123 protein-coding genes, 3 tRNA genes, 1 other RNA gene, 1 pseudogene and 1 riboswitch (1 of these 129 cut by a window edge) are annotated in these 110,227 nt (G+C 60.6%); of the genes and pseudogenes, 46 read left to right on the top strand and 82 right to left on the bottom strand.

The annotated features are described in order from the left end of the window. The 3 genes from VWY34_RS18740 to VWY34_RS18730 all read left to right on the top strand — a co-directional run. Positions 1-28, top strand: partial view of a 5'-nucleotidase C-terminal domain-containing protein gene (locus VWY34_RS18740; RefSeq protein ID WP_416549003.1) — the 3' portion only. The gene continues 1,841 nt to the left of window position 1, outside the view; the window shows 28 of its 1,869 coding nt (coding positions 1,842-1,869); its start codon lies off the left edge, out of view; the stop codon is at positions 26-28. Positions 29-114: 86 nt separating this feature from the next. Next, positions 115-213: signal recognition particle sRNA small type (gene ffs / locus VWY34_RS18735), an RNA gene on the top strand. A 207-nt stretch (positions 214-420) separates the two neighbouring features. Continuing rightward, positions 421-662, top strand: a riboswitch (cobalamin riboswitch). A 91-nt stretch (positions 663-753) separates the two neighbouring features. Continuing rightward, positions 754-1,167 carry a hypothetical protein gene (locus tag VWY34_RS18730; protein WP_416545192.1) on the top strand — a complete coding sequence of 138 codons (414 nt, stop codon included), beginning with the start codon at positions 754-756 and terminating at the stop codon, positions 1,165-1,167. 125 nt (positions 1,168-1,292) lie between these two features. On the opposite strand, the gene VWY34_RS18725 is transcribed toward VWY34_RS18730, so the two are convergent. Continuing rightward, positions 1,293-1,844, bottom strand: a complete 552-nt coding sequence (locus tag VWY34_RS18725) for a protein-tyrosine phosphatase family protein (RefSeq protein WP_416538246.1) — start codon at positions 1,842-1,844, stop codon at positions 1,293-1,295. Between the two features lie 230 nt (positions 1,845-2,074). On the opposite strand from VWY34_RS18725, the gene VWY34_RS18720 reads away from it, so the two are divergent. The 4 genes from VWY34_RS18720 (at position 2,075) to recR (ending at position 5,441) form a co-directional block, all read left to right on the top strand. After that, positions 2,075-3,940, top strand: coding sequence for a DNA polymerase III subunit gamma/tau (locus VWY34_RS18720; RefSeq protein ID WP_416534614.1), 1,866 nt, complete (start codon positions 2,075-2,077; stop codon positions 3,938-3,940). Positions 3,941-3,957: 17 nt separating this feature from the next. Next, entirely contained in the window at positions 3,958-4,329 is a 372-nt protein-coding gene (locus tag VWY34_RS18715; protein WP_260082097.1) for a hypothetical protein, read from the top strand. A 10-nt stretch (positions 4,330-4,339) separates the two neighbouring features. After that, positions 4,340-4,684 (top strand): YbaB/EbfC family nucleoid-associated protein, encoded by a 345-nt coding sequence (locus VWY34_RS18710; RefSeq protein ID WP_019298230.1) that lies wholly within the window; start codon positions 4,340-4,342, stop codon positions 4,682-4,684. A 157-nt stretch (positions 4,685-4,841) separates the two neighbouring features. Beyond that, positions 4,842-5,441 (top strand): recombination mediator RecR, encoded by a 600-nt coding sequence (recR, locus tag VWY34_RS18705; RefSeq protein WP_416534616.1) that lies wholly within the window; start codon positions 4,842-4,844, stop codon positions 5,439-5,441. Between the two features lie 152 nt (positions 5,442-5,593). Here recR and VWY34_RS18700 read toward each other — a convergent pair. Continuing rightward, a tRNA-Met gene (locus VWY34_RS18700) sits at positions 5,594-5,670 on the bottom strand. A 255-nt stretch (positions 5,671-5,925) separates the two neighbouring features. Beyond that, complete coding sequence (locus VWY34_RS18695; protein WP_340546702.1) at positions 5,926-6,696, bottom strand: DUF1013 domain-containing protein; 771 nt, start codon at positions 6,694-6,696, stop codon at positions 5,926-5,928. A gap of 142 nt (positions 6,697-6,838) precedes the next feature. Between VWY34_RS18695 and VWY34_RS18690 the strand changes: the two genes are divergently transcribed. Further along, the gene (locus tag VWY34_RS18690; protein WP_416545190.1) at positions 6,839-7,522 is read left to right on the top strand and encodes a ribonuclease T2 family protein; all 684 of its coding nucleotides are present in this window, start codon (positions 6,839-6,841) and stop codon (positions 7,520-7,522) included. Between the two features lie 214 nt (positions 7,523-7,736). Continuing rightward, a complete protein-coding gene (locus VWY34_RS18685; protein WP_340546700.1) occupies positions 7,737-8,594 on the top strand; it encodes a DUF2189 domain-containing protein in 858 nt (285 codons plus the stop codon). Positions 8,595-8,643: 49 nt separating this feature from the next. Here the strand turns inward: VWY34_RS18685 and VWY34_RS18680 are convergent, their stop codons facing one another. Beyond that, positions 8,644-9,636: an NAD(P)H-quinone oxidoreductase gene (locus VWY34_RS18680; protein WP_416541109.1), complete on the bottom strand. Its 993-nt coding sequence runs from the start codon at positions 9,634-9,636 to the stop codon at positions 8,644-8,646. A 91-nt stretch (positions 9,637-9,727) separates the two neighbouring features. Next, a complete protein-coding gene (locus tag VWY34_RS18675; protein WP_416545188.1) occupies positions 9,728-10,450 on the bottom strand; it encodes a COQ9 family protein in 723 nt (240 codons plus the stop codon). Positions 10,451-10,691: 241 nt separating this feature from the next. Between VWY34_RS18675 and rpsU the strand changes: the two genes are divergently transcribed. After that, positions 10,692-10,898, top strand: coding sequence for a 30S ribosomal protein S21 (gene rpsU / locus VWY34_RS18670; RefSeq protein ID WP_005614280.1), 207 nt, complete (start codon positions 10,692-10,694; stop codon positions 10,896-10,898). A 480-nt stretch (positions 10,899-11,378) separates the two neighbouring features. Here the strand turns inward: rpsU and ppk2 are convergent, their stop codons facing one another. The 3 genes from ppk2 to VWY34_RS18655 all read right to left on the bottom strand — a co-directional run bounded on the left by ppk2 (position 11,379) and on the right by VWY34_RS18655 (position 14,664). Beyond that, positions 11,379-12,296, bottom strand: a complete 918-nt coding sequence (gene ppk2 / locus VWY34_RS18665; protein WP_340546697.1) for a polyphosphate kinase 2 — start codon at positions 12,294-12,296, stop codon at positions 11,379-11,381. Positions 12,297-12,513: 217 nt separating this feature from the next. Further along, a complete protein-coding gene (locus VWY34_RS18660) occupies positions 12,514-14,103 on the bottom strand; it encodes a GMC family oxidoreductase (RefSeq protein ID WP_416534621.1) in 1,590 nt (529 codons plus the stop codon). A 102-nt stretch (positions 14,104-14,205) separates the two neighbouring features. Beyond that, positions 14,206-14,664 carry an Lrp/AsnC family transcriptional regulator gene (locus tag VWY34_RS18655; RefSeq protein ID WP_014875917.1) on the bottom strand — a complete coding sequence of 153 codons (459 nt, stop codon included), beginning with the start codon at positions 14,662-14,664 and terminating at the stop codon, positions 14,206-14,208. Positions 14,665-14,801: 137 nt separating this feature from the next. On the opposite strand from VWY34_RS18655, the gene ald reads away from it, so the two are divergent. The 4 genes from ald to VWY34_RS18635 all read left to right on the top strand — a co-directional run bounded on the left by ald (position 14,802) and on the right by VWY34_RS18635 (position 18,455). Then, entirely contained in the window at positions 14,802-15,917 is a 1,116-nt protein-coding gene (gene ald, locus VWY34_RS18650; protein WP_340546695.1) for an alanine dehydrogenase, read from the top strand. Between the two features lie 143 nt (positions 15,918-16,060). Beyond that, positions 16,061-16,645, top strand: a complete 585-nt coding sequence (locus tag VWY34_RS18645; protein WP_416541107.1) for a TetR/AcrR family transcriptional regulator — start codon at positions 16,061-16,063, stop codon at positions 16,643-16,645. 73 nt (positions 16,646-16,718) lie between these two features. Then, positions 16,719-17,750, top strand: a complete 1,032-nt coding sequence (locus VWY34_RS18640) for an NADP-dependent oxidoreductase (protein WP_416545186.1) — start codon at positions 16,719-16,721, stop codon at positions 17,748-17,750. A 30-nt stretch (positions 17,751-17,780) separates the two neighbouring features. After that, positions 17,781-18,455, top strand: a complete 675-nt coding sequence (locus VWY34_RS18635; RefSeq protein ID WP_340546692.1) for a type 1 glutamine amidotransferase domain-containing protein — start codon at positions 17,781-17,783, stop codon at positions 18,453-18,455. A gap of 79 nt (positions 18,456-18,534) precedes the next feature. Here the strand turns inward: VWY34_RS18635 and VWY34_RS18630 are convergent, their stop codons facing one another. The 3 genes from VWY34_RS18630 to dgcN form a co-directional block, all read right to left on the bottom strand. Continuing rightward, positions 18,535-19,395 (bottom strand): D-amino-acid transaminase, encoded by an 861-nt coding sequence (locus VWY34_RS18630; RefSeq protein WP_340546691.1) that lies wholly within the window; start codon positions 19,393-19,395, stop codon positions 18,535-18,537. Between the two features lie 10 nt (positions 19,396-19,405). After that, positions 19,406-20,371 carry an N-acetyl-D-Glu racemase DgcA gene (gene dgcA / locus VWY34_RS18625; protein WP_416545331.1) on the bottom strand — a complete coding sequence of 322 codons (966 nt, stop codon included), beginning with the start codon at positions 20,369-20,371 and terminating at the stop codon, positions 19,406-19,408. A gap of 174 nt (positions 20,372-20,545) precedes the next feature. Beyond that, on the bottom strand, positions 20,546-21,547 hold the full coding sequence (dgcN, locus tag VWY34_RS18620) for an N-acetyltransferase DgcN (RefSeq protein ID WP_340546689.1): 1,002 nt from the start codon (positions 21,545-21,547) through the stop codon (positions 20,546-20,548). A gap of 315 nt (positions 21,548-21,862) precedes the next feature. On the opposite strand from dgcN, the gene VWY34_RS18615 reads away from it, so the two are divergent. Together VWY34_RS18615 and VWY34_RS18610 are read left to right on the top strand one after the other, a co-directional pair. Further along, positions 21,863-22,825: an L-malyl-CoA/beta-methylmalyl-CoA lyase gene (locus VWY34_RS18615; protein ID WP_416545184.1), complete on the top strand. Its 963-nt coding sequence runs from the start codon at positions 21,863-21,865 to the stop codon at positions 22,823-22,825. A 52-nt stretch (positions 22,826-22,877) separates the two neighbouring features. Then, the gene (locus VWY34_RS18610; RefSeq protein ID WP_416545182.1) at positions 22,878-23,483 is read left to right on the top strand and encodes a hypothetical protein; all 606 of its coding nucleotides are present in this window, start codon (positions 22,878-22,880) and stop codon (positions 23,481-23,483) included. Between the two features lie 53 nt (positions 23,484-23,536). Here VWY34_RS18610 and VWY34_RS18605 read toward each other — a convergent pair whose 3' ends face one another. Beyond that, complete coding sequence (locus VWY34_RS18605) at positions 23,537-23,989, bottom strand: Lrp/AsnC family transcriptional regulator (protein WP_416534626.1); 453 nt, start codon at positions 23,987-23,989, stop codon at positions 23,537-23,539. A 73-nt stretch (positions 23,990-24,062) separates the two neighbouring features. Between VWY34_RS18605 and VWY34_RS18600 the strand changes: the two genes are divergently transcribed. Further along, the gene (locus VWY34_RS18600) at positions 24,063-24,659 is read left to right on the top strand and encodes a LysE family translocator (protein WP_340546685.1); all 597 of its coding nucleotides are present in this window, start codon (positions 24,063-24,065) and stop codon (positions 24,657-24,659) included. Positions 24,660-24,662: 3 nt separating this feature from the next. Here the strand turns inward: VWY34_RS18600 and VWY34_RS18595 are convergent, their stop codons facing one another. Further along, positions 24,663-25,499, bottom strand: a complete 837-nt coding sequence (locus VWY34_RS18595; RefSeq protein WP_416545180.1) for an AraC family transcriptional regulator — start codon at positions 25,497-25,499, stop codon at positions 24,663-24,665. 120 nt (positions 25,500-25,619) lie between these two features. Between VWY34_RS18595 and VWY34_RS18590 the strand changes: the two genes are divergently transcribed. Next, positions 25,620-26,582: an acetyl-CoA carboxylase carboxyltransferase subunit alpha gene (locus VWY34_RS18590; protein ID WP_340546683.1), complete on the top strand. Its 963-nt coding sequence runs from the start codon at positions 25,620-25,622 to the stop codon at positions 26,580-26,582. 76 nt (positions 26,583-26,658) lie between these two features. Here the strand turns inward: VWY34_RS18590 and VWY34_RS18585 are convergent, their stop codons facing one another. The 3 genes from VWY34_RS18585 to VWY34_RS18575 all read right to left on the bottom strand — a co-directional run bounded on the left by VWY34_RS18585 (position 26,659) and on the right by VWY34_RS18575 (position 28,463). After that, on the bottom strand, positions 26,659-26,808 hold the full coding sequence (locus tag VWY34_RS18585) for a hypothetical protein (protein WP_416545178.1): 150 nt from the start codon (positions 26,806-26,808) through the stop codon (positions 26,659-26,661). Between the two features lie 219 nt (positions 26,809-27,027). Further along, complete coding sequence (locus tag VWY34_RS18580) at positions 27,028-27,684, bottom strand: GntR family transcriptional regulator (RefSeq protein ID WP_340546682.1); 657 nt, start codon at positions 27,682-27,684, stop codon at positions 27,028-27,030. Positions 27,685-27,770: 86 nt separating this feature from the next. Continuing rightward, a complete protein-coding gene (locus tag VWY34_RS18575; RefSeq protein ID WP_416544451.1) occupies positions 27,771-28,463 on the bottom strand; it encodes a M48 family metallopeptidase in 693 nt (230 codons plus the stop codon). 100 nt (positions 28,464-28,563) lie between these two features. Here VWY34_RS18575 and VWY34_RS18570 point away from each other — a divergent pair, with 100 nt between their 5' ends. Together VWY34_RS18570 and VWY34_RS18565 are read left to right on the top strand one after the other, a co-directional pair. Continuing rightward, a complete protein-coding gene (locus tag VWY34_RS18570; protein ID WP_416535560.1) occupies positions 28,564-28,890 on the top strand; it encodes a TIGR02300 family protein in 327 nt (108 codons plus the stop codon). A 175-nt stretch (positions 28,891-29,065) separates the two neighbouring features. Further along, positions 29,066-29,141 (top strand) — tRNA-Ala (locus VWY34_RS18565). 410 nt (positions 29,142-29,551) lie between these two features. Here VWY34_RS18565 and VWY34_RS18560 read toward each other — a convergent pair. From VWY34_RS18560 to VWY34_RS18550, 3 genes are all read right to left on the bottom strand, one after another. Next, a complete protein-coding gene (locus tag VWY34_RS18560) occupies positions 29,552-32,431 on the bottom strand; it encodes a Hint domain-containing protein (protein ID WP_416544452.1) in 2,880 nt (959 codons plus the stop codon). 236 nt (positions 32,432-32,667) lie between these two features. Next, positions 32,668-33,480, bottom strand: a complete 813-nt coding sequence (locus tag VWY34_RS18555; protein WP_416544453.1) for an SDR family oxidoreductase — start codon at positions 33,478-33,480, stop codon at positions 32,668-32,670. 12 nt (positions 33,481-33,492) lie between these two features. Then, positions 33,493-33,633, bottom strand: a complete 141-nt coding sequence (locus VWY34_RS18550; protein ID WP_416544454.1) for a hypothetical protein — start codon at positions 33,631-33,633, stop codon at positions 33,493-33,495. A gap of 133 nt (positions 33,634-33,766) precedes the next feature. Between VWY34_RS18550 and VWY34_RS18545 the strand changes: the two genes are divergently transcribed. After that, positions 33,767-34,657 (top strand): AraC family transcriptional regulator N-terminal domain-containing protein, encoded by an 891-nt coding sequence (locus tag VWY34_RS18545; protein ID WP_416544455.1) that lies wholly within the window; start codon positions 33,767-33,769, stop codon positions 34,655-34,657. Between the two features lie 65 nt (positions 34,658-34,722). Here the strand turns inward: VWY34_RS18545 and VWY34_RS18540 are convergent, their stop codons facing one another. The 6 genes from VWY34_RS18540 to VWY34_RS18515 form a co-directional block, all read right to left on the bottom strand. After that, positions 34,723-35,766 carry a succinylglutamate desuccinylase/aspartoacylase family protein gene (locus tag VWY34_RS18540; protein WP_340546657.1) on the bottom strand — a complete coding sequence of 348 codons (1,044 nt, stop codon included), beginning with the start codon at positions 35,764-35,766 and terminating at the stop codon, positions 34,723-34,725. After that, positions 35,766-36,671, bottom strand: a complete 906-nt coding sequence (gene rimK / locus VWY34_RS18535) for a 30S ribosomal protein S6--L-glutamate ligase (RefSeq protein WP_340546656.1) — start codon at positions 36,669-36,671, stop codon at positions 35,766-35,768. Before rimK ends, VWY34_RS18540 begins: the two co-directional genes overlap by 1 nt. Next, on the bottom strand, positions 36,668-37,123 hold the full coding sequence (locus tag VWY34_RS18530; RefSeq protein ID WP_340546655.1) for an ATP-dependent zinc protease: 456 nt from the start codon (positions 37,121-37,123) through the stop codon (positions 36,668-36,670). Before VWY34_RS18530 ends, rimK begins: the two co-directional genes overlap by 4 nt. A gap of 218 nt (positions 37,124-37,341) precedes the next feature. Next, positions 37,342-38,796, bottom strand: a complete 1,455-nt coding sequence (locus VWY34_RS18525) for a M20 family peptidase (RefSeq protein ID WP_416538192.1) — start codon at positions 38,794-38,796, stop codon at positions 37,342-37,344. Positions 38,797-39,053: 257 nt separating this feature from the next. Continuing rightward, the gene (locus VWY34_RS18520) at positions 39,054-39,464 is read right to left on the bottom strand and encodes a cupin domain-containing protein (RefSeq protein ID WP_416544417.1); all 411 of its coding nucleotides are present in this window, start codon (positions 39,462-39,464) and stop codon (positions 39,054-39,056) included. Between the two features lie 218 nt (positions 39,465-39,682). Next, positions 39,683-40,069: a RidA family protein gene (locus VWY34_RS18515; RefSeq protein ID WP_416544418.1), complete on the bottom strand. Its 387-nt coding sequence runs from the start codon at positions 40,067-40,069 to the stop codon at positions 39,683-39,685. Positions 40,070-40,123: 54 nt separating this feature from the next. Between VWY34_RS18515 and VWY34_RS18510 the strand changes: the two genes are divergently transcribed. Then, entirely contained in the window at positions 40,124-41,146 is a 1,023-nt protein-coding gene (locus VWY34_RS18510; RefSeq protein ID WP_416548998.1) for a GlxA family transcriptional regulator, read from the top strand. A gap of 197 nt (positions 41,147-41,343) precedes the next feature. Here the strand turns inward: VWY34_RS18510 and VWY34_RS18505 are convergent, their stop codons facing one another. The 5 genes from VWY34_RS18505 to VWY34_RS18485 form a co-directional block, all read right to left on the bottom strand. Continuing rightward, positions 41,344-41,901: a PqiC family protein gene (locus VWY34_RS18505; RefSeq protein WP_416538188.1), complete on the bottom strand. Its 558-nt coding sequence runs from the start codon at positions 41,899-41,901 to the stop codon at positions 41,344-41,346. Position 41,902: 1 nt separating this feature from the next. After that, positions 41,903-43,987, bottom strand: coding sequence for an MlaD family protein (locus VWY34_RS18500; RefSeq protein WP_416544420.1), 2,085 nt, complete (start codon positions 43,985-43,987; stop codon positions 41,903-41,905). After that, the gene (locus VWY34_RS18495; protein ID WP_416544421.1) at positions 43,984-44,619 is read right to left on the bottom strand and encodes a paraquat-inducible protein A; all 636 of its coding nucleotides are present in this window, start codon (positions 44,617-44,619) and stop codon (positions 43,984-43,986) included. Before VWY34_RS18495 ends, VWY34_RS18500 begins: the two co-directional genes overlap by 4 nt. Further along, on the bottom strand, positions 44,586-45,203 hold the full coding sequence (locus VWY34_RS18490) for a paraquat-inducible protein A (RefSeq protein ID WP_416544422.1): 618 nt from the start codon (positions 45,201-45,203) through the stop codon (positions 44,586-44,588). The genes VWY34_RS18495 and VWY34_RS18490 overlap by 34 nt, the downstream gene beginning before the upstream one ends. A gap of 181 nt (positions 45,204-45,384) precedes the next feature. Next, positions 45,385-46,320 carry a MurR/RpiR family transcriptional regulator gene (locus VWY34_RS18485; RefSeq protein ID WP_416544423.1) on the bottom strand — a complete coding sequence of 312 codons (936 nt, stop codon included), beginning with the start codon at positions 46,318-46,320 and terminating at the stop codon, positions 45,385-45,387. 189 nt (positions 46,321-46,509) lie between these two features. Between VWY34_RS18485 and VWY34_RS18480 the strand changes: the two genes are divergently transcribed. From VWY34_RS18480 to VWY34_RS18445, 8 genes are all read left to right on the top strand, one after another. After that, positions 46,510-47,031 (top strand): TRAP transporter small permease, encoded by a 522-nt coding sequence (locus tag VWY34_RS18480; protein WP_340546645.1) that lies wholly within the window; start codon positions 46,510-46,512, stop codon positions 47,029-47,031. 1 nt (position 47,032) lies between these two features. Then, a complete protein-coding gene (locus tag VWY34_RS18475; RefSeq protein ID WP_416541094.1) occupies positions 47,033-48,316 on the top strand; it encodes a TRAP transporter large permease in 1,284 nt (427 codons plus the stop codon). Between the two features lie 37 nt (positions 48,317-48,353). Next, on the top strand, positions 48,354-49,391 hold the full coding sequence (locus VWY34_RS18470) for a DctP family TRAP transporter solute-binding subunit (protein ID WP_416544424.1): 1,038 nt from the start codon (positions 48,354-48,356) through the stop codon (positions 49,389-49,391). Positions 49,392-49,480: 89 nt separating this feature from the next. Beyond that, entirely contained in the window at positions 49,481-50,947 is a 1,467-nt protein-coding gene (locus VWY34_RS18465; RefSeq protein ID WP_416544425.1) for a M81 family metallopeptidase, read from the top strand. Continuing rightward, entirely contained in the window at positions 50,944-51,999 is a 1,056-nt protein-coding gene (locus VWY34_RS18460) for a D-TA family PLP-dependent enzyme (RefSeq protein WP_416544426.1), read from the top strand. The genes VWY34_RS18465 and VWY34_RS18460 overlap by 4 nt, the downstream gene beginning before the upstream one ends. A gap of 61 nt (positions 52,000-52,060) precedes the next feature. Further along, positions 52,061-52,975 (top strand): sugar kinase, encoded by a 915-nt coding sequence (locus VWY34_RS18455; RefSeq protein ID WP_416544427.1) that lies wholly within the window; start codon positions 52,061-52,063, stop codon positions 52,973-52,975. After that, positions 52,972-53,367, top strand: a complete 396-nt coding sequence (locus VWY34_RS18450; protein ID WP_416538180.1) for a RidA family protein — start codon at positions 52,972-52,974, stop codon at positions 53,365-53,367. The genes VWY34_RS18455 and VWY34_RS18450 overlap by 4 nt, the downstream gene beginning before the upstream one ends. Before the next feature lie 194 nt (positions 53,368-53,561). After that, positions 53,562-54,593, top strand: coding sequence for a LacI family DNA-binding transcriptional regulator (locus VWY34_RS18445; protein ID WP_416535580.1), 1,032 nt, complete (start codon positions 53,562-53,564; stop codon positions 54,591-54,593). Here the strand turns inward: VWY34_RS18445 and VWY34_RS18440 are convergent. The 9 genes from VWY34_RS18440 to VWY34_RS18400 form a co-directional block, all read right to left on the bottom strand. Then, a complete protein-coding gene (locus VWY34_RS18440; RefSeq protein WP_416544428.1) occupies positions 54,588-55,562 on the bottom strand; it encodes a hypothetical protein in 975 nt (324 codons plus the stop codon). The two genes, VWY34_RS18445 and VWY34_RS18440, sit on opposite strands and share 6 nt — an antisense overlap. Further along, a complete protein-coding gene (locus tag VWY34_RS18435; protein ID WP_340546636.1) occupies positions 55,559-56,524 on the bottom strand; it encodes an ABC transporter permease in 966 nt (321 codons plus the stop codon). Before VWY34_RS18435 ends, VWY34_RS18440 begins: the two co-directional genes overlap by 4 nt. Then, a complete protein-coding gene (locus VWY34_RS18430) occupies positions 56,521-58,032 on the bottom strand; it encodes a sugar ABC transporter ATP-binding protein (protein ID WP_416544429.1) in 1,512 nt (503 codons plus the stop codon). Before VWY34_RS18430 ends, VWY34_RS18435 begins: the two co-directional genes overlap by 4 nt. Positions 58,033-58,099: 67 nt before the next feature. Further along, positions 58,100-59,065: a substrate-binding domain-containing protein gene (locus VWY34_RS18425; RefSeq protein WP_340546634.1), complete on the bottom strand. Its 966-nt coding sequence runs from the start codon at positions 59,063-59,065 to the stop codon at positions 58,100-58,102. Positions 59,066-59,112: 47 nt separating this feature from the next. Further along, positions 59,113-60,099, bottom strand: coding sequence for a carbohydrate kinase family protein (locus VWY34_RS18420; RefSeq protein ID WP_416558598.1), 987 nt, complete (start codon positions 60,097-60,099; stop codon positions 59,113-59,115). A 38-nt stretch (positions 60,100-60,137) separates the two neighbouring features. Continuing rightward, positions 60,138-60,803: a D-lyxose/D-mannose family sugar isomerase gene (locus tag VWY34_RS18415; protein WP_416544431.1), complete on the bottom strand. Its 666-nt coding sequence runs from the start codon at positions 60,801-60,803 to the stop codon at positions 60,138-60,140. Then, entirely contained in the window at positions 60,800-61,951 is a 1,152-nt protein-coding gene (locus VWY34_RS18410) for a Gfo/Idh/MocA family protein (protein ID WP_416544432.1), read from the bottom strand. The genes VWY34_RS18415 and VWY34_RS18410 overlap by 4 nt, the downstream gene beginning before the upstream one ends. Further along, positions 61,948-62,778 carry a class I fructose-bisphosphate aldolase gene (locus VWY34_RS18405; protein WP_416544433.1) on the bottom strand — a complete coding sequence of 277 codons (831 nt, stop codon included), beginning with the start codon at positions 62,776-62,778 and terminating at the stop codon, positions 61,948-61,950. Before VWY34_RS18405 ends, VWY34_RS18410 begins: the two co-directional genes overlap by 4 nt. Before the next feature lie 176 nt (positions 62,779-62,954). Then, positions 62,955-63,200 (bottom strand): hypothetical protein, encoded by a 246-nt coding sequence (locus VWY34_RS18400; RefSeq protein WP_416544450.1) that lies wholly within the window; start codon positions 63,198-63,200, stop codon positions 62,955-62,957. Here VWY34_RS18400 and VWY34_RS18395 point away from each other — a divergent pair. After that, positions 63,096-63,498: pseudogene (locus tag VWY34_RS18395) on the top strand (IS5/IS1182 family transposase); the annotation flags it as partial. The gene VWY34_RS18400 and the pseudogene VWY34_RS18395 overlap by 105 nt on opposite strands. A 230-nt stretch (positions 63,499-63,728) precedes the next feature. Here VWY34_RS18395 and VWY34_RS18390 read toward each other — a convergent pair. From VWY34_RS18390 to VWY34_RS18370, 5 genes are all read right to left on the bottom strand, one after another. Then, complete coding sequence (locus VWY34_RS18390) at positions 63,729-64,916, bottom strand: multidrug effflux MFS transporter (RefSeq protein WP_416544434.1); 1,188 nt, start codon at positions 64,914-64,916, stop codon at positions 63,729-63,731. A 624-nt stretch (positions 64,917-65,540) separates the two neighbouring features. Then, positions 65,541-65,617, bottom strand: a tRNA-Arg gene (locus VWY34_RS18385). Between the two features lie 120 nt (positions 65,618-65,737). Beyond that, a complete protein-coding gene (locus tag VWY34_RS18380; protein ID WP_340546628.1) occupies positions 65,738-67,126 on the bottom strand; it encodes a sensor histidine kinase in 1,389 nt (462 codons plus the stop codon). Positions 67,127-67,142: 16 nt separating this feature from the next. Then, entirely contained in the window at positions 67,143-68,564 is a 1,422-nt protein-coding gene (locus VWY34_RS18375; RefSeq protein ID WP_416544435.1) for a dihydrolipoyl dehydrogenase family protein, read from the bottom strand. Positions 68,565-68,566: 2 nt separating this feature from the next. Then, a complete protein-coding gene (locus VWY34_RS18370; protein WP_416544436.1) occupies positions 68,567-69,370 on the bottom strand; it encodes a TVP38/TMEM64 family protein in 804 nt (267 codons plus the stop codon). Positions 69,371-69,744: 374 nt separating this feature from the next. On the opposite strand from VWY34_RS18370, the gene rpmH reads away from it, so the two are divergent. From rpmH to yihA, 9 genes are all read left to right on the top strand, one after another. Continuing rightward, positions 69,745-69,879: a 50S ribosomal protein L34 gene (gene rpmH / locus VWY34_RS18365; RefSeq protein WP_005980833.1), complete on the top strand. Its 135-nt coding sequence runs from the start codon at positions 69,745-69,747 to the stop codon at positions 69,877-69,879. Between the two features lie 26 nt (positions 69,880-69,905). Next, complete coding sequence (gene rnpA, locus VWY34_RS18360; protein WP_340546625.1) at positions 69,906-70,355, top strand: ribonuclease P protein component; 450 nt, start codon at positions 69,906-69,908, stop codon at positions 70,353-70,355. Positions 70,356-70,496: 141 nt separating this feature from the next. After that, the gene (yidD, locus tag VWY34_RS18355) at positions 70,497-70,754 is read left to right on the top strand and encodes a membrane protein insertion efficiency factor YidD (protein ID WP_340546624.1); all 258 of its coding nucleotides are present in this window, start codon (positions 70,497-70,499) and stop codon (positions 70,752-70,754) included. A 386-nt stretch (positions 70,755-71,140) separates the two neighbouring features. After that, positions 71,141-71,374, top strand: coding sequence for a hypothetical protein (locus tag VWY34_RS18350; RefSeq protein WP_340546623.1), 234 nt, complete (start codon positions 71,141-71,143; stop codon positions 71,372-71,374). Positions 71,375-71,481: 107 nt separating this feature from the next. Beyond that, positions 71,482-72,369, top strand: a complete 888-nt coding sequence (ttcA, locus tag VWY34_RS18345; RefSeq protein WP_340546622.1) for a tRNA 2-thiocytidine(32) synthetase TtcA — start codon at positions 71,482-71,484, stop codon at positions 72,367-72,369. 66 nt (positions 72,370-72,435) lie between these two features. Further along, positions 72,436-73,980, top strand: a complete 1,545-nt coding sequence (locus VWY34_RS18340; protein ID WP_416544437.1) for a putative bifunctional diguanylate cyclase/phosphodiesterase — start codon at positions 72,436-72,438, stop codon at positions 73,978-73,980. A 646-nt stretch (positions 73,981-74,626) separates the two neighbouring features. Next, the gene (gene yidC, locus VWY34_RS18335) at positions 74,627-76,444 is read left to right on the top strand and encodes a membrane protein insertase YidC (protein ID WP_340546620.1); all 1,818 of its coding nucleotides are present in this window, start codon (positions 74,627-74,629) and stop codon (positions 76,442-76,444) included. Further along, the gene (locus tag VWY34_RS18330; RefSeq protein ID WP_416544438.1) at positions 76,441-77,193 is read left to right on the top strand and encodes an MOSC domain-containing protein; all 753 of its coding nucleotides are present in this window, start codon (positions 76,441-76,443) and stop codon (positions 77,191-77,193) included. Before yidC ends, VWY34_RS18330 begins: the two co-directional genes overlap by 4 nt. Continuing rightward, complete coding sequence (gene yihA / locus VWY34_RS18325) at positions 77,193-77,843, top strand: ribosome biogenesis GTP-binding protein YihA/YsxC (RefSeq protein WP_340546618.1); 651 nt, start codon at positions 77,193-77,195, stop codon at positions 77,841-77,843. Before VWY34_RS18330 ends, yihA begins: the two co-directional genes overlap by 1 nt. A gap of 94 nt (positions 77,844-77,937) precedes the next feature. Here yihA and VWY34_RS18320 read toward each other — a convergent pair whose 3' ends face one another. Further along, positions 77,938-78,666 carry an SDR family NAD(P)-dependent oxidoreductase gene (locus VWY34_RS18320; protein ID WP_416541074.1) on the bottom strand — a complete coding sequence of 243 codons (729 nt, stop codon included), beginning with the start codon at positions 78,664-78,666 and terminating at the stop codon, positions 77,938-77,940. A gap of 229 nt (positions 78,667-78,895) precedes the next feature. Here VWY34_RS18320 and argB point away from each other — a divergent pair, with 229 nt between their 5' ends. The 4 genes from argB to VWY34_RS18300 all read left to right on the top strand — a co-directional run bounded on the left by argB (position 78,896) and on the right by VWY34_RS18300 (position 81,900). After that, positions 78,896-79,756, top strand: a complete 861-nt coding sequence (argB, locus tag VWY34_RS18315) for an acetylglutamate kinase (protein WP_416535594.1) — start codon at positions 78,896-78,898, stop codon at positions 79,754-79,756. Positions 79,757-79,880: 124 nt separating this feature from the next. Further along, the gene (locus tag VWY34_RS18310) at positions 79,881-80,672 is read left to right on the top strand and encodes a ferredoxin (protein WP_416544439.1); all 792 of its coding nucleotides are present in this window, start codon (positions 79,881-79,883) and stop codon (positions 80,670-80,672) included. Further along, complete coding sequence (locus VWY34_RS18305; RefSeq protein ID WP_416544440.1) at positions 80,669-81,166, top strand: SixA phosphatase family protein; 498 nt, start codon at positions 80,669-80,671, stop codon at positions 81,164-81,166. The genes VWY34_RS18310 and VWY34_RS18305 overlap by 4 nt, the downstream gene beginning before the upstream one ends. Positions 81,167-81,438: 272 nt before the next feature. Continuing rightward, a complete protein-coding gene (locus VWY34_RS18300; protein ID WP_416535597.1) occupies positions 81,439-81,900 on the top strand; it encodes a DUF411 domain-containing protein in 462 nt (153 codons plus the stop codon). A 149-nt stretch (positions 81,901-82,049) separates the two neighbouring features. Here VWY34_RS18300 and VWY34_RS18295 read toward each other — a convergent pair whose 3' ends face one another. From VWY34_RS18295 to VWY34_RS18210, 18 genes are all read right to left on the bottom strand, one after another. After that, the gene (locus tag VWY34_RS18295) at positions 82,050-82,841 is read right to left on the bottom strand and encodes an amino acid ABC transporter ATP-binding protein (RefSeq protein ID WP_340546612.1); all 792 of its coding nucleotides are present in this window, start codon (positions 82,839-82,841) and stop codon (positions 82,050-82,052) included. A gap of 12 nt (positions 82,842-82,853) precedes the next feature. Then, the gene (locus tag VWY34_RS18290; protein ID WP_416549032.1) at positions 82,854-84,152 is read right to left on the bottom strand and encodes an amino acid ABC transporter permease; all 1,299 of its coding nucleotides are present in this window, start codon (positions 84,150-84,152) and stop codon (positions 82,854-82,856) included. A 3-nt stretch (positions 84,153-84,155) separates the two neighbouring features. Continuing rightward, a complete protein-coding gene (locus VWY34_RS18285) occupies positions 84,156-85,388 on the bottom strand; it encodes an amino acid ABC transporter permease (RefSeq protein WP_340546610.1) in 1,233 nt (410 codons plus the stop codon). A gap of 143 nt (positions 85,389-85,531) precedes the next feature. After that, positions 85,532-86,548, bottom strand: coding sequence for an amino acid ABC transporter substrate-binding protein (locus VWY34_RS18280; RefSeq protein ID WP_340546609.1), 1,017 nt, complete (start codon positions 86,546-86,548; stop codon positions 85,532-85,534). A 229-nt stretch (positions 86,549-86,777) separates the two neighbouring features. Beyond that, a complete protein-coding gene (locus VWY34_RS18275) occupies positions 86,778-87,485 on the bottom strand; it encodes an ATP12 family chaperone protein (protein WP_416544442.1) in 708 nt (235 codons plus the stop codon). Between the two features lie 4 nt (positions 87,486-87,489). Then, positions 87,490-88,158 (bottom strand): HAD-IA family hydrolase, encoded by a 669-nt coding sequence (locus VWY34_RS18270; RefSeq protein WP_416544443.1) that lies wholly within the window; start codon positions 88,156-88,158, stop codon positions 87,490-87,492. A gap of 12 nt (positions 88,159-88,170) precedes the next feature. Beyond that, positions 88,171-89,217, bottom strand: coding sequence for an RluA family pseudouridine synthase (locus VWY34_RS18265; RefSeq protein WP_416535601.1), 1,047 nt, complete (start codon positions 89,215-89,217; stop codon positions 88,171-88,173). Next, entirely contained in the window at positions 89,214-89,594 is a 381-nt protein-coding gene (crcB, locus tag VWY34_RS18260; RefSeq protein ID WP_416542818.1) for a fluoride efflux transporter CrcB, read from the bottom strand. The genes VWY34_RS18265 and crcB overlap by 4 nt, the downstream gene beginning before the upstream one ends. Before the next feature lie 135 nt (positions 89,595-89,729). Beyond that, the gene (locus VWY34_RS18255) at positions 89,730-91,052 is read right to left on the bottom strand and encodes a replication-associated recombination protein A (protein ID WP_416544444.1); all 1,323 of its coding nucleotides are present in this window, start codon (positions 91,050-91,052) and stop codon (positions 89,730-89,732) included. 2 nt (positions 91,053-91,054) lie between these two features. Beyond that, on the bottom strand, positions 91,055-92,452 hold the full coding sequence (locus VWY34_RS18250; RefSeq protein ID WP_416535604.1) for a trypsin-like peptidase domain-containing protein: 1,398 nt from the start codon (positions 92,450-92,452) through the stop codon (positions 91,055-91,057). A 194-nt stretch (positions 92,453-92,646) separates the two neighbouring features. Then, the gene (rplQ, locus tag VWY34_RS18245) at positions 92,647-93,069 is read right to left on the bottom strand and encodes a 50S ribosomal protein L17 (RefSeq protein ID WP_340546604.1); all 423 of its coding nucleotides are present in this window, start codon (positions 93,067-93,069) and stop codon (positions 92,647-92,649) included. A gap of 133 nt (positions 93,070-93,202) precedes the next feature. Continuing rightward, a complete protein-coding gene (locus tag VWY34_RS18240; protein ID WP_014875981.1) occupies positions 93,203-94,219 on the bottom strand; it encodes a DNA-directed RNA polymerase subunit alpha in 1,017 nt (338 codons plus the stop codon). A gap of 117 nt (positions 94,220-94,336) precedes the next feature. Continuing rightward, complete coding sequence (rpsK, locus tag VWY34_RS18235; protein WP_014875982.1) at positions 94,337-94,726, bottom strand: 30S ribosomal protein S11; 390 nt, start codon at positions 94,724-94,726, stop codon at positions 94,337-94,339. A 15-nt stretch (positions 94,727-94,741) separates the two neighbouring features. Beyond that, the gene (rpsM, locus tag VWY34_RS18230) at positions 94,742-95,110 is read right to left on the bottom strand and encodes a 30S ribosomal protein S13 (protein ID WP_340546603.1); all 369 of its coding nucleotides are present in this window, start codon (positions 95,108-95,110) and stop codon (positions 94,742-94,744) included. 339 nt (positions 95,111-95,449) lie between these two features. Beyond that, the gene (locus VWY34_RS18225; RefSeq protein ID WP_340546602.1) at positions 95,450-96,097 is read right to left on the bottom strand and encodes an adenylate kinase; all 648 of its coding nucleotides are present in this window, start codon (positions 96,095-96,097) and stop codon (positions 95,450-95,452) included. Continuing rightward, entirely contained in the window at positions 96,094-97,458 is a 1,365-nt protein-coding gene (gene secY, locus VWY34_RS18220; protein WP_340546601.1) for a preprotein translocase subunit SecY, read from the bottom strand. The genes VWY34_RS18225 and secY overlap by 4 nt, the downstream gene beginning before the upstream one ends. Before the next feature lie 110 nt (positions 97,459-97,568). Further along, positions 97,569-98,039, bottom strand: coding sequence for a 50S ribosomal protein L15 (gene rplO / locus VWY34_RS18215; RefSeq protein WP_260089702.1), 471 nt, complete (start codon positions 98,037-98,039; stop codon positions 97,569-97,571). Between the two features lie 661 nt (positions 98,040-98,700). Beyond that, positions 98,701-98,916: a DUF1127 domain-containing protein gene (locus VWY34_RS18210; RefSeq protein ID WP_340546600.1), complete on the bottom strand. Its 216-nt coding sequence runs from the start codon at positions 98,914-98,916 to the stop codon at positions 98,701-98,703. A 448-nt stretch (positions 98,917-99,364) separates the two neighbouring features. Between VWY34_RS18210 and VWY34_RS18205 the strand changes: the two genes are divergently transcribed. Then, positions 99,365-99,583 carry a hypothetical protein gene (locus VWY34_RS18205; RefSeq protein WP_061049066.1) on the top strand — a complete coding sequence of 73 codons (219 nt, stop codon included), beginning with the start codon at positions 99,365-99,367 and terminating at the stop codon, positions 99,581-99,583. A gap of 207 nt (positions 99,584-99,790) precedes the next feature. Here VWY34_RS18205 and rpmD read toward each other — a convergent pair whose 3' ends face one another. From rpmD to VWY34_RS18140, 13 genes are all read right to left on the bottom strand, one after another. Then, positions 99,791-99,979, bottom strand: a complete 189-nt coding sequence (rpmD, locus tag VWY34_RS18200) for a 50S ribosomal protein L30 (protein ID WP_008559881.1) — start codon at positions 99,977-99,979, stop codon at positions 99,791-99,793. Positions 99,980-99,991: 12 nt separating this feature from the next. Continuing rightward, positions 99,992-100,558, bottom strand: coding sequence for a 30S ribosomal protein S5 (gene rpsE, locus VWY34_RS18195; RefSeq protein ID WP_340546599.1), 567 nt, complete (start codon positions 100,556-100,558; stop codon positions 99,992-99,994). 171 nt (positions 100,559-100,729) lie between these two features. Beyond that, entirely contained in the window at positions 100,730-101,089 is a 360-nt protein-coding gene (gene rplR, locus VWY34_RS18190; protein WP_340546598.1) for a 50S ribosomal protein L18, read from the bottom strand. 11 nt (positions 101,090-101,100) lie between these two features. Beyond that, on the bottom strand, positions 101,101-101,634 hold the full coding sequence (gene rplF / locus VWY34_RS18185) for a 50S ribosomal protein L6 (RefSeq protein WP_340546597.1): 534 nt from the start codon (positions 101,632-101,634) through the stop codon (positions 101,101-101,103). Positions 101,635-101,646: 12 nt separating this feature from the next. Beyond that, positions 101,647-102,039: a 30S ribosomal protein S8 gene (gene rpsH / locus VWY34_RS18180; RefSeq protein WP_014875996.1), complete on the bottom strand. Its 393-nt coding sequence runs from the start codon at positions 102,037-102,039 to the stop codon at positions 101,647-101,649. A 13-nt stretch (positions 102,040-102,052) separates the two neighbouring features. Then, positions 102,053-102,358 (bottom strand): 30S ribosomal protein S14, encoded by a 306-nt coding sequence (gene rpsN / locus VWY34_RS18175; RefSeq protein ID WP_008561382.1) that lies wholly within the window; start codon positions 102,356-102,358, stop codon positions 102,053-102,055. Between the two features lie 18 nt (positions 102,359-102,376). Next, a complete protein-coding gene (gene rplE, locus VWY34_RS18170) occupies positions 102,377-102,940 on the bottom strand; it encodes a 50S ribosomal protein L5 (RefSeq protein WP_340546596.1) in 564 nt (187 codons plus the stop codon). After that, on the bottom strand, positions 102,933-103,244 hold the full coding sequence (gene rplX, locus VWY34_RS18165; RefSeq protein ID WP_014875998.1) for a 50S ribosomal protein L24: 312 nt from the start codon (positions 103,242-103,244) through the stop codon (positions 102,933-102,935). The genes rplE and rplX overlap by 8 nt, the downstream gene beginning before the upstream one ends. A 2-nt stretch (positions 103,245-103,246) precedes the next feature. Further along, on the bottom strand, positions 103,247-103,615 hold the full coding sequence (gene rplN / locus VWY34_RS18160; protein ID WP_005621870.1) for a 50S ribosomal protein L14: 369 nt from the start codon (positions 103,613-103,615) through the stop codon (positions 103,247-103,249). A 100-nt stretch (positions 103,616-103,715) separates the two neighbouring features. Beyond that, entirely contained in the window at positions 103,716-103,946 is a 231-nt protein-coding gene (rpsQ, locus tag VWY34_RS18155) for a 30S ribosomal protein S17 (protein WP_005621877.1), read from the bottom strand. Positions 103,947-103,958: 12 nt separating this feature from the next. Next, positions 103,959-104,159, bottom strand: a complete 201-nt coding sequence (gene rpmC / locus VWY34_RS18150; protein ID WP_014876000.1) for a 50S ribosomal protein L29 — start codon at positions 104,157-104,159, stop codon at positions 103,959-103,961. A gap of 216 nt (positions 104,160-104,375) precedes the next feature. Then, positions 104,376-104,741 (bottom strand): hypothetical protein, encoded by a 366-nt coding sequence (locus VWY34_RS18145; protein ID WP_416544447.1) that lies wholly within the window; start codon positions 104,739-104,741, stop codon positions 104,376-104,378. Between the two features lie 485 nt (positions 104,742-105,226). Next, positions 105,227-105,847, bottom strand: a complete 621-nt coding sequence (locus tag VWY34_RS18140; RefSeq protein WP_416535606.1) for a TIGR02466 family protein — start codon at positions 105,845-105,847, stop codon at positions 105,227-105,229. A 124-nt stretch (positions 105,848-105,971) separates the two neighbouring features. Between VWY34_RS18140 and VWY34_RS18135 the strand changes: the two genes are divergently transcribed. Further along, positions 105,972-106,439 (top strand): DM13 domain-containing protein, encoded by a 468-nt coding sequence (locus tag VWY34_RS18135; RefSeq protein WP_416544448.1) that lies wholly within the window; start codon positions 105,972-105,974, stop codon positions 106,437-106,439. Between the two features lie 120 nt (positions 106,440-106,559). On the opposite strand, the gene rplP is transcribed toward VWY34_RS18135, so the two are convergent. The 6 genes from rplP to VWY34_RS18105 form a co-directional block, all read right to left on the bottom strand. Further along, the gene (gene rplP / locus VWY34_RS18130; protein ID WP_008559969.1) at positions 106,560-106,973 is read right to left on the bottom strand and encodes a 50S ribosomal protein L16; all 414 of its coding nucleotides are present in this window, start codon (positions 106,971-106,973) and stop codon (positions 106,560-106,562) included. Between the two features lie 12 nt (positions 106,974-106,985). Beyond that, positions 106,986-107,693 (bottom strand): 30S ribosomal protein S3, encoded by a 708-nt coding sequence (rpsC, locus tag VWY34_RS18125; protein ID WP_024095828.1) that lies wholly within the window; start codon positions 107,691-107,693, stop codon positions 106,986-106,988. Further along, positions 107,693-108,073 carry a 50S ribosomal protein L22 gene (rplV, locus tag VWY34_RS18120; RefSeq protein ID WP_340546592.1) on the bottom strand — a complete coding sequence of 127 codons (381 nt, stop codon included), beginning with the start codon at positions 108,071-108,073 and terminating at the stop codon, positions 107,693-107,695. The genes rpsC and rplV overlap by 1 nt, the downstream gene beginning before the upstream one ends. A 3-nt stretch (positions 108,074-108,076) precedes the next feature. After that, the gene (gene rpsS / locus VWY34_RS18115; protein WP_005980699.1) at positions 108,077-108,355 is read right to left on the bottom strand and encodes a 30S ribosomal protein S19; all 279 of its coding nucleotides are present in this window, start codon (positions 108,353-108,355) and stop codon (positions 108,077-108,079) included. 3 nt (positions 108,356-108,358) lie between these two features. Beyond that, entirely contained in the window at positions 108,359-109,201 is an 843-nt protein-coding gene (gene rplB, locus VWY34_RS18110; protein ID WP_008561157.1) for a 50S ribosomal protein L2, read from the bottom strand. Positions 109,202-109,447: 246 nt separating this feature from the next. Then, a partial coding sequence (locus tag VWY34_RS18105; RefSeq protein WP_416544449.1) for a hypothetical protein occupies positions 109,448-110,227 on the bottom strand: 780 nt, incomplete at its 5' end.

Raw genomic sequence — 110,227 nt, 5'->3', positions numbered from 1 at the left:
ATTTTTGAGGATCGGTGTCAAGCTCTGATCCCCGCCTGAATGCGCCCGCTGCCATGCGCCTTATTGCGGTCAGACGGGCTTGCCATTCCTGCTCTGCCCTCCTATATCGACCAGTGAGAGGTTGGCGCGGGCAAGCGCCTCGCCAACCTGGTCAGATCCGGAAGGAAGCAGCCACAACGAGCCCCGCTTGGGTCGATGTCCAACCTCTCACCTCCCCCCATCCCCGACATTCAGTCGCCGCCCACGGCAGAGTTAGCTGCTTCTTGCCAGTTTGGCCGCTGATCCACCACACCAAACGACTCTGGCATTGCCGCTATATATAGTGGCACGGGGCGCCACTCCGCCCCGATATGGTAGGCAATACGCCGAAGAAATACCCCATCCCCTGACGTAGCGCTTGACGACTCGCCCCGCCAGCCGCTAGCCCTAGTGGCAGATGGTTCCTGCATCGCTGCCACGCGATCAGGATGAAAAGGGAACACGGTGCGAGATGGTAGACATACCGGATCAATGCCGCGACTGCCCCCGCAACTGTAAGCGGTGAGCAACCTCGGACCATGCCACTGATGCCACGGATCCCGTTGGATCCCACGGTGTTGGGAAGGCCCCGAAGTTGCCGCGACCCGCGAGTCAGGAGACCTGCCATCTGATGAGAAACTCGAAACCGGGCGGGGTGTCCTGGCAGGGTCTGCATGTCCGCCGATTGGCCTGCCAGCTCTGACCGTTCATCCCCTCCTTCGCGCGGAGGGCGCAATGAACTGGACTGATACGACACATGGCTATTCCCTGAGCACCTGCCTACATCTGGGGCAACCCTGCCCGGCGGCAGAGCGCATGATTGCGCGCCTCGCCGCCGCCATGGGACAGGCAAAAGCCGTCACAACCGAGGATTTCGAAATTGCCGGGACATGCGAGCTGACCGCCTGCGACCGGCCCTGCGAGGCGAGATTTGCCGCCAGACATGACCGCATCCGCATTTATTGTGGTGTCTCGCAAGAGGCGGATCTGGCCGGTCTTGACCGTTTCGCGGATGCCCTCTTTCTGCCCTCGGCTGACAGCCTCCCCCTTGCCAAGCTGCCGGATTACCCCTGCGGCTTGGCACAGGCTGTGCCGCTGGCACCTCAGATGGTCCGGATCACCCCGCCGCAGCTCGCAGCTGTCAGCTGAACGCCGCTTTGAAAGCACCGCACGCCGCGCTTGCGCGGCGCCACGCCCAACGGGATAGGACCTTGCCGAAGGTCATATCCGGGCGGGAGCATCTCCCCGCGCCGACCCGTTTCACACAGCCGCGGTCAGGTGCCTTTGCCGGGAATACGCCTCGGGCCATACGCCCAGATCATCTGAGCGTCGGTCTCGATTGCGCAGGGGCGAATGGCCCGTAGCCGTGCCAACGCCAGATCCGGCCGCTCGCCGCATTCCGTCATCAGCCGCAGCACCACCATGCCAGACCGGCCACAGCCACCCCGGCAATGCACCAGCACCCGACCACCGCCAACAAGCGCCTTGCGCGCCAGATGGCTGACCTCCGGCCAACGGCTCAGGATCTCCGGCGGCGGCGCACTGAAATCAGGGACGGGCAAATGTATCCATCGGCTGCCGATACTCTGCAGATCCGTGCCAATCGTCTCGGCACCAACTGCGGCATGTTCCTCCTCCGTGGTCATCGAAATGACCAAACCGGGCTGCCACTCTCGAATGTGGTCCATATCGCCACGATAATCGCCCCCTGCACCGGGCAGCGGGCATAGCGCCAGAATACCATCCGCCACCGAAAGCGCGTGCAAGATCAGCGTGCCCCCGGCCCGCTCCTCTTCGATGTCACCGTGTTGAGATCCATCCTCCATGGTCAGCCCCCACTGCCAATTCACCGCCTGATCCTACGCCAGCAATCCCCCCGGACGATCACATCCTCCAATGTAGCGATCTGTCGGCCCTGCACCTAATGGTTTCTGAAAGCCCGATGGCACACACCCCTTATCCTGCCGCGACCACCATCAGCGGTGGACGCCACGCGCGGGCTTGCCTACTTTACCCGGACATCAACGACCGACCCCCGAATCTGGCACGAGACATCATGAGCGACACAGCAGGCGACACAGCAGACCAAACCTCGGGTCAATACCAGGTTCTGGCCCGCAAATACCGGCCCGAGACCTTTGCCGATCTGGTGGGTCAGGACGCCATGGTGCGGACGCTGAAGAACGCCTTTGCCGCCGATCGCATTGCCCAGGCGTTCATCATGACAGGCATCCGCGGCACCGGCAAAACCACAACCGCCCGGATCATCGCCAAGGGCATGAACTGCATCGGCGAGGATGGCCAGGGCGGCCCCACCACCGATCCTTGTGGCAAATGCGAGCATTGCACGGCGATCATGGAAGGCCGCCATGTAGATGTGATGGAGATGGACGCGGCCTCGCGCACAGGTGTCGGAGACATCCGCGAGATCATTGACTCGGTGCAATACCGCGCCGCCTCGGCCCGCTACAAGATCTACATCATCGACGAAGTTCACATGCTGTCGACCAGCGCGTTCAACGCGCTCTTGAAGACGCTGGAGGAGCCGCCCGCGCATGTGAAGTTCATCTTCGCCACTACCGAAATCCGCAAGGTGCCGGTGACGGTGCTGTCGCGCTGCCAGCGGTTTGACCTGCGCCGGATCGAGCCGGAGGTGATGATTGCCCTCCTGCGCAAGATCGCAACGGCTGAGGGCGCCCAGATTGCCGACGACGCGCTGGCGCTCATCACTCGCGCCGCCGAAGGATCTGCCCGGGATGCGACCTCGCTCCTGGATCAGGCGATTTCCCATGGCGCGGGTGAGACCACCGCCGATCAGGTCCGCGCCATGCTGGGCCTTGCCGACCGCGGCCGGGTCTTGGACCTGATGGACATGATCCTGCGCGGCGATGCGGCGGCGGCACTGACGGAACTCAGTGCGCAATATGCCGAGGGCGCAGACCCGTTGGCGGTGCTGCGCGATCTGGCGGAGATCACCCATTGGGTTTCTGTGGTGAAGATCACGCCTGATGCGGCTGAAGACCCCACCGTCAGCCCCGATGAGCGCGCCCGTGGCGGCCAGATGGCCGAAGCCCTGCCGATGCGGGTGCTGACGCGGATGTGGCAGATGCTTCTGAAGGCTCTGGAGGAGGTTGCCGCCGCCCCCAACGCGATGATGGCGGCCGAAATGGCGGTGATCCGCCTGACTCATGTGGCTGATTTGCCAACCCCCGAACAGCTGATGCGCACGCTTCAGGACACCCCGCCGCCGCCACCAGCTGGCCCCGGCAATGGCGCCCCCCTGCCGCAGGCGGGCGCGCAGGGGCACCATGCCGGGCAATATGCGGGCCAAAACACCGGCCAGAATCAAAACTCCGGCCACAACACAGGGCAGACAGCCTCCGGCTATCAGCCCGGCCCTGGCAGCGGGCCGACGATGTCGCAGACCATCTCCGCCACGGGCGGCGGACCGGCCACTGCCCTTGCGCCGCAGATGGATCAGGCGCTGGCCCGATACCCCAGTTTTGAACATATCGTTGAACTGATTCGCGTCCGCCGGGATGGCCTGCTGCTGGAATATGTCAAAACCTACCTGAGGCTGGTCTCCTACCAGCCGGGGCGGATCACCATCCAGCCCACCGATGACGCGCCCAAGGATCTGGCACAACGCCTTGGCCAGCAGCTGCAGACCTGGACTCAGGCACGCTGGGTCATTTCCATCGCAAACGAAGGCGGTGGTGAGACGATCACCGAACGCGACAATGCAGTTGAAAACGCCCTGCGCGACAAGGCCAGTCAACATCCGATCGTACAGGCCGTTCTGGACAGCTTCCCCAAGGCCAGGATCATCAAGATCCGCACCGCCGAAGACCTCGCCGCCGAGGTCGAAGCAGACGCCCTGCCAGAGGTCGAGGACGAATGGGATCCCTTCGAAGAAGAGTAACTTGCTTTGCAGGTATAATGACGCTGTTTCCCGCTGCAGCAATTGCAGAAGTCTGTGATAAGGAACGACTATCTTGGAAACCGGGTGATGGTCCGGCCACCGCCTGGGATGAGTTGATAGGCCTCTCCACCCTGCCCGTGTCCCTTGCGTTGCTTGCCCTTGCGGGCATCGCTCTGACCACACGAAACCGCCCGACCTTCGCAATCGCTGCCGTGCTCTGGGCCGGTCTTGCCTTTGTCGTTGCGATTGACCGGTACGAAAACGCGCTGAATTATGCGGTAGCCTACGACCTTGCAGAAGATTGCTTGGCGCCACCCCACTTGTTCATCGGCCTTGCAGTTGCGATATGTGCCGGGATGACTTACGGCGCGCTGCGCCCTCGCACTTAGGAGAAAACAGATGCTCAAAGGCCTCGGCGGTCTTGGCGACATGGCCAAGATGATGAAATCGGCACAGGAACTGCAAACCAAAATGGCGCAGATGCAGGAAGACCTGCACAATGTCATGGTCACCGGCGAAGCAGGCGCAGGTCTGGTGAAGGCGACCGCCTCGGCCAAGGGCGATCTGAAGGCGCTGGATATTGATCCGTCGATCTTCAACGGCGACGACAAGGAAGTGGTCGAAGACCTGATCCTCGCCGCAATCAAGGATGCCCAAGCGAAGGCAGCCGAGAAGGCGCAGGACGAAATGGCCAAGCTGACCGAAAGCATGGGCCTTCCCAAGGATATCAAACTGCCGTTCTAAGCTGCGGCATCATGCAGACCCGATCAGGCGGCCCTGTGGCCGCCTTTTCTTTTGCCCCGCAGGCACTGTAAAACAAAACCTGAACAGACTGCCTGCGCCCCCTTGTGCTTTCCAAGGGCAATCAGCCTATATAGCGGGGCAGATAGGGGCGTTAGGCATGATCAAGAACTCCACCACCGATATCGAAGACCTGATTGCCCTGATGGCCAAACTGCCGGGGCTGGGGCCGCGCTCTGCCCGCCGGGCGGTCTTGCACCTGATCCGCAAACGCGCCCTGCTGCTGACACCACTGGCTGAAACGATGAGTGACGTTGCAGCCACGGCTCGTGAATGCCTCAACTGCGGCAATGTCGGCACCAGCGATCTCTGTACCATCTGCGAGGATATGACCCGCGCCAATGGCGAACTCTGCGTGGTGGAGGATGTCGCGGATCTCTGGGCGATGGAGCGGGCGGCGGTCTTCAAAGGGCGCTATCACGTGCTTGGCGGCACGCTGTCGGCGCTGGATGCCGTCGGCCCCGACGAGCTGCGCATTCCCCGTCTGGTGGACCGGGTTCAGGCCGAGAACGTCACGGAGGTGATTCTGGCGCTCAACGCCACGATCGACGGCCAGACCACGGCGCATTACATTGCCGATCAGCTCAACGGCCGGGTTCGGCTCACCTCTCTTGCGCAGGGCGTGCCCATCGGCGGAGAACTGGATTACCTCGACGAAGGCACCATCACGGCGGCCCTGCGCGCCCGCAAGGACATCTGACACGCCCGTGCCACCCTTGGCCCGCGACCACGCCCCATGCCCAGGCGATATCTGATCAGACACAGCGGTTGGACGCTGATGTTCACAGGCGGAAACGCCGCGCAGTCACCCGGCACTATGCCAGTGGTCGAGTCTTTGTTTTCAAGGAGAAATGGTGGCGTGGGGGAGACTCGAACTCCCGACCTAACGATTATGAGTCGTTCGCTCTAACCAACTGAGCTACCGCGCCGTCGGGGTGCGAGGTACGCCAGCCACGGCCGCGCGTCAAGGCAGAAATGTCAGAAAAATGCAGCGATCCGCACCGAAAGGCGAATTTTTTGTGACGGTCGAATAATTGGCCTGCCCGCAGCTCAGCGGCCTGCCAGCATCCACGCCACAGCCACCCCGAAGGCAAGGCGCCTGAAACGCAAAAAAGCCACGGAACGCTGTGCATCCCGTGGCTTTTTTTAACCTTGCGTCACCCCTGTGCAGGGGCGCGTGTGGCTTAGAAACGGGGATCCGTATCGTCCTCGTCATCCTCGTCATCGCCACCGGCAGGCAGGTTGAAGAAGCTGTCAGCGTCAACCACATCCTCTTCTTCGGCGCGGCTCGGCTTGTCGCTGCCACCGAGGGTAAAGGTCTCCAGACCCTCGATCGCCGACGGCATACGGGGCTCTGCGTCCATCTCCAGCGACTGTTCAGTCGACACCAACTTGCGACGTTCGTCATCGCTCATCACACCACCTTCGGCAGCCTTCTTGGCGGCGGCTTTCTGTACGGCGGCATCCAGTTCGGACTGTTTACACAGGCCCAGCGCGACCGGGTCGATCGGCTGGATATTGGCAATGTTCCAATGGGTCCGCTCGCGGATCGCCTGAATGGTCGGCTTGGTGGTGCCCACCAGCTTGGAAATCTGGCCATCGGACAGCTCAGGGTGGAACTTCACCAGCCAGTAGATCGACGCCGGACGGTCCTGACGCTTGGACAGCGGCGTGTAGCGCGGTCCACGGCGTTTCTCTTCACCGGCAGCAGCCGGGTTGAACTTCAACTTCAGCTTATGCAGCGGGTTGTTTTCGGCCTTATCCACCTCTTCCTGCGTCAGCTGGTTGTTGGCAACCGGGTCGAACCCTTTGACGCCAGCAGCCACATCGCCATCAGCGATGCCCTGGATTTCCAGCTCGTGCATACCGACAAAATCGGCAATCTGTTTGAAGCTGATCGTGGTATTGTCCACCAGCCACACGGCGGTCGCCTTGGCCATCAACGGTTTTGCCATGCGCTCATCTCCTTAGTAACACGGTTGTCCCAGATACATCTTTCCCGTCGCCTGAAAGAGGCTTCCCCGATTTGGGGCGGTTTCCGTTGTCGGGGAACTTCAATTCTATATAGTCGCGATGTTTCTATAAGGAAAGAGGCGAATGCGCGGCATCAAACGGACCCTGAAGGCAGCCCTTATTGCGGTAGCAACTGTCGGACTGGGCATCGCCTTTGCCGCGACATCGCCGAGACAGGCAACAGCCGAAGGCGAGATTGCCGGGCAGTTCGACTACTATGTCCTCAGTCTCAGCTGGTCGCCGAACTGGTGTGCGCTGGAAGGCGATGCCAAACGGTCCGAGCAATGCGACCCCCGCCACGATCATGGCTGGACCCTGCATGGGCTCTGGCCGCAGTTCCATCGTGGCTGGCCGAGCTACTGCCGCACCGCAGAGGCGCCGCCGACCCGCCAGCAGACGCAGCAGATGGCCGACATCATGGGGACCTCCGGCCTCGCCTGGCATCAGTGGAAGAAACACGGAACCTGTAGTGGCCTGTCCGCTCGCGAATATTTCGCCCTCTCCCGGCAGGCCTACGCAGAGATCAACCGACCGCGTGCCTTTCGCAGGCTGACCCAAGCCGTGACCCTACCCGCCAGTCTGGTGGAACAGGCCTTTCTGCAGGACAACCCCGATCTGAAGCCCGACACGCTGACCATCACCTGCCGCGATGGCCACATCCAGGAAGCCCGCATCTGTCTGTCCCGCGAGCTGAAACCCGTGCCCTGCGGCCGCGATGTGATCCGGGACTGCACGCAGAAAAACGCGGTGTTCGAGCCGATCCGCTAGCGCTGCGATCCGCACGGCCAGACGACTCCTGCGCCGAAGCACAGGGAGAGGCACCGGGAAATGGCATCCCTCGCGCCATAGTGACCCAATTTGCGCTGTCTTTATGGTAGACTGAGCATATGCACCACTCTGAGAGCACCTCAGATCCGGACCTGTCGTGCTCACCTCCCTTGACCGGACTGCCGCGCACTGCGCGAACCCGAGAGGAATAATCATGGCACGAACCATCGGAAACCCCATCAGCTGGCTGGCAAAATCCGTTGGCCTGACCAGTTCCCATCTCTCCGCTTCGGTGGACCATCTGGGCAGTGACAAGGCAGGCGAGATGCCCCGCGTGCTCCAGCTGGACATGGCAGACCTCGGTGCTGCGCTGCGGGCCGGGTGGCAGGATTTCGCGGCCTGCCGATCTGACGCCATGGCGCTTGTCTTTCTCTACCCGCTGATTGGCGTGGCCTTGGTTGTCCTCAGCCTGTCGATGAACCTCCTGCCGTTGATCCTCCCGCTGGTCCTCGGATTTGCGCTGGTTGGCCCGGTCGCCGCCGTTGGGCTCTATGAGATGTCATCACGCCGCGAGGCCGGTTTCACACCGCGCTGGATGGACGCCTTTGCCGTGCTGCGCTCCCCGGCGTTCCTGTCGATCCTGATGCTGGGCCTATATCTGGCCGCGCTCTGCATCCTCTGGCTGACGGTGGCTGCGGCGATCTACAACCGCACGCTCGGGCCCGAGGCCCCGACATCTCTGGCGGCCTTTACCCAGGATATCTTCACCACCGGTGCCGGCTGGGCAATGCTGGTGATCGGCGGCACCGTAGGCGGGATCTTCGCCTTTGCAGCGCTCGCGGTCAGCCTTGTGTCTTTTCCGCTGTTGCTGGACCGGCATGTCGGCCTGCCCATCGCTGTCGCCACATCCCTGCGCGTGGTGCGCCGGAATCTCTGGGTCTCGCTGGTCTGGGGCCTCATTGTCGCGCTTGCGCTGCTGGTTGCTGCGATCCCGATGTTTGCGGGCATGATCGTGGTGGTCCCGGTATTGGGACACGCCACCTGGCATCTCTATCGCCGAGCCGTTGCCTGACACGTGCCGGCGACAACCGCGCCTGCACGATCAGCCCGCGCGGCGGGGCCTACCCCTCGCCGCCGACCTCCAAAACAATCTTGCCGATATGCGCAGAGCTTTCCATCCGTGCATGGGCCGCCGCCGCATCTTCCAGGGCAAAGGTCTGGTCCATCACCGGCGCGAATTTCCCTGCCTCGATAAGTGGCCAGACCACCTCGCGCAGATCCCGCGCAATCTGGGCCTTTGCCAGATCGCTCTGTGGTCGCAGTGTTGATCCGGTCAGCGTCAGACGCCGCGCCATGACCTGGGCAAAGTTCAACTCCACCTTCGGACCTGACAGAAACGCGATGTGGACCATGCGGCCATCATCCGCGAGCGCACGCACGTTGCGCGGAATATAGTCGCCGCCCACCATGTCCAGAATCAGATTGGCCCCGCCTTCGCTTTTCATTACCTCGACGAAATCCTCATCGCGGTAATTGATCGCCCGTTCGGCCCCAAGCGTCAGGCACGCCGCACATTTCTCATCTGATCCGGCGGTCGTGAAGACCCGCGCGCCCAGCTGCGAAGCAAGCTGAATCGCGGTTGTTCCGATACCGGATGACCCTCCGTGAACAAGAAACCGCTCCCCGGCCAGCAGGCCCCCGCGGGTAAAGACGTTGGACCAGACGGTGAAACAGGTCTCCGGCAGGCAGGCCGCCTGCTTCATAGACAGCCCCTCAGGCACCGGCAGGCAATGCGCCGCTGGCGTCGCGACATATTCGGCATAGCCGCCGCCGGGTAGCAGCGCACAGACCCGGTCGCCCACAGTCAGCTCGCTGACCCCGGCGCCAATGGCGACCACCTCGCCTGAGGCTTCCAGGCCCGGCAGGTCGCTGGCGGTCGGGGGAGGTGCGTATTTGCCCGCGCGTTGCAGCGCATCCGGGCGATTGACGCCTGCATAGGCCACTTTCAGAACCACCTGCCCATGCGCCGGGGTCGGCATCGGGCGGGCACAGCCCTGCAAAACCTCAGGCCCACCCGGCTCGCGAATCTCAATCGCCTGCATCATCTCGGTCATTGGCATTCCTCCGCTGTTGTCACTGCCTAGCAAAGGACGGCTGCCCGTCAAAGACGTTGCATTGGCACAGGCAACCAGAACGTTGCGCCCATCAGCGCCGCGGGGTCGACCAGCTGCCCGGCAGGTCGTCGCGCGCGCTCGGCGCCTTTATCTGCTGGGCCAGCCAGTTCGGCCCCACCAACAGAGGTTTCAGCAACGGGTTGGACTGCACCTGCGCCTTCAGTTTCTCGAACTGCATGACGTTGTCGATGCGACGGTCGAGAAACTCCCAGCTGGCCTGGTGGTTCAGACTGTCGTCTCCCAGCCAATAGAGCACGGTCGAAGAATAAACGCCCGCAAGCGATCCCCGCTTGGTGTACCAGTTGATATCCTCCGAAGAATCGCCAAGCGCGGTCCAGATCGCATCCACCGTGCCCCAGATCAGCCGAACACCATCGCCTGCGTATTGTGGCAGCGAAAACAAAGTGGTGCCACGGCGCACGGCCTCCTTATCGTCGACGACCTCCAGCCGCAGACGCACCGCCCGTGCGATCTTATCGCGAAACCGCAGGCCGGTCATGTCCTCTTGCGCCAATCGCTCAAGCATCAGCTGATCACCACGCCTGTGAAAGGCAACCGCCAGATCTACCGCGCCGCGTGGGCACAACGCCTCCGCCAGCGCCGGGGCAACCCCGGCGTCCGCCACCGCTGCAGAGAATGTCGAGGCGCTCCAGCCATCAAAGGGCACATGCAGTAATGCGGCATTCAGCAGCCGCTCGATGGTGTCGCCCGCCTCAGGCACGGAGCGCGGGTCGGTGTGATCCTCAATCGTCATGATATCGCCTTCCGAAATCTCATCTCTCTCTAATCGCAATCGCGTCTTCTGGACACCGGGTATCACCTGCGGCGCGGACAGACACGCCCGGACTGTTCGGCTCAGCGACAATGACGCATCAAACAGCTACAGGAGCATCTGCACCGCCCCTGCCCGGCACTGGACAAGCTAGCACGACCTTGCTATATGGCCAGCTCCTGCAAATCCTTGCAACTCAACTTAGAAAGGTGGTGAAAACCACATGCAGGTTAGTGTTCGCGACAATAACGTCGATCAGGCGCTTCGTGCCCTGAAGAAAAAGCTGCAGCGTGAAGGCGTCTTCCGCGAAATGAAGCTCAAGCAACATTTCGAGAAGCCGTCCGAGAAAAAAGCGCGTGAGAAAGCTGAAGCGATTCGCCGTGCCCGTAAACTGGCACGTAAGAAAGCACAGCGCGAAGGCCTCCTCTGAGCCCTTCGATCCGCAGTTCTGGACGCAAAATTGACGACCCCCGAGGCTTTGCCGCGGGGGTTTGTCGTTTTTGCCCTCCCCGAAAATAGCGAGTGCGACAATCCGTCGCCTATAAAATTAATATTTTATCAAAAAATACACGCAATACGTGTGTTCGTTTCTGGAAAACTGCGCTAGTCTGGTTAATGCACGGGCAGGCTGAAGCGTTTCCCCAGCAGCTGCCCGCTCCATCGGATCTGGAACACCCGGTGGTTTAAACCCGGAGCAGGCAGCGTCTCCCCCCCATCAGGCGCTTGTCTTACCCCCTTACAACCAAGGCATTTGCCGCTCCGGGTTCCTTCTCTCCTCAGAGCCCACGGGTAGACAGCGCCCTGACTGCGCTTTCCCTAACAGCCCCGCACCACGCCTGCGCGCCCGCCCGATCAGGCGCAGCCAGGGCCCGGTCCCGGCGGCTGTCCAGACGCGACAAACGGCCTGCCGTCAGTAGATCTTGGGCACGTAGAGGTCATCCGGCAGCACCCGGCGTTCGTAATCGGGCTTGTACTCCCGGTCCGGCAGCGAGACCCGTTCGCTCGGCACCTCGCTATATGGAATCTTCGTCAGCAGATGCTCGATACAGTTCAGCCGCTCGCGCTTCTTGTCGTTGCCCTCGACGATATACCAGGGCGCTTCTGGGATATTGGTGCGCTCGAACATATCTTCCTTGGCCTTGGTATACTGCTCCCAGCGGATTCGGCTCTCCAGATCCATCGGCGACAGCTTCCACTGTTTCATCGGATCATGGATCCGCATGAGAAACCGCAGCTGCTGTTCTTCATCGGTGATGGAGAACCAGTATTTCAGCAGGATGATGCCCGACCGAACCAGCATCCGCTCGAATTCGGGAACGTCCTGAAAGAACTGTTCGACCTGGTCATCGCTGGCAAATCCCATGACCCGCTCCACCCCGGCGCGATTGTACCAGGAGCGGTCGAAGAGCACGATTTCACCCGCCGCCGGCAGATACGGCACATAGCGCTGGAAATACCACTGGCTCTGCTCACGGCGGCTGGGGGCGGGCAAGGCCACCACCCGCGCCACCCGCGGGTTCAGGCGCTGGGTGATCCGCTTGATCACCCCGCCCTTGCCTGCGCTGTCGCGGCCCTCAAACAGGATGCAGACCTTTGCCCCAGTGTGCTGGACCCAGTCCTGCACCTTGATCAGCTCCGCCTGCAACCGCAGCAGATTGCGGAAATAGACCTTACGGTCCAGCATCTCCGGATGCTGTGAGCGATAGATCTTGCGCAGCTCCATCGACAGCATCGGTTCGGCGAACTCGATCTCGAAATCTTCGTCCAACGTGTCCTGAAGTTCAGCGTCCAGCCAGTCAAAGGAATCAGGGTCATACTCGCTGGTCACGCTCGGGCTCCTTGGTCGGTTAGTGGTCAGTCACGCGGCAGTAGCAGGCGGATGTGATTGTTTCATGTCACACCATACCGTCGCAGAGATCCGTCGGCACTCCGCGCCGTCACTGCCAACAGGCCATCGCTCCCCGTGGCGCGACCGCCGACAGGGTCAGAACAGGGAATCGAATAATCCGAACGGGCGCAAGGGGGCACGGTGCGAGAAACACCAATTACGCGCGATGATCACTCAAAATCATGTCAGCTGCCTTTTCCGCGATCATGATTGTGGGGGCATTGGTATTGCCGCTGGGAATCACCGGCATCACACTGGCATCAACCACCCGCAGCCCCGCCACTCCGCGCAGCCGAAGCGCCCCATCCACCGGCGCCGCCTCCTCGATGCCCATCCGCACCGTACAGGTCGGGTGAAATATCGTGGTGCCGATATCACCCGCTGCCTGCATCAGATCCGCCTCCTCATCGGATCCGCCGCCCGGCTTCAGCTCCTCCGGCAGATAGCGGCGCATGGCGGACTGCCCCATGATCGCGCGTGCCTGCCGGATCGCGGCGACCGCGACCTGACGATCGCCTGCGGTTGACAGGTAATTGGGTGCAATACGCGGCGCCTGCATCGGATCGGCGCTGGTGATCGCCACCTCACCCCGGCTTTCGGGCCGCAGGTTGCACACACTCGCCGTCAGCCCCGGAAAGTCATGCAGCGGCTGACCAAAGGCCTCCAGCGTCAGGGGCTGCACGTGATACTCCAGATCCGGCGTCGCCAGATCCGGGCGCGACCGTGAAAACGCACCCAGCTGACTGGGCGCCATCGACATCGGGCCAGACCGGCGCAGCGCATATTCGGCAGCGATCTTCACCTTGCCAATCAGCGAGTTTGCCAGCGTGTTCAGCGTCTTTGCCCCGCTCAGCCGCCAGGCGCAGCGCAGCTGCAGATGATCCTGAAGGTTCCGCCCAATCTCAGGTAGGTCACGATGCACCTCGATCCCATGCGCCCGCAGCAGTTCCGCCGGACCCAGGCCAGAGAGTTGCAGGATCTGAGGGCTGTTGATTGCGCCCGCCGACAGCACGATTTCCCCCCGCGTCCGCGCGGTCCTGATCACGCCACCCTGGCTGTACTCCACGCCCACCGCCCGGCCCTCTTCGATCAGAATGCGCCGTGTATGGGCGCCGGTCTCGACCTTCAGTGTCTCACCGGTGGCAGTCCGCAGAAACGCCTTTGCGGTGTTCATCCGCCAGCCGCCACGCTGATTCACCCGGAAGTAACCGACTCCTTCGTTGTTACCGGTGTTGAAATCCGTGACCTTTGGCAGCCCCCAGTCCGCGGCCGCCTGCATCCAGTCGTCCAGCACATCCCAATGCAGCCGCTGGTTTTCCACCCGCCATTCGCCGCCCGAGCCGTGCAGATCGGACGGCCCTTCGACGTAATCCTCTGACTTCTTGAAATAGGGCAGCACGTCGTCCCAGCCCCAGCCGGTCAGGCCGCGCTGACGCCAGCCGTCATAATCCGCCGCCTGTCCGCGCAGGTACAACATCCCGTTGATGGAGGAACAGCCGCCCAGCACCTTGCCGCGCGGATAGATCAGCGCCCGCCCGTTCAGCCCGGCCTCGGCCTCGGTCCGATACATCCAGTCGGTACGCGGATTGTTGATACAATAGAGATATCCCATCGGGATATGCACCCAATGGTAGTTGTCCCGGCCTCCCGCTTCCAACAGCAGCACGCGCTGCCCTGCGGCACTCAACCGGTTGGCCAGCACACACCCCGCGCTGCCCGCGCCAATGATGATATAGTCCCAGTCCATATGCCCCCGCCCGCGACGATCCTGCCGTCTTTTTCTGCCGGAGCAGTCTTTCCCAGATCACGGAGCCTGACAAGCCGCCCTGCCACAGGGGCGCTGCCCCAGTCAGACCGGCAGCGCCGTGGTCTTGAACACCGTACGCAGCGCAAAGGAGCTTTGCATCTGCGCCACGCCGGGCAGTCGCGTCAGATGCTGGCGATGGATGCGGGCGAAATCATCGGTGTTTTCAGCCACCACCTTCAGGATGTAATCCGCCGTTCCCGCCATCAGATGACATTCAAGCACATCCGGAATGCGTGCCACTGCCTTCTCAAACGCGTCCAGCAGCTCGTCGGCCTGGCTTTGCAGGGTAATCTCCACAAATACCGTTGCGGGCAAGTTCATCTTGCGTGCATCCAGCAGCGCGACATAATTGCGGATATAGCCATCCGCCTCCAGGCGCTGGACCCGTCGGTGGCAGGCCGACGCAGACAGGTTAACCTGTTCGCTCAGCTCTGCGTTGGAGATCCGGCCCTGCTTCTGCAACACCTGCAAGATCCGACGATCCGTGTGATCAAGTGACATATGGTGAAAGATCCTTCGTCAAAGTTACAATATATTCGAAGAACCTTCGATCTGCACCTTTTTAATCTGCCCAAAAAAGAAGCACTTTTCACTGCGCCTGCGGCACAATAGCGCAAGCATGTAGGAGGAGTGATTACATGAAAATCGGATGCCCCACAGAGATCAAGCCGCAGGAATTCCGCGTCGGCATGACGCCGGACGCCGCCCGTGAAGCCGTTAACCACGGACATTCTGTCCTGATCCAGGCCGGTGCTGGCATGGGTGCAGGTTTCACCGATGAGGATTACGTCGCCGCTGGTGCCGCCATCATCGACACCGCCGAAGAGATCTTCGCGACCGCCGACATGATCGTGAAGGTCAAGGAACCCCAGGCCGTTGAGCGCAAGATGCTGCGCGAAGGCCAGCTGCTGTTCACTTATCTGCACCTGGCCCCCGATCCGGAGCAGACAAAGGACCTTCTGGAAAGCGGCTGTACCGCCATCGCCTATGAAACCGTGACCGACGACCGTGGCGGCCTGCCGCTGCTGGCGCCGATGTCCGAAGTGGCCGGCCGTCTGGCCCCGCAGGTTGGCGCATACACCCTGCAAAAGGCAAACGGTGGCCGTGGCGTTCTGATGGGCGGCGTGCCCGGCGTGGCCCCCGCCAAGGTTGTTGTGATCGGCGGCGGTGTGGTCGGCACCCATGCGGCCAAGATCGCTGCGGGCATGGGCGCAGATGTCACTATTCTCGACCGGTCGCTCACACGCCTGAAGTACCTCGACGATGTCTTCGGTCGCGACTTCAAGAACCAGTATTCCACCGCTGGTGCCACCGCTGAGCTGGTCCGTGACGCCGATATGGTGATCGGTGCGGTTCTGATCCCCGGTGCCGCGGCGCCGAAACTGGTCTCCCGTGCACAGCTCAGCGAGATGAAGCCGGGTGCGGTTCTGGTCGACGTCGCTATCGACCAGGGCGGCTGCTTCGAGACCTCCAGAGCCACCACCCACGCCGACCCGATCTACGAAGTCGACGGCATCATGCACTACTGCGTGGCCAACATGCCGGGCGCCGTCGCGCGCACCTCGACCCAGGCCCTGGGCAATGCGACCCTGCCCTTCATGCTGAACCTCGCCAACAAAGGATGGAAACAGGCCTGCGCCGATGATCCGCACCTGCTGAACGGTCTGAACGTCCACGCTGGCAAGCTGACCTATTTCGCCGTCGGCAAGGCACTGGGTATCGACGTCGTCTCCCCACAACTGATGATCAAGTAACACCTCCCTCACACTTGGCATCAGCCTGAACAAGGCCCCGCAATCGCGGGGCCTTGTCGCATTTTCAGCAGGTTTGATCCGCCGCAGAAATAATTCTGTAAGCGCCACTAGACAATCGGTCTAGTCAGCTTATGTCTAGCGTCATGAGTGAGACACGCCTGCAAATTCTGGACACCGGCCGCAAGCTGACCGCACAGCGCGGCTACACCTCGGTTGGCCTGACCGAGCTGCTGAGCACGGCGCAGGTGCCCAAAGGCTCCTTCTATCACTATTTCGCCTCGAAAGAGGATTATGGCTGCGCGCTCCTGCGCCACTATGTTGATCAATACCGGCTGGAGCTCCGGCACACGCTGAATGATCCCGAACAATCGGGGCGGGATCAGGTGCTGGGCTATTTCCGCTGCTGGAAAGATCGCCAGATCTCCGGCAACGCAGAGCAGAAATGCCTGATCGTGAAGCTAGCAGCAGAAGTGTCCGATCTGTCCGCCGACATGCGCGCGATCCTGCAACACGGCGTGGAATCGATCGTCGCCCGCCTGTCCGACTGCCTTCGCGGCGCACAGGCGGATGGGTCTCTGGCCGCAAGTGTCGATCCCGACCAGACCGCCACAACCCTCTACCAGATCTGGCTGGGAGCCAGCCTCATGGCACATCTGTCCCAGGACGGCGCGCCGTTTGAAACCGCCATGTCCCAGACCCTGATCATGCTCCCACCACCGCAGAGCTGATCCGCGCCAAAAAAATTTTCCAACCACTAGACGATCGGTCTAGTTCGTAACTTCATCAGAGAGGAATCATCCCATGCCACAGTCCGACAGCACCAACCGCAAATTCGTCCTCGCAGAGCGCCCCAAGGGTGAGCCGACCGACAGCACCCTGCGCCTGGAAACCAGCGACATCCCGACCCCCGGCGAAGGCCAGATGCTGCTGCGCAACGAATACCTGTCGCTGGACCCCTACATGCGCGGCCGGATGAGCAGCGCCCCGTCTTATGCCGCTCCGGTCGAAATCGGAGAGGTCATGGTGGGCGGCACCGTTGCCCAGGTCGTGACCTCCAACCTTCAGGGGTACGAACCGGGCGACTGGGTTGTCGCCTTCGGCGGCTGGCAGGACTATGCGCTGTCTGATGGAACCCTCACCATCAATATGGGCAAGACCCCGCAGAACCCCTCTTGGGCGCTTGGTGTTCTGGGCATGCCCGGTCTCACCGCCTGGGCGGGTCTCACCCAGATCGGCCAGCCAAAGGAAGGCGAAACACTGGTGGTCGCAGGCGCCAGCGGACCCGTGGGGGCGACCGTAGGCCAGATCGGCAAGATCCTCGGTTTGCGCGTTGTCGGCATCGCCGGCGGGGCCGAAAAATGCCAGCATGTCGTCGACACTTTGGGCTTTGATGCCTGCATAGATTACAAGACTGATAGCTTTGCCGACGATCTCACCAAAGCGGTCCCGGATGGCATCGACATCTATTTCGAGAACGTCGGCGGTGCCGTCTTCGATGCGGTGATGCCGCTGTTGAACCCCTCGGCTCGGATCCCGCTCTGCGGCCTCATCTCCCAGTATAATGCCACCGCCCTGCCCGAAGGCCCCGACCGGATGAACTATCTGATGGGCCAGCTGCTGCGCAAGCGCATTACCATGCGCGGCTTCATTGTCTTTGACGATTTCGGCCACCTCTACCCGGAGTTCGCCAAGCAGATGACCGGCTGGGTACAGGACGGCAAAGTGAAATACCGCGAGGAAATGATCGAAGGTCTGGAACAAGCGCCCGCCGCATTCGTTGGTCTCCTGAGAGGCGAGGCCTTTGGCAAACGCGTCATTCACCTCGCCGACTGATCTGAACTTCATATGGAAAGGAGACCCGAGATGAAAATCCTGATGGTTCTCACATCCCACGACCAACTGGGCGACACGGGCGAAAAAACCGGCTTCTGGCTGGAGGAATTCGCCGCCCCCTACTACGTGTTCAAAGATGCCGGCGCCGAAGTCACGCTGGCCTCGCCCAAAGGCGGCCAGCCGCCACTTGACCCCAAAAGCGACGATGACAGCGCCCAGACCGAAGCCACCCGCCGGTTCAAGGACGATCCCGCCGCGCAGGGCGCCTTGGCCAATACCAAGGTGCTGTCCGAGGTGACAGACGCAGGTTTCGATGCGATCTTCTACCCCGGTGGCCACGGCCCGCTCTGGGATCTGGCCGAAGACGCCGACAGCCGCCGCCTGATCGAAGGGTTCGCCCGGAGCGACCGCCCGGTCGGCGCCGTCTGCCACGCCCCGGCCGTGTTCCGCCACACCGAGGGGGCCGATGGCAAACCGCTGGTGGCGGGCAAGCGCGTCACCGGATTCACCAACACCGAGGAAGAGGCCGTTGGCCTCACCGATGTGGTGCCCTTCCTGGTCGAGGACATGCTGAAAGCCAATGGCGGCCTGTATGAAAAACAGGACGACTGGGCGGAATTTGCCATCATCGACGGCAAGCTGGTCACCGGACAGAACCCGGCCTCCTCCGAGGATGCAGCCCGCAAGCTGATGTCGCTTCTCTAACGACGCGCGACAGACCACCAATAAAAAGGCCGCCCTCCATCACGGGGGCGGCCTTTTCCGGTCTCGCAGAACAGCGCGATCAGATCGCTTCTTTCATGCTTTCTTCCAGATAGATCTCGCGCAGGCGCTTGGCGATCGGACCCGGCGTACCATCGCCCAGCGCTACACCATCAATTTCAACAACCGGCATCACGAAAGCAGAAGCCGAGGTGGTAAAGGCCTCATCCGCCGCCTTGGCTTCCTCGATGGTGAACAGGCGCTCTTCCACTTTCAGCTGTGCCTCTTCCGCCATGCGCAGAACCGCCTTGCGAGTGATGCCGTGCAGAATGTCATTGGACAGCGGGCGGGTGACGATCACGCCATCCTTGACGAAATAGGCGTTGTTCGACGTCCCCTCGGTCACATGACCATCCTCGATCATCCAGGCGTCATCTGCGCCGGCCTTCTTGGCCATCATCTTGCCCATGGAGGGGTAGAGCAGCTGCACAGTCTTGATGTCGCGACGGCCCCAGCGGATGTCCTCGATCGAGATGATCTTGGCGCCTTTCTTGGCTGCCGGGCTGTCCGCAAGACCGGGTTTGTTCTGGGTAAACAGCACCAGCGTCGGCTGGGTATCGGCAGAGGGGAACACAAAATCACGATCCCCGTCCGAGCCACGGCTGACCTGCAGATAGACCAGGCCTTCCTCGATACCGTTCAGTTCAACCAGCTTGCGGTGTATCTCCAGCAGCTCTTCCTTCGAGCAGGGCTCCGCCATCTCCAGCTCATCCAGCGAGCGCTTCAGACGCACGGCGTGACCTTCGAAATCGATCAGCTTGCCGCCCAGAACCGACGTCACCTCATAAACCGCATCCGCCATCAGAAAGCCGCGGTCAAAAATGGAGACCTTGGCTTCGGTCTCGGGCAGGTATTCGCCATTCACATATACGGTACGGGTCATCTTGGTCTCCTTAACCCCACAAGGCTGCGTTCGGCGGGTGCACGCCGGCTGCGTCGAAATTCAATGGTTCCTCGCGGTCTTCGGCCAGAAGCAGCGGCCCGTCAAGGTCCGTGACCATCGCACCCTGCGCCACCAGTGTCGCAGGGGCCATCGCCAGAGACGATCCCACCATGCAGCCCACCATCACATCAAAGCCCCGCGCCAGTGCCGCCTCGCGCAGTTTCAGCGCTTCGGTCAGCCCGCCGGTCTTGTCCAGCTTGATATTGATGACATCATATTTTCCTTCAAGCGCAGCAAGGCTCTCACGGTCATGGCAGCTCTCATCGGCGCAGACCGGCACCGGCCGCTCCATCCCTAACAGGGCCTCATCCTCTCCCGCGGGCAGCGGCTGTTCAACCAGCGCCACACCCAGCCGCACCAGATGCGGGGCAAGATCGGCATAGACCTCCGCGCTCCACCCCTCATTGGCATCAACGATGATCCGCGCATCAGGCGCACCCGCGCGCACGGCTTCCAGGCGGGCCATATCGTCAGCGGTCCCCAGCTTGATCTTCAGAAGCGGACGATAGGCATTCTTCGCTGCCTGCGCCTGCATGTTCTCGGGGCTATCAAGCGACAGCGTATAGGCGGTGATCTCGGGCTTTGGCTCCGGCAGACCTGCCAGCTCCCAGACGCGCTTGCCCGCCCGTTTCGCTTCCAGATCCCATAGCGCACAATCCACTGCGTTGCGCGCCGCGCCCGCAGGCAGGAGCGATTGCAGCTCTTCACGACCAAATGTCTCGGGCAGACCTTCAATCTCGGCAGTGACACTCTCAAGCGTCTCGCCATAGCGCGCATAGGGCACACATTCGCCCCAGCCCGTCATACCATCCTGCTCAATGCGAACCGTCAGCACCTTGGCCTCGGTGCGCGAGCCGCGGGAGATGGTAAAGACCTGCGCCAGCTTGAAGGTATCGGGGGTCACGCTGATCTGCATGGCTGTCTCCATCACTGCGGTTTTAGTCAATCTCTATTTGGTCAAATCCGACCGCGCGGGATCCAACCGGACAAGGCGCCGGCAAGGACGCAGGCCCCGGATGTCATCTTTCCCGAAATACTCCCGCCGGAGGCTCCGATCCTGTCGGACCACCCCGGCGACAGCAAGGTTAGATCACACCGCGTTCAGCGCGTCCACCAGACGGCCAGCGCCATGGCGATAGGGGTCAACCGCAGGCAGACCCATCCGCGCCTCGACCTCGGCGAGGTAGGATTTCGCCTCTTCCTCGCTCAAATGCTGGGTGTTGACGGAAATGCCGACAACCTTGCAGTCCGGGTTGGAAACCTGCGCCAGCGGCAGCGCGGTATCACGCAGCTGCTCCAGGCTCGGCAGCTTATATCCCGGCAGGCCACGCATATGCTCACGGGTCGGCTCATGGCACAGGATCAGCGCATCCGGCTGCCCACCATGCACCAGTGCCATGGTCACCCCGGAATACGACACGTGAAACAAAGAGCCCTGACCTTCGATCAGATCCCAGTGGTCGTCTTCATTGTCCGGCGTCAGATACTCGACGGCACCGGCCATGAAATCCGCAATCACGGCATCCAGCGGCACGCCCTGGCCGGTGATCAGAATACCCGTCTGACCCGTCGCGCGGAAGGACGACTTCATCCCGCGTTCCTGCATCTCGGCATCCATCGCCAGCGCGGTATACATCTTGCCGACCGAACAATCCGTGCCAACCGCCAGACAGCGCTTGCCGCTGCGCTTCACCCCATTGGCGATCGGATAGCCAACAGTGGGCACGCGCACATCATGCAGGGTGCCGCCATGGGTCTGGGCAGCTGCCACCAGATCGCCCTCGTCACGCAGCAGGTTGTGCAGGCCAGACGCCAGATCATAGCCCATCTCGAGGGCCGCAATCAGCACCTCTTTCCACGCCGGAGAGATCACGCCGCCCCGGTTGGCAACACCGATCACCAGCGTCTTGGCACCGGCGGCCTTGGCCTCTGCCAGCGTCATGTCGGTCAGCCCCAGATCGGCACCACAGCCCGGCAGGCGGATCTGGCCCACCGCATGGTCGGGCCGCCAGTCACGGATACCGATGGCCACCTTGGCAGCCAGCATATCGGGCGCGTCGCCCAGAAACAGCAGATACGGGGTCTCGATCATGGCGGGGCCTCCTGAGTAAAAGTCGAGTTCCGCGCGAGTGTAAGAGAGCCGCTCTGCGAGAGGCTCCCGAATTCCGCGCAATATCCGCAGGTCAACGCAGAATTCTTCGACGTTTTTGCAAATTACACGAAGATTATTCGATCCTCGCGACGGATGCGCGCGTTCCTTGCTTGGTTGCGCCCGCAGGCACGCGTCAGAGCTGTCGCTTTCTGCATCTGCAATGCTGCGCTTGCACAAATTCCTTGCAGGTCGGATCGTAATTTAATACCAAAACAGAAGGAAAATTTGACACTTCATTACCCAAAGGTCACCAGCATGAGTTTTCGCATCCAACCCGCCGCCCCGGCCCGCCCCAACCGTTGCCAGTTGTTCGGCCCCGGCTCCAACACCAAGCTCTTTCCCAAAATGGCGGCCTCGGCAGCGGATGTGATCAACCTCGATCTGGAAGATTCGGTAGCCCCCTCCGACAAGGACAGCGCTCGCGCCAATGTGATCGAGGCCCTGAACACGGTCGATTGGGGCAACAAATACATGTCGGTGCGCATCAACGGGCTGGATACGCCCTATTGGTATCGCGATGTTGTGGATCTTCTGGAACAGGCCGGTGACCGCCTCGATCAGATCATGATCCCCAAGGTGGGCTGCGCTGAAGACGTCTATGCGGTCGACGCGCTGGTCACCGCCATTGAACGCGCCAAGGGCCGCAGCAAACCGGTATCCTTTGAGGTGATCATCGAATCCGCTGCGGGCATCGCCCATGTCGAAGCCATCGCCGCCAGCAGCCCGCGCCTTCAGGCCATGTCGCTGGGTGCGGCGGATTTCGCGGCCTCGATGGGCATGCAGACCACCGGCATCGGCGGCACGCAGGAAGCCTACTACATGCTGCGCGCGGGCGAAAAACACTGGTCCGATCCCTGGCACTGGGCGCAGGCCGCCATCGTTGCCGCCTGTCGCACCCATGGCATCCTGCCGGTGGACGGTCCATTCGGAGATTTCTCTGATGACGAGGGCTATATCGCCCAGGCCAAACGCTCCGCCACGCTGGGGATGGTCGGGAAATGGGCCATCCACCCCAAACAGATCGCACTGGCCAATCAGGTCTTCACCCCGTCGCAAGAGGCAGTCTCCGAGGCCCGCGAAATCCTTGCCGCAATGGAAACTGCCAAGGCCAACGGCGAAGGTGCCACCGTCTACAAGGGTCGCCTGGTCGATATCGCCTCGATCAAACAGGCCGAGGTGATTGTCGCCCAATCGGACCTGATCGCCAGCAACAGCTGACCCAGAAAGCCGGGAGCGCAACCGCGCTCCCGCCCAGCCACAGGCGCAGACCATGACCGACCTCACGCTCATCCATACGGCCGACGTCCATGTGGCAACCTTCGAGGCGCTGGCCGGCTCGGCAAAACTGCATCACATTGTCCGCCCCGACTGGCTGGAACGGGCGCAAAATGGCATCGACGACACCCTGCGCGAGGAGGTCACCGCCGAGATCCGCCAGGTCACCGGTCCCGCCCTGTGCACCTGCACCACGCTGGGCGAGCTGGCAGAAACCGCTGGCGCCACGCGACTCGACTGGCCGATGATGCAGGCCGCCGCCCAGATCGGCGGTCCGGTGCTGCTCGCCTACTGCCTGGACAGCACCCGCGCGGCCTCCACTGCGCTGCTCGAACGCGCCTTCGCCCAAAACGGCCAGACCGCCGAGATCCGCAGCCTGCCGCTGACCGGCCTCTGGCCTCATTTCACCAATGGCAACAGCGAGTTGTTCCACACCGAGATCGCCACCTGGATCAGCACCAGCCTGGCCTTGGTGGCTGATACCGCCTGTGTGGTCCTGGCGCAGGCCTCGATGGCCGGGGCTGCTGATCTCGTAAAAACGGAGATCCCCGTACTGGCCTCCCCTGCCATCGCCATGCGCGCCGCCCTGGCCGAAGGGTGACAGCAGCCCTGTCACCTTTCCTCAAATACTCAAAAATACCACCACCCCGGCGCTCAGGCCCGCAGATCCTTGGGCGATCCCATGACCACATAGGTGGTGATCGAAGTGACATAAGGCGACGTGCCCAGAATATCGGTGTGAAACTTCTTGTAACTTGGCAGATCTGCGCATTCGACCCGCAGCAGATATTCGATGGTGCCGGTGATATTGTGGCACTCCACCACCTCCGGCGCCTGTCGCATCGCAACCTCAAAGGCCTCCTGCGCTTCCTTGGTGTGTTCGCCAAGGCCAACGCCGATATAGGTGACAAACCCCACGCCCAGCGCCTGACGGTTCAGCACCGCACGGTAGCCGGTGATGAGACCGCTGCGCTCCATCTCTTGTACCCGGCGCAGACAGGCCGAGGGCGACAGACCAACCCGGTCGGCCAGCTCCAGATTGCTGATCCGCCCGTCCCGGGTCAGCTCACGCAATATCTTGTCGTTTATTTGATCAAGTTTCGCCATTTGTTGCAAAACATGATCCATTCACGCAGAGAACGCAATTTCATTCATGCCGAGACCCTGCATTTTCATCGCCATGACTTATGAACTCTTCCTCGCCCTTGCGGCTTTTGTCTTCGGCACTGTTTTCACGCCCGGTCCCAACAATCTGATGTTGATGGCCTCAGGCGCCAATTTCGGTTTCCAGCGCACCCTGCCACATCTTCTTGGCGTGGCGATCGGTTTTCCGCTGATGATCCTGCCGGTGGGCCTTGGCGTGATGCAGCTGTTCGACGCCTTCCCGCCACTCACCTGGATCATGACCGCCCTGTCGGTGGCCTATATGCTCTGGCTGGCCTGGAAGGTCGCCAATGCGGCCCCGCCGCAGGACGGCGAGGCACAGGGCACACCGCTCAGCTTTCTTCAGGCCTGCGCCTTCCAATGGGTCAACCCAAAGGCCTGGGCAATGGCACTCGGCGCGATCACCCTCTATGCAGCCAGCCGCGATGTGACGGCGATCCTCTGGGTATCGGGCACCTATCTGCTGATTGGCTGTTTCTCAGCCTCGACCTGGACCATTCTGGGTCAGCAACTGCGACGGCTGCTGACCCGGCCTGCTCAGCTGCGGGCATTCAACTGGACCATGGCGGCGCTGCTGTTGGCCTCGCTGGCCGCGATCCTGCTACAGGGCTGACACTCACTTCAGCGGCAGGCAGATTTCGGTCAGCAGCTCCTCCGGCGCGACCTGATGCGGATCATTGAGATAGATCTCGTAACAGGGCGCATCGGCCGGCTCTTCCTGCGACTGCGGTAACCAGGCCCCGAACAGATCGCCATAGGCCGCATGGATCCCGGAGTATGGCCCCTTGTAAGTCAGGACTGCGGTCTTGCCGCCGGGCAAGACAACCTCTTCCATCCCCTCCGGCAGGACGCTGTCATCGGCCGTGCTGGCCCCGGCGAAGCTGCGCAGCTCCGCATCCGGAACAGCATCCGGACTGTCGAGGTAGACACCGATCATCTGGCGCATCTGCGGCCAGAGATTGCGCGCCGTACAAAGCGCGGAAAATGCCTCGAAACTGCGACCAATCTCGCTATAGGCGCCTTTGTGGGCGAGCGCGGCCAGCCTGCGGCCGGGTTCGGTGCGAAGGGTAACGGGTAACATGGGTTCTCCTTTGGCAATCAGATTGGGATTTGGCGGCAGAAGACGGCCCCTTTTGCGAAACGCAGCGGGCGACACCCCATAGGCATCGGCGAAAACACGGGCAAAGGAACGTGGATTGGGATAGCCGGCAGCCTCGCCGATACGCTCGATCCGCGCGCTGCCCTGCACCAGAGCGGTCGCCGCCAGATGCAGCCGGATACGGCGCACCGCCTGCGCGCAGGTTTCCCCGGTCAGGGCGCGAAACACCCGGTGCCAATGGAACCGCGACATCGCCGCGACATCCGCCAGCGCATCCAGCGACAGATCCCCCTCGGGGTTGTCGTAGATATACGCCAGCACACGCAGAATGCGGTCCTCATAGGAGCTGCTCATCGGAAAACGTCCCTCTTCTGACCGGTTTTGGATGCCATAGCAGCACTTCACAAATCTTGCTGAGTTGCATCCGCCGCCCCTTGAGGCCATATATCGGGCAAACCGCTCGAGTGAGACGACATGACCCAGTACATGGATTTTGAGAAACCGTTGGCCGAAATCGAAGGCAAGGCGGAAGAACTGCGCGCCCTGGCCCGGGCCAATGAAGAGGCCGATCTGACAGATGAGGCCGCAGCGCTAGACGCCAAGGCGGCGCAGTTGCTGATCGATCTTTACAAGGATCTGACCCCCTGGCGCAAATGTCAGGTCGCGCGTCACCCCGAACGGCCGCATTGCCGCGATTACATTGATGCGCTGTTCACCGAATACACGCCACTGGCCGGTGACCGGAACTTTGCCGATGATCTGGCGGTTATGGGCGGCCTGGCCCGCTTCAACGACCAGCCGGTGATGGTGATCGGCCATGAAAAAGGGTCCAACACCAAGGCTCGCATCGCCCATAACTTTGGCATGGCCCGCCCCGAAGGCTACCGCAAGGCCATCCGCCTGATGGAAATGGCCGGTCGTTTCGGCCTGCCCGTGGTGACCCTTGTGGACACCGCAGGCGCCTATCCCGGCAAAGGTGCCGAAGAACGCGGCCAATCCGAAGCCATTGCCCGCTCCACCGAGATGTGCCTCAAGATCGGTGTACCGCTGATCTCCATCATCATCGGCGAAGGCGGCTCCGGTGGCGCTGTGGCCTTTGCCACCGCGAACCGCGTCGCGATGCTGGAACATTCGGTTTACTCCGTGATCAGCCCCGAAGGCTGCGCCTCGATCCTGTGGAAGGATGCCGAGAAAATGCGTGAAGCCGCCGAAGCCCTGCGCCTTACCGCCCAGAACCTCAAGGAGCTGGCCGTGGTGGATAAGATCATCCCGGAACCGCTCGGCGGCGCCCATCGCAATGCCGAAGCCGCCTTTGAGGCGGTGCGCGGCGCGCTGGCGGAGATGCTGGCCGAGCTGGAGGGCAAAGATGCCGCCACGCTGATCAAGGACCGACGCCAGAAGTTCCTGGACATCGGCTCCAAGGGGCTGGCGGCCTGACGCCTTCCCCGCCCTGAAGTCCGCATCCTTGCGGCGCCGTGCGGATATCGGCCCGGGCCAGGGCGCATGGCCATCACTACAGCAGCCGACAAAGCCGACCCTCGCCCGGTCGGCTTTGTGACATCAGCGGTGCATCACCGGCTGCCAACCGGCAACTGAGCAAAGCGGCCCGCACTGCTGGCCCGGTCTCGCCGTCCTCATCGGCCAGACAGGAGGGATCGGTCATCCAGCTCCCTCCGATCCTCGATCAGCGCCGGCCCTCAGGGCAACGGTACGCAAGCGCTCCCGCGGCCACGCGTCACCGGCTTACGCCGCTGCCGCTGGCGGCCTTGGGCCTGGCCCGGCGCATGGCGCCGGGCCAGGCCCAACTGCGAGGACAATTGTTATAATTGGCCGGAGCCGGCGGGAGCACCCGGCCGACATTGGGACACCGCAGATCCTGCGTTCACCCTGCCAGCAGCCGCAGCCCCTGGGTCACGTCAGACCGGACCGCCAGCCGCAATCCCGGCTCATCCCCCGCCTTCAGCGCGGCAATGATCAGCTTGTGGTTCTGCGGCGGCTCGGTCCGCCGCAACCGCCCGTAGAGGGCCCGCATGGTCGGGCCCAGCTGCAACCAGACGGTCTCTGCCATGGCCAGCATCGCTGGCGCCTGCGCCCGCAGATAAAGCGTCCGGTGAAACTCCAGATTGGTGCGGATATAGCCCACCGCATCGCGCTTGGAGATCATCTCGGCCACATTGGTATTGATGCTTTGCAACCGGTCGATCAGGGCAATATGCGCACGCGGCAGCGCCCGGCTGGCCAGCTCCACCTCGATCAGCGCGCGCAGGGCCGCCAGTTCTTCGATCCGCTCGTTTGTCAGCTCCGGCGTCGACACCCGGCCCGAAGACGACAGGAACAGCGCCCCCTCAGCCACCAGCCGCCGTACCGATTCGCGGGCCGGCGTCATCGACACATCAAACTCGCGACCAATCCCCCGCAGGGTCAGCGCCTCCCCTGGCGTCATCTCGCCATGCATGATCCGCGTGCGCAAGGTACGGTAGACCCGATCATGGGCGGACCCTGTGGGCGGCTCGGCGGTGGGGCGAACGGGATTGGACATGAGGTTCTTGTGATCACAAAACCACGTCACGTCAACAGCTCTCACAGCGCGAGGCCCTGAGCCCTCCCCCGCGCGCCCCGGCGCCGTCAGAACCGGTAGCGATGCAGGTTGTTGCCTTCGCTGCGCAGCCAGCCACGCGCCCCGTCATATGGCCCGTAAAGCTCTCGGACGATGGCCCAGAAGGCCGGTGAGTGGTTCATCTCCGCCAGGTGGGCCACCTCATGCGCCGCGACGTAGCGCAGCACCTCCGGTGGCGCCAGGATCAGCCGCCAAGAGTACATCAGCGCGCCATCGGAGGAACAGGATCCCCATCGCGACCGCGTATCCCGCAGGCTGATCCGGCAATAGCTGCGGCCCAGCGCCGCCGCATATCGATCCGACGCCGCCGCCAGCCGGTCGCGGGCCAGCTCTTGCAGGTAGCGCTGGATGCGGCGCCCCGGCCCCGCCCCGTTCACCGCCCCCGGCACCGCCAGTTGTCCCGGCTGCAACAGCAGGCGACGCCCGGTTCCAGCCACCACCCGTCGCGGTTGCCCGTCAATGGGCAGCAGGCTGCCATAGCCTACCTCTATGGGATCCGGGTGCCGCGCCAGATGGCCGCGGATCCAGTCTTCCTTTTCCTGGGCAAAGGCCAGCGCCTCTCGCTCTGGCACCCGCGCCGGCAGCGTCAGCGTCACCCGCCCGTCCAGCCCGGAGATCCGCAAACTGATCCGCCGCGCCCGCGCCGAGCGGCGCAGCGTCAGCGGAACCGGCGGATCTCCGGGCAGGTGATGATCAGCCATGGCGACCTCCCCTTTTGGCAAAGGCTTTGACAGCACCCGGCGCATATGGCAAGGCACCTGAATCGTCGAACCGACTCAGCAGAAAATCAAGGGGATCCACATGCCCAATGAAGAATGGGGTGTAAAGCGCGTTTGCCCGACAACCGGCAAACGTTTTTATGACCTGAACAAGAACCCGATCATCAGCCCATACACTGGCGAGGTGGTCGAACTGAACAACGGCAAAAGCCGGATGATCGAAGCCGACGCCGAAGACGCGGCAAGCCGCAAGGCCAAGGAAAACACCGACGGCGATGACGCGGTGCTTGATGATGCAGATGACGTCGATCTGGATCTGGGCGACGACGTCCTGGATGACGATGACGACGAGGACAACGTCTCGCTTGAAGATATCGCCGACGTCGCCTCTGAAGACGACGATTCCTAAGGCCACACGGCCCTTGGGGGAGGTGCTGCCACCTCCCCCGGACAGCCAGAATTACAGCCGAAATTCAGCTGCCAAAAAAATCTCGGACGATGGTGCATTTTCCGCTTGCGGCCCGCGCCAGCCTCCCTTAAATCACCGTCACACACCGCGAGACGGAAACGAAACGCGGCGGTTTGGGGCCTTAGCTCAGCTGGGAGAGCGCCTGCATGGCATGCAGGAGGTCAGCGGTTCGATCCCGCTAGGCTCCACCAAACCCTCTCTGAAATGAGTAAGATGGCGTGGCTCACCCCACAGCGTGAACTGGCTCATCTGTGCCGCAAGGTGCTGTTTTCACTCAACAATCACTGCCGCATTGATCCGCACCCTTGGGCAGAAAGATCGCCTTGCAGTCCTTTCTCCTGTCAGAACGGGGGGCGGCAAATGGGCGACCATCTCCTCGTTTTGCATTTTTGGCAGCGCATAATAGACCCTGAGCCGAAGACCACGGCCACAGCACAACCACCATCCGCTCATGACGCCCGCCGCACGCGACGATGGCTTGAAAAGATGTGCTGCGAGCAGATATGCGGTCACGCGGCGTGGTCACCTTGCGGTCATGCCGATCCCCAGATCGGGCACCTCGCGCCGCGCGAGCGTCAGCACCCCATGCCCTCGCGCCGTGTCAGGCCGCGTGCAGATGCCCGATGTCGCGGCGCCTGAGGGATCGACGTGCAAGATCGCCATAGGCTCCGCGCACGCGGCTACGTCCGGGCTCGCCGGTCAACCCATGCACCGCAGCGAGGTCGGGGAACAAGGTCAGCAGCTCTCGCATATCATCGACCGAAAGGCCTCGGATGGCCTCGGGGCCGGGCCAGAAAGTTTCGGTCGCGATGCCTTCGGCAAAGATAACCTCATGTTGCTCGGTCATCAGATGCACATAGGTGACGGGTGCGTGATGCGCGATCTGGCAGGTGAAGTCTGGATCCGCTTCGGCCAGCAATTTCGACGAGATGAACTTTTCGTCGCGGGAATGATCCGGCATCAGGGCGCGATCACTGACAATCAGGCGATGCTGGGGTGACAGCAGCATCGGACGCTCCGGCGAGAGGATCCCACCGGGGCGCAGGCAATAGGGACGCAGATGCGGGCGCTGCAGCAGCTCGGCCGAGCTGAGATGACGCTTGCCGACCCAGATCACCGGCTGAAAGCCGTTGTCAGCGGTTTGCAGCAGATCGCCGACCCGGATCTGACCGGCCGGAACCGCCCCCCGCCGCGTTGCAAGCAGGACATCCGGGGTAAAACAGGGGATCCCCGCTGAATAGAGCTGATTGTGGCTGCTCATCTGCGCGGGGGTAACCCCCTGCAGCACCAATTGTTCACCCCCCGGAAAGGTCAGCAGGGCATTGCCGAAACCATCGTCGGAAACGACAACATCGCTGGTCATGACCGCGCCGCCGACTCCGCTGCCACCAGTCAGCCCCGAAACATCCAGCTGATCGTTGTAGAAGCCATTGCCATCGTCATCGTTGAGATCGAAATCGCCGACGGTATCAACGCCGCCCGCCTGGGTGAGGATCAGCCGGTCATCGCCGGCGCCGCCGATGATCGAGTCCTGGCCGCTACCCAGCGTGATGGTGTCATCCCCGGCACCGGCATCAATATTGACACCGGCATTGTCAACCGAGGCATCAACCACATCGCCCTGGTTCGTCAGGGTCAGCCGTTCGATCTCGCTGAAGGTGACCGTATCGGCGCCGTCGGTGATCTGCCCCGCTTCAAACCCGGTATAGGTTACCGTGACACTGCTGGTGACTGCTGACATGTCGATGTGGTCGGAGTCATTGCCGGCCTCACCGCCCGAGATCGTGTCATTGCCAAAGCCGTCCGACATCTGGAACGTATCGGCATCCGCTTCGCCATACATCTTGTCAGCGCCGCTGCCCCCGACCAGCAGGTCGTTGTCATTGCCGCCATACATCGTGTCGGCGCCATCGCCGCCTTCCAGCGTGTCGTTGCCATCGGTTGCGACGATGCTGTCATCGCCGGTCCCGCCCACCAGGCTGTCGTCACCGGCCGAGTTGCGCAGGGTATCATTGCCTGCACCCCCAATCAGCGTGTCATTCCCGAGGCCGGTGGTCAGGCTGTCGTCGCCATCGCCGCCATCAATGTAATCATCCCCGTCACCACCGGAGATGGTGTCGGCCCCGAGACCACCCATCAACGTATCGTTGCCAATGCCGCCGTCCATGACGTCGTTGCCATCACCGCCGTCGAGGCTGTCGTTTCCGGACTCGCCATACATCAGGTCGTTGTCGGCGCCGCCAAGCAGGAGGTCGCCGTCATTGCCCCCGTACATGGTGTCGTCGCCAGCACCACCTTCCAGCGTGTCAAAACCGTCGGTCGCAACGATGCTGTCGTTGCCAACACCGCCGACCAGGCTGTCATCGCCGGCCGAGTTGTTCAGGGTGTCATTGCCCTCGCCGCCGATCAGCGTGTCGTTGCCAATTCCGGTGGACAGCTGGTCATCACCGGCACCACCTTCGATATAGTCATCGCCGTCACCGCCGGAGAGGGTATCGCCCCCCTCGCCGCCAATCAGGGTATCCGCGCCGACGCCGCCATCCATGACGTCATCGCCATCACCGCCCTCCAGATGGTCGTCCCCCTCCTCGCCCATGATGGAGTCATTGCCGCCCTGACCATAGACAATATCATTGCCGTCGCCCGCCAGCACGGTATCGGCGCCCTGTTCGATGATCGTGGTGACCGGATCGTCCAGAATATCACCCGATAGGGTAAAACCCGACAATCCGACACGGGTCTGCAGGGTGAACTCGATCGACGAACGATCCTCAAAGGAGGCAGAGAACCAGGAATCCTGATCCGTATAATCGTTCAGTTCCGAACCGGTGGCCTTGACCACATTTCCGTCGATACCCGTGGTCAGCGAGGAATCGGAGGAAATACCAAAAGAGGTGAAACTGTTGCCATCGATGATCACCGCCTCGGCGTCGCCGGTTTGACTGTTGTCATCAATGTCGTTGAAGGTCGCGGTCGAGTTCAGATAGACCGTTTCACCGGTTATGGGATCAAAAAACTCCAGCCGGAATTTGGCCTGATCCCCCGGCTGGTTCCCGGTCAACAGGATTTCCGCGCCGGCGGTATAGCCGAATTCAACCGACATATTGGCGTTGGATTTTTCAAGCAGGATCAGCCTGCCGGAGATGCTGGTGCCATCCTCAAGCTTAGCGATATCCCTGAAAATCGCATAGTTCCCGACGGAGCCGGTGCTGCCGTCATGGACCACGCTCTGGATGTTGTTGATGTCGAGCGTCAGCGGTGATGCGTTTGCCCCCTGCGCAAAACCGTCCCCCATGTCGCCATAGATGACGTCATTGCCGAGGCCCCCGTCGATGACATCGCTGCCCTCCTCACCGGCAACGGTATCGTCTCCCTCACCGGCATCCATGGTATCGTCACCGGTGGTGCCGCCCATTCTGTCATTACCCCGGCCACCGACAAGAGTAGCAAGGAGATCTTCGAGCCAACTTGGACGGGGCATGGCGGGTATCAATCCTTAGCTGATCAAAACGCAGTATTCATGACCAGTGGGAACGGACCCATGGCCAATGGTATCTACACATACCAAGGCCAATTTAGAGGTCTTGCGATAAAAAAGAGTAAACTGGCGCCGAAACGCGTGTTCCAGCCGTAAAACGGCCCGCCCGAACCGATATCCGGCCCGATCTCCCAGCGTCACTTTGCAACCGCTGAAAGCCAGCGCCGAAACCGTTGAAACTATGGTTTCATCAGCTCCTTGATGCCACCGATAAATGTGGCGTCATCCTGCTGATGCCGCTGATCCAGAAGCGCAACAGCATCTGGCCCGGCCCGAAAGCGCAGACGGTCGCCGCTGTCATTGGCGGCCCCCCAGATCACTTCGGCGACGGTTGCAGGGGCAGACGGGCTGGAGGCCAGCCTGCTGAACACCCGCCCCATGGCCTCAGCCGTGGGCGCATAGTCAGGCAGGCTGTCATCCAGTGCAAAATCAAAGGAGCTGCCACCGAAATTCGTTCTGATCATGCCCGGCTCGACAATCCGAACCCGGATGCCCAGCGGTTCCAGTTCGTAATGCAGCGCTTCCGATAGACCTTCGACAGCGAATTTTGTGCCATGATAAAGCGTGCCGAGCGGGAATGTGATCTGTCCGCCGATGGAGGAGATATTGATGATCGTGCCTGACCGGTTCTCCCGCATATGCGGCAACACGGACTTGGTCACTTCCAGCAACCCGATCACATTGGTGTCGAACTGGCGCCGGATCCGCTCCATCGAAAACGCCTCAAGCGCGCCATAGGCGCCATAGCCTGCATTGTTGAGCAGCACATCAATTCGGCCAAAACGCTCAATGCCCTGTTTGACCGCCGCTGCAATCGACGCCGGGTCGGTCACATCCAGCCGCGCCAGATGGACGTTGTCGAGTGCCGCCAGCTCGCCCGTGCTGTCGGGGCTTCGCATGGTCGCGATGACATTCCAGCCCTGCGCCTGAAAGTGTCTGGCAGTGGCTTCGCCGATACCCGACGAGGCGCCCGTAATCAGAATGGTTTTCATAGTCGCTCTCCTTCAGGGGTTCTGCGTGAACATCTCTTCGATACCGACGCGCGTCGTGACATGGCGGGTGATGTGGTGAGGCACCGGCTCGTCGCCTTTTCCATCATAGTGCATCTCCCCTCTGTTGAAGTTCACAACCATCACTGATGCCACAATGCTCTCCGTCCAGCCGTTATTCTTTCTCGATTATCCAGAATACTTGCCTGATACTCCGAAACTGGTGATTTCTGTTATGTAGAGACCTCACCGACTGCTATGTCCGAAGCAGCCCTGGAGGAAAAGCTGCATGGCCAAGCAGAGTCTATACGCACAGGTGACCGCGATACTGGATCGGTCGGGGGTCAGGGATGGCGCGATACACCACGACGCCAGCAACACGCATATGCTGCGCCTCCACGCCAGAACGGGGCTGGAGTCGACCGTCTACAGACCTTTGTTATGTCTGATTCTGCAGGGCGCAAAATCCGTCGGCTCAAACCACAGAAGCCTCACCGTCAGCGCGGGCCAGTCCCTCGTGGTCAGCCATACACTCCCGGTCATCTCGCGCATCACCCAGGCATCGGCCGAACACCCCTACACGGCACTTGTCTTCCCACTGGACCTGGATGTGCTGCGGTCTCTGGCATCTGCGGTGCCGCCCGCCTCGACATCCACTCCTTGCGACCCGTTTTCGATCTGCCTGTGTGATACCGATCCCGGCCTTGAGGAGGCCCTCTCGCGCTATCTCAACCAATGCGAGGGGGCTGAGACAGCAAAAGTGCTGGCCCCGATCACCGCTCGCGAAGTCCACGCTAGGTTGCTGATCGGGCAGCACGCGGCTGGTCTGCAACGGCTGCTCTGGCACCAAAGCACAGCAAGCCGCATCCATCTCGCCACCCGTGACCTTCAGGCAAATCTCTCGCAGACAATCGCAATCGGCGAGCTTGCCGACCGGATCGGCATGAGCAACTCTGCCTTCTTCGAACAGTTCAAGGCCGTGACCGGCACATCCCCGCTGCAATACCAAAAGGATCTGCGCCTACTGAAAGCCCGCGACGCGCTCAGGTCAACCGATGCAAAAGTGTCGGAAATAGCTTTTTCCGTCGGCTATGAGAGCTCGGCGCAGTTCTCGCGCGAATACTCCCGCAAGTTTGGCAGATCTCCAAGGCAGGACCGCGATACCGCGACGCCGACCTAGCCCCCCTGTCTCGCCGCGGGCTGTCGGACAACGGTGGGAACACTGAAATGCCCATGCCGCATGGATCAGATGATCTCATCCTCGTCGAACATGGGATCATCCGCGAGCTGTGATGAATGATCATCCATGGCATTCTCGGCCTGTTTCATGGATTGAACCCGCGCCAGATGGAACACGGCGTCACCTTCGTTCACCACCGGCAGTACCGCCCGCCCCACGATGATACCATCGAACGGCGCGACGACCTCGGTTTCTTCTTCGCCAAAGGGATCAGACACCACCCCCAGTACGTCGCCCTGGCGCACCGGATCGCCGTCTGCCTTCAGACTGCGAAACAGGCCACCCATCGGCGCCCGCAGCCATTTGCTGGAGGGGCAGAACTGCGGGCGCGCCTTGGCGGGCGCCACGCCGCGGGCGGAAATCATCCCCAATGATTTCATCACCCTGAGAATGCCAGCCTGCCCGGCGCGCACCGAAACCTCATCAAATCGCAGACCCTCACCCGCCTCATAGAGCAGAACGGTCTTTCCCAGCTCCTTTGCCGAGTTTCGCAGGGATCCCTGTCGTATCGCCGATTCCATGATGATCGGGGCGCCGAAGACATCCGCCATCTCCCGTGCCACGGCATCCTCCGGCGACACGCGCACCTGCGGATAGTTGATCCGGTGGATCGCCGCCGAGTGGAGATCGATCCCGACATCAGAGCGCGACACGATCTCCTTCAGGAACAGATGCGCAAGACGCGCAGCAAGCGATCCGCCCTCGTTCCCAGGGAAAGAGCGGTTCAGATCCCGCCTGTCCGGCAGATATCTGGACCGGTTAATGAATCCAAAGGAGTTCACAATCGGGACCACAATCAACGTGCCCTTGAGGCCCCGCAACGCAGGTGATTTCAGCAGTCGCCGTACGATTTCGATGCCAATCACCTCGTCGCCGTGCACCCCTGCGCTGACGAAGACAACCGGCCCCTCCGTTTTGCCATGAACGACATGGGCTGACATATTCACCGGCGTATGGTCTGACAGTGAACTGACAGGCAGATCAACGGTGCGCCGGGTGCCGGGCGGGATCAGCTCCCCGCCGATATCAAACCCCGGGCGTTTGATCATTAGCCCTTGCCCTTCGTTTTGGTTTTGCCGGGTTTGGCGTTCTTCTCGATGAACTCGATCATCTTGCCAGCAACATCAAGACCGGTCGCCTTTTCAACGCCTTCCAGTCCGGGGGAGGAATTCACCTCCATCACCACCGCCCCGTGATTTGCACGCAGCATGTCGACACCACAGGCATTCAGCCCCATGGATTTCGCAGCCCGCACGGCGGTTGAGCGCTCTTCCGGCGACAGTTTGATCAATTGCGCCGAGCCGCCACGATGCAGATTGGACCGGAATTCCCCCTCGGCCCCGGTACGCTTCATCGCCGCGATGACCCGTCCCCCGATCACGATCGCGCGGATGTCGGTCCCGCCGGCTTCCTTGATGAACTCCTGGATCAGGATATTCGTGTCGGTCGCACGAAACGCTTCAATGACCGATTTCGCGGAGCGATTCGTGTCGGCCAGAACAACGCCAAGCCCCTGTGTCCCCTCCAGCAGCTTGATCACCAGGGGCGCACCGCCCGCAAGCTCCAGCACCTCTTCGGTCTGCTTGGGATCATGGGCGAAGGTCGTCACCGGCAGGCCAACCCCGTCGCGCGCCAGAAGCTGCATTGAGCGCAGTTTGTCGCGCGACCGCCCGATCGCCACGCTCTCGTTCAATGGGTAGACACCCATCATCTCGAACTGGCGCAGAACCGCCATGCCATAGAAGGTGACAGAGGCCCCGATCCGCGGAATGACCGCATCGTAACCTTCCAGTTTTTCCCCGTTGTAATAAATCTCCGGGCGCCGCGACGCGATGTTCATGTAGCACCGCAGCGTGTTGATGACGTGGATCTCGTGACCGCGTTCCTCGGCGGCTTCCACCAGCCGTTTGTGGGAATAGAGATTGGCGTTTCTGGCGAGCAACGCGATTTTCATGAGTTTTTCCTTCTGCCGACGATTGCGGCTGCTGGTTTCGGTGCCGTCAAATTGCGCTTGGCGGGGTTCACCAGGATGGAATGCCCGCGCAGGGCCGTGCGCCCCACGATCATGCGGAATTTCATCTCGGTACGCTCGGTCAGCGACAGATCGATCTTCCACAAGCGGTCCGATATCCGAAATCTGGTCCGGATAACGATCCGGGTTTCCGGAATGCCGCTGGTGTTCTTGATCTCGCGCTGATCATGGATCGGAGATTCCACATCGGTGTCGTGTGAATCATCGTCGAACCGTGTGTGAAAACGAACCCAGGGAACGCCGTCGCGTTCGAACGTCACAATATCTGTAGCATGAAGCGCCGATGTGCGCGCACCTGTATCGATTTTCGCCTTCAGGTTCGTAAGTCCAAGAAGCGGGAGATCAACCCGTTCCTGCCAGCCGACAACGAGCATATGAATCGTCTCCTGTTTCCATAGCTGCCCCTGTTATGACAGCTCCCGAATGATTAGCCAATTGGGGTAGCGGACTGTCAGAACGGTCATTTGCAAATGAACAGCGAGGGTTATGAGCATCCACAAGGGGTGTCTGCCCGATCCGCGGAAACCCCGCCGCCGGTCGCCTCAATAGCGACCGTGCGGCGGGGGCAGCTGAGCGGCGGGCCGGTTCTGCGCTACTGTCTGGTTATGAGGGCGCCAAAGAAATTGATCCCGCGCTCCAGGTTTGCAACCGACAGGCGTTCATTCGTTCCATGAAAACGCGCAATATCATCGTCTTCGACCAGGAACGGATTGATGCGATATGCGTTGTCCGAAGCCTGTGCGTAGTGGCGGGCATCCGTTCCCGCAATTGTCAGGCCGGGAACGGAAGCAATCTCCCCAAAAACCGACAGGATCGAACTCTCGATATCCTCGAACCCCTGCGCAGATGAGCTTGCAACAGGAGAGGCTTCGCGCACCGCCGCAGGATCAAAAACGATGTCAATCTCCGGGTCGTCAATGACCTTCGCGATATGCGCAATCACATGTTCGGCAGTATCCCGCGGATGAAGTCTGAAGTTGATCGTGGCGGTCGCCTCGGTCGGCAGAACATTGGCCTTGTTTGATCCGCTCAACATGGTTGGCGCTGTCGTCGTGCGCAGCATCGCATTGGTCGAGGCCGCATTCGAAAGCCCCGTTTCAAGCAGGGGGCTGAACAGCCATTGGTTCGCAAACAATGCGCGCTTGTCCAAGGTAAAGTGACGACCCAAAGCATCAAAGAACTCAGCCGTCACACCGTCAAGCCCACCTTCCAGCGGTGAATTCTGCACGCGATCAACCGCGCGGGCGATACGCCCGACAGCCGTCATCTTGGGTGGCAGAGCAGAATGCCCGCCCTCGGCCTCTGCCACCAGTTTCACTGTCAGAAAGCCTTTTTCGGACAGGTTGATACTTGCCACCGGCACATCGAGCCCGGGGATCACGTTGTCGAGTACAAAAGACCCTTCGTCCAATGTCCAGGCCAGTTGGATCCCCTGTTGGTTCAGATGTTTGGCGACAGACCGCGCGCCGTCCCCACCAACTTCCTCATCGCCACCGAAGCTGAAGTAGATAGACCGTTTGGGGGTGAAACCCTCTTGGATGAGATGCTCGGCCGCGCTGAGCATTGCGATCAGCGCGCCCTTGTTGTCCAACGTCCCGCGCCCCCAGATATAGCCGTCGGCAACCACACCGGCGAAAGGCGGATGATCCCAGCGATCCAATGATCCCGGTGCGATGGGCACGACGTCATAATGCGCCGCCAGAAGAACGGGGGCGAGGTCTGGGTCAGTTCCCTGCCACCTCAGGAGCGGCGTCTTCGCAGCCATCATCTCCAGATCCACAGCTGCAAAGACGCCCGGAAACGCCTGCTGAAGAAAATCCGTGAAGGCGCTGAAATCAGCTGCATCGGGTTTGGTGCTATCCGTCTCAAACTGAATAGCCCGAGACAGCAACTCCGTCGCCTGCCCAATATCCGCACCCAGGCTATAGGCTGCCACATCGGTCCGTATGTCGGCCCGATATCTCATCGTATTGATCGCAAGGACGGCGAGCATGACCATAAACACACCCAATAGCCCCAGCAGGCTCTTTCGAAAAATCGTCCGCATGTCTCCGCGCCCTCCCAACACGCCCTAACCGCCGAGCAGAGACACAGTTGGATAACCTGTCAAAGATGACCTTACGACAGCCATCCCGAATTTCTGAAAGCGGAGCCCGAAGTTTGCCACTCCATCTCGAGATGGCGACCGACCGCCACACCATTACGGGACGCTGTGGCATGATGTGAGCGCCACCTGTGGACCAGGGATCATGACTGAACCGCGCAGCACCCGTTCCGCCGCTTCTCAGGCTTCGCTTTTGGCGGCTATTTCGGATGGGCACCTGTCTCTTTGAACCGCACATCTCCATAGAAGATCACCCAGACCTTAAAGTCGTCAGTGAAGCTCTCAAAGCGATGCGGCACGTGGGCGGGAACGAAAAGCAGATCGCCTGGCCCGAATGGCACCAACTCGTCACCGCGCGAAAAAGTACCTGTACCGGTCGCGACAATATAGAGTTCATCCCGCTCATGCGGTTTCTGTTTGTCTATGCCGACAGGCGCGTAGAGTTCCACGGTCACCTCGGGCGTCTCGAACACGACTTCAAAGGGCGCAGCTTCGGTCAGCTGTCTAGCAACATCAGAAAAAGGGTGTCGTACCACGTCGCTTGATCTTGCCGATGTGGTTCGCGCAGCTGATGTCTGCGCGGATTTCGTGTTGTCTGTCTTACCGGTCATCGTTTCCCATCCCTTTGCATGGTCTTATCATCAATAGCAGGTATCCGCTTCAGCTTCGCCCAATCATCAGGCGCATTCCGAAGACGATGCCCTATGAATTGGACAGGTTGACGAGCGCACCGAGCCGCCACGTTTCACGCCCGCCGGCGACAGCCCCCCGTAAAAGGTGCCACCGCAGCCAAACCAATGATCATCCCGAAAGCGACCTTATTCTTCGATCACAGGCCGTCTTTCATCGCGATGGCCTGTATCTTGATTTTTGCACCATAAGGCAGTCGCGCAGCCTCATAGATGGTCCTTGCCGGAAACTGTGAGAACCGCGTTCGGCAGACTTCATTTACCTCCGCCAGATCCCGTTCAATGTCAGAAAACGCGATATCCACATAAACGATCTCTTCCAAAGAGAACCCCGCTGCGGCAGCGATTTCAAACACCAGATCGAAGGCCCTGTCAGTCTCTTCAGCTGCGCTGCCAGGTCGGTAGCCGTCCTCATATACGGCCAATTGGCCCGAGATATGGCAGGTATCCCCAACAACGACCGCTTGAGAAATCGGCGAGCGTGATGTGGGGACACCCGGGACGTCGGTGATAAATTGGCGTGGCATGTGCTGGTCTCACTGCAAAGGAAGCTGTTGACAGCATTCTAGGCTGCATGACTGATGTCAGACGTGACCATCTGCCTTCAAAATCAGACAAAGCGCCCTCAATCTGTTGTCATCATGGGCCTCTGCGGCGTCCTGCTGATGGACGTGGCCGGTCCCGCACAGGTATTCACATCCACAAACAAGATCCTGGGTTGGCAGGCTTACGACATTGCCATCGTAAGCGAGGACGGCGCGGATGTTGTAACCGACACAGGATTGACCCTCCGCGCTCATGGATCCTTCACAACCATGACCCAGGCGGATGTCTTCATCGTTCCGGGCGGCCCCGTTGTCGATCAACGGCTTGATGATCCGCTCCTGCAACGTTTTCTGACGCGAATGGACCCTCACGTAAGGCGGTTCGTTTCGATCTGCTCAGGTAGCCTCCTTACCGCCTCCGCCGGGCTATTGAACGGTAGAAAGGCCACGACACATTGGGAACGGGTAGACTTGGCCCGCGCGCGGTTTCCGGGTGTCAATTGGCATCTGGACGAAATTTTCACCCATGACGGCAAATTTCATTGTTCGGCAGGTGTGACGGCCGGGATTGATCTCGCCCTTTCACTTGTTGAAGTGGATCACGGACGGCGGGTTGCCTTGGGCGTCGCTCGGGAAATGGTGGTGTTCATGCAAAGGCAGGGAGGACAATCTCAGTACTCAGAACCGCTCAAGGCACAGGCGACATCAAGCAAGCGTTTGACCGAACTCTATAACCTCATCGAACAAGACCCGAGCGCCGCCTGGAGCGTGTCCAGGATGGCCGAGATAGCAGGCGCGACCGAGCGGACGCTGCACCGCGATTTCACACATGAATTTGGCCAAACCCCCTCGCGCTTCGTCGAAGAGCGGCGGCTTGCAGTCGCCCGAATATATCTGGAACGCAGCAGGAAACCCATTAAGGAAATCGCCGCGCTGTCAGGATATATGACTGAACAGAAAATGCGGCGCAGCTTCATGAAACTGCTAGGCATCCTGCCAACCGACTATCGGAACCGGTTCGGGGAAACCGCCATTGGTGGTGACCACAGCAGTCGCTGACAAAGGGCGCCCGACCGATGTCGCCGGAGTGTACCCGGCACGCTTCAACCTGCTGCAAGGCCGGGTTGCCTCCGACCCCCCCTGTGAGCTGCGGCCTGATCGGTGTCCTTTGACTCCCAACAGCGAATAGACACTGTCAGCTCAATGTTGTGAGGGCGATGCAGTGCCCCTTTCATGGTCCCCCTCGCGGCAGGCCACTACATTGCCAGAGAGATCTGCCGGGCGAGGTCCGCCAGGGCCAGGGCGAGCGCATCGGCGGTTGCGGATGGCCCTTCACCGCTGACGGGTGTCTGGATGTCGAAACGCTTAACAAATTCCCGCACTGTGCCTTCGGGGGAGGAGACCGCGAATTGGCCTGTCAGCTCGAATACTCCATCAGCACGCGCATAGGCCTGGTCCACCCTTACATCCAGACGGGCGTCAGGGCCGGTGTTCAGCGGCCAGGGTTCGATTGCGGCAGAGGCGCCAGTGCGTTCCGTCAGCCCACGGGCCAGGGCGGCGGCTATGCCGCGAGCCGGATCATCCGCCCATTGCGCACCACCAAGCGCAAAGAGCGCGCCGCCTTCCCCCTCGGCGACCATATCGGACGCAGCCGCATAAGACGGCAGAGAGGCCAGCCGGACCTCAATCGTACGGGAGCGCAGATTGGCTATCTTCTCGCCCGGGGCCGCAGAGATCAGATACCGGGCATCATTGGTCGGAGCACAGGCTGCCATCGCAAGAAGGGTCAGCGTCAGGAACATGGCTTTTTTCATCTTACTTTCCAAACAAAAGGGAATTCGGGTCACGTTCAATCTTGCGGGCAAGCTGGGAGACCGAACGGGCGGCCGATTTGAACTCCCTTAGCGCATCCAGCGCTTCGGAGTTGAAGTTCGAGCGAGCGCCATAGGCTGTGATCAAGGTCTCGGATTGTGCGACCAGCCGTTCCAGCCGGGCTGAGAGCGCCGGCAACCCCTCGGCTGCGGCCGCGACGGTATCGGCAGCACTGCGGGCCGAGGCCATTGTCGCATTGGCGTTGTTTACCAGCCCGCCGCTGCGCAGCTCCGACAGGGTGAGGCGCATTTCATCCAGCGCGCTGGTCAGGGCCGGAGGCAGCGCGCGCGCGCCATCGGAATCGATCATGCTGTCAGCGCTTTGCATCAGCTGGCTGGCGGACCGGATAAACTCTTCGGCTTCCAATGCGTTGGCTTTGGCTGCCAGGGCGCGGAAATCGCTGACCAGCGCCGGCAATTCCTCCGATGCCGCCGCGAGGCTGGATGCGGCCTGGCTGCCCTGCTCCAAAGCCTCTGTCAAACTGGCCACCGCTCTGCCTTGCTGCAACTCAGACAGAATATCGCGAAGGTCAGCCACAGCTGCACGCAGCTCCCCCGGCAGCGCCCGCGTCTCCGGGTCCGCGACCAGCGACCGGGTCTCATCCATCAGGGCCACCGCCGCCGCAGGCGCCTGCCGGGTACTCTCAGCGGAGGCCAGGGATTCAATGCTGGCCAAGGTCGCGATCGCCTGCGCCATCAGTTCTTCGACGGGCAGCTCGCTGATCCGCTCCAATGCGCCTTCTGCGGTTGCGGTAAAATCGGGCAGGTCCGAGGGCGCACTGGGCAATTCGGGGAAGGGCTCCGCGTTGCGATTGAAGAGTGCAGGCTCCGCCGCATCCAAGGTGACCAATTCAACAATCAGCTCAGAGCTGAACAGCCCGGCCGCAGCCAGCCTGGCCCGCAGACCGCCTGCGGTCGCCTGCTCCAGAAAATCCAGCACTTCGGTCTCGCCCGCTCCCGGCGGCAGGCCCATCAACGACGGTTCAAGCATCAGTTTGGCAATCAGCCTGACCTCTGCCTCGTCGGTCCCGTTCTCGATTGCGGCGTTCAGACTGCTGACCTCGCCGACCTTCACCCCGCCAAGTTTGACCGCGGCACCGCTGGTCAAGCCAGCAACCGACTCGCCAAAGGCAACCGAAACCGCGACCCCGCCCGTCAGCGAACGGGCAAAGGCCGTGCGGCGGGCTGCGGCCTCATCCGGGTGGATGTCGAAGACGGCGCCCGAACTGATCGGTCGGCCGCCATCGAATACCGTGTCGAACTCGATCCCGCCTGCCACCAGCGAAGCGATACTATCCACATCAAGCGACAGCCCGCTGGCGCCAATGGAAACCGAGAAGCCGGATGTATCCCAAAAACGCGTCGCCGAATTGATCCGCTGGTCATGGGGCGCCTCGATAAAGGCATCGACAACAATGCTGTTGCCGCTGACGGTGAGACGCGGGCTTTCCAGCCGGCCAACCTCGATGCCGCGGAAAAGCACCGGCGCGCCTTCGGAGATCATCCGCCCGTCGTTGGTGCGCAGGGTAATCCGCCGCCCACCCCGGCCCGGCTGCACAAGGGGCGGCCGGTCGGCCCCTTCAAAACTGATTTCGGCACTGCCCCGGTCCTGGTCCCAGGCGCCTTCGATGTAGACGCCGGACAATACCGTGCTGAGACCCGAGATCCCCCGCGCGCTGACTTCGGGGCGCACCACCCAGAAGGCGGCATCCTGATCCAGATAGGGGGCAACCTTCTTGTCGATACGCGCCCATACGGCGACCTTGCTCAGGTCCTCGGCAAACCCCACATCCTCGACCTGGCCGATAACAACGTCGCGATAGCGCACTGTCGTTTCATTGGCCACGATGCCGGAGGCGTTCTCAAAAGTAATGCGGATCAGGACGCCGCGATCACTATAGGCCTTCCAGGCTACCCCAAGCGATACGGCCAAAGCAGCCAGCGGTACCAGCCAGACCAGAGAGAGATTCCGCCAGGGCGAGACACGCTGCGCAGCGATGGTCATCGGGGCGGGTTCAGGGGTGCTCATTCATATTCTCGCTTTTCCGCGTTCCAGATCAGGCGCGGATCGAAACTTTGAGCTGCCAGCATAGTGAAGGCAACCGACAATGCAAAACTGACCGCTGCAATCCCCGGCGTGATGGCCGCCGCAAAATCCAGCTGGACCAGGGCGGTCAGGATCGCCACGACAAAAACATCGATCATCGACCACCGTCCGATGAATTCGACAATCTCGTAGAGCACCAGTCGACCATGGCTGCCCAAGGCTGCGGGCCTTCGGACCGAAACTGCAAGATAGGCGATGGCCAGGAATTTTGCGACCGGGATTACGATGCTCGCAAGGAAAACGATAAAGGAAACCCCATAGGCGCCATGGCTGAACAGCTCGGCTATGCCGCCAATCAGTGTATTCTCGGAGCTGCGACCAAAGGTGGTGGTCCGCAGCATCGGGTATAGGTTCGCGGGAACATAGGCGATCACCCCCGCCACGAGCCAGGCCCAGACACGCTGGAGACCACCCGGCCCGGCAGGCTCCAGGCTGCTGCCGCAGCAGCCGCAGGACCGCGCGCCTCCTGGGTTCGCCGTGCCGCAGGCGCGGCAGCCGACCAGCCCGGCCGCAGCGGCGGTCAGGAAGCGCTGCGCGTCTTCAGTGTTTTCCATACAGTCAGCCTGCAAATCGAATTGTCGGTCAGGATTGTCACCACCAGCAGCGCTGCAAAGGCCCAGAACGCAGGCCCCAGCCCGACCCGCGCCAGGCCGGAGACTTTGACAAGGGCCACCGCCACACCGATGATGAATATCTCTGCCATCGCCCAGGGTTTCAGCTTCTCCGCCCAGCGATAGACAGCTGCAGCGCGCGGCGCAGGGTGCCAGCCCAGAGCCATCGGCGCCAAGGTGTAGATCAGCGCGCTGAAGCGTGCGGCAGGCAATAGAACGATCAGGAGACCGGTCGCCAGAGACAGCGGCGCCATCGGCCCGCGCGAGAAGGCCAGGACCGCATCCAGCACCGAGGCCCGATGAGACAACCCCTGCGCCTTCAGCTCCAGAAACGGGAAACCGGCAGCGGCGACCAGCAGGATCAGAGCGGTCAGCGACAACATCGCGATCCGGGTCATGGCACCGGTTCTGGGGGCCGCCAGCACCGTGCCACATCGGGCGCATCTGGCCACCGTATGCGCCGCCACAGCCTGGTCGCGATGCAGCACGTCGCAGACAGGACAGGCAATTAGCTGTTCGATATCCATATCATCCTCATCCGGCCAAGCTGCGCAATCCGCAACGATTCGGATGTTACTCTGCCTAGGCCTGCGACGGGAGCCTTTCCTCTTCGGCCCTCCGGGCGACGCCGCTCCTATCTGGTCATCAATGCCCTTCGCGCCTGCAAGAGCTTGCTCGCGCCCGCCCCTATGATCAGCTCGAATGTCGTCAATCGCCGAGCGGTTGCGGGCCTGTCCGGCCATGGTAGGCGGTCAGGGACGCACGAATGCGCCTCAGGTTTTCCTTGGTTTCACTGGACTGTTCCTGCGCGACCATCATGGCAAGCGTGTCGATGATGGCCAGATGCGCATAGCGGGATGCGGTTGGCTTATAGATGTCGTTGTCTTCGGGCAGATCGGTGTGAATTGAGATCTTTGTCTGCAATGACAAGCGTGTTTCGGGTTTCGTCAGGCTGATGGTTGTTGCGCCATATCCATTGGCGACTTCTGCCGCCCCCACAATTGCATCCGCTTCACCGCTTGCCGACACCAGAAACAGAACGTCTTCCGGACCAAGCGCAGCCGCGCGCATTTGCAGGACGTAGCTGTCGCTGACAAAGAATGACGGGATGCCAAGGCGGAAAAACCGGTTCGATGCTTCCTGTGCGACTGTGGACGATCCACCGCCTATTCCGGCAAACAGAATTTGGCGTTTCCCCAGAATCCCGGCTTTGGCCTGCATCAGCTGGTCGACATCAACCTGACGCCGCATCACATTCAGGGTGGCAAATACCGCTCCCAGAACCTGATCGAGCATTGAATGGCCTGAGTTCGATGAATCGTCTGCGTCGCCGAACAGATATTGGGCGCTGACCGCAACATTCTGAGCGAGCCGCAGCTTGAAATCCCGGTAGCCCTCGCAACCAAGGCTGCGACAGAAACGAATAACCGTGGGTTTGCTGACACCGCATTTGTCTGCCAGATCCCCAATTGTCATCGAGCTGATGGTATTGAGGTTCTCCAGCACAAAATCCGCCACCTTCTGCTCCTGCGACGCAAAACTACCGTCGGTGCGACGTAGGACGGAGATCAGATCAACGGGACTCAGCTGCGCATTTTGCGGCTGGATATCTCGGTTCTGCAGCGAGTTGGCGGGGCTTTTCAAGTTTCAGTTCCCTCAGAAAGTGCAACGGAACTAAGTTACACAGGGCGCAGAATTTCCGCAAGATGGGGTCGCAATACGAGGGATTTAACAGTAATAACGGACCTTAGTAACAAATTGGTCTTGATAATCACAGTTTTCCCTGTAATTGTGTAACTCGGTTACGCTGCGGGCCTTTTGGGAGGGATGTTCATGCGACAGGCGTTTGCGCAGACAAGCGCGAAAATCAATGCGGTGATCGAAGCGATTGTAGCGGCATTGATGCTGGCCCTGGTGCTGGATGTCTGGCTGGGCGTTATGGACCGCTACTACTTTCACTGGCAGCTCCCCTGGCCCGAAGTGATCGCCCGATATCTCATGATCTGGGCCGCGATGCTTGCAGTGTCCTCCGGCATCTCACGCCGCGAACACATCGGGCTGACCGCATTTATCCATGCCATTCCGGTCCGGATGCGTCAGGCGCTTCTGATACTGATGGATGTTCTGACGCTGCTGCTGTTTCTCTACGTCGCCTATTACGGCGTCGGCTTCGCGATGAGCGGGGCCCCGCGTGACGCGATGATATTCGGGATGAGCCTGGCCCCGTTCTACGCCGCAATCCCCGCCGCTGCCGCCATCTGTTGTGTGCAGATCCTGCTCGTCCTGGTGCGTGATCTGGGCACCTATGTCGACCGCCCGCCGGTCATGGATCCCGGCCAGGCTGAGGAGCGATAGCATGATCGTTGCCGCCGCATTTGTCGTTCTCGTATTGTTTGGCATGCCCATTGGTTTTGCTATCGGTCTTGCCGGGGTTGTCGGCCTTATCGAGATGGGGGGCGGAAACTTTCTCGCGGTTGGGCCGAGCAAGATCTTCAACGGTCTCAACATCTTTCCGTTTCTTGCCATGCCGTTCTTCATTCTGGCCGGCGAGATCATGAATGACATCGGGATCACCAGCCGCCTTGTCAAACTCGCGCAGGTTCTGGTCGGGCGGTTCCGTGGCGGTTTGGCACATACCAACATGCTGGCGTCGGTGTTTTTTGCCGGGCTGACCGGATCGGCCACGGCCGACGCCGCCGCTTTCGGACGTACGCTTGTGCCCGCCATGGTCCGGGAGGGCTACAAACGCGACTACGCCTGTGCCGTGACCGCTGCTGGGTCAATCATCGGGCCGACCATTCCGCCATCGGGTCTCATGGTGGTCTACGGCTCATTGATGGGCGTCTCTATTGCGGGACTATTTGCGGCGGGTGTTCTGCCCGGGCTGGTGATCTGCCTCGTCTGCATGATTGTGATAGTCATCGGCGGCAAACGCGAAAACCTGCCGAAAGCCATCCGCGGCGCCACCCTGCGAGAAATCTGGGAGACATTCCTGTCCTCGCTTACGGCGTTGGCGATGCCGGTTATCATTCTGGGCGGTATTCTGGGCGGTGTCGTCACGCCAACCGAAGCGGCCTCTATCGCGGTGGCCTATGCGCTGTTCATCGGCGTTTTTGTTTACCGGACGCTGACCTTCAAGAGCTTTTACATGATGCTTGTGCGCACCGCGCGCATCATGGGCGTTATCTTTGTCATTATCGCCTTCGCAGGCATTCTTGGCTGGTGGATGAGTTTCGAACGTATCCCCCAGTTGATTGCCAAGACCGTGCTGAGCCTCTCTGACAACCGCTACATGGTCATCGCCATCATTATCGGCCTGCTTCTGCTCATCGGCATGGTGATGGATATCACCGCCATTCTCATCATCCTGGCACCTGTTCTGGTGCCTTTGACCGAAAGCGTCGGCCTTGAGCCGATCCACGCTGGGATCATCTTTGTTCTCGCCCTCAACATCTCGCTGATGACGCCTCCGGTGGGGGCCTGCCTCTTCGTTCTGTCGTCCGTCACCGGTGAAAAACTGGAGAGAATTTCGATCAAGCTCCTTCCGTTCCTGATCGCGGAAATCGGCATCCTGTTCGCCTTTGCCTTCTGGGAGGACGCGGCCCTGTGGCTGCCCAGAGCGCTTGGCTACGCCCAATAAGACGACCCAACCAACCAAGAACCAACTGGAGGAAAAAATGAAATCTCTTTTCGCGGGACTGGCCGTCGCGGCCATTACGACGGCAAATGCTGCCAGCGCAGAAAGCGTCATCCGCTTTGGCCATGACAATAAAACCGACCCATTCGAAAACCCGGCACATGCCTGTACCGCCGTGTTTTCGAACCTCGTCGCCGCCGATACCAATGGCGCGGTGACCGTCGAAGTTTTTGGGTCCAACCAGCTCGGATCTGCCGCCGAGCACGTGCAGCAGCTACAGGACGGTATCATCCAGGCGACACTGACATCGACTGGGGCGCTGGCCAGCTATTATCCGCGCATCGACATTCTGAACCTGCCCTTCGCATTTACGGGTAACGCGTCCACATATGCGGTGTTCGACGGTCCCTTTGGTGAGGCGCTGAAAGCCGATATCGAAGCAGAACTTCCCGGCGTCGTCGTCCTCGGCTTCCCGGACACCGGCGGATTCTTCGCTGTCACCAACTCAAAACGACCGATTGCCAATCTCGAGGATTTTGACGGCATTCGGGTGCGCACCATGACGCTGCCATCGCACCAGAAAATCATGCAATCGCTTGGTGCCGAAGCCTATCCACTGTCCTGGGGCGAGGTCTACTCGGGCCTGCAAACAGGTGTCATCGACGGTCAGATGAACCCGGTTCCAATCATCTCCTTCGCAAATTTTGCCGAGGTGCAGAAGTATATGACGCTGACCAACCACCTGTTCTCGCCATACACATTTCTGATGAACCGCGCATTCTATGAAGGTCTGACAGATGACGAACGCGCAACCATCCATACCGCCGCAGAAAACTGCGTCGTGGCCAGCCGTGGCCTGAGCCGGATCATCGAGGCATCCGATCGCGGCCTTGCCGGGCTGATGGGCAAAATCGAGGTGACCGCCCTGACAGCCGAGCAACGCACCGCGATGGCAAAGGCGGCTCAGCCTGCGTTCGAAGCACATGTCGCCGAAAACATGGATGACAAGGCGCGCGAACTGCTCAGCCAGTTCCGTGATGCCGTCTCCGCGGCAAACGCTGACGCCTATCTCGATTGATCCTCCCTTCCGCCGGAGCAATCCGGCGGAAACGCCCACCGGAAGCCAAGACACACCTCCGGCATCTCCCTACGGATTGGACCACAACAATGCGGATCTTCTGCGCATCTCTTGCGACCGAAACGAATACGTTTTCCCCGTTGCGCACGGATTTTTCCAATTTCGAGCAGAGCTTCTACGCCCCTCCGGGAAAGCACCCTGACACTCCGACCCTGTGCAGCGCCGTCTTTCCCGCGCTTCGCCGAAGATCCAAAGAGGAAGGGTTTGAACTTATTGAAGGGACCGCCACATGGGCCGAACCCGGCGGTTTGCTGAATGCGTCCACCTGGCACCAGCTGAAGCAGGAACTTATGGATCAAGTCCGGGCGGCACTGCCTCTGGACGCCGTGGTGCTTGGCCTGCACGGGGCCATGATCGCCGAAGGCTGCGTCGATTGCGAAGGATCGCTTATCGAGAGCGTGCGCCAGATCACCGGCCCCGAGACCACAATCGGCGTCAGCTTCGATCCGCATAGCCACCTGAGTGACAAGCGGGTGAAGAATGCCGACATCATAACGGTGTTCAAGGAATTCCCGCACACCGATTTTGTCGAGACCGGTGAAGCCTGCGTAGACCTGACCCTGCGTAGGGCCCGTGGCGAAATCACACCAACAAAAGCAGTCTACGACGTTCGCATGATTGATGTCTTGCCGACCAGCCGCAACCCGATGCGCGGATTTGTCGACAGGATGAAGGCGATGGAAGCAGCGGGCGAGGTTCTGTCCGTCTCATCCATTCACGGGTTCATGGCCGGGGATTCCCCCGATCTTGGCGCAAAGATCATCGTGATCACTGACGGCGACCTGCCAAAAGCTGAGAAAATTGCCCGCGAGCTGGGGCAGGAGTTGTTTTCATTTCGAGGTATCGCCAAACCCGAATATCTGCCCCCCGCTGATGCTTTGCGACTGGCCCAGAATGCACCAAACGGCCCCGTGGTCATTGCCGATGTCTGGGACAATCCGGGCGGCGGCGTAGCTGGCGATTCCACGCTGATCCTCGCAGAAGCGCTACGCCAGGGCATCACCTCTGCGGCCTTCGGCACAATCTGGGATCCCATTGCCGTCCGCCTGTGTCACGCCGCCGGGGAAGGTGCGGAACTGGAGCTGCGATTTGGCAGCAAGACCTCTGCATTTGCCGGTGATCCGATGGACGCCGTCGTGACCGTTCTTCGCAACCAGCACAACGCGGTGCAAAGCTTCGGGACCTCGGTTGTTCCACTGGGAGATTGCTCTGTCATCAGGGTCGATGGCATCGAGGTTGTGCTGAATACCAACCGCAGTCAGGCATTCTCGCCGGATCTCTTCACCAATCTGGGCATTGATATCCACAGCAAGAAAATTCTGGTCGTCAAGTCCACCAATCACTTCCACGGCGCATTCTCAGCAGTTGCATCCAAGATCCTCTATGCCGCTGTCGACGGGCCCTATCCGAATGATCCCACCAAGACGGCTTACAAACGGCTGACCCGCGCGATCTGGCCGATTGCGGAAAACCCGCACGCATCGGAGGGCTCATGATGTTTTCCCAGATCGACACACCGGCAGTCCTTGTCGACCTTGATATTGCCGAAGCGAATATCGACCGGTTTCAAGCCCATTGTGACAGGCACAACCTATCCCTGCGACCCCATATCAAGACCCACAAACTGCCATTTCTGGCGCGGCGCCAGATCGCGGCCGGGGCGGTTGGCATCACCTGCCAGAAGATCAGCGAAGCCGAGGCCATGGTGGCCGAAGGGGGAATTGACGATGTTCTGATCACCTACAATATTCTTGGCGAGCGCAAGCTGAAGCGGCTTCGGACCCTGTCAGAGCAGGTGAAGCTGAGCGTTGTCGCCGACAACACCGAAACTGTCGACGGCCTGTCCCAGGCCTTCGAAACCGCCGAGGCCCCGCTGAATGTGCTGGTCGAGTGCGACACCGGGGCCGGGCGCTGCGGTGTGCAAACCGCTCAGGCAGCTGAAAGCTTGGCCCGCTATATCGCCTCGCGCCCCGGCTTGGCGTTTCGCGGGTTGATGACCTACCCCCCTGTTGGAAAAGACGCATCCGTCCAGAACTGGCTCGCAGAGGCCAGAGCACGCATTCACGCAACGGGCGAGACAGTCAGCGTCGTGTCCAGCGGCGGCTCACCGGGCATGTGGCAGGCGCAGGATGTCCCGATCGCGACCGAATACAGGATCGGAACCTACGTCTACAATGATCGCTCGCTGGTGGCACGGGGCATCTGCACATGGGATGATTGCGCTCTGACAGTCCTGGCAACGGTGGTGTCCGTCCCGACCGAAGATCGCGCAATCATTGACGCCGGCTCCAAAGTCCTGACCTCGGACCTTCTGGGCCTGAACGGTCATGGCCACGTAATGGGCCGCCCGGATATCCGGGTCGACAGCCTATCCGAGGAACACGGCATTCTGCGGGCCGAGGCGATCCATCTCAGCGTCGGCGACCGTCTAAGGATCGTTCCCAACCACGCCTGTGTGGTTAGCAACATGCTTGATCAGGTCGAGCTCATTCGCGGATCCACATCTCTGGGCGCCTGCCCCATCGCCGCGCGGGGGGCAGTCTGGTGACAGCCTCCCTTCCATACATCCAATACCCGGCTCCGCCGGGCCCTGATCTGCGAGGTGGAAAATGACTGATCTTGTCTGCCTCGGCGAACCCCTCATCGAGTTCAATCAAAAACCCGACGGGCAGCTAGTAATGGGATATGGCGGCGATGTCTCGAATGTTGCAATCGCGGCGGCGAGACAGGGCACGGCAACCTCCCTGATATCGCGCCTCGGCGATGATCGCTTTGGCCAGGCGCTGCAGGAGCTTTGGCACCGCGAGCATGTCGATAGCAGCCTGGTCTCGACAGTCGCAGACGGGGAAACCGGCCTCTACTTCGTGTTCCACGACGACCTGGGGCATCATTTTCTATATCGGCGACGGCACTCCGCCGCCAGCAGGATGACCCCCGACGACCTGCCAACACATGCCATCGGCACCGCTAGGATATTCTACGCCTCAGGGATCAATCTGGGCATCAGCAGCACCATGTGCGCCACAACCTATCACGCCGTCAGGACCGCGCGTGCGTCAAACGTGACCACGGCATTTGATCCAAACCTGCGGACTGCGCTTTGGTCACTGGAGGAGGCACGCGCCGTGACACATGATCTGATGCGCCACGTCGATATTGCGCTTCCCGGACTTGATGACGCCCGCCAGCTCACCGGACGTCAAAGCCCCGACGAGATCATCCGGTTCTATCACAACCTCGGCGCGCGCATCGTTGCTCTGACATTGGGTCGCGACGGCGTGGCGGTATCGGAAAATCAGGGGGTCACATTTGTTCCGGGGGCGGTTGTGGAATCGGTCGATGCAACCGGCGCCGGTGACTGTTTCAACGGCATATTCCTGTCCGAGCTTCTGCGTCATGGCAACAGCGTCAGAGCCGCAGAACATGCGAACCTCGGCGCTGCATTGTCCACCACCGGCTACGGGGCGGTTGCGCCGATCCCGCACAGACCAACACTGCAATCAAAAGAAGGACGTCCGACATGACCCGCAAAACAATCGAGCGCATCGGCAATGACAGAACCGGCGCCGGGGGGCAGCCGCTGCCATTTTCCCCCGCCGTGCGCGCAGGCGATCTGGTGTTCATCTCAGGCCAGGTTGCGATGAAGGAAAACGGCGAGATCGAAGCAGGCGGCATCGAAAGCCAGACCCGCAGGACTATGGAGAACCTGATCGCAGCCCTCGCCCTGGCAGATTGCACCTTGGAGGATGTTGCCAAAATCGGCGTCTGGCTCGATGACCCGCGTGATTTCTGGACCTTCAACCGTGTCTATGCCAGCTATTTCCCAAACGGCGGACCGGCGCGGTCCACAGTGCGCTCACAGATCATGGTGGACGCCAAGGTCGAGATCGACGCCATCGCCTATAAACCCCTCTAGGACAAGCCAGCTTCAAACGAGAACCGTTCCTTCGGGATCGGCACACTCCTCACCTGCCAGAAATGTACCCAAAAAATCGCATGCAATACCGACCAGTATCAGAGGCAATACCAGGTCACGAAGCAGGTTTTGACAGCTGGTCTAAACTGTCGCGGTCACTTAAACTCGGAGCACAACTGACAAGGTGATTTCCTGTGCCGTCAAAGCCTCCAAAACAACAGCCGGCAAGCGTAAAAGATGTTGCGAGACTGTCGGGAACATCGCTTGGAACGGTGTCGCGTGTTCTGAACAGAAGCGCCTCGGTGAGCGACAAGACGCGCGCGCAGGTTGAGAAGGCGATTGCAGAGCTGGGGTATGAACCAAACGCTGGCGCACGTCAGATGCGCAGCGGTCGCAGCGGGCTCGTCGGCGTCCTGCTGCCGAGCCTTGATGTCCCCTTCTTTGGCATTCTGGCGCAGGCGCTTGAGCAAGCCTTGTTTCAAAACGGCTACCACTGCCTGATCTGCAATACCGAGGAGAATGAAGAGAATGAAAAACGATATATCTCGACCCTCATTGGCCAGAAAGTGGATGGCATAATCGCAGCGTCGGTTGCAACGAACCAGAATTTCACGCGGCTGTCAGATCAGAATATTCCAATTATCGCCGTTGACCGTTCTCCCGACGAGATCGCGGTGAATCTGGTATCCGTTGACCACCGGGAAGGTGGGCGTCTGATGGCAGAGTATTTGTTGCGCCTTGGGCATCGGAACATTGGTGTCATTGGCGCGCCCACCCATTCAAGACCCATCACCCTGCGCCTGGAGGGGATCAAAGAGGCGTTGACGGCTCAGGGGCTTGAACCGGTCAGCGTGTCTCTTGGCGAAGAGCATAGCTTTGATACCTGTTTCGCCCTGGCGCGGGACGTGCTGGCGAAAAACCGACCAACCGCCCTGATTGGGACAACCGATATCGCGGCAATCGGCGCGATCCATGCCGCGCATGAACGCGGTCTGAAAATGCCTCAGGACATTTCTGTGATCGGGTTCGACAACCTGCCACAAAGCGCCCATATTTTTCCGACCCTGACCACCGTAAATCAGCCGATTTCATTGCTGGGAGAGCTGGCCGCAAAAACGCTTCTGAACCGGATCAACCCGGAGCGTTTCGCGAAACCGGATCTTTCAGCTCTAAGCTTGCAGATCGTCGAACGTGACAGCACCGGACCCGCACCCAAGACCCTATAGCGCGGCGATGGATATGCTGTAGCGGGTGTCAAATGGGCTATCCGGCGTCAGCATGCGCGACGTTTGCACACCGGTTTTTGTCAGGGGATTTTCTGTCGCTGAAATCGAGCATCCCAAATCAAATGCGGAACAAACGGGTTCGATCCCAAGCGCCCAATGGCGGCCGTTCCACGGTGGCGCGTTTCGCCCTCCATTGCTGATCCACAGCATGAGCGAGGGAAAGACCTCTGCATCCCAATCAAGTGTGACGCGATAATCTTCGGCGTGGTTCTCCAGCGCAAAGGTTCCGTCGATGCCGCTCAGGAGCAAAAGCGTCTCGGACCGGTCAGGATAGGGCAGCGCCACTGGATCAAACCCAAGCTCTGTCAGATCTTCCAACCGGAACGGCGCGGGGCGTGAAATACCGGGGGTGCCGCCGGTGTCACCGGGGTAACAAAAGACCCAATCATACACACCCGGACACAGACGCGCCTGTCCGGTGGCCGCTGGCAGGCGAAAGACCGGATGCAACCCAATTGGCAGGCAGGCCTTGCGGCGCATATGGATGCCAAGAGCGATGTCTACCGCAGCCTTGCCGCTGACCCCGCTCACCCGCCGTGTCAGGTGATGGATTGGATCGGTCCTCGGATAGGCGATGTCTGCACGCACCGCCTGCGGGCCATCGGGTGTTATGCGCCAGTCGTGATTGGCGGCATACCCGTGCGGCCATGGATCAGGCATGCGGGAGAGACCGGCCCAATCCCCGGCCAGAGGGCCCTGTGGCGCCATGCCAAAGGGAACACAGGGCCACTCTCCTTGCAGCCCGGCAAGCAGCGGCGGCACACCATTGGGCAACACCTCACCCAGCCAGGGTGCTTTATGCAAAGGCGCAATGCGGCGACCGTCCGGGAGGTCAAACTCAAGGTCGGTCAGCATCGCACCAAATCGGGTGAGACGCGCACGCCCTTTATCCCAGTTGAGCCAAGTCACTTTCGGTCGATGAAAAAGTTGATGAAGACCGCGCCAAGGATCAGACCGCCTTTGATCACTTGCTGCACATAGGGGTTGAAACCCCACAGCGTCATCGCGTTCAGCAGTACGCCCAGAAACAGCACACCGATGAATGCGCCCCAGATCGTCCCCTTGCCGCCGAACAGGCTGATGCCACCAATGATCACGGCCGAGATCACCTCAAGCTCCAGCCCGCGTGCAATGGTCGGATTGCCGGCATTGACCAGCGACGAATAGATAATACCTCCGGTTGCAGCAAAGACACTGGTCATCATCAGGCAGATGGTCTTGGTGCGCCAGACATTGATGCCCGACAGGCGCGCGGCCTCCATATTGCCACCGACCGCATAGATCGACCGGCCCAGCGCCGTGAAATTCGAGATGGTAAAGGTGATGGCAAAGGCAATCGCCAGCAGGAAAACCGGAACCGGAACACCCCAGAAACGGCCTGACCCGATGACGTAATACCAGCTTGGAAAGCTCGAAATCGGGACGCCATTGGTGATCAGGTTGGCCAAGCCCGCAAGGGTTGCCATCATCGCCAGAGACGTGATGAAGGTCGGCACCTGAACCAATTGCCGCAGTTTGCCCGACATGAACCCGACCGAGGCCGCAAACAGCAGCGTCCCGGCAAAGGCGGCAATGACGGTCCAGGTGGCAGGTTCAATGGCGTTTCCGGCCAGCTTCTCGACGATCCAGGCGGTCAGACAGGCGGACACGGCCACCATGGAGCCGACGCTCAGGTCAATTTCTCCGACAATGATCACCAGAGCCATGCCAAAGGCAATCATCCCCGGGACGGCAATATTCCTCAGGATATTCAGCTGGTTGTTCAGGGTGAAAAAGCCCTGCGCCGTTGTCGCAACGATCACGTACAAGACCAGCAGGATCATCAGCATCGAATTTCGGCGCAGATGGGAAATGAATTTGTCGCGCGTCATGCATCGCTCTCCTGTTGGGTTGTGGGTGCCGCCATGCAAGCTGCATAGATATCCTTGGCATCAAGGCCTTCGTTGATGAATTCTTCGGCGATACGACCATCCCGCAGCACAAGGATACGATCGCAGCATTCGGTCAGATCCTCCAATTCGGTCGAAACAACGATCGAGCTCAGACCCTCGCGCGCCTTTTCCCAGATGAGTTCATAAATCTGGCGTTTCGCCTGCACATCGACGCCTCGGGCGGGTTCGTCAAACAACAGAATGTCGGGCGTGTTGTTCATCCAGTTGCCGACAACGATTTTCTGTTGGTTCCCGCCGGAAAGAGAAGAGACCGGTAACATCGGATCGCCGGCCTTGATGTGAAGCCCCGCAATCTGGCGGTCGACAAACGGCTTTTCTGTACGGTGACTGACCCAGCCTTTGGGTGCGATCCGATCCAGTCCGGCAAGACACAGGTTGGCATGCGAGGACAAGAGCTGCACAAGGCCGGAATGCTTGCGATCCTCGGAGGTGTAGCCAATGCCCAGCGCCTTCATCGTCGGGATATCGGGCCGCGCCACGACCTGGCCGTTCACGGTGATCTCGCCCTGATCCGGCACGATGGCCCCGAACAGGCAGTGCAACAACTCGGTTCGTCCCGAGCCGAGCATTCCGGCAATGCCAAGAACCTCGCCCGGGTAAAGATCAAAGCTCACGTCGTCGAAATGGGATGCAAGTGCAAGATGCCGCGCGCTCAGCACCGGTGTTTCCCGCGTTATCGTCTTGGTCGGGCGCTGGAGAGGCGGAAGATTGCCAAACATCATATCAAGGATGACGGCCGGGGTGGCCTCCTTGATCGGTACGGAATCCACGAATTTTCCGTCCCGGATTGCGGTGACAGTGTCCGCGATCTGATCCAGTTCAGACAGCCGGTGCGTAATATAGATGACGGTAACACCAAGCTCGCGCAGCCGACGCACCAGAGTAAAGAGTTGCCGAACTTCTGCCTGCGCCAGCGCAGAGGTGGGTTCATCCAGTTGCAGGACTTTGGGTCGGAAACTCATCGCCTTGACGATTTCGACCATTTGCTGCTGACCAACCGAAAGATCCGCAACGCGGGATTGCGGCGCGATGTCCAGCCCACCAATCTCTTTGAACAGATCACTGGCATCACGACGCAACCGCGCCCAATCAATCAGGCCAGAGCGTTTGTGGGGTAGCCGACCAAGGAAGATATTCTCTTCGACCGATAATTCCGGGACAAGACTGAGTTCCTGATAGACGGTGGCGATGCCGGCTTCTTGCGCTTCACGCGGATTGGAAAACCGTGTCTCGACAGTGCCAATCCGGATCGACCCTGACGTCGGCTGGATCGCCCCCGACATCATTTTGACGAAGGTGCTTTTGCCAGAACCGTTCTTGCCAATCAGTGCGTGAACCTGCCCGGCTGTGAACTCGTGTACAAATCCGTCAAGTGCCTTGACCGATCCGTAGTGCTTGGTGAGCTGATCAAGGATCAGATTTGACACGGGTTACCTGCCTTTGCCTGTGATGATCAGTGAAACAGAGGGCCGACACGGCCCCCTGCCATTGATTCTACTGAATGCTTTCCAGGAACGCGGTGACGCCATCCGCGTCGGTCCTGCTCAGAAGCATTGCCGGCACGGTGGTTTGTGCCTCGACTTCTTCGCCTGCAAGGATGGCAAGGGCGGCTTCGGCACCCATGGCACCCATCTGGAGCGGCGCCTGAGCAGTCACCGCCTGCAGAACATTGTCGCCCGCCAAAAGACCCCGACCCAGCTGTTCCGATCCGTCGATGCCAAAGACAAAGACCTCACCGGCACGACCCGCGTTGCGCACCGCCTGCATCGCCCCCACGGTGCCGCCTTCGTTTGCCGCGTAGATGACATTGACCTCGGGGTGGGCGGTCAGAATATCGGTGGCCACAGTAACTGCGGCTTCTGGCATCCAGGCGTCCTGCTCGGCCACGATCTCGATGGAATTGCCTTCAGCGACAGCATCCTTGAAACCGCCTGTCCGGTCGCCAGACTGTTCCGGCAAGAGCGACGAGAACGCCAGAATGGCGACATTTGCTTTGCCACCAAGGCTATCACTTACAAAGCTGGCGGCGGCAGCGCCGGTGGATGCCCCAAGATCACGGTTGGCCGTTGAGAAGGTCGCATGTGCAATGCTGGCATCCTCAAGGCCGCCGTTCAGGGCAACCACAACAATACCGCCGTCACGTGCGCGCTGCAAAGCAGGGCCCGAATTCGCGGCCGAAAGTGGCGCAATCACGATCGCATCGACGCCGCGCGAAATGTAGGTATCAATGGCCTGAATTTCACGCGCCTGATCGCCGTCGATATTAATTTCCAGTACTTCTGCGCCCGCCGCTTCGGCGGTTTCGCGCACACCCGTTTGCAGGAACTGCATGAACTGGTCGCCCTGGAACACGATGCTGGCAATTACCGGGGCGTCCTGTGCGGTCGCACCGAGCGGCAGCATTGCCGTCATTGCTGCGGTCGTCAGTGCCAAAAAGCTACGTCTGGGGATGATAGTCATTGTCTTTTCCTCCTCTAAAGACAGTTCTGACATCACATGAAGCTGGTTCATGTCGTGATGCCTTTTGTCTGCCGATCCAGTTGATCGGTCAGTTGGTTCAGATTCGGGATGGCTTCGGTGGCTGTGACCCCGCGCAAGGAGGCCCTTGCGATGGCATGGCCCAGTTCCAGGGCGCGCTGTGGTGTCCAGCCTTCATGAAGCGCATACAAAATTCCGGCACAAAAGGCATCGCCTGCGCCCAAGGGGCTTGCGACCAGTTCACGCGGTAAGGGCACGACCGGGACGTGTGCGACCTGCCCATCAACCCCAATCCAGAGCGCCATTTGCTGGCAGTGAACGACCACGGCCCGCCGGACCCCGTCTTTGATCAGCGCCTTTGCCATCTCGATCATGTCCTGCATATTCGGCGTCTGACTGGCGACAGGTGGAGTCTGGCCACTCGCGCGGGCCAATTCGATTTCGTTCAATATCAGATAGTCGATTTGTCGAATTGTCGTCGCGACGATCTTCGAGAAATCCGGGCGATCAACCGAAGCAAGATCAACGCAGGTGGTCATACCTGCGGCGCGGGCACGGGAGAGCACCCTCGCCGCAGGCGTGCTGCCATCATCCGTGATCCGATCCAGATCGGCCAACAGGGTCAGGTAGCCCAGATAGAAAATGCGCGCTTTATGGCTTTCAAAAACGCCCGTCGGGAAATCTTGATCAGACAGCACGTCATTGGAGCCGCCCTGATAGAAGAACGTGCGCGATCTTCCGGTAACAGACATGACGTGAGTATGTGCCGTCGCGGTGTCTGGTTTTTCCGTGATCAGATGCGTTGGAAGACCCAGTTCATGACAGTGCGCCTTGATAAATTTCCCGAAGTCATCCTGACCGATGGCGCCCATCGGCCAAAGCGGTAGCCCGGTTTCAAGCTTGGTCAGCGCCGTCACAACATTGGCCGCACCGCCACCCACGCCCTTGTCTTGCCCGTCGATGCGAACCAGATCGCTCTCAGCGGGCCAATGCGCAATCTCGTGTACGAGATCCACGATCCAGTTGCCCGCACAAATTATGCCTTCGCGCGTGGTCACGGGGTCGACCCCACTTCATTCCACAAGGGATGCACGGGTTGGGCATCTTCCGTTATGGAAGAAAACCGCCCCAGAGGCTCCAGAAAATAGTTGTCCGATCCGTCATCATTGACCTGAGACACTTCACCGCCCAGCACCATGCCGCTGCCTGGGCGCGCATAGAAGCGGTGATAAAGACCACATGGAATCGTGACACTTGATCCGGGTTTCAGGCAGAGCGGTTCATCGGGTTCCAGCCGGTGGACAAAGCCATCACTGCGCAGAACAATTGGATCATCGACACCGTCAGGCTGGCGGAACTCGATCATCAAATCCCCGCCGCCACGGTTGATGATGTCCTCCAGCTTAATCTTGTGGGTATGAAACGGAGTTTCCTGCCCTTCCCCGACGAACAACAGCTTTTCAGCGTAGGGCAGACTTGTCGCGTCAGACTGGATACCGTTGCGCAGGCAGAACAACACCAGACCGCGCCGCGCAAAATCGCCCGAGCCGAAATCCGTCACATCCCAGCCCATCTGATGAAGCTGCAACCAGTCGCCCAAGTCGGGATTGGCTGCGAATTCTGCAACATCCCAATCGGCCCAGGCAGGCAGGGACCAGCGATATTCCTGCAAAAGCTCTTTGGCGGCGCGAATGGCCTGATTGATCTCGGAGCGTTTCACGACGCCCTCCCGTAGTCGACAGAGACGACCCTGTGTTCGGTGCCTGCCCTAAGGGCTGCGGTCAGCACGGCATGGTGGTCCGCCGCTTCTGCGGGTGTTGCGCAATGAAATCCACGCGCATCGCCTCCGGCCAGCTCATCCAGAAAGGCGGCCCACATCTGTTGCAGGGCGTCCGGGAAACCAAATTCGAAAATGGCCCCCGTTATGGCCGGGAACAGGGTCTGAAATCCGATGTCCTGCACCTGCCAGACCTGATCCCCGCCGCTATAGTCCATCCACTGCCACTGGCGCGGGTTCTTGGTGGTGAAATAGGCGCTTCGTTTAGTCCCAAGAACGCGCAGGCTCCAGCTGTTGGAATCTCCGGGCGATATACGCCAGGTTTTCAGCACGAGAGGAAAGCCGCCCCCGGCATCCTCGACATGGCCAGTAATGGTGGCGTTGTCCCACGTCTCGCAGGGTACGGTCCCCCCCTTGCCATCCGGACGGGTCCGAAACCGGTTGACCAAAGACGCCGATACATGGGTCGGGCGCCACCCCAGTCGCAAGGGCACATGCAGCACATGCATGCCAAGATCGCCCATGCAGCCGTAGGCGCCATTTACCTCAACCATGCGTTTCCAGTTGATCGGCTTGTCCGGGTCAAGGTCCGAGGAATGCAGGAACGCGGCCTCAACTTCGATGATTTCTCCCAGATCACCGGATCGCACAAGATTGATGACCTTTTGCGCACCGGGATAGAACGGCATCTCGGATGAACACCGCACCATCACATCAGGGTGCGCATCAATCGCCGCCTGAATACGGGCGTTTGCGGCCCCATCCATGCCAAACGGTTTTTCGCCGAACAGGTGTTTCCCGGCAGCCATGATCTGCGGATATACCTGATCATGCAGCACATGCGGTAGCGCGCAATAGATGGCCTCGACCTCTGGATTGTCGAGCATCTCTCGGTAGTCGGTCGTCTTTTGAGTCACGCTGGACAGATTGTGCGAAAACCAATCCATCAGGTCCGTGTTCGTGTCGCACACCGCGACAATCTCTGGCCGCGCTTTTGTTTCGGTCAGATGCAGCCAGCGGGCGGCAGTCGAGGCAAACTCGCGCCCCATAAGCCCGCAGCCAATGACGCCGAATTTGACGACGCGGCTCACGCGATCATCCCCAGGGCATCAGCCACGGAGGCGCCGTCATGCACCACCGCCATCAGCGCTTTGGTCATGCCTGCCGGGTCGTCGTGATGGATCACATTGCGGCCATAAACGATACCGCGGGCGCCCTGTTTCATCAGAGCTTTGGTCCGGGTCAAAATCTCGTTGTCCGAGACCTTTCCACCACCGCGCACCAACACGGGTACGTCCTGGGCAATCTCAATCACACGGTGATACTGGGAAACATCGTCGCAAGGATCCGCCTTGATGATGTCCGCGCCCAGTTCCACGGCCTGACGCACCAAAGGCAGGATCTTTGCCAGATCGCCATCCACCATGTAACCACCACCGGCCTTGGCGTTGTCTTGCATCACCAGCGGCTCCACCATCAGCGGCATCCCTGCCAGATCGCAAGCGCGCTTCAACCGGTTGATGTTCTGAATGCAGGCCTGATGCACTTCGGGCTGACCGGGCAGCATGAGCAGATTCACCACCACACAGGCCGCATCGAGGGCCACAGCTTGCTCAACCGGGTCGGCTATCACTTCTGAAAACAGCGACCTTGGCAACGGATTGCCATAAACATTGGCAATGTCGGTCCGCAACACCAGCGCCGGACGGTCCTTGCCGGGGATTGCCTGCAGGATCGGCGCCGTCCCCGGTGGCAGCTGAATGGCATCCGGTGCCGCGCTCGCCACAATCGTGATCGCGGCCTGCATGTTCTCAATCCCGCCAAGGAAGGCGCTTTCATTAAACATGCCGTGGTCGATTGCCACGTCAAAGCAATTTCCCGAAACACCGAACAGCCTGTTCATACGTGCGGATTTCACCTGCGTCCCTCCTGTGGAATTTCCCTAAAAGATTATGGAAACGTTTCCAAATAAAAGGTTCGTTCTTCATCAACATCTTGTCAACAAATTTCTTCGAGAATTTTTTATGTTCTAAAACATATGGTTATATGCGCACGGAGTGGAGACCTCCGAGATCCTCGTACTAGATCTTCGGTTCATGACTGCGAAATGCAGGGCAGTTCGCCCAGCGCGTTAGCACGCTCGAAAGGGTGTCGGCCCGTGATCGGCCTGTCTTCATCGCTTTTCGAAAGTGCCGCCGCCGCAAGCAAAAAATCGTCAGCCAAATGCTGGCAGGCGATCGACAGATCGCCCCGCACATCTCGTGCTTCGACAAATCTGAGCGCAGTGACTGGACCCGGACCAGAGCCGACTTCGAGTGCGACGCCGAGAACAATCAACACATCTGCCCTGAAGGGCACGAGGTGAAGCAATTCCCCCGGAACTGTTCCGATCCGAACCGCAGGCCGACCGGCAGGGGCATCGCCATATAGCAGTGTTTGAAGCACACGTGTCAGGCCGCCCATCACAGGCGCGCTGCCGCCAGAATATGGATTTCCAGTCGATCAACCGGCGAGGAACCTGAACCGGCTCCTATTACATGGGTCATGCGGCGCAAATGACGAATTTCTCCTCGCCGCAACCGCCCACAATCTCCAGAAACTGGCCACAAACTATCCTGCGCCGCAGCAACCGCAATAAGCCAGACAAGAAAGGCACTCTCGACCATTTTCAGGGGGCGATATTCTGCACCAGAGAACCGGTCTATTTTCAGAATCGGACCAAAGCGGCAACGCCATCAATGACTAAAATCCTGTACCGCGCCGCACTCCGGATAGGGAAACTCTGACATTCTCGAGCTCCGCCAATAGCGCCCGTTTTCAAGGATCGCTTTGTCTGCACATGGCCCGACGGCCGTTATTGTTTTGAGACTAGACCCTATTCTTACTCAACCATGCTGCCCAAATGGCAAACGCCAACGCCAGTCCCGTTGAAACTAGCATAAGCATAAGCAGCGTTTGCGCCCCGTTCGTCTGTGATACGAGGTTGCCCGTCACTGTGGTAACAACCGCACCGCCTGCAACTATGAGAGCGCCGCTCAGCCCGGCAGCGCTTCCGGCGAGATCTGGTCGAACCGACATCGCACCGGCATTGCATCCCGGCATGGTCATGCCGTTCCCTAAACCAACGAAGATCGTGCTCGCAAAGAAAATCTCCGCTGACATGATCTCCGATGCGAGCAACAGCAAACCGCCCACAATACCACTACACGCCATGACCCGGCCCGCAATCATCATGGTTGTTGGTTCGAAGTGTTTTCCAACCCGACCGGCTAAGAACCCGCCGATCATGAAGCCAACTGTGATGGTCCCGATATAGAATCCAAGTCCAGCGGTTGTGACATTGAAAGCGGACTGCGCAACAAGAGGTGCGCCTGTCAGAAAGATGTAGAATGCGCCGACAGAAAGCGCACCACAGAGTGCATAAGCCCAGAACAGGGGCTCACGGATAAGCATCATCGTGCCAGGTGCCGGAGTGCTGGCATCTGTTGCCCTTTGAGGCCTCGTTTCTCCGAGGTCGAACCAGCAAAGCAGCAGTAATCCGAAGCCCGCTACAGCATAGAAACCAAAGACGGACCGCCACCCAAATAAGGTGTCCAACACCCCTCCCAGCATGGGGCCGACCATTGGAGCAATCGCCATCGCCATTCCGATATAGCCGATCAGGCTTACAGCCTCCCGCGCCGTTCTCGTATCCCTAACGATCGCGAGAGAAAGCGCGTAACCGCCGACGATGCCGCCTTGGAGCATCCGGCAGAACAGAAAAGCCACGATGTTTGGAGCAAAAGCGCACCCCACAGAGGCGAAAGCAAAAACAAACAAAACCACCAGAAGGACCGGTCGCCTGCCGATCCGGTCTGACAAGGGCCCGACGATCAACTGAATAACTGCCGTTATTGCCAGATATCCGGACACCGCCCAGCTCACAGTACCGTAGTCGGTATTGAGATCGACAGCGATGTTAGCCAGAGCGGGTAGAAACATGTTGAGCGACATGGGCGAAAACCCAGTCAACAGGATCAATGTGATCAAATTCGGAGGTGTTCTTGCGCGGTTCATCTGATGCTCTGAGCAATAAAAAAAGCCCCCGAGAATGTCGGGGGCGCATGGAAACGGATATGGAGAACCCTATCGGACCATGCGCCTCTTGCTTGCTACATCGATGACGAATTTGAAGGTCATGATCTCACTCCTTTGGGATCAAGCGTAGTAAGGATCGTTGACCCTGGCAACACGCAAAGCTGCCACCCATACACAGCGCAGCATCGGTCAATCCGGACTAACTGCACGCTTTCGCTGCGTCGCCCATGGATGGCCGCCCTAGGTCTCTAAGCAAAGATCAGGGAAAAGCTGCTCTGGCGTGGTATTGCAAAGCGGCGGCCACAGCTTGCTCGGTCCTTCCAGATCGGCGCTACGCCATACCTGCCAAGGTGACAGCAGAGCCTGCGAGGCCGAATTCGCGGGCGCCTTGTCCCAGGAACCTCCCCGAACGCGCAGATCGGCCCAGAGGCGTTGATGCCGATTGAGCTGCTGTTTTGTGGCCTGCCGCATGTTGGCACAATGCTGCAGCGCATATTTTGCACCAGCATGGAACGCAGGCAGTTATCGCACGTCAGGTCAATGATGTGACGGAAAAGTCAAACACATCTGACGCTCGAAATCTGACGTATCAAAGGAGGGAAGTGGCGGACCGAGGAGGATTCGAACCCCCGACCCCTTGATTCGTAGTCAAGTACTCTATCCAGCTGAGCTATCGGTCCACTGCGGCGGGGTTTAAGCGTAGCGGCGCGGGGGTGCAAGTCCAAAATGTCAGATTGCCGCAGGTTTTCTTCTTTTTGCGATTGGGGCGTTCCGACGCGCGGATTGCGGGCACCGCGGCGTCAAAGAGTGCCGTCGCCCTTGGGCAGACAGATATCGAATACCGTGCCCTCAGGACCGGTGTCGCGCAGGACCACCATGCCGCCATGGCCGCGGGCCAGTTCGTCGGCGATGGCAAGGCCAAGGCCGGTGCCGCCCTTGCGGATGCCGCCCTGAAACGGGGTAAAGAGATTCTCCCGCGCTTTCACCGGCAGGCCGGGGCCGGTATCGGTGACGGAGATCCACCAGGCCTCGTGATCTTCACGCGCAGACAGGGTGATCTGCCCCGGCTGACCGCTGGCCTCGATCGCCTGACGGGCATTGCGCACCAGGTTCATCACGATGCGGAACAGCTGCTCGGGATCCGCCCGCAGGCTCAGATCGACGGGCACCTCATTGCGGAAGGTGACACGCCCCTCCGCTCCGCCGGCCAGGCTCTCGCTTTCCAGGATGTCCTCCACCTGACCGTGTAGTGCAACCCGGCCAAAGGTCGGCGCCGGCTCCTCTGCCCGGCCAAAGGCCAATGTCCCCTCACAGAGTGAGACCGCGCGGGTGATCGAATTCACCAGCTTCGGCGCGAGGCGCCGCACCAGGGGGTCTTCGCTCATCTCGATACGGTCGGTGAACAGCTGCGCCGAGGTCAGGATATTGCGCAGATCATGGCTGACCTTGGCAACAGCGCCGCCCAGCTGGGCCAGCCGCTCGCGCTGTTTCAGCGCATGGGTCAGCTCGGTCTGCAACTGCATCAGCGCCTCTTCGGCCTCGCGCAGCTCACGCACACCGGCGCTGGGGTGGATGATCCCACGGGCATCCTCCGGCGCCGCCGCATAGCGCTGCATATAGCCGATGACCCCCTTGATCGGCTTCACCATGAACCGGCGCACCGCAGCAAACAGCAGAACGGCAGTAAAGATTGAGATCACCGCCGAGAGCAGCAGAATACGCAGCCCGTAATCAATCATCGCATCGCGCAGACCCTTGGTTTCAATCGTGATTTCAATCAGAAGACCAGCGTCTCGCACCGGCGCCCCAATCACCCGGATGATCTGGTTTTCCGGCGTGACCAGCCGCTGCATGGCATGGCCGATCAGTGCAAACGGGCTGCTCATCCGCAGATCATAAGTGCCCGAAATCGGCGCCGGTATCGGTGAGGACAGCACCAGTTGGCGCACTTCGTCCCGCCGCAGAACCACGTTGAAGACACCAGCATTCTCCAAAAGCTCCGCCTCCAGCTCGGTGTCCAGCATGTCATCCGCCAATAGCGCCAGCGACGCGATCTGCGCCCGCTCCAGACGGTCGGCCAGATAATCGAGACGGAACCGGGATACGGAGGGCACAAAGATCAGGATCTCGGCCAACATCACGAAGACCGTGGTCAGGATCAGGAATCTGCCTGAAAGCGTATTGAGCATTCAGCCCCTTCCGGCGTTACGGGAGCCAGCGTTGCACAAATTGCACCACTCGTTTCACCATTGGACTATCAAAAAGCCGTGGCGAGAAATAGGCCCCTGCGACGCGTTTATTCACTTCTGAAATGGTGGGATAGGGCGCCACCATGGCCGCGACCTCACTCATCTTCAGGTTATTGGCGATGGCCATCGACCACAGCGCCACCAGCTCCCCCGCCTGATGCCCCACGACAGAGGCGCCGACCGGGCGCCCCTTGACCACCATGACCTTGATCAGGCCGGTGCTGTGACGTTCGGCCAGCGCGCGGTCGTTGTGGTGATAGTCGAACCGCGCCACCTCCATCCGGTCGCCATGTTTCTCGCGCGCCTGCGCTTCTGTGAGCCCGACCTGCGCCAGCTCGGGCGCGGTATAGGTGGCCCAGGGAATATGGCTGGTCTTGGCTTTCGACGGCAGGCCGAACAGGATCGACCGGATGATCACACTGGCATGATAGCCCGCCACATGGGTGAACTGCATCCCGCCCGCGACATCACCAATGGCATAGACCCGGCGGTTGCTGCTGCGCAGGCTGTCGTCCACCACCACGCCCGCGCGGTTGGTCTCGACACCGGCGGCCTCCAGATTCAGCCGGTCGATATTGGCCTTGCGCCCCACCGCCATCAGGAGGTGGCTGCCGTCGAACACCCGGCCATCCTTCGCGGTGACGCGAATGCCGCCATCCTCGGTGGAGGCGACAGTTTCCGCCTGCGCGCCTTCGGCAATCTCGACGCCCTCCTCGCGCAGCTGCTCCAGCACGATGGCCGCCAGCTCCGGGTCGTCCTTGCCCAGCGCCTTGTCGCCCTCGATCACCGTGACCTGACTGCCCAGCCGGATGTGCGCCTGCGCCATCTCCATGCCAATCGGACCACCGCCGATGATCAGCAGGTGATCGGGCCGCTCGCGCAGGTCAAACAGCGTCTCATTGGTATAATAGGGCACATCGGCCAGCCCGTCGATTGGGGGCACCAGGGGCGAGGATCCGGTGGCAATCACGATGCGCCGGGCGGTGATGCGGTGCTCCCCGGCCTCGACCACGCGATCATCGACAAACCGTCCATAGGCGCGGATCACCCGCACACCAAACCCTTCGAACCGCTCCTGGCTGTCGACCGGGGCGATGGTCGCGATCACGTCCTGCACGTGGTCCTTGGCGGCGGCGTAATCCACCACCGGCAGCTGATCGGCCACACCATAGGCGCTGGCATGGGCCTGCCCATAGGCCACCTTGGCGCTGGCCAGCAGCGATTTCGACGGCACGCAGCCATAGTTCAGACAGTCGCCGCCCATCTTGTGCCCTTCCAGCAGCACGACGTCGGCGCCCATCTGACTTGCCCCTGCCGCAACAGAGAGACCGCCCGACCCGGCGCCGATCACAAGAAGATCGCAGGTTAGCTCTTGCATGGTCACTGGTCCTTTCCGGAGGCCGCGGGACGGCGTTTCTTCAGCAGCATGGGCAGCGCCGCCAACACGCACAGACCAAGGATCGGCCCGATCACAAACGGCTCCCACAACAGCGACAGATCAGGTGTCCCGCCCCGGTCAAACACCGCACCAAGGCCCACGCCAATCCAAGTAAAGACGATGGCGCCGGGGATGATCCCCACCGCCGTGGTCCACAGGAAATTCACCAGCTTCACCCCGACCAGCGCGGGCAGCAGATTGGCGACAAAAAACGGCACCGCAGGCACCAGCCGCAGCAGCAGCAGCACCTCGATCTCATTTTCCCGCAGGGCCTGTTTGAGGATGCGCACGCGGCCCTCCGCCGCTTCCAGCCGGTGGGTCAGCATCGCTCCAAGCCCCCAGCGCGCCGCCAGAAAGATGCCAACCGCACCAATGGTGGCTGCCAGCACGTTGAACAGCGTGCCCGCCACCAGACCAAACAGGAACCCGCCGGTGACGGAGGCCACAGCGGCGCCCGGCAGCGAGAAGACAACAATTGTCACATAGGCCAGTACAAACAGGCCAACGAGGCCCAGATAATTCTCATCGCGAAACGCCATCAGCGCCACCCGATTGTCGCGCAGGGTCTCAAACGTCAGGTAATCGCCCAGCGTCATCGCCCCGATCACCGCAACAACCAGCACCACGGCCAGCGGCAGGAACCGGGTCAGCGCCGGTTTCTTCTCTGCCCTGTCACGCGATTCGGATGCGGTGGGCTGGGCCGGAGAATGCTCCGCGATATCGGGCTGCTCGGGATGATCTGGCATCGGTGGTCAAATCCTGCTGTCTTGGGCCATTGGCTGGCCGGTCATGGTCGGCACCGCAGACGCGGCGGGTCTGTGTCTCTGGCTACCTGCTAAATGGCCCCGGTACGAGACCACGGGCGATATCTTCACGCCCGCTTGATCATTGCCTGCAAAAAAGTGAGCCAAACAGCGCGCGCCCCTCTGTCTGTTACAAATATCTTCTGCTATAGGGGCTTCAGCGCCCGGTTTTCATGGAAATGTTGCATTTCGTGCAGAAAACAACCGCCTTGGGGTTTGACTCGCCGGTCATTCCCTTCTAGAGACCGGGCTTCGAGATAGACCCCCGGGTGGCCGATTCCGCGCCGTCCCGATGTAAACAGTTGGAGACCGGAGCGATGAAACGCACCTATCAGCCTTCGAACCTGGTTCGCAAACGCCGCCACGGCTTCCGTGCGCGCATGGCCACCAAGGCAGGCCGCAAGATCCTGAACGCACGCCGCGCACGCGGTCGCAAGTCGCTGAGCGCGTAATCGCGCCCAGCACTGTTCAGACGGACATGACACCGCCGGAGACCCCCAAGGACGGCTCAGCTGCCCAAGGGACCAGGTCTCCGGCGGTGTCCGTTTGCGTATCTGATACCTTGGACCGCCCACTGCCCCGCCCGGAGGTGATCGCCAAACGCCGCGACTTTCTCGCGGCGGCACGCGCCCGCCGTCAGGGCACCAAGGGAATGATGGTGCAGGGTCGCAAACGCCGCCAGGACAGCGAAGCCGGCGGCGATGCCATCCGCATGGGCTTTACTTGCTCCAAGAAGGTCGGCAATGCCGTGGCCCGCAACCGCGCCAAACGCCGCCTGCGCGAAGTCGCCCGGCTGATTCTGCCCCTGCATGGCCGGTCCGGCTGGGACTATGTCCTGATCGGGCGCGCGACAGAGACCGCCGAGCGCCCCTTTGAAGATCTGCAAAACGATCTCATCTACGCGCTGAAGAAAATCCACGGCAAGTAATCGTTTCCGAAGGCGATTTGCCCGGCAGGCAGCTGGCGCAGCACACGGCCCCTCTCCCCACGGGAAGGCGGCTCCGCTCTCCCCCCGCACTCAGGCGCGGTCCTGATTGCCATACCGCTCAACTCTGCCTATCTAACTCCCATGACCCCGCTGGCCCATCTCCTTGCCCTGCCCGTGCGCGCCTATCGGCTGCTGTTCAGCCCCTGGGTCGGCTTCAACTGCCGCTATCAGCCCACCTGCTCGGCCTATGCGCTTGAGGCGCTGGAGAAACACGGCGCCCTCCGTGGGGCATGGCTGACGCTGCGCCGGATCGGCCGCTGCCACCCGTTTGGCGGCGATGGCTACGACCCGGTGCCGGGCTGTGACCACAGCCATGACAAGACCGCAGATCGACGATAACCAGTCCGGGCCGATGCCCGCCAAAGCTGCGCGCCATTTCTGCCACAGTATGGAATACCGGTATAACTGGGGCAGTCGGGCCGTGCTAAGGCTCTGAAACGATCAACCTATAGATGCAGGAGGGCTGTTTATGAATAAGTTTGTTCAATGGCGACGTGCTCCTGGGGGCTATACGGGACAGGCACGCGCCTGATCCAGTCTGCCTTGATCGCGGCTCAGCACTGATGTGCGCCCGATCTGATCGTACCATCCCAGACCACCCCTAGCGAAGCCATCGTCGACGCCTGTCTTTGATCCGGTCTTCGACCCCGTCTTTGCTGCACGGTCTGGGCACATCTGTCATCTTTCACAACAAAGGACCCGTCTGCATGCAGCCGGAAACACGCATGACATCTACACAATTTCCCACCCCGCTCCGCGACCCCCATGCCGCATTGGCGCAGATTCTGGCCGATCTTGGTCTGCGCCGGACCCTGACGGCGATCCTGCGCCAGATGATTGCCGCACAAAGCCCGCCGCGCAGACGCGCCAGCACGCTGCCGATCTGCAACCATCTGCGCCGGGATATTGGCCTGCCACCGCTCGCCGACAGGCTGCCATCGTCGCGCCCCTATTTCTGATCCCGGTTGACGATCCCGGCTGACGATCCCGGCGAGCAGAAGCCTGCTACCCACCGGGATCACCTTTTTTCCTTGGCAAAACGCCGATCCTCGGCTAGGGCGCGCCCATGCTTGATGATGATCTGGACGATATCCACCCGCTGTTTGCCGGCGCCCCCTCGACGACGGAGTTCAAGAAACTCCGCAAACGGATCGTGCGCTACGCCCGTGAGGCGATTGACCAATATGGCATGGTCGAGCGGCGCGAGGACGGCAGCACGCCGAAATGGCTGGTCTGCCTGTCGGGCGGCAAGGACAGCTATACCCTGCTGGCGGTGCTTTATGAGCTGAAGTGGCGCGGATTGCTGCCCGTGGATCTCCTGGCCTGCAACCTAGATCAGGGCCAGCCCGGTTTTCCGGCCACCGTGCTGCCGGAGTTTCTGGAAAAGATGGGCGTGCCGCACCGCATCGAATATCAGGACACCTATAGTATCGTGATGGATAAGGTCCCGCAGGGCCGCACCTTCTGCGCCCTCTGCTCGCGCCTGCGCCGGGGCAACCTCTACCGCATCGCGCGCGAGGAAGGCTGCTCTGCGGTGGTGCTCGGCCATCATCGCGACGACATTCTGGAAACCTTCTTCATGAACCTGTTCCACGGGGGTCGTCTGGCAACCATGCCGCCGAAACTGGTCAACGAAGAGGGCGATCTGTTCGTGTTTCGCCCCCTCGCCCATGTCGCCGAGGTGGACTGCGAAAAATTCGCCAAGGCTCTGAATTATCCGATCATTCCCTGCGATCTCTGCGGCAGCCAGGACGGGTTGCAGCGCCAGCAGGTGAAACAGATCCTCGATCAGTGGGAATCAAACAGCCCCGGACGCCGTCAGGTGATGTTCCGGGCCTTGATGAATGCCCGCCCCTCGCATCTTCTGGACCCCAAGCTGTTCGATTTTTCCGCTCTTATGTTGAAAAAACCTGATTTGGGGACGGATTCGGACGAAATTCCCGATTTGCGTTAACTTGCCGGTCAGACCGCGACCTTAATCTGTAGCCAGCACCACATGCCGTAGGTGAAAGGTCTACAGATGACAAAAATGCTGTCGCAGACGCTGACACAGGTCAGGAAACGGATTGCCCCGGTGCTGCTGGGGCCGCCGCTGCTTGCGTTTTTGCCGGCCCTCACACTGGCAACTTTCTGGATGGGTGGCGAGGTGGCGCTGCTGGCCGTTGCTCTTGGCCTGCCGCTGGTTCTTGTCGCCTCCGGTGGCTTTTCCTATTTCCGCCGCCCCGCCATGCCACGCGACAGCCTGACCGGCATGATGATGCGCGACGGGTTCAGCGAAATCGTCTCGGAAGTTTATGACAGCGCCGCGGATACCGGCCTGCGCTCGGCCGTGTTTGTGCTTGAGCTTGATGACTTCAAGGAGCTGGCGCAGCGCCACGGCCAGGAAACCGCCGATCAGCTGGTCAACCGCTGTGGCGACCGCATCATCTCCATCCTGCGCCCGCAGGACTATGTCGCCCGGATTGGCGATTCTCGGTTTGCCATCTGCCTCACACCGGTGTTGCAAATGGATCTGGAACTCGCGATCCAGATGGCCGGACGGCTTCAGGCCGCCATCGAAGAGCCGATTTCGGTTGATGGTGCCTCTCTCTATATTTCCTGTTCCATCGGATTCTGCCTCCATAGCCGCAGCCCGAAACCGGCAGGCAGCGACTGGATGGGCGCCGCCTGCACGGCCCTGCTGGACGCGCAGAACAATGGCCCCTCCGGCATTCGCGCCTTCTCCCCCGAAATGGATCAGCGCAGCAAGGCGCGCGGAGACATGATCGACGAGGTGACCGAGGCACTGGAAAACGGTCAGATCCAGGCCTGGTTCCAGCCGCAGATCTGCACCGACACCGGCCGTGTCTCCGGGTTTGAGGCGCTGGCCCGCTGGTCCCATCCGGTACGCGGGATGATCGCGCCCATGTCCTTCCTGCCCTATCTGGAGAGCGCCGGGCTGATGGAACGATTGAGCGAAATCATGCTCTACAACGCGCTCACCGCGCTCAAAGCCTGGGATGCCGCCGGCCTGCATGTCCCCTCGGTCGGTGTGAATTTCGCCACCGACGAGTTGCGCAACGCCAATCTGGTGGAGCGCATCCAATGGGAGCTTGAGCGTTTTGGCCTCACCCCGGACCGGCTCTGCGTCGAGATCCTCGAAACCGTGATGACCGACCGCCCGGATGACATGATCGTCCGCAATATCGCCGCCCTTGGCGAATTGGGCTGCGGCATTGATCTGGATGATTTCGGCACCGGCCATGCCTCCATCGCGGCGGTCCAGCGGTTCCGCGTATCCCGGATCAAGATCGACCGCTCCTTCGTCATGAAAGCCGACCGCGACCCCGAGCAGCAAAAGCTGATTGCCGCCATCCTGACCATGGCCGAACGGCTGGAGCTGGAAACCCTCGCCGAAGGGGTGGAGACCGTTGGCGAGCATGCCCTCCTGTCCCAGCTGGGCTGCGATCACGTGCAGGGCTTTGGCATTGGCCGTCCGATGCCCTTTGATCAGACTCTCGACTGGATCGCCGCCCATGAGGCAAAGCTGCAGGAGGCCCCCAGTATCGGGCGCCACAGCAGCTGATCCGCTGACATCCCAGTCCCCCGCCCTTCGGCGACCACCTATGCAATCGGCCCCGGTTGGTTCCGGTTGGTTTCGGTTGCCCCCTGTCTGCGCGCGCCGCCCAGTCACGGGTTCTGCTTTGTCCTGGCGCAGCGATCCGGCGGTTCTGCGCAGGAACTCCCGGCGACCGGCTCGGCCCCGGCAGGTTCGGCACAGCAAAACGGGCGCCCTCGGCCGCTGAGGGTCTTGTGCCTTATGCGTGCGGGCATCTTTGGCGCGCGATCTCTTGCGATCCAGTCACGCGCGCTGCCCACTCCCGCCCGGTCTCAATCCCGCCCGCTCCCAGCCCCGCCCGTTCCCAGCTCCCCGTTCCCAGCTCCCCGTTCCCTGTCCCGCCCTCCCGCAGCCTTGCCGCGCCCTCGCTCCCACCCGGGGCGGTCTGCACCGCCGGTTGATCCACCGCGACATGGAACTGCTGTCGTAGGCCGCGCGCCGTGCCCGACGGGTCGCGACATGCCGCCCTGATCCGGCAATTGCGCCAGGGATCGGACGAAATCCCCCTTCAACCGCGTCGCAAGGACACGATGGGGGCGATTCCGCTTGACCTTTGGGGGGCATCTCTGTTGAACCACACCCTGTCATTCCATACACGAGGTGGCAGTCCCCAATGGACGATCAGAACAAGAACCTTCTTCTCGCAACCGCGCTTAGCTTCCTGGTGATTCTGGGGTGGTATATCTTTTTCCCCCCACCAGAGCCGCAGATCCAGCCGGACGCCGTGGTCGCGGAGACAACCGCCACAGGCGATGTCGTGACCGCGCCTGCTGCGGCCAATCCTGCGGCCGGAACCGATGGCGCTGATGTCAGCGCCGAAGCTGAGGCCGCTGCGGATGCGCCGCGTCTCACCATCGACACGCCGCGCGTCTCCGGCAGCATTTCCCTGAAAGGCGGGCGTCTCGACGATCTGTCTCTCAAGGATTACCGCGTCTCGCTGGAAGAGGGTGCCGCCATCGTCAAGATGCTGTCCCCCGCCGGTGATCCCAATGCCTATTACGCCCTTTACGGCTGGGCGCCCGGTGCCGGGCTGGGTCCCGACGACGTGCCCGGGGCCAACACCCTGTGGCAGGCCGATACCGAGGCAACCCTGACCCCGGACACCCCGGTCACGCTCAGCTGGGATAATGGCAAGGGGCTCACCTTCACCCGCACCATCGCGGTGGATGAGGATTACCTCTTTACCATCACCCAGTCGGTCACCAACGCCTCCGGCGCGACCGTGGCGCTGGCGCCCTATGGCACCCTGGCGCGCCATGGTGAGCCGCAGGACCTGAAGAATTTCTTCATCCTGCATGAAGGCGTGATCGGCATGGCCGACGGCACCCTGGCCGAAATCGACTATGACGACATGACCGATTTCGAGATCGACCCCCGCACCGGCGCCCGCGCCGCTGTGACCGCAGTCGAGACCAACGGCTGGATCGGCTTCACCGATCATTACTGGATGTCGACCCTGGTGCCGGATCCCGGCCAGCCGTTCCGCTCCATCGCCAAATTCGATGAGCGCCGCGACATCTACCAGACCGATATCGTGCTGCCGACCGTCACCGTCGCCGATGGCGAAACCAGCGCAGCCACCACCATGCTGTTTGCCGGTGCCAAGGAATGGGCGACCATTCGCGGCTACCAGAAAGATGGCATCGAGGGCTTCCTCGACAGCATCGACTGGGGCTGGTTCTTCTTCCTGACCAAGCCGATCTTTGCGGTTCTGCACTGGCTGAACGCGTTGATTGGTAACATGGGCTGGGCGATCATCGGCCTGACCGTGCTGATCAAGCTCCTCGTTTTCCCGCTGGCTTATAAATCCTACGCCTCCATGGCGAAGATGAAAGAGCTGCAGCCGCGGATGGAGGAGATCAAGGAGAAGGCGGGCGACGACCGTCAGAAACTCCAGCAGGAGATGATGGCGCTCTACAAGAAGGAAAAGGTCAACCCGGCCGCCGGCTGTCTGCCGATCCTGATCCAGATCCCGATCTTCTTCTCGCTCTACAAGGTGATCTTTGTGACGCTGGAACTGCGTCACGCGCCCTTCTTTGGTCCGTTCCAGGATCTGAGCGCGCCGGATCCGACCTCGATCATGAACCTCTTTGGCCTGCTGCCGTTTGCCGCTCCGGTCGAGGGCACGCTGATGGCGACGATCTTCATCGGGATTCTGCCGATCCTTCTCGGTATCTCGATGTGGTTGCAGCAGAAACTGAACCCGGCACCCACCGATCCGACCCAGCAGATGATCTTTGCCTGGATGCCGTGGGTCTTCATGTTCATGCTGGGCGGCTTTGCCTCCGGTCTGGTGGTCTACTGGATCGCGAACAACACCATCACCTTCACGCAGCAGTATTTGATCATGCGCAGCCACGGCTACAAGCCGGATGTCTTCGGCAACATCAAATCCGGCTTCAAGAAGACGCCAAAGGCTGAAAAGAAATGAGCGAAGGCATAACTCATATCTGGCGGCATCCGATCAAATCACATGGTCGGGAGCCGCTGGAGAGCGCCTCTTTGGTCGCCGGGCAGTGTCTGCCCGGCGATCGCGTTTGGGCGGTTGCGCATGAGGCCTCCAAGGCTGACGGCAGCGCCTGGGCGCCCTGCGCCAATTTCAGCCGTGTCGCCAAGGCACCGCAGCTGATGGCGCTTGAAGCCCGCTATGACGAGGCCACGGGCCAGGTCACCCTGAGCCACCCGCAGCTGGGTGACCTCAGCTTCAGCCCCGATGACGCGGCGGATCTGCCGCGGTTTCTGGACTGGGTGCGCCCCCTGATGCCAGAGGACCGCGCCGCCTCGGCCCGCATTCTGCGGGTTCCGGGCCGTGGCATGACCGACAGCGATTTCCCGTCGATCAGCCTGTGCAACTGGGCGTCTCACCGCGCGGTGGAAACCGCCATTGGCCATGGGCTGTCGCCGCAGCGCTGGCGCGGCAACATCTGGTTTGACACCGGCACCGCCTGGGAAGAAAACACCTGGATCGGGCGCGACGTGCAGATCGGCGAGGCGGTGCTGACCGTCCGTGAACGCACCGTGCGCTGTCTGGCCACCACAACCAACCCCGAGACCGGCGAGCGTGACGCAGATACGCTCAAGACGCTGCGCGACACCTGGGGTCACCAGGACTTCGCTGTCTATGCAGAGGTCATCAAAGACGGCGCGATCCGCGTCGGCGATAGTATAAAGGTGCTCTGATGCAGATGCCGTTCCCCCTGGCCGAATCGCCAGATGAAATCATGACCGAAAAAGGCCGCAAGCTGTTTGCCGGCCAGTCGGAATTTGTCAAAGGCGTGGTCGCCATGTCCGGCCTGCCCCCCGCCGACCGGATCGAGGTCTGTTTCGCGGGCCGCTCCAACGTGGGCAAATCCAGCCTGATCAACGCGCTGACCGGGACCAAAGGTCTGGCGCGGGCCTCCAACACGCCGGGGCGCACACAGGAAATCAACTACTTCACCCAAGGCCCCGATCTCTATCTGGTCGACCTTCCGGGCTATGGTTACGCCAATGCGCCGCTGCCGATTGTCGAGAAATGGCAGCGCCTGCTGAAACAATATCTCTCCGGTCGCCAGACCCTGCGCCGTGCCTTTGTGCTGATCGACAGCCGTCACGGCATCAAAGCCGTCGATGACGAGATCATGACCCGGCTCGACAGCTCTGCGGTCACCTTTCAATGCGTGATGACCAAAGCCGACAAGGTCAAGGACAAGGACCGCGCCGCAATCATGGAGCAGGTCCGTAAGGCGCTGTCCAAACACCCGGCAGCCTACCCGGAGATCGTGCTGACCTCCTCGGAGAAAGGCGACGGCATCGCCACGCTGCGCTCGATCATCGCGGGTCTGGAATAACGCAGCTGTTGCGCAGCCCGCCACATGGAACCGCCCCCGCGATCAGCCGATCCCGGGGGCGTTTTCGTCTCTGATAGCCGCATTAGAGCCGCTATCAGACGTGCTGCGCGCCATTCACTTCAATCTCCGCACCGGAGATATAGGAGCTTTCGCCCGAACACAGGAAATAGATCGCGGCCGCCACCTCCTCCGGCTGACCCAGCCGTTGCAGCGGCAGTTTCTCGACGATCTTGTCGGTGCCCGGCGACAGGATCGCGGTCTCCACCTCGCCCGGCGCAATCGCATTGACGCGCACCCCAAGCGGGCCGAAATCATGCGCCATTTCGCGGGTCAGCGCCGCCAGCGCCGCCTTCGAGGTGGCATAGGCCGCGCCCGCAAACGGATGCACCCGGCTGCCCGCGATCGAGGTCACATTGACAACCGAGCCCTTGGCCGCCGCCAATTCGTCCTTCAACCCCCGCGCCAGCACGACAGAGGAGAAGAAATTCACGTGGAACACCTTGCCCCAGGTCATCAGATCTGTGTCCAGCGTGTTCAGCCGCGCGCCATCCGGACCCTTGGGGGACACGCCCGCATTGTTGACCAGCGCATCCAGCTGTCCACCCAAGAGGTCCTGAATTTCACCCACCTTGTTTATCGTGTCGGTCGGATCGGACAGGTCCACCTGTATGTGATTCTCCTCACCTCCGCCCCAGGGGCATTCCGCCGGAAACGGCTGGCGCGAACAGGTGATCACCCGCCAGCCTTCGGCATTGAACCGCTGCACCGTCGCATGGCCAATGCCGCGGCTTGCACCGGTCAGCAACAGGGTTTTCTTACGCATGGCTACCATTCCTTGGCCTCAGGCCCGTGTCGGAGGCCGCTCTGACCTCACAGCCCGCAGGCCCCGTTTCGGTATCTGTCGCGGCGACCCTAGCAGCCTTTGCGACAGCTGCAATGCCGCGAATGCAGGGCCGGCGCTTGGCACCGCGCCCAGAACCGCGTAACACAATCCCCATGGCACAGCCGCCTGCGCCGTCTGCGACGGACGGCCCGTCCCAGGGATTGCAACGATGAAGAAACAAGACATGAACCGCGATTGGATTGCCACAGCCGAGACCCTTTCAAGCGCCCTGCCCTATCTGCAGCGCTATGACGGCGCCATCGTCGTGATCAAGCTGGGCGGTCACGCCATGGGCAGCGACGAGGCCATGGATACCTTTGCCCGCGACATCGTGCTGATGCGTCAGGTCGGGGTGAACCCGGTGATCGTCCATGGCGGCGGCCCGATGATCAATGCCATGCTCGACAAGCTGCAGATCAAATCCGATTTCGTGAACGGCAAGCGGGTCACCGATGCCGCCACGATGGAAGTGGTGGAGATGGTGCTCTCCGGCGTGGTGAACAAACGTATCGTGCAGGCCATCAACCGCCAGGGCGGCGCTGCTGTCGGTCTGTCCGGCAAGGATGCCAATCTGATCACCTGCACCCAGACCGACCCGGATCTGGGCTATGTCGGCACCCCGTCTGAAATGGATCCAAGCGTGCTGAACCATCTCTTTGAACAGGATATGATCCCGGTGATCGCCCCCATCGGCGCAGGCCCCAACGGCGAGACGTTCAATATCAACGGCGACACCGCCGCCGGCGCCATCGCCGCATCGCTCAAGGCTGACCGGCTGCTGCTGCTCACGGATGTGTCTGGCGTAAAGAACAGCGACGGCGATGTCGTGACCGAGCTGAAGGCCGCCGATGTCGAAGCGATGACCCGCGACGGCGTGATCCTCGGCGGCATGATCCCGAAGACGGAAACCGCGCTCTCCGCCGTGCGCAGCGGTGTGCGGGCCTGTACCATCGTTGATGGCCGGGTACCCAATGCCGTGCTGCTGGAACTCTTCACCGATCACGGCGCCGGTTCGATGATCCGTCCCTGAGGCGGCAGACATCAGCCAACCGGCCGGATCTCACCCGTCGCGGGCCAGCTGTCTCGCTTTGCGACGGGTTTACGGCTGCGAAATCCCCATAGGGAAACGCGCCAACCTGCGCTAGACTGTCCCTATGATCCGCCCCCTAAACCCGGACAGGGACCTTGCAGACCGCTCTGCATCGGTGCCTGTCTCCACCCCTGTCGAACCCACACCGACCTATGACAGGCTGCAACGGTCTGTTGCGGCACTTGGGCTGGATATCTATGGCGGATTTCACCCAACAGCCGGACAGCTTCGGGGCTTCATCGAAGCGGCGGCACCGGACATCGCAACAGGCAGCGAAACCGACAGCGGCCCACAGGGAACGCTGATCCTGCTGGGCACCGCCCCCTCCTTCTGGCCGGGGTTTGTCACCAGCCCGGAATATCACGATGGCAGGGCAGACCCAGTCGACCGCTGGTCCAGCCGGGTCATCGGTGATCTGGCGCAGAGCTGGGGCGCAATCCCGGCCTACCCCTTCACCGGCCCCCCCTATGCGCCCTTCGTGGACTGGGCGCTGGCCTCGGGCCGCAGTTTCACATCGCCGTCGCAAATGCTGGTGCATGATCGCTATGGCATGATGATTTCCTTTCGCGGCGCCCTCTATTTCGCGCACCACTTTGATCTTCCGCCCGCCCCGCTGGCCCTGGCCCCCTGCCTTGGCTGTGAGGATCGCCCCTGCCTGAGCCGCTGCCCCGTCACGGCGTTGAAAGAGGGCGGCCCCTATGATCTGGCAGCCTGCCACAGGCACCTGGAGAGCACCGAGGGACCCCCCTGCCTCTCCACCGGCTGCCTTGCCCGCCGCGCCTGCCCGCTGAGCACAGGCGCTGACCGTATCCCGGCGCAATCCGCCCATCATATGAGGTATTTTCACATAAAATGACCTGCACGCTGATCCTGACCCGCCACGCCAAATCCGCCTGGGACACCTCCTCCCCCAGTGACCACGCCCGCCCGCTGAACACCCGCGGCCGCCATTCCGCCGCAGCGGTTGGCACCTGGCTGCGCGAGCTCGGAATGATCCCTGATCAGGTGATCTCCTCCTCCGCCCAGCGGACCCGTGAAACCTGCGAGCTGATGGAACTGGGTGCCCCTGCGGTGTTCATCGAACGGCTCTATCACGCCAGTGCCGACATCCTGTTTCAGGTGCTGCGCGAGGCCGAACACAAGCGGGTGCTGATCCTGGGCCATAATCCCGGCCTTGCCGCCTTTGCCCATTCCATCGTCCGCCACCCACCGGATCATTCACGGTTTGATGATTTCCCAACCGGCGCGACACTGATCGCAAGCTTTGATATCGACAGCTGGGCCGATCTCACGTGGAGCAGCGGCAAGGTGGTGGAATTCACCGTCCCCCGCGAATTGATTGGTGCGTGACAGGGGCCAGCCTGTGCGCCCTCCTGCGGCCCTTCAACCAGGGGAGACCACGAGCGCTCCCGCCCGCCGCGGTCGCATGAATATGCAACCGCTCCCGTTGGGCATGGCGCCGCTGGCGCGGCGCGGTCGCTCCGCAGGTGACAGGACAACAAAAGCGGCTGCGATATGATCCTGTGACATGCTGTCGCTCCCACGCGGGAAGCCATGCCGCCGAACATCCGCAGATCCGCTATGATCCCAAGATCCGCATTCTCAGCAATGGAGCCTTTGAGATGAACCGCCGCGCCTTCCTTCTCGCCGCTGCAACCCTGCCGCTGGCCACCACACCGCTGGTGGCTGCGACGGCCATCAACGACCCGGTGATTAAGGTGATGAAATCCCCCAGCTGCGGCTGCTGCACCGGATGGGTGGAGCATCTTACCGCCGCCGGCCTGAAAACCGAGGTCCGCAATATCCCTGACGATCAGCTCTGGGAGATGAAATCCCGGCTTGGCATCTCAGATGATCTTGCCTCCTGCCACACCGCCACCCTCGGCCCCTATGTGATCGAAGGCCATGTCCCCGCCAGCGATATCAAACGCCTGCTGACAGAGCGGCCTGATGCCCTGGGCCTCACGGTTCCGGGCATGCCTGTTGGCTCACCGGGGATGGAAATGGGCGACAGCAAAGAGCCTTTCTCCACGCTCCTGATCCGGGCAGACGGCAGCACCGAGGCCTTTGCCCAGCACGGCTGACGCGCGGCACAGCGCCCTTGCATCTCTGCCCCTGTCATCTTTCCGATAAATACTCCGGGGGTCAGGGGGCAGCGCCCCCTGCATCGACCCAGAATGACCAAGGCCGGGCAGATCTGCCCGGCCTTGGCCGTCTTACACTAGTGCGGCGCTCAGTGGCCGAGAATCTGGCTCAGGAACAGCTTTGTCCGCTCACTCTGCGGGTTGTTGAAGAACTCTTCCGGCTCGTTCTGCTCCACGATCTGACCCGCATCCATGAAGATCACACGGTTCGCCACCTGACGGGCAAAGCCCATCTCGTGGGTGACGCAGAGCATGGTCATACCTTCCTCGGCCAGTTCGATCATGGTGTCGAGCACCTCCTTGATCATCTCCGGATCGAGCGCCGATGTCGGTTCATCGAACAGCATGATGCGCGGCATCATGCAGAGGCTGCGCGCAATCGCCACACGCTGCTGCTGACCACCGGAGAGCATGCCCGGATATTTATTGGCCTGCTCGGGGATCTTCACCTTCTCAAGGAAGTGCATCGCCCGTTCTTCGGCTTCCTTCTTGGGGGTCTTGCGGACCCAGATCGGCGCCAGGGTGCAGTTTTCCAGAATGGTCAGATGCGGGAACAGGTTGAAGTGCTGGAACACCATGCCAACCTCTGACCGGATCTTGTCAATGTTCTTGAGATCATTCGACAGTTCGGTGCCATCCACCACGATCTTGCCCTGCTGGTGCTCTTCCAGCGCATTGAGGCAGCGGATCAGGGTGGATTTGCCGGACCCCGAGGGTCCTGCGATAACAATCCGCTCGCCCTGATTGACGGTCAGATTGATGTCGCGCAGCACGTGGAACGAACCGTACCACTTGTTCATATTGTTGATTTCAATGGCAACCTCGTCGCTCACTTGCATTTTCGAGCGGTCGATTGCGCGGTCAGACATAAGTTCAGACATATGTTGAACTCCTTAACGGTGATCGGTGGCGAGACGGCGCTCGAGCCACTGTGAGTACTGAGAGATGCCGTAGCAGACGATGAAGAACAGGAAGGCGGCAAAGCCGAGGAGTTCCCAATAGACGCCGTTCCACTCGGTGGAGGCGAGGATTGGGCCCCGGATCATGCCCACCAGGTCGAACATCGAGATGACCGACACCAGTGTGGTATCCTTGAACAGGCCAACGGCCACGTTCACGATACCGGGGATCGAGATCTTCAGTGCCTGCGGCAGGATGATCAGACGCATGGCCTGCGGGTAGTCGAGACCCAGACTGTCTGCTGCTTCATACTGCCCATTGGGCAGCGCGGCCAGACCGCCCCGGATCACTTCGGCGATATAGGCCGCGGAGAACAGGGTGATCATGATAACCACGCGCAGGAACAGGTCCACGGTGGCATCTGGCGGGAAGAAGTAGGACAGCATCACCGATGCCACGAACAACAGGGTGATCAGCGGCACGCCACGCACGAATTCGATGAAGACGACGCAGATCCACTTGATCAGCGGCATGTTGGACTGACGGCCCAGTGCCAGCGCGATACCCAGCGGCACCGACAGCGACACGCAGGTCACACCCAGCATCATGTTCAGCATGAAGCCACCCAGATCGCGCGAGGGTACAGCTGACAGCATCGCGGTGTCAGACGCCCCTTCCGGGATCAGATAGCCACCGACATTCCAGACCACGACCGCTGCAACAATCGCGCCGAAGAACCCCAGAGCAAAACTGCCCTTGCCGTATTTCTGGAACACGAACCCGGCGGCAACAAAGCCAAGCAAGGCAACGATCGGCACCAGAATGGAACCACCCCAGATCAGCCAGAAGGCCAGGAAGGGGTAGATCGCGGTGAAGGCCAAGAGCTTGCGCGGCAGGTCAAAGAACAGAACCGGTGCCAGCGCAATCAACAGCAGCACAAGGGCCAGATTCGGGCGCCAGTATTCACTGGCCGGATATTTGAACCCATAGAGCAGCTGGTTCCAGCGCTCGGTCAGGACCGAGAAACAGGCGCCAACCTTGCCATCCAGAACCTCGCGACATTCGGCAAGCGAGTTGGTGGTCCATACACCGTTCAGCAGCCACGGAACCGTGGTGCTCAGCAGCAGATAGATCAGCACCAGCGCCGCCAGCGTCAGGATCGAATTGGGAATGCTGGAGAACAGGTTCTCTCGCATCCATTTATAGGCACCGGTTTCACGCGCCGGCGGCGGGGCCGGCGGGATTTCCGTATCGCGGACAAAGGCGATAGTTTGAGAGTGTGTATCGCTCATGTCTCAGCGCTCCTTCAGTTTCACAGATGCGTTGTAGACGTTCATCACCATCGAAATCAGCAGCGATGCGGTGAGGTAGAACAGCATCAGCAGCAGAACACATTCGATTGCACGGCCGGTCTGGTTCAGCGTGATGCCGCCCAGGGTCGCGGTGATATCGGCGTAACCAACGGCAATCGCCAGCGAGGAGTTTTTGGTGATGTTGAGAAAGTTGGAGATCAGCGGCGGAATGATGACGCGCAGCGCCTGCGGCAGCACCACCAGATTCATGATCCGGCCGGGACGCAGACCCAGTGCCGCTGCGGCTTCGGTCTGACCCTTGTTGATCGCCTGAATACCCGCACGCACGTTTTCCGCGATGAAAGCACCGGTGTAGATCGACAGAGCGAACCACAGCGCGATCAGCGGACCACCGATTTTGATACCGCCGGTGAAGTTGAAGCCTTTCAGCTCCGGCACTTCCCAGGACAGACCCATCAGGAACAGCACCAGGAGCACCGGCACCAGCCAGACGCCCAGGCCAATCCATGTGGTATTGGGGCGCACGCCTGTTTCTTCCTGCGTCTTGGTCGCGTTGGTCTCGACCTTGCGCATCACGAAGAAGGACAGCGCCAGTGCCGCCAGAACCACCAGCCAGTTCATCGTGGTGGAGGCAAACAGACCGCTCTCGAACCAGGGCATCGGGATGTAGACACCGCGGTTGGTGAAGGCAAAGAGGTCAAACACCATGCTCGACGTGGCATCGTCACCGCGGAATTCCCGCGGGCCGGGCATCACGGCTGTCATGATCGTGAAAATGATGATGATCCAGATCAGCACCGGAATATTGCGGAAGATTTCCACATAAACGGCCATCAATTTGGAGACGAGCCAGTTGTTCGACAGGCGTAGAACACCCGCGATCACACCAAAGACGGTGGCCGTGATACAGGAGAGAAAGGCCACCAGCAGCGTGTTCAGAATGCCGACCACAGCAGCACGTGCATGGCTGGACTGGCTGTCGTATTCGATCAGACGCTGGTTGATGTCGTAACCGGATGGATCCCCAAGGAACCCGTATGAAATATTCAGACCCGCGGCGCGCAGGTTCTGAATAAGGTTGTTCCCCAGATACCAGATGGCCAAGGCCAGAACCAGCGCAGCAATCGCCTGGAAGGTCAACGAACGATAGCGGGTATCGTTGACCAACATGGACAGCTGAAACTGTGCCTTTGGAGGGTCAGTGAGAGTTGACATGAATGTGTGATCCCCGTGGCTTATAGGTCGACTGTTCGGCGGGGTTGGGTCCCTGCTCGCGTCCAGACCTTAAGCGTTTTTGTTAGGATAGGTCGGGAGGTAAAAGGGCGCAGGTTGGTCCTGCGCCCTTTCCTCAGTAGATCTTAGCGGAAAGGCGGTGCGTAGAGCAGGCCACCTTCGGTCCACTGTGCGTTCAGACCACGTGCCAGACCAATCGGAGTGTCTTCGCCGATGTTCTTTGCAAAGACTTCGCCGTAGTTGCCACCAGCGGCAATTGCGTTCTTCGCCCAGTCAGCAGACAGGCCCAGCATCTCGCCCAGGGTGCCTTCGGCGCCCAGCAGACGGTTGATTTCCGGGTTCTCAGTGCCAGCGGCCATTTCACCGATGTTGGCGGAGGTCACGCCCAGCTCTTCAGCTGCGATCAGCGCCATCAGGCTCCAGCGAACAACATCGCCCCACTCGTGGTCGCCGTGGCGAACCAGCGGGCCGAGCGGCTCTTTGGAGATGATTTCGGGCAGCAGAACATGTGCCGAAGGATCATCGAAGGTCGCGCGGGTTGCCGCCAGACCGGAGGCGTCGGTGGTGTAAACGTCACAGGCACCAGCCAGATACTGCTGCTGCGCTTCGGCGTTGGTTTCGATCGGAACCGGCTCATAGCTAATGTTGTTGGAACGGAAGAAATCCGCCAGGTTCAGCTCGGTGGTGGTACCGGTCTGGATGCAGACGGTCGCGCCGTCCAGTTCCTTCGCGGAGGACACGCCCAGTTCCTTGGGAACCATGAAGCCCTGACCGTCGTAGTAGTTCACACCGACGAATTCGAACTTCAGGTCGACGTCGCGGCTGAAGGTCCAGGTGGTGTTACGGGCCAGCATGTCGATCTCGCCGGAGGCCAGAGCGGTGAAGCGGGTTTTGCCGGTGGTCGGCACGAATTCAACGGCGGTCGAGTCGCCCAGAACAGCCGCAGCAACCGCGCGGCAGACAGCAACGTCAAAACCTTCCCATTCGCCGTTGGCATTGGGCGCCGCAAAACCGACCAGACCGGTGGTCACACCGCAGTTCAGCTTGCCGCGGGCCTTGACGTCGTCCAGCGTGCCCGCCGCAGCGGCACCGGCGGCCAGACCAGCAACAGTCAGCGCACCCAAAATTACCTTATTCTTCATGTTTACCTCTTCCTGATTGTCCGCCTATTTGGCGGCTCTTTTTGCCCGGCACCAGCCATGCCGGAGATAGGTGGTGAAACAAGGGTGACCCCATTTCGCGACCGAGTGTGGGCGCATTCATCAACAAACGTCAAGGGTGGGATCAGGAAATTCGATGGGCGCATAGCGAACATTTTTGCGGTCGCGAACGATTTTTGCGGCAGCGCCCCGATCTGGGTAATATATTGCGCTAACAGGAAAAATCGTAGAACCGCTTAGCGTGCAAAAACGCTGTGCGTTTCAGGTCTGCGGTGGCCTGAGCCTCGTCGTCCCGGCCCCATTGCTGCTCCTGCCACAGCTCGTCCAACCGCGACATTTCCCAGATTTCATCGGTCGGCCGCCAGCCCCGTGCGGCCGCAAACCCCAGCACCAGAGAGCCCGACATCGCCACCAGATCATGGAAGGCCGCCAGCTGAAAGGGTGTCATTTCATGGACTAAGCCGCGCAGACGGTGCAGCACCTCAGGGTCCTGGGGCACATGCAGAATGCCGGTGCGCGGCTGCAGCCGGGCCGCCAGCGCTTCCGCAGCCCAGTCCAGCGCCGGGTCCCAGATCTCGGCCTGACGCTGCACCAATTCGACCGGCATTTCGGCGCGATAGCACAAAAGATCGGAATCTGCGTAATCCGCCAGCATATCCGACACTTCGCCATGTTGATGCGACACCTTGTCGATTGCAGCATTCGCAGAACGCGTCATAGGCATCGACAAAGGGTCAACTGATTCGGTCTGCGCGTCCCATTCCGCGGCAATTGCATCGCCCATCTCACGGGTCGGAACGATCAGCGGCGCCTTGGCCGGCGTCTTAACGCGGCGGCTGTCCAGCTCGATGGCAAAGCCGCTCTCGGCCTCGGCCACGGCGACCTCTTTCCAAAACCGTTTCTGTTTCCACTCGCTCATGTCGTCAGTCTTTCCAGATGTCCTGCAACAGCGGCGCCAGCGCGGCGAAACTGTCGATGATATGATCCGCCCCAAGGCGCTCGGCCGGGTGAAAGCCCCAGTTGACCGCAATCGTATGCACCCCGGCTGCGCGTCCCATGTCGATGTCAAAACTGGTGTCGCCAATCATCACCGTATGCGCAGGTGCCACCCCGGTGTCGGCCATCGCCCGCAGCACCATCGACGGATGCGGTTTCGACGGGTGGTGATCGGCACATTGCCGGGTTACGAAACAGCGCAGGTCATGGGACGCGATCAGCGCATCCAGCCCGCGCTGTGATTTTCCGGTGGCCACCCCCAGCAGGTATTCGGGCACGGCATTCAGCTCCGCCAGCACCTCCGCCGCCCCGGGATAGAGCGGTGAATGCCCCGCGCCCGCCGCCAGACGGGCCGATTTATAAGCGGATTTATAGCCGTCGACCAAGCCGGCCTGGACGGCAGCGCTCTGCCCCGGCGCCAGCTCGGCCATCGCCTGCGGCAGGGACAATCCAACAATCGACAGGATGTCCTGTCGGCTGGGCAGGGCCAGCCCGACCCCGGCAAACGCCGCCGCCATCGCCGAGGTGATGGCACCCTGGCTGTCGGCCAGCGTACCATCCACATCAAAGAGGATCAGGCGCAGGTCACGGCTCATCCACGCGCGCCCTTATTGCAGGCTCTCGAACGGATCTTCTGCCGCCAGATCTTCGGACCAGCCAAAGGTGTCCCAGCTGTCCTTCATATGATCGGGCAAGGGCGCGGTGATCGACAGCGTCTTGCGCGTCACCGGATGCTCAAACGCCATACGGCGGCAGTGCAGATGCAGCTTCTTGGAGATGATGCCGCCCAGCTGCGCGCCCCAGCCATCGCCAAGGTTCTCCTGCCCCGAGCCGCCGTATTTGCCGTCGCCCGCAATCGGATGACCGATCTCGGCCATATGCGCGCGCAGCTGATGGGTGCGACCGGTGATCGGCTCCATCGCCACCCAGGCCGCCCGGCTGGCAACCCGGTAGAGCGTGGCATATTGGGTATGCGAGCGTTTGGCGCCGGGTGTGCTGTCCACCTCGTTGGAATGGATGGCGATCATCTTCTCGCCTTCGCCGCTTTTGCCATGCCCCGGCGCCTTGACCAGCCCGCATTTGATCTCGCCCAGATAGGGAGTCGGCACGCCCGCCACCAGCGCCCAGTAGATCTTGCGCGTGGCACGATGCCGGAACGCCGCCGTCAGCGACTGCGCCGCCAGACGGGTGCGCGCCAGCACCAGAACACCGGAGGTATCCTTGTCCAGCCGGTGCACCAGACGCGGCTTCTCCTCGGCGTCGAACTGCAAGGCGGCACTCAGCCCGTCGACATGTTTGGTGGTGCCGCTGCCGCCCTGCACTGCCAGACCCGCGGGTTTGTTCAGCACGATGACGGCATCATCCTTGTAGATCACGCAGCCCCGGATCATCTTGGCGTCGGCCTCGGAAATCCGGTAGCTCGGCGCCTCTGCCGGTTTCAGATCGCTGGCGCCAAGCGGCGGCACCCGCACCACCTGCCCGGCCTCGACGCGGGAACTGGCCTTGACCCGGCCCCCATCCAGACGCAGCTCGCCCTTGCGGCACATCTTCTCGATGCGGCCCTGGCTCACATGGGGAAACAGGCGGCGCAACCAGCGGTCGATGCGCTGGCCTGCGTCGTCTTCAGTGACAGTAATCATCTGTACGCCGCTCATGCGAACACTCCTCTGGCGGCCATCAGGCCCAAAAACAGCCCGCCGACCGACAGGCCAACGGACAACAGCACATATAGCGCAGCCTGCCCCAGGGCGCCGCGCTCGATCAGGGTGGCCGTCTCAAGCGAGAAGGCCGAAAACGTCGTGAAGCCGCCCAGCAGGCCGGTCATCACAAACGGGCTGAGATGGGTCAGCCCCTTATGGGCGGCAGCAACCACAAACAGCCCCATAACAAAGGAGCCGATCACATTCACCGCAAGGATCGCCACCGGAAAATCTCCCACCCCGAACAGGCGGTGGATCCCCAAACCGGCCAGATAGCGGCAGGCCGCGCCGATCGCGCCGCCCAGAGCCACATATAGAACCGAAAAAACCATCTGCGGTCTGTCGCCGGCTGGCGCGGTGATGTCAAGTTTTGCGCGCTGCATGGCAGCATTGCAGCCACGGCGCAGGCCCGTCATCTTTCCAGAAATACTCGCGCCGCAGGCCCGGCTTTGCCCGGCAAAGCCGGATCAGCTGTTCCGCTTGGCGCGCAGATTGGCAAAATACTCGGTCCGGCGCTTCAACTCGCGCTCAAAGCCCCGCTCGACCGGCTGATAAAGCACCGGGCGCGGCACGTCGTCGGGAAAATAGTTCTGCCCTGAAAACCCGTCGGCGGCGTTGTGATCGTAATCATAGCCCTCACCGTAGCCTTGCGATTTCATCAGCTTGGTCGGCGCGTTCAGGATATGTTTGGGCGGCGGCGCGCTGCCGGTCTGTTTCGCGAGCCGTCGCGCCGCCTTATAGGCCATGTAGCCCGCGTTGGTCTTGGGGGCGAGGGCCAGGTAGATCACCGCCTGGGCCAGCGCCAGCTCGCCCTCGGGGCTGCCAAGGCGCTCATAGGTCTCCCAGGCCTCGATGCAGATGCCCTGCGCCTGCGGATCGGCCAGCGCGATATCCTCCACCGCCATGCGGGTGAGCCGACGCGCCAGATAGCGCGGATCCTCGCCACCCTCCAGCATCCGGGCAAACCAGTAGAGGGCTGCATCCGGGTCGGAGCCGCGCACGGATTTATGCAGGGCAGAAATCAGGTTGTAATGCTCATCGCCGGATTTGTCGTATTTCGCCGCCCGCCGCATCAGCCGGGTGGCCAGCGCCTCGCGGCCCAGCGGGCTGTCCACGGTCCACGCGGCGATCTGTTCGATGAGGTTCAGCAGCGCCCGCCCGTCGCCATCGGCCATCCCCTGAAGCGCGTCGCGGGCATCGGGCGTCAGCGGCAGGGCGCGGCCCAGCTCCTGCTCGGCGCGTTGGGTCAGCCGCTCCAGATCGACCAGAGACAGGCGTTCCAGCACCAGCACCTGCGCCCGGCTCAGCACAGCGGCGTTCAGTTCAAACGACGGGTTTTCAGTGGTCGCCCCCACCAGCAGGATGGTGCCATCCTCCATATGCGGCAGGAAGCCGTCCTGCTGCGCCTTGTTGAACCGGTGGATCTCATCCACGAACAGCAATGTCCCCTGCCCGTTCTGACGGCGGATCCTTGCGGCTTCGAACACCTTTTTCAGATCCGGCACGCCGGTGAAAATGGCCGAGATCTGCACGAAATGGAGATCGGTTTCACGGGCCAGCAGCCGGGCGATGGTGGTCTTGCCCACGCCCGGTGGTCCCCAGAAGATCAGCGATGACAGCGAGCCCGATGCCAGCATCACCCCCAGCGGGGCGTCCTCGCCCAGAACCTGCGTCTGGCCGATCACCTCTGTCAGCGTCTTCGGCCGCAGCCGATCCGCCAGCGGGCGGTTCAGCTCGGCGGTCGGATCTGGCCGGGGCGCGGCATCACCGCTGTCAAAGAGATCAGCCATGATCAGAGCCGGTAACGCAGCGACACGCGCTGGCCCTGACGGTTCAGATCAATCTTCATCCAGCGGCCAATCGCCGCCAGCACAGCAGAGACATCGGAGGGGGTCTCGATGGCCTCATTGTTGATGCCAAGGATAATGTCACCGGCACGCAGACCGACACGGCCGCCATAGGCGCCGGGATCGGTGATCACCACACCTGTGGCGGTCATCGGCAGCTGCAAACGAACAATCGACTGCGGGTTGATCCGCGCAAGGGTCAGCCCCGGCAGCGGCGTCCCTTCGGGCAGGGTAAGCGGATCGGCGGGCGGATCATCGGGGGCCAGCATCATCTCGACCATCACCGTGCTGCGCTCGGTGCCGCGCAGCCGGGTCACCTCGGCGCTGTCGCCCAGACCGGCCACCGACATGCGGAAGACCATTTCGGAGGGCGAATTCACCGCCTCCCCCGCCACGTCGAGCACCACATCCCCCACCTCGAACCCGGCCTTGGCAAAGGGGCTGGCGGGATGCAGTTCCGAGATCACCATGCCTTCTGGCAGCTCCATCCCAAGCGACGCCGCCAGATCGGCATCGACCGGCTGGCCCATCATGCCTGCCCAGGGGCGCTGGAATTCCTCGGCACCATCATGGGCCTGCCGCATGAAGGCCCGTACCAGATTGGCCGGGATCGCAAAACCGATCCCGTTGGAGCCGCCGGAGCGGGTGACGATGCGGGTGTTGATGCCAATCAGATTGCCATTCACATCAATCAGCGCCCCGCCAGAGTTACCGGGGTTAATCGGCGCGTCGGTCTGAATGAAATAGCCGATCCCCTCGCCCGTCGCCGCGCCGGAGCGCGCCAGCCCGGAGACGATGCCGCTGCTGACGGTCTGGCCCACCCCAAAGGGGTTGCCGATCGCCAGTGCCAGTTCGCCCACCTCTACCCGGTCACTGTCACGCAGCTCCAGAAAGGGGAGGTCCTTGGCGTCCTGTAGCTGGAGAATGGCCAGATCGCTGGCCTCATCCGCCAGCACCACCTGAGCGGCATATTCGCGCCGGTCGGTGGTCACCACCCGGATATCCGTCGCCATGCCAACCACATGGTAGTTCGACACCACGATGCCATCAGCCGACAGGATCACCCCGGAGCCAAGCGAGTTCTGCACCCGTGGCTGCGGCTTTGACAGGCCGCGAAAGAAATCGTCGAAGAAGGGATCGTTCATAAAAGGCGTGCGGCGCTGTTCCTGCACGATCTTGGCATAGATGTTCACCACCGCAGGCGCCGCCTGTTTCACCAGAGGCGCAAAACCAAGCGAGATTTCTGCCTGCGACTGGGGCACGCGGGTTTCGGCAAAGGCCTGTGTGGAGGGGATCTGAGTGGCCAGAAACAGGCCCGCTGCGGTCAGGATGGCACGAAACATGACGACTCCGATTGTTCTTGTGAACAGGATATGCGGACCGCTGCCGTCTTTTACAAGGTAGGATTCACCGGGGAAAATCCGCGACTTTGGCCCCTATCCCCAACCGGGGGCCTCCCGCGAAACGGGGGCGCAGAACGAAAAACCCCCGCCCTGTTGCCAGAGCGGGGGTCAGGTCCGGTCGAAACCGGGAGTTCTTATTCGTCAGCAGCAGCTTCTGCTTCGGCCAGGCGTGCCTTGTCGGCGGCGCCTTTGGCATCGCGATCACGATCAACGAATTCGATGATCGCCATCGGTGCCATGTCGCCATAGCGGAAACCGGCTTTCAGGATACGGACATAGCCGCCCTGACGGTCTTTGTAGCGCGGGCCCAGAACGTCGAACAGTTTTGCAACGTCCTTGTCTTCCTTCAGCTTGGACGCGGCCTGACGGCGGGCGTGCAGGTCGCCACGCTTTGCCAGGGTGATCATCTTTTCGATGATCGGGCGCAGTTCTTTTGCTTTGGGAAGGGTTGTCTTGATCTGTTCGTGCTCGATCAGCGAGCCGGCCATGTTGGAGAACAGGGCCTTACGGTGCTCATGAGTACGGTTCAGGCGGCGGTAACCACGTGCGTGACGCATTTTTTCAATCCTTTACTTCGCGTTTTGCTTTGTCAGGCGGCTGATGCGTGTCAGCCGCTCACCTTGGGGCAGATGCCCGGGTCTTCCCCCGCAACCGGGGCATTTCGGGCGGCCCTAGAGGCCGCCCAATCTCTTAGAAGCTGTCTTCGAACTTCTTGGCCAGATCTTCGATGTTGTCCGGCGGCCAGTCCTCGACATCCATGCCAAGGTGCAGACCCATGCCCGACAGCACTTCTTTGATCTCGTTCAGCGACTTGCGGCCGAAGTTCGGCGTGCGCAGCATTTCTGCTTCGGTCTTCTGGATGAGATCGCCGATGTAGACGATGTTGTCGTTCTTCAGGCAGTTTGCAGACCGGACAGACAGTTCCAGTTCGTCCACTTTCTTCAGCAGAAGCGGGTTGAACTCGAGACCGTCGTCGTCGTCCTGACGGTTTGCCGATTCCGGCTCGTCGAAGTTGACGAAGATCGACAGCTGATCCTGCACGATACGGGCCGCATAGGCGACCGCGTCGTCGGGCGTGATGGAGCCATCGGTTTCGATCTTCATGGTCAGCTTGTCATAGTCCAGAACCTGACCTTCACGGGTCGGCTGAACGTCATAGGAGACCTTCTTGACCGGCGAGTAGATGGCGTCGATCGGGATCAGACCGATGGGCGCATCTTCAGGCTTGTTCTTGTCAGCAGAGACATAGCCCTTGCCGGTGTTGACGGTCAGTTCCATGAACAGATCGGCACCATCGTCAAGGTGGCAGATCACGTGCTCACGGTTCAGCACTTCGATGCCAGCGGATTCGGAGATGTCACCGGCCGTGACAACTGCGGGGCCTTTGGCATTGATCGACAGGCGCTTGGGGCCTTCGACTTCCATGCGCAGCGACACGCCTTTGAGGTTCAGGATGATGTCGGTGACATCTTCGCGAACGCCGGCGACGCTGGAGAATTCATGCAGAACATTGTCGATCTGCACGGAGGTGATGGCGGCGCCTTGCAGCGAGCTCATCAGAACGCGGCGCAGCGCGTTGCCCAGTGTCAGGCCAAAGCCGCGTTCCAGCGGTTCAGCCACAACGGTGGCCTGGCGTGCGGGATCATTGCCCGGCTTCACGTCAAGCTGAGTCGGCTTGATCAGTTCAGCCCAATTCTTGTGGATCATGCGGTCCCTCCATTCCTGTCCGTACCTCATGTCCGAAAGGTACAGACGCCCGAGGTTTCAAATGGCGTACTGGGGCCTTGCAGAAATCGCAAAGCCCCAGCAAAAAATCAGTGTCGCTTAGACGCGGCGGCGCTTCGGCGGGCGGCAGCCGTTGTGCGCGATCGGGGTCACATCACGGATCGAGGTGATGTTGAAGCCCACTGCGGCCAGGGCGCGCAGCGCGGATTCACGGCCCGAACCGGGGCCCTGAACTTCGACTTCCAGAGTTTTAACGCCGTGTTCCTGCGCTTTTTTGCCTGCATCTTCAGCAGCCATCTGAGCGGCATAAGGAGTCGATTTACGCGACCCTTTGAAGCCCATGGTGCCTGCGGAGGACCAGGAAATCGCATTGCCTTGCACATCCGAGATCAGGATCTTGGTGTTGTTGAACGAGGAGTTCACATGTGCAACGCCGGAGGCGATGTTCTTGCGCTCTTTGCGCTTGGTACGAGTCTTATCGCGTGCCATTGATCAAACCCTCCCTTATTTCTTCTTACCAGCAATGGCCTTTGCGGGGCCTTTGCGAGTACGAGCGTTGGTGTGGGTACGCTGACCGCGAACGGGCAGGTTACGACGATGGCGCAGACCGCGGTAGCAGCCCAGGTCCATCAGACGCTTGATGTTCATCTGAACTTCACGGCGCAGGTCGCCTTCGACGGTGTAGTTGGCGTCGATGTGCTCACGCACGGCCAGAACTTCAGCGTCGGACAGCTCGTTCACACGACGGGTTGCGTCGATGCCTACGGCTTCGCAGATGGCTTGAGCAGAGGTCGTGCCAATGCCGGTGATATAGGTAAGGGCGATAGGTACCCGCTTTGCAGTCGGGATGTTTACGCCGGCAATACGTGCCACGTGTCACTTTCCTTTTCGTTGCGGTTCCGTAGCGCCGGAACCTTTTTTCACAACGCTTGACCTTGGCAGTGTCGCCCGTGGGTCCAGCATTTCGAGGTGGTCAGGGCAGGCAAAAATTGCGCGCACCTGTGATGATTCCCAGAAGGGATGGGCTTCCGTATGTGGAAATCGTGCTATGGTCAACCCATCGGCAAGACTGGGACCGAAGTTTCCCGCAAGGTCAACCGTCAACGGCAGCATTTGTGACGTTTTATCTGCATATTGCCCTCCCCCGCAACAAAAACGCCCCGGCCAGAATGGCGCGGGGCGATGATCTATCAGTGCTGGAGAGGCTGCGGCTCAGTCGCCCATGATCCAGCCGAGATTCTTGCGAACCTCTTCGATGGAGGCCAGACCGTCGAGACGCTGAAGGTTGCCCTTGGCGTAGTAGTAGCCGATCAGCGGCGAGGTCTTCTTGTAGTATTCCATCAGCCGGGTGCGCAGGCTTTCCTCGTTGTCGTCGGGGCGACGTTTCTGCGAGGTACCGCCGCAGTTGGCGCATTTGCCATCGGCAGGCCAGGGCTTGGTCTCGTCGTGATAGACTTCACCGCAATCGCCACAGGTCGAACGACCGGTGATGCGGGCAACCAGCGCGGCGTCATCCACCTGCATCTCGATCACCGCGTCCAGCTTCTGGCCGGTTTCGCTCAGCAGTTCGGCCAGCGCATCCGCCTGCGCCAGCGTGCGCGGGAAACCGTCGAAGATAAAGCCGCCCTCGGCTCCTTCTTCGATCTTTTCGCGAATGAGCCCAATCACGATACGGTCGGTCACCAGCTCGCCGCGGGCAATCACAGCGGCAACCCGCTTGCCCATTTCGCTGCCCGACGCCTGCGCATCGCGCAGCATGTCGCCGGTGCTGAGCTGAACCATATTGCGCGATTCAACCAGGTAGCGTGCTTGTGTTCCCTTGCCCGCGCCGGGCGGGCCCAGAAGGATAATATTGCTCATCGGCGTGCAGGTCCCCGTCGTGTCCGTTTCTTATTGCGGCCGCGCAGCTGGCTCTTTTCAATGAGACCTTCGTATTGGTGCGCAAGCAGGTGGCTTTGTGCCTGTTGAATGGTGTCCATCACAACAGAAACCACAATCAACACGGAGGTGCCGCCAAAGTAAACCGGGATTGCAAGCTGACCACGCAGGATTTCCGGCAGCAGACAGACAGCCGCGAGATAGGCCGAACCCAGAACCAGCACGCGATTGACCACATATTCGAGGTATTCGGCGGTTTTCTTGCCGGGACGGATACCGGGAACAAAGCCGTTCTGATTCTTCAGGTTGGTCGCGACCTCATCGGGTTTGAAGGACACGTTGAAGGTGTAGAAATAGGCGAAGAACACGATCATACCGACAAAGAACAGCAGGTAGAGCGGCTGACCGGGGCCGAAGTTGGCCAGCAGCCAGGACATGATCGGGCCGGAGGTGCTGCCTGCGGAGAAGGTCGAGATGGTCACCGGCAGCAGCAGCAGCGAGGACGCAAAGATCGCCGGGATCACGCCTGCGGGGTTCACCTTGACCGGCAGGTGGCTGGAGCCACCGTCATAGACCTTCATGCCGACCTGACGGCGCGGGTACTGGATATGGATCTTGCGCAGGGCGCGCTCCATGAACACCACGAACATGATGATGGCGATCATCATCACGATCACCGCGATGATCACCGCCGGGCTGATCGCACCGGAGCGGCCGGAGGCCAGGAACTGGGCAATCGCGGCGGGTACTTCGGCGATGATGCCAACGAAGATGATCAGGGAGATACCATTGCCGATGCCGCGCTGGGTGATCTGCTCGCCCAGCCACATCAGGAACATGGTGCCACCCACCAGGGTGATCATGCAGGCGAGGCGGAAATAGAGCCCCGGATCGGTCGCCAGATCCCCCGATTCGAGCGAGACCGCCAGACCATAGGCCTGCGCTGTCGCCAGAAGCACGGTGCCGTAGCGGGTGTATTGGTTGATCTTCTTGCGGCCCTGCTCGCCCTCTTTCTTGAGCTGTTCGAGCGCCGGGACCATCGAGGTCAGCAGCTGCACAATGATCGACGCCGAAATATAGGGCATGATGCCAAGTGCAAAGATGCCCATACGGCCAAGCGCGCCGCCGGTGAACATGGACACCATGCCCCCGATGCCCTGCCCTGCCGAGGTCATGAACTGGCGCAGTGCATCCGCATCAATCCCCGGAACGGGAATATAGGTGCCCAGGCGATAGACAATCAAAAGCCCGAGCGTAAACAGGATACGGTTGCGCAGATCCGTGGCTTTGCCAAGAGCGGCCCAGCTGGTGTTCGCCGCCATTTGTTCTGCTGCTGATACCATAAAAAAGGTCTCTTCTTGCGAAAACGCCGCCCAGGGCCGTTTTCCGGCTCGGGCGGCGTTAATGGAAAACTGAAGACTATGTAAGCGGCATCGGCGCCGCTCACAAGCTGTTACTCAGCTGCGGCAGTGTTTGCCACGGTCAGGGCGCCACCAGCCTTTGCGACTGCGTCTACGGCGGCCTTGGAGGCGCCGGTCACAGCGATGGTTGCCTTGGCGGTGAAGTCACCCTTTGCCAGAACGCGGATACCGTCCAGCTTACGACGTACCAGACCCGACGAGATCAGGGTGTCTTCGGTGATGGAACCGGCTTCCAGCTTGCCTTCGTCGATGAATTTCTGGATCAGGCCCAGGTTCACAACAGCGTAGGACTTGCGGTTCGGCTTGTTGAAGCCGCGCTTGGGCAGACGCTGGTAGAGGGGCATCTGGCCGCCTTCGTAGCCATTGATCGAAACACCCGAACGGGATTTCTGACCTTTGATACCACGGCCACCCATTTTACCTTTGCCGGAACCCGGACCACGTGCAACGCGGGTGCGTTTCTTGGCGGCGCCTGGATTGTCGCGCAGTTCATTGAGTTTCATATCGCTTCTCCTTTGCCGGAACTGCCCCCGAAGCGGATTAGGGCAAACACGGCGTTTCTTGGTTTTCTGATTCTGTCGTCCAGAGGACCACCGGGGGCGTATAGACCCGATACCGCGCCGGATCAAGGGTTCAGTCCATATGCGGCGGACACCGGGTTCCAAAGCGGATCAGGACAGCCGCCAAGCACCAAGGCCCGCCAGGGCGTCGGCCCTGTCGGTGGCTGCTATTGCAGGTCTGTTGCGGTGTCCGTTGCGTCTGTGGCCGACCGATAAAGGGTGGCGGCGCCGCCGGGGGATGTGGGACGGGATCTCTCCCGTGCGAAATAATATTATCAAGCTCCCCGGTTGCCACACCGGGGCCCTGGTCATGGGTGCCGGGGGTGTCAGGCCCGGCGGGGATCGCGATCCTGTGCAGAATGCCACGGGCGCGTAAACGGATGATGGAGCGGGCGCGCGCCGGGGTGGCAACGGCAAGCGACTGGCTGGCAACGGGCCGGCCATCGGCATCGTCGCGCCAGAAACCAAAAACGCCCCCGCAGCGCGGAGGCGTGTCCAGTCCGACCCCTGAGGGAGGAGAAAGAGACGGTCTGGAGCTTGGGTCGATCCGAGGGGGGCCGTCGTTGCGGTCCCCGCCGGATGACAATCTGTTGCGGCTCTCGCCTTACTGGCCGTAGGCCTGCGCGTGGGCGATTTGCGGAATGTCGCAGCGGCGCACGCCGATGTCCGCCAGGTCGCGGTTGGACAGGCCGTCCAGCTCGGCGAAGGTGCGTTTGTACTCGGCGCGACGGGCCCAGCTGTCCTTGACCTCTTCTGCGAAGCCACGCAGGCGCGCTGCGAGGTTAAAGCCGGTGTCGGTGGTGTTGATGACATGTGCCATAATGTTGGTCCTTTATCTGACCGGACGAATTTCCGGGTGGTCTCAGTTATGTCTGTTTCAGTGACACCCGAGAGATAGGTGGAAATGTTTGCGCAAACAACTGACAGGTCGGACTGCCCGCTATGCACGCCAAGCATAGGAGATGACTGAGATATTAATCTCCGGCGTCCGGTCTGGGCCGGATGGCGCGCAGCCGTTGCGGCCGTGGGAATCGTGGAGGTTCGGCGCAAGGCTGATCTGGAGGGGGCGCGGCAGGCCGGATGCTGGCGCGATTGCGCCCCACCACCGCAGATACCGGTATTTCCGCGCTCCAACGGCGTTTTCCGTCACCCTAGGGATGCCTGGGCTAGCCTCCGGAGCCGCGAACTATCCTTTCGTGTGATTGATGCAATTTGAGGCAAATGGCACATTGAGGACAAGGAAATCATCAGCATCAAGGAACACGATCATGGCACTCTTCAGCACTCTCATCGGCGCAAGCGCAACCGTCACCGCAATCGCAACCGGCTTTATCGGCCTCTCCACCACCGTGGTGGCGCTGCTGGTTCTCTACCCTCTGACTGCCGAGCTGGCGACCCGCCTGCTGCAGGCCATCATCGACCGCCGGGACGCGGCTGAAACCGCCCCTGATCTGCCCTACTACGACGCCCGCACCTACTTCGGCTGATCAACCGACCACCGCTGGCCGCCCCTAGTCTGTGCCATCGCGGATCCGGTGATCATCGCTGATGTTGAAAACCGACAATCCAGATGGCCGGGGGCCTCTCTCCCGGCGGATCAGATAGAAACCCCCTCCTCCCAAATTGATCTCTGCAACAAAAAAGCGCCCCGAAATCGGGGCGCTTTCTTTTGTTTGGCTCATACGAGAGAGCGCTTAGTCGCGCTCTTCGATGATCTCAACCAGATGCGGGATCTTGTTGACCATACCACGTACGGAAGGGGTATCTTCCAGTTCGCGGGTCTTGTGCATCTTGTTCAGGCCCAGGCCAACGAGGGTTGCGCGCTGGTCTGCGGGGCGGCGGATCGGGGAACCGATCTGCTTAACGACGATGGTTTTTGCCATGTGTCCGTCTCCTTACGCTTCTGCTTCAGCAGCAGGGGCTTCATCCCGCTTGGGCAGGATGTCGGCGACTTTTTTGCCACGACGCTGAGCAACCGAACGGGGCGACTGCTCTTTTTTCAGACCGTCGATGGTGGCGCGGATCATGTTGTAGGGGTTCTGCGAACCGATCGACTTCGAAACAACGTCTTTGACGCCGAGCATTTCGAAGACGGCACGCATCGGACCACCTGCGATGATACCGGTACCTTCCGGTGCGGTGCGCATGACAACTTTGCCTGCGCCGTGACGGCCGTGCATGTCGTGATGCAGGGTGCGGCCTTCTTTCAGCTGCACGCGGATCATCTGACGCTTGGCCTGCTCGGTGGCTTTACGAATGGCCTCGGGGACCTCTTTCGCTTTACCTTTACCAAAGCCGACGCGGCCTTTCTGATCGCCAACAACCACCAGAGCGGCGAAGCCGAAGCGCTTACCACCTTTTACGGTTTTCGACACCCGGTTGATCGCGACCAGACGGTCGGCGAATTCCGGGGTTTCTTCTTCGCGGCGGCCACGGCCACGGCGATTTTCACGTTCTGCCATGAGGCAATCCTTTTCATTCTGACGACAAGCGCCTGACTTGAACTCAATCCAGGTGGGTTAGGACCGGATCGGCCCGCCCCCGGATCATCGGGATGGCGCGAACGCCACCCACTTTGACTTTGGGTGTGTGCCCCGGACCCGACGACTGCCGGAACCGAGGCGCACAGATCTTTAGATCTTCAGGCCGCCTTCACGCGCAGCGTCGGCCAGAGCCTTCACCTTGCCGTGAAACAGGAAGCCGCCACGATCGAAATAGGCCTCGGTGACGCCAGCCGCCTTGGCGCGCTCGGCGATAACCGAACCCACTTTGGTAGCTGCTTCGACGTTGTTCTTGCCAACGTGACCCAGGTCTTTTTCCAGGGTCGATGCCGAAGCGAGGGTCACACCGCGTACGTCGTCGATCAGCTGAACAGAGATGTTCTTGTTCGAACGGTGTACGGACAGGCGCGGACGGCCTGCGTTGACCTTGCGAAGCTTGTTCCGGACGCGCAGCCGGCGCTTCAGAAACAGGGTACGTTTGCTGTTTGCCATTTTGCTGGTCCTTACTTCTTCTTGCCTTCCTTGCGGAAGATAAACTCGCCTTTGTAGCGAATGCCTTTGCCCTTGTAGGGCTCGGGACGACGCCAGTCGCGGATTTTGGCCGCAACTTCGCCAACGAGTTGTTGATCATTACCTTCGACAACGATTTCGGTCTGCTTCGGTGCGGTGATGGTGACACCTTCCGGGGCAGTGAAATCAACGTCGTGGCTGTAGCCCAGGTTCAGCTTCAGGGTGTTGCCCTGCATCTGAGCCCGGTAACCCACACCCTGGATCTCCAGCTCTTTTTTGAAGCCGGTGGTCACGCCTGCAACCAGGTTCGCGACCATGGTGCGGGACATGCCCCACTGCTGGCGCGCGCGCTTGGATTTGCCGCGGGGATCCACTTTGATGACATTGTCATCAACAGTCAGGGTGACGTCGTCGGTCGCGGTGAAGCTGCGGGCGCCTTTCGGGCCTTTGACTTCGATGGTCTGGCCGGACACAGAAGCAGTTACGCCGCTGGGAAGTTCGACCGGTTTTTTACCAATACGGGACATCGTGGGGCCTCCTTAGAAGACGGTGCAGAGCACTTCGCCGCCAACGTTGGCTGCGCGTGCGCTTGCGTCCGACATCACACCCTTGGGGGTGGAGACAATCGACACACCCAGGCCCTGACGGACCGACGGAATGTCATTGACGCCCATGTAAACGCGACGACCGGGTTTGGAGACCCGCTTCAGTTCACGAATGACAGGTTCGCCATCGAAGTATTTCAGGCTGATTTCCAGAGCCGGGTGGCCCTTTGCATCAGTCGCAGACTCATAACCGCGGATGTAACCCTCTTGCTTCAGCACATCCAGAACCCATGCACGCAGCTTGGAAGCCGGTGTCATGACAGTGGATTTGCCGCGCATTTGCGAGTTACGGATACGGGTGAGCATATCGCCGATAGGATCGTTCATATCAGTCTCTCCCTTACCAGCTCGATTTCACCATGCCGGGGATCTGGCCATTCGAGCCCAGTTCCCGCAGTGCGATACGGCTGATCTTCAGCTTACGGTAGTAAGCGTGAGGACGGCCGGTCAGCTGGCAGCGGTTGTGCAGACGGGTTGCCGACGAGTTACGCGGCAGTTTCGCCAGGTCGAGGCGCGCCTTGAAGCGCTCTTCCATCGGGCGAGATTCGTCGTTTGCGATTTCTTTCAGCTCGGCACGCTTTGCGGCGTATTTTGCCACCAGGCGTTCGCGCTTCTTCTCGCGTTCGATCATGCTTTTCTTAGCCATGTCTCTTCCTTCCCGCGCTTAGCTATTGAAGGGCATGTTGAAAGCTTTCAACAGCGCCTTTGCTTCCGCGTCGGTATTCGCGGTGGTGGCAATCACGATGTCCATACCCCAAGCTTCGTCGATCTTGTCGAAGTCGATCTCGGGGAAGACCATGTGCTCTTTCAGACCCATGGCATAGTTGCCACGGCCGTCAAAAGACGTGCCCGACACGCCGCGGAAGTCGCGGATACGGGGCATCGCGATGGTGGTCAGACGGTCGAGGAATTCGTACATCCGGTCGCCGCGCAGAGTCACCTTTGCGCCCATCGGCATGCCTTCGCGAACGCGGAAGCCGGCGATGGAGTTCTTTGCCACTGTGGTCAGTGCCTTCTGGCCCGCGATTGCGGTCAGATCAGCCTGAGCAGACTTGGCTTTCTTGCTGTCTTTAACGGCAGCACGGCCGCAGCCGATGTTCAGAACGATTTTGTCCAGCTTGGGGATCATCATGTCGTTCTTGTAGCCGAACTCTTCTTTCAGGGCGCCACGGATGGTTTCCTTGTAGAGAGCTTTCAGACGCGGGGTATAGGTTGCGTTATCAAGCATCAATCACGTCCCCCGTGGTTTTGGCGAAGCGCACTTTCTTGTCACCTTCCATACGGAAGCCAACGCGGGTTGCTTTGCCGTTTGCGTCCAGCAGGGCCAGGTTCGACAGCTGGATGGGCAGTGCCTTGGGCAGACGGCCACCCTGGTCAGACTGGGTCTGACGTGTGTGGCGGATTGCCATGTTCACACCGTCAACGATGGCTTTGCCGGCTTTGGGGTCAACGGAGGCGATGGTGCCTTCTTTGCCCTTGTCCTTGCCGGCCAGCACGACGACCTTGTCGCCTTTGCGGAGTTTCGCAGCCATGATTACAGCACCTCCGGAGCGAGCGAGATGATCTTCATGAAGTTTTTCGCGCGCAGCTCACGAACAACCGGGCCAAAGATACGGGTACCTACGGGCTCGTTGTTGTTGTTCAGGATGACAGCTGCATTGCGGTCAAAACGGATTGCGGTACCGTCTTCACGACGGACCTCTTTGGCGGTGCGTACGACGACGGCCTTGCGGACGTCCCCTTTTTTCACGCGGCCGCGCGGGATGGCTTCCTTGACCGAGACGACAATGATGTCGCCAACGGATGCGTACTTACGCTTGGAACCACCCAGAACCTTGATGCACTGAACTCGGCGAGCGCCGGAGTTGTCAGCAACATCCAGGTTTGTTTGCATCTGGATCATGTGGTTTCTCCCGACCTTTGGGGCGCCGATGCGTGGCGTAATCCCCCAGGGTTTCGACTAACTGTTAAGTCTAGTCGCCAGGAGTCTCGAGATGAGACTCTTAGGCTTCCAGAACTTCCCAGCGTTTCGTTTTCGATTTCGGCGCGCACTCGATGATGCGTACGGAATCGCCGACCTTGAAAGCGTTCTTTTCATCGTGAGCCCGGTACTTCTTGGACTTACGGATGGTTTTCTTCAGAACCGGATGCGTAAAGCGGCGCTCAACGGAAACGGTGACGGTCTGTGCGTTAGCGTCGGAGGTCACAACGCCTTGCAGGATACGTTTGGGCATTCGAGAAGCTCCTTATTCAGCTGCAGCAGCAGCTTTTTCGTTCAGGATGGTTTTGACGCGTGCAGCATTGCGGCGGGCCGCCTTGATGCCTGCGGTCGATTCCAGCTGACCGGTTGCCTGCTGAAAACGCAGGTTGAAGCTCTCTTTTTTCAGGGATGCGAGGGTATCGCGGAGTTCATCCACGGTTTTCTCGCGCAGATCATTGGCGTTCATCGCCTTTGTTCCTTGTCCTAAGCACCAGAAGGCCCCGAGATGGGTCACCTTTGAACCTGGTGGGTTATGTCACACCGCGCCGAAAGACGCGGCAAAAAGAATCACCAGCCCCAGATCCACGCGGGACAGGGGTCAGGCGATGGGTCCACTTACAGGAGGTAGACGGTCGGGGCAAGGGTGAAGTTTGCGACACCCTTTGGCACCCGGTCGCGCCCCTTAGCGCAGCTCGCGAACCCGCGTTAAGATCGTGTCAAATTGCCACCCGCTTTGGAGCCGCGCAAGCCACAGGCGTTTCCCCATTCCAGAAATCACCATCGCGTGCCGCCTCGCCCGAACTCGCTGGATATCCTGAATGCGGATCTGATCGGCAATGCCTTGCTTTTCGACAATCAGCACGCGCTGTGTGGTGATGATGTAGGTGACCGAGCGAAAGGCACGATGGATGAACAGCCAGATCACTAGAGCCAGTGGCGCGCAGAGCACAACGACGATCACCTCAGTCAGCGTTAGCGCAATGCGGGCGTGAGTGGCGTGAACGACTTGCTCACGGGCAAGAAGCTCGATTGCCGCGTGATCGTACATCTGGCTTACTTACCGTTCGTCATTTGAATTTAGCCCCAACTGGAATGAGGGTGGGGCAAAAGGAACTCACAGTTTAGTCACAGTCATACCAGATTGTCGTCGCGGGTCGCTGCTTTCCATTTGCCAAAGTCGCGACGCTCGCCTTCGGGGCCTTATACACGGTTAAGACGGGCTTACCGATGCGTTCGCAATAGCCCGCGACACGACGATCAATAGCGTTAGAGCTGACTTCGTTCTTGAAGTAGATGATCTCCAAGGATGAGCCCACAGGGAAAGCCAGATGGATGCCCGTTCGATCAGCCGGGTTAGGAAAAACCTGCGCAATGAGAGACGCACGTCGCATCGCTGCCTTCTCAGAATCAACGCACGCAGACAGAGCCATTAAGGATACAGAAGCAAGAACTAGAATTGATTTCATTTAATCAGTCATCCTCTTGGGTTGTGTGCCCTGCATAGTTGCACGCGCTGCAAGCGCAACCCAAGTTTCACTCCCAGCGGTAGTTAAAGCTCACCGAAACGCGCTCGTCTTCGGCCATGTTCATCGGCACCTCGTGGCGGATGAAGCTTTCCCACAGCAGCACATCCCCGACGGCGGGCGACTGGTAGACAAATGTCTTCAGCTCCTGACGGCAGTCCTTCATGCGCGGGGGATGCGCCATCATCATGGCGTGGCGCGGGTCCTCCAGCTTCAGCGCGCTCGCGCCTTCGGGCATCGACACATAGGTCGTGCCGGAGATCACCGAATGAGGGTGGATGTGACTGGCGTGGGTGCCGCCCTCGGGCAGGATGTTGATCCAGAGATCCTCCAGAACCAACGCACGCCCGTCCAGATCCAGCTCCAGATCCTTGGCAAAGGCCGCGACATGAAGATCGAGCGACTTCACCAGATCGGCAAAAATCGGGAAGCGCCACGGCAGATCGGTCAGCGAGGCATAGGAGGTATAGCCGGGATAGCCGTTCTCCTCGCACCAATCCTGACCGGCTTCATCATCCTGAGCGATCACGAAGCAGGAGTTTTCAAGTTCACCGGCATCAACCTTTGGTCCGTGTTCGGACAGGGCTGCGCGGTAGAGACGGGTTACAAAGAGGGAATCTATCTGTGCCATATCTGTCCTTTAGCGCAACATCAGGGTGAGTACGAGATGCTTTGCCGGACAAGATAGGTCTGCCCCCTTCCCTTTTCACCGCGCCCGCCCATAAGCTGGCCTCACCCAGGATGAGGAGCAGAACATGCGCTGGATATTGAGACTGCTGAGCCATGGGATCGCGCTGGCGTTCGGATTTGCTTTGGGTATCTATATGTTGCCAATCCTGACCGCGCCGCAAAGCCCGGATGCCGCAACCCTGAGCGAAAGCGCCAAGGGAGCACGCTTTACCGGCAGTTTCAGCCGCGATCTGGCCGGCAGCGATTTCCTGCATTGGGGCACCGGCAGCATCAGCCTGTCGCCGCAGCAGATCACCCATATGGGCGAGCTGGCACCGGGACCGGACTACAAACTCTACCTGACGCCAGAGTTTGTTGAGGATGAGGCCGGGTTCGAGGCGATCAAGGCCGCGTCGGCGCGGATTGGCGATGTGAAGATGTTCGACGGGCTGATCCTGCCCATCCCCGAAGGGATCAACATCGAGGATTACACCACCGTGGTGATCTGGTGTGAGGCCTTCGGTGAGTTCATCACCGCCGCAAAATATCGCTAGCCTGACCGCCGCCGCCGGGGCGGACAAATCATTCCGCGCCGAAGGCACATAAGGAAACCCCCACCGATTGCTCGGTGGGGGCTTTTTATTTTCTCATCGGATGCGCGAGAGCGCCGCCGCTTACCAGTCTTCGCGAACCACGACGCGGGTCTTGACCGGCAGCTTCATCGCGGCCAGGCGCAGGGCCTCACGTGCGATGTCGTCATTGACGCCGTCGATCTCGAACATCACGCGACCGGGCTTCACTTTGCAAGCCCAGTAATCCACGGAGCCCTTACCTTTACCCATACGAACTTCGACGGGCTTGGAGGTAACCGGGGTATCCGGGAAGATGCGGATCCAGACACGACCCTGACGCTTCATGTGGCGGGTCATGGCACGACGGGCAGCCTCAATCTGACGCGCGGTTACGCGCTCAGGAGTGGTTGCCTTCAGGCCATAGGTGCCGAAGTTCAGGTCCGAACCGCCTTTTGCTTCGCCGGAAATCCGGCCTTTGTGCATTTTGCGGAATTTAGTACGCTTTGGTTGAAGCATGTCATCTCCTCCTTAGCGACGACCGCCTGCACCGCGAGGTGCCGGACCGTCCTGGAGTTCCTGTGCTTTACGGTCACGCGCCTGAGGATCGTGTTCCATGATCTCGCCTTTGAAGATCCAGACTTTGATCCCGATGATCCCGTAAGGGGTCATGGCTTCGGAGTGAGCGTAATCGATGTCGGCGCGCAGCGTGTGCAGCGGCACACGACCTTCACGGTACCATTCGGTCCGTGCGATTTCAGCACCACCCAGACGACCTGCAACGTTCACCCGGATACCCAGGGCGCCCATACGCATGGCGTTCTGCACGGCACGCTTCATCGCGCGACGGAAGGACACACGACGTTCCAGCTGCTGAGCGATGGACTCGCCAACCAGCTGTGCGTCGAGCTCGGGCTTGCGGACTTCAACGATGTTGAGGTGCAGTTCCGAGTCTGTCATCGAGGCGAGCTTCTTGCGCAGCACTTCGATGTCAGCACCTTTTTTACCGATGATCACGCCCGGACGTGCGGTGTGAATGGTCACACGGCACTTCTTGTGGGGGCGTTCGATGATCACGCGGGCGATGCCTGCTTGCTTGCACTCTTCCTTGATGAAATCACGGATGCGCAGGTCTTCCAGCAGCAGATCACCATAGTCTTTGGTGTCGGCGTACCAACGGCTGTCCCAGGTGCGGTTGACCTGAAGGCGCATGCCGACCGGATTGACTTTATGTCCCATTAGGCTTGCTCCTCAACTTGACGCACCTTGATGGTGATCTCCGAAAACGGCTTGAGGATTTTGCCAAACCGGCCACGGGCACGAGGACGGCCGCGTTTCATGGTCAGGTTCTTACCCACATAAGCCTCGGCAACGATCAGTTCATCGACGTCCAGGTTATGGTTGTTCTCGGCGTTCGCGATGGCGGACTGAAGGCATTTCTTCACGTCCTGTGCGACCCGCTTGTTGGAGAAAGTCAGGTCGGTCAGAGCCTTCTCAACTTTCTTGCCACGGATCATAGCGGCGACGAGGTTCAGTTTCTGCGGGGAGGTACGGAGCATGCGCAGTTTTGCCATTGCTTCGTTGTCTGCCACGCGGCGGGGATTTTTTGCCTTGCCCATGACTTACTTCCGCTTCGCTTTTTTGTCCGCAGCATGACCGTAGTAGGTCCGTGTCGGCGAATATTCACCGAACTTCTGACCGATCATGTCTTCCGAGACGTTGACGGGGATGTGCTTCTGACCGTTGTAAACGCCAAACGTCAGGCCCACGAACTGGGGCAGGATCGTCGAGCGGCGCGACCAGATCTTGATGACTTCATTGCGGCCCGACTCGCGCGCTGCTTCGGCTTTTTTCAGCACGTAAGCATCGACAAAGGGGCCTTTCCATACAGAGCGAGACATATGTTAACGTCCCTTCTTCTTGGCGTGGCGCGAGCGGATGATAAGCTTTTGCGACGCTTTGTTTTTGTTGCGGGTACGCTTGCCTTTGGTCGGCTTACCCCAGGGTGTCACCGGGTGACGACCACCGGAGGTACGGCCTTCACCACCACCGTGCGGGTGGTCGATCGGGTTCATAACCACACCACGCACAGAAGGACGCTTGCCCTTGTGGCGCATACGGCCGGCTTTACCAAAGTTCTGGTTCGAGTTGTCGGGGTTGCTGACGGCACCAACGGTGGCCATGCATTCCTGACGAACCAGGCGCAGTTCGCCCGAGGACAGGCGGATCTGAGCGTAGCCACCATCACGACCAACGAACTGAGCGTAGGTACCGGCTGCACGGGCGATCTGGCCGCCTTTGCCGGGCTTCATTTCGATGTTGTGAACGATGGTACCGATCGGCATGCCCGAGAACGGCATTGCGTTGCCCGGCTTGATGTCGGCCTTCGCGGATGCGATCACCTTGTCACCAACTGCCAGACGCTGCGGAGCGAGGATATAGGCCTGCTCGCCGTCTTCGTATTTGATCAGCGCGATGAATGCGGTCCGGTTCGGGTCATATTCGATCCGTTCAACGGTTGCCGCGACATCAAATTTGTTCCGTTTGAAGTCAACGATCCGGTAGAGACGCTTTGCGCCGCCGCCACGACGACGTGAAGTGATCCGTCCGGTGTTGTTCCGGCCGCCCGATTTGGTCAGACCCTCAGTGAGAGATTTGACCGGACGCCCTTTCCAAAGCTCCGAACGGTCGATCAGAACCAGCCCACGCTGGCCCGGCGTCGTCGGCTTATACGACTTGAGTGCCATGCTTTCTGTCTTCCGTTTAGCGTGCAGACCCTTAGGTTTTTGTCTTTGGGCCCGCTATGTGTAAGCCCCCCGCCCGGTTGTCCCACAATGAGACGCCCTACTAGGGTGGCCAGATTTTTGGGGCCCCGAAGGTCCCCAGGTTCGAACATCCTGACAAACGTAATAACCCCGGAGCGAATCCGGGGTCGTCAGGATTGGTGCGGCTTAGCAGAGGATGGGAGGGGTGGCAATGGGGGAGTAAACTAATCAATCCCACTTACCCCAATCCACCTTCAGTTCATCATCGTATTGCACTGGCACTACCATCGTAGCTTCGTGGGACGGAAATAGGCGTCCCATGATCTTGCGGCTTTCATCGAATCCAAACGAAGTGTCCTCCATCATGAGGTTGAGGCCTTCCATATATTTCGGTTTAACGAGACTACGAACATAGGCCATGAACTCATGTGCGTGATGGTACCTCTCAAGAACACCGTCAATGTCAAAGACCTTTTCTTGGTTCTCAAAGAACGTCAAGATTGGATCCCCGCCTTCCCTATAGAGCGGAATGTAGTCGTCAAAGAAAACTTCCTCAATCTCGTCCACCGAGACATCTACATTCCCGTGAACACGTAGATTTCTACGATCCATTACCTTCTTGAAGTTTTCGTACTCGCTACGCGTAGCATCTACGCCACCGATAAAACCCACACACTTCAGGTGTAAATCGAAAACTCTGGTGTCAATTGGCTGGCGAACAAATGTCTCGTACTGACGTACATTCTGGCGCAGCTCCTCTCGACGCAGAGCAAAAATTAAAAGGTTGATGAAACTTTCGGCTAAGATTGGCGTCAGAAGTTCCAAAGAAATCGCAGCACCGAAAAGCTTGCTAGATCTTGCTCCCATTCCGCGTATCTTGCGCTGGTATTGTTTGATGCCTTTGCTGGATGTTCGACGAGGAACAGAAAAATCAGGTGAAGCACTATTTTCGTTCAGCACTTCGTGATACCCGGCACATACTTCTGCGATCAAAGCATACCTGTTAGA

The organism is Phaeobacter sp. JH20_02, assembly GCF_048056915.1.
In the GTDB taxonomy this organism is placed as follows: domain Bacteria; phylum Pseudomonadota; class Alphaproteobacteria; order Rhodobacterales; family Rhodobacteraceae; genus Phaeobacter; species Phaeobacter bryozoorum.
Note: the sequence above shows the minus strand (reverse complement) of the source record. Positions and strands in the feature narration are given on the sequence as shown.

Bases quoted from the DNA above. Each gene is read 5' to 3' on its own strand.
- rpsN (WP_008561382.1), bottom strand. From the start codon at position 102,358: ATGGCTAAGAAAAGCATGATCGAACGCGAGAAGAAGCGCGAACGCCTG.
- ttcA (WP_340546622.1), top strand. From the start codon at position 71,482: ATGCTTGATGATGATCTGGACGATATCCACCCGCTGTTTGCCGGCGCC.
- VWY34_RS18145 (WP_416544447.1), bottom strand. From the start codon at position 104,741: ATGTACGATCACGCGGCAATCGAGCTTCTTGCCCGTGAGCAAGTCGTT.
- VWY34_RS18615 (WP_416545184.1), top strand. From the start codon at position 21,863: ATGAGTTTTCGCATCCAACCCGCCGCCCCGGCCCGCCCCAACCGTTGC.
- VWY34_RS18675 (WP_416545188.1), bottom strand. From the start codon at position 10,450: ATGACGATTGAGGATCACACCGACCCGCGCTCCGTGCCTGAGGCGGGC.
- VWY34_RS18600 (WP_340546685.1), top strand. From the start codon at position 24,063: ATGACTTATGAACTCTTCCTCGCCCTTGCGGCTTTTGTCTTCGGCACT.
- VWY34_RS18510 (WP_416548998.1), top strand. From the start codon at position 40,124: ATGTCAGACGTGACCATCTGCCTTCAAAATCAGACAAAGCGCCCTCAA.
- VWY34_RS18330 (WP_416544438.1), top strand. From the start codon at position 76,441: ATGAGCGAAGGCATAACTCATATCTGGCGGCATCCGATCAAATCACAT.
- VWY34_RS18310 (WP_416544439.1), top strand. From the start codon at position 79,881: ATGATCCGCCCCCTAAACCCGGACAGGGACCTTGCAGACCGCTCTGCA.
- VWY34_RS18585 (WP_416545178.1), bottom strand. From the start codon at position 26,808: ATGACCGATCCCTCCTGTCTGGCCGATGAGGACGGCGAGACCGGGCCA.
- VWY34_RS18580 (WP_340546682.1), bottom strand. From the start codon at position 27,684: ATGTCCAATCCCGTTCGCCCCACCGCCGAGCCGCCCACAGGGTCCGCC.
- VWY34_RS18610 (WP_416545182.1), top strand. From the start codon at position 22,878: ATGACCGACCTCACGCTCATCCATACGGCCGACGTCCATGTGGCAACC.
- VWY34_RS18205 (WP_061049066.1), top strand. From the start codon at position 99,365: ATGGCACTCTTCAGCACTCTCATCGGCGCAAGCGCAACCGTCACCGCA.
- VWY34_RS18340 (WP_416544437.1), top strand. From the start codon at position 72,436: ATGACAAAAATGCTGTCGCAGACGCTGACACAGGTCAGGAAACGGATT.
- rplO (WP_260089702.1), bottom strand. From the start codon at position 98,039: ATGAAACTCAATGAACTGCGCGACAATCCAGGCGCCGCCAAGAAACGC.
- VWY34_RS18250 (WP_416535604.1), bottom strand. From the start codon at position 92,452: ATGTTTCGTGCCATCCTGACCGCAGCGGGCCTGTTTCTGGCCACTCAG.
- VWY34_RS18515 (WP_416544418.1), bottom strand. From the start codon at position 40,069: ATGCCACGCCAATTTATCACCGACGTCCCGGGTGTCCCCACATCACGC.
- rplR (WP_340546598.1), bottom strand. From the start codon at position 101,089: ATGGCAAACAGCAAACGTACCCTGTTTCTGAAGCGCCGGCTGCGCGTC.
- VWY34_RS18450 (WP_416538180.1), top strand. From the start codon at position 52,972: ATGACCCGCAAAACAATCGAGCGCATCGGCAATGACAGAACCGGCGCC.
- rnpA (WP_340546625.1), top strand. From the start codon at position 69,906: ATGACACCGCCGGAGACCCCCAAGGACGGCTCAGCTGCCCAAGGGACC.
- VWY34_RS18660 (WP_416534621.1), bottom strand. From the start codon at position 14,103: ATGGACTGGGACTATATCATCATTGGCGCGGGCAGCGCGGGGTGTGTG.
- VWY34_RS18645 (WP_416541107.1), top strand. From the start codon at position 16,061: ATGAGTGAGACACGCCTGCAAATTCTGGACACCGGCCGCAAGCTGACC.
- ald (WP_340546695.1), top strand. From the start codon at position 14,802: ATGAAAATCGGATGCCCCACAGAGATCAAGCCGCAGGAATTCCGCGTC.
- VWY34_RS18375 (WP_416544435.1), bottom strand. From the start codon at position 68,564: ATGCAAGAGCTAACCTGCGATCTTCTTGTGATCGGCGCCGGGTCGGGC.
- VWY34_RS18470 (WP_416544424.1), top strand. From the start codon at position 48,354: ATGAAATCTCTTTTCGCGGGACTGGCCGTCGCGGCCATTACGACGGCA.
- VWY34_RS18540 (WP_340546657.1), bottom strand. From the start codon at position 35,766: ATGATCAAACGCCCGGGGTTTGATATCGGCGGGGAGCTGATCCCGCCC.
- VWY34_RS18685 (WP_340546700.1), top strand. From the start codon at position 7,737: ATGGCACGAACCATCGGAAACCCCATCAGCTGGCTGGCAAAATCCGTT.
- rplX (WP_014875998.1), bottom strand. From the start codon at position 103,244: ATGGCTGCGAAACTCCGCAAAGGCGACAAGGTCGTCGTGCTGGCCGGC.
- VWY34_RS18480 (WP_340546645.1), top strand. From the start codon at position 46,510: ATGCGACAGGCGTTTGCGCAGACAAGCGCGAAAATCAATGCGGTGATC.
- VWY34_RS18715 (WP_260082097.1), top strand. From the start codon at position 3,958: ATGACGCTGTTTCCCGCTGCAGCAATTGCAGAAGTCTGTGATAAGGAA.
- VWY34_RS18240 (WP_014875981.1), bottom strand. From the start codon at position 94,219: ATGATCCACAAGAATTGGGCTGAACTGATCAAGCCGACTCAGCTTGAC.
- VWY34_RS18290 (WP_416549032.1), bottom strand. From the start codon at position 84,152: ATGAGCGATACACACTCTCAAACTATCGCCTTTGTCCGCGATACGGAA.
- VWY34_RS18435 (WP_340546636.1), bottom strand. From the start codon at position 56,524: ATGACGCGCGACAAATTCATTTCCCATCTGCGCCGAAATTCGATGCTG.
- VWY34_RS18520 (WP_416544417.1), bottom strand. From the start codon at position 39,464: ATGACCGGTAAGACAGACAACACGAAATCCGCGCAGACATCAGCTGCG.
- VWY34_RS18505 (WP_416538188.1), bottom strand. From the start codon at position 41,901: ATGAAAAAAGCCATGTTCCTGACGCTGACCCTTCTTGCGATGGCAGCC.
- VWY34_RS18495 (WP_416544421.1), bottom strand. From the start codon at position 44,619: ATGGAAAACACTGAAGACGCGCAGCGCTTCCTGACCGCCGCTGCGGCC.
- VWY34_RS18390 (WP_416544434.1), bottom strand. From the start codon at position 64,916: ATGAACCGCGCAAGAACACCTCCGAATTTGATCACATTGATCCTGTTG.
- VWY34_RS18140 (WP_416535606.1), bottom strand. From the start codon at position 105,847: ATGGCACAGATAGATTCCCTCTTTGTAACCCGTCTCTACCGCGCAGCC.
- VWY34_RS18295 (WP_340546612.1), bottom strand. From the start codon at position 82,841: ATGTCTGAACTTATGTCTGACCGCGCAATCGACCGCTCGAAAATGCAA.
- VWY34_RS18380 (WP_340546628.1), bottom strand. From the start codon at position 67,126: ATGCTCAATACGCTTTCAGGCAGATTCCTGATCCTGACCACGGTCTTC.
- VWY34_RS18305 (WP_416544440.1), top strand. From the start codon at position 80,669: ATGACCTGCACGCTGATCCTGACCCGCCACGCCAAATCCGCCTGGGAC.
- rpsC (WP_024095828.1), bottom strand. From the start codon at position 107,693: ATGGGACATAAAGTCAATCCGGTCGGCATGCGCCTTCAGGTCAACCGC.
- VWY34_RS18210 (WP_340546600.1), bottom strand. From the start codon at position 98,916: ATGGCACATGTCATCAACACCACCGACACCGGCTTTAACCTCGCAGCG.
- VWY34_RS18680 (WP_416541109.1), bottom strand. From the start codon at position 9,636: ATGACCGAGATGATGCAGGCGATTGAGATTCGCGAGCCGGGTGGGCCT.
- VWY34_RS18630 (WP_340546691.1), bottom strand. From the start codon at position 19,395: ATGACCCGTACCGTATATGTGAATGGCGAATACCTGCCCGAGACCGAA.
- VWY34_RS18635 (WP_340546692.1), top strand. From the start codon at position 17,781: ATGAAAATCCTGATGGTTCTCACATCCCACGACCAACTGGGCGACACG.
- VWY34_RS18350 (WP_340546623.1), top strand. From the start codon at position 71,141: ATGACATCTACACAATTTCCCACCCCGCTCCGCGACCCCCATGCCGCA.
- VWY34_RS18455 (WP_416544427.1), top strand. From the start codon at position 52,061: ATGACTGATCTTGTCTGCCTCGGCGAACCCCTCATCGAGTTCAATCAA.
- rplB (WP_008561157.1), bottom strand. From the start codon at position 109,201: ATGGCACTCAAGTCGTATAAGCCGACGACGCCGGGCCAGCGTGGGCTG.
- rpsH (WP_014875996.1), bottom strand. From the start codon at position 102,039: ATGAACGATCCTATCGGCGATATGCTCACCCGTATCCGTAACTCGCAA.
- VWY34_RS18695 (WP_340546702.1), bottom strand. From the start codon at position 6,696: ATGGCAAAACCGTTGATGGCCAAGGCGACCGCCGTGTGGCTGGTGGAC.
- VWY34_RS18255 (WP_416544444.1), bottom strand. From the start codon at position 91,052: ATGGCTGATCTCTTTGACAGCGGTGATGCCGCGCCCCGGCCAGATCCG.
- VWY34_RS18690 (WP_416545190.1), top strand. From the start codon at position 6,839: ATGCGCGGCATCAAACGGACCCTGAAGGCAGCCCTTATTGCGGTAGCA.
- VWY34_RS18425 (WP_340546634.1), bottom strand. From the start codon at position 59,065: ATGACTATCATCCCCAGACGTAGCTTTTTGGCACTGACGACCGCAGCA.
- rplF (WP_340546597.1), bottom strand. From the start codon at position 101,634: ATGTCCCGTATTGGTAAAAAACCGGTCGAACTTCCCAGCGGCGTAACT.
- rplE (WP_340546596.1), bottom strand. From the start codon at position 102,940: ATGCTTGATAACGCAACCTATACCCCGCGTCTGAAAGCTCTCTACAAG.
- VWY34_RS18640 (WP_416545186.1), top strand. From the start codon at position 16,719: ATGCCACAGTCCGACAGCACCAACCGCAAATTCGTCCTCGCAGAGCGC.
- VWY34_RS18225 (WP_340546602.1), bottom strand. From the start codon at position 96,097: ATGAGCAATATTATCCTTCTGGGCCCGCCCGGCGCGGGCAAGGGAACA.
- rpsU (WP_005614280.1), top strand. From the start codon at position 10,692: ATGCAGGTTAGTGTTCGCGACAATAACGTCGATCAGGCGCTTCGTGCC.
- VWY34_RS18605 (WP_416534626.1), bottom strand. From the start codon at position 23,989: ATGGCGAAACTTGATCAAATAAACGACAAGATATTGCGTGAGCTGACC.
- VWY34_RS18475 (WP_416541094.1), top strand. From the start codon at position 47,033: ATGATCGTTGCCGCCGCATTTGTCGTTCTCGTATTGTTTGGCATGCCC.
- rimK (WP_340546656.1), bottom strand. From the start codon at position 36,671: ATGAAAATCGCGTTGCTCGCCAGAAACGCCAATCTCTATTCCCACAAA.
- VWY34_RS18590 (WP_340546683.1), top strand. From the start codon at position 25,620: ATGACCCAGTACATGGATTTTGAGAAACCGTTGGCCGAAATCGAAGGC.
- rplQ (WP_340546604.1), bottom strand. From the start codon at position 93,069: ATGCGTCACGCACGTGGTTACCGCCGCCTGAACCGTACTCATGAGCAC.
- VWY34_RS18545 (WP_416544455.1), top strand. From the start codon at position 33,767: ATGGCCAAGCAGAGTCTATACGCACAGGTGACCGCGATACTGGATCGG.
- VWY34_RS18465 (WP_416544425.1), top strand. From the start codon at position 49,481: ATGCGGATCTTCTGCGCATCTCTTGCGACCGAAACGAATACGTTTTCC.
- VWY34_RS18135 (WP_416544448.1), top strand. From the start codon at position 105,972: ATGCGCTGGATATTGAGACTGCTGAGCCATGGGATCGCGCTGGCGTTC.
- rpmC (WP_014876000.1), bottom strand. From the start codon at position 104,159: ATGAACGCCAATGATCTGCGCGAGAAAACCGTGGATGAACTCCGCGAT.
- VWY34_RS18370 (WP_416544436.1), bottom strand. From the start codon at position 69,370: ATGCCAGATCATCCCGAGCAGCCCGATATCGCGGAGCATTCTCCGGCC.
- yidC (WP_340546620.1), top strand. From the start codon at position 74,627: ATGGACGATCAGAACAAGAACCTTCTTCTCGCAACCGCGCTTAGCTTC.
- VWY34_RS18320 (WP_416541074.1), bottom strand. From the start codon at position 78,666: ATGCGTAAGAAAACCCTGTTGCTGACCGGTGCAAGCCGCGGCATTGGC.
- rplN (WP_005621870.1), bottom strand. From the start codon at position 103,615: ATGATCCAGATGCAAACAAACCTGGATGTTGCTGACAACTCCGGCGCT.
- rplP (WP_008559969.1), bottom strand. From the start codon at position 106,973: ATGCTTCAACCAAAGCGTACTAAATTCCGCAAAATGCACAAAGGCCGG.
- argB (WP_416535594.1), top strand. From the start codon at position 78,896: ATGAAGAAACAAGACATGAACCGCGATTGGATTGCCACAGCCGAGACC.
- VWY34_RS18500 (WP_416544420.1), bottom strand. From the start codon at position 43,987: ATGAGCACCCCTGAACCCGCCCCGATGACCATCGCTGCGCAGCGTGTC.
- VWY34_RS18710 (WP_019298230.1), top strand. From the start codon at position 4,340: ATGCTCAAAGGCCTCGGCGGTCTTGGCGACATGGCCAAGATGATGAAA.
- VWY34_RS18460 (WP_416544426.1), top strand. From the start codon at position 50,944: ATGATGTTTTCCCAGATCGACACACCGGCAGTCCTTGTCGACCTTGAT.
- VWY34_RS18555 (WP_416544453.1), bottom strand. From the start codon at position 33,480: ATGAAAACCATTCTGATTACGGGCGCCTCGTCGGGTATCGGCGAAGCC.
- recR (WP_416534616.1), top strand. From the start codon at position 4,842: ATGATCAAGAACTCCACCACCGATATCGAAGACCTGATTGCCCTGATG.
- VWY34_RS18725 (WP_416538246.1), bottom strand. From the start codon at position 1,844: ATGGAGGATGGATCTCAACACGGTGACATCGAAGAGGAGCGGGCCGGG.
- rpsQ (WP_005621877.1), bottom strand. From the start codon at position 103,946: ATGCCCAAACGTATCCTGCAAGGCGTTGTGACCTCCGACGCTAACGCA.
- VWY34_RS18285 (WP_340546610.1), bottom strand. From the start codon at position 85,388: ATGTCAACTCTCACTGACCCTCCAAAGGCACAGTTTCAGCTGTCCATG.
- yihA (WP_340546618.1), top strand. From the start codon at position 77,193: ATGCAGATGCCGTTCCCCCTGGCCGAATCGCCAGATGAAATCATGACC.
- rplV (WP_340546592.1), bottom strand. From the start codon at position 108,073: ATGGGCAAGGCAAAAAATCCCCGCCGCGTGGCAGACAACGAAGCAATG.
- VWY34_RS18655 (WP_014875917.1), bottom strand. From the start codon at position 14,664: ATGTCACTTGATCACACGGATCGTCGGATCTTGCAGGTGTTGCAGAAG.
- VWY34_RS18300 (WP_416535597.1), top strand. From the start codon at position 81,439: ATGAACCGCCGCGCCTTCCTTCTCGCCGCTGCAACCCTGCCGCTGGCC.
- VWY34_RS18570 (WP_416535560.1), top strand. From the start codon at position 28,564: ATGCCCAATGAAGAATGGGGTGTAAAGCGCGTTTGCCCGACAACCGGC.
- dgcN (WP_340546689.1), bottom strand. From the start codon at position 21,547: ATGATCGAGACCCCGTATCTGCTGTTTCTGGGCGACGCGCCCGATATG.
- rpmD (WP_008559881.1), bottom strand. From the start codon at position 99,979: ATGGCAAAAACCATCGTCGTTAAGCAGATCGGTTCCCCGATCCGCCGC.
- VWY34_RS18730 (WP_416545192.1), top strand. From the start codon at position 754: ATGAACTGGACTGATACGACACATGGCTATTCCCTGAGCACCTGCCTA.
- crcB (WP_416542818.1), bottom strand. From the start codon at position 89,594: ATGGTTTTTTCGGTTCTATATGTGGCTCTGGGCGGCGCGATCGGCGCG.
- VWY34_RS18525 (WP_416538192.1), bottom strand. From the start codon at position 38,796: ATGCGGACGATTTTTCGAAAGAGCCTGCTGGGGCTATTGGGTGTGTTT.
- VWY34_RS18275 (WP_416544442.1), bottom strand. From the start codon at position 87,485: ATGAGCGAGTGGAAACAGAAACGGTTTTGGAAAGAGGTCGCCGTGGCC.
- yidD (WP_340546624.1), top strand. From the start codon at position 70,497: ATGACCCCGCTGGCCCATCTCCTTGCCCTGCCCGTGCGCGCCTATCGG.
- VWY34_RS18575 (WP_416544451.1), bottom strand. From the start codon at position 28,463: ATGGCTGATCATCACCTGCCCGGAGATCCGCCGGTTCCGCTGACGCTG.
- rpmH (WP_005980833.1), top strand. From the start codon at position 69,745: ATGAAACGCACCTATCAGCCTTCGAACCTGGTTCGCAAACGCCGCCAC.
- secY (WP_340546601.1), bottom strand. From the start codon at position 97,458: ATGGTATCAGCAGCAGAACAAATGGCGGCGAACACCAGCTGGGCCGCT.
- VWY34_RS18560 (WP_416544452.1), bottom strand. From the start codon at position 32,431: ATGCCCCGTCCAAGTTGGCTCGAAGATCTCCTTGCTACTCTTGTCGGT.
- VWY34_RS18270 (WP_416544443.1), bottom strand. From the start codon at position 88,158: ATGAGCCGTGACCTGCGCCTGATCCTCTTTGATGTGGATGGTACGCTG.
- VWY34_RS18530 (WP_340546655.1), bottom strand. From the start codon at position 37,123: ATGCTCGTTGTCGGCTGGCAGGAACGGGTTGATCTCCCGCTTCTTGGA.
- rpsS (WP_005980699.1), bottom strand. From the start codon at position 108,355: ATGTCTCGCTCTGTATGGAAAGGCCCCTTTGTCGATGCTTACGTGCTG.
- VWY34_RS18490 (WP_416544422.1), bottom strand. From the start codon at position 45,203: ATGGATATCGAACAGCTAATTGCCTGTCCTGTCTGCGACGTGCTGCAT.
- VWY34_RS18280 (WP_340546609.1), bottom strand. From the start codon at position 86,548: ATGAAGAATAAGGTAATTTTGGGTGCGCTGACTGTTGCTGGTCTGGCC.
- dgcA (WP_416545331.1), bottom strand. From the start codon at position 20,371: ATGCAGATCAGCGTGACCCCCGATACCTTCAAGCTGGCGCAGGTCTTT.
- VWY34_RS18265 (WP_416535601.1), bottom strand. From the start codon at position 89,217: ATGAGCGGCGTACAGATGATTACTGTCACTGAAGACGACGCAGGCCAG.
- VWY34_RS18720 (WP_416534614.1), top strand. From the start codon at position 2,075: ATGAGCGACACAGCAGGCGACACAGCAGACCAAACCTCGGGTCAATAC.
- rpsK (WP_014875982.1), bottom strand. From the start codon at position 94,726: ATGGCACGCGATAAGACTCGTACCAAGCGCAAAGAGCGCAAGAACATC.
- VWY34_RS18595 (WP_416545180.1), bottom strand. From the start codon at position 25,499: ATGAGCAGCTCCTATGAGGACCGCATTCTGCGTGTGCTGGCGTATATC.
- rpsE (WP_340546599.1), bottom strand. From the start codon at position 100,558: ATGGCAGAACGTGAAAATCGCCGTGGCCGTGGCCGCCGCGAAGAAGAA.